This window comes from Paenibacillus sp. FSL K6-1122, assembly GCF_037977015.1.
GTDB lineage: Bacteria > Bacillota > Bacilli > Paenibacillales > Paenibacillaceae > Paenibacillus > Paenibacillus amylolyticus.
Map to the genome: position 1 here is coordinate 5,239,464 of NZ_CP150272.1, position 115,343 is coordinate 5,354,806.

Consider the following 115,343-nt stretch of genomic DNA (forward strand, 5'->3'; position numbering starts at 1 on the left):
TCTGTAAAAGACGAAAAAAACCGATTTTCTTTCATCATGGTTCACTATTTTAAAATAGATCCTTTTTTCTTTTATTTTGACCTTATTTGATCTTCTGACTTTGTCTGACTATAACGAATGAATGGGGTCCGTTACAGTATTGGATTCATTCTTCCGCATTCCCATCATCATGATTGCCAGCAAGACAACCAGAACAGCTACGAACATAAATGGAACATGTTTGTCCACCTGATAAAGTGTCGTTGTAAGTAAAGGCGTAATGACGGCGGATATCCCCTGAATCGCTGCTACCAATCCCGCTGCACCTCCCTGCTGTTCTTTGCTAACTGCCAGCGAAGCACCTGCCATGAACCCCGGCATCATCAGACCCGAACCCATGCCAAACAGGAAAAACGAGAAATAATACATGGATAACACATTAAAGACCAAAAACAGGATCATACTTGCGATCAGGAAAAGGGACCCGAACAAAATCATTGGGCGTGGCTTCCATTTCAACCATTTCATCTGAATGACCTGCATGATCAACATCGCTGCTCCAGAGAACATGAGTCCAAACGAAACCATTCGGGCCGTCCCCGCTGAGGATAGAGCCAGTTGATCCTGAAAATAAAATCCCCCGACAACCTGTAGTGTCATGATACCCATCATCGTGACTAAGCCGGCAGCAAGGTACATTCGTAAACCACGTTGGAACGGGTTGACTTTAGGCGGTTTTGCCTGAATGACCGGTTTGGCTGACGGGATTAACAACAAGGCAATGATAAACGCAGCTATCGCTATAAAAATGCCAAAATAAAGCGGCCAGAGCAGACCGATAAGGGTAAAAGCTCCTGCAATCGCAGGTCCAAATACAAGGCCCAGTCCATTCGCAGCACTGATAATCGCCATCCCACTTCCCCGATCTTCACCTTCTGTCACATCACCCATATAGGCTTGGGCAGAAGACAGCACCGCCGGAATGAACATGCCGATCAGACTGCGCGTCACAATCAGAAGGGTTAACAGGAGCCCCCCTCCGATCCATGCATTTAATCCCCCGTACAATGCCAGTGCAAATAATGCACAGCTCACGGACATACCTATGAATCCAATCAATATAATTGGTTTTCTTCCTCTTATATCACTCCATCTGCCCCATACCGGAGCCATGACAGCCATCATAATGGACCCAAGCGAGATAATAAGACCGGAATGGCTTTCTTTCATGCCCAACTCGCGAATAAGTGGTGGCATAATGGGTGCAATCAGCATCAGACCCAACATGGCTGCAAATACGCTAAAAAAAATACTTCCTCTGATTCTATTCATGTTTGTACACTCCTCTATATTTCAGTACAGTACCCACTGTACCTGGAGTATACAAGGCTGAGAGAATTCTTACTGCCTCTATACGGAACAATTCACGGCAAGACGGATTTATTAATCTTATTTTTTAAATAAGATCAACCCTTAAAACTTTACACCAGACCACTACGATTACAGTACCATCTTCCGATCGCTGTTATCACCGGATTTCCGTGATTCCCTTCTATTAAAGGGAGAAATCCGTTGATAAAGGCGAACGCTCCGCTTCTCCAGACTGGTTCTGCACTCTTCGTTCTCGTGTAAAGTTTCTGTTCATCTTATTTAATAAATCTTTTTCATCTCTGAGGGCTTCACGCCGAATTTGCGATAAAATTGCTGCGAAAAGGCACTGACATTGCTGTAACCGACCGCAATCGCGGCCTCGGTGACGTTGTTATTCTGATTGCGCAACAACTTCATGGCGTTGTCGAGACGAACCTGACGCAAATATTCGAACACCGTGCTTCCGAAAAGTGCCTTGAATCCTTTTTTTAATTTAAAATCGTTAAGACCCACCTGTCTGGACAATGCTAGCAAAGATGGAGGATCTACCATACAAGCCTCCATAATCTCCCGTGCCGTATGTAACTTCCGGATGTCCTCTCTGGAGAATCCCGCGGGAATTGGCGCCAGATCAAACAATTGGATCATAAATCGATTCAAGATCTCCAACGCTGTCGCTTCCATCATTAAGGATGATCGATAACTGTTGTTTAATTCTACAATCAGACTGTCAATCATCGTTCGTATCCGGTTATCCAATTGAAATACAATCGGCTTGAACACTTTTCGTCCCAACACCTGATTAAACGCAATCGACTTGAAACCGCCCAGTTGTGCCGCAGCATAATTGAACAGAGAAACCGGAATCCCCAGCGAAAAGGACGTATACAGCTCCCTTGCCGGAGGATGGAACCACGCTTCGAAATCATGCATAAAAATAAGGGCCCCTTGCCCTATCGATAATGAATAATCCTGACCGGATATATCCACATTTCGCTCTCCTGACAAGGCAAATTGCAATTCCACAATGGGCGTTTCGGACGCAAAATACGTAGGATAAGGCTGATGATATTCAACCTGGGAATATAAAATCTCAATGCCACTGTATGTCGTTACTCTTTTAATATTACCACTGCCCGCCTTGGGAGAGAGCAGATACGTGTGTTCATCTTGCTGACTGTAAGGTTCCTGGGTCAGGTAATGCTGATATACTACGCCTAATGCATCATGCGTGCGCATGGGTATTCACCTCACCTATATCTTGATCAGACTTGTCAGTAAAGAAAGCCTGAATTAATTGATAATGATTCTCAATTATAATTTTAGCGTATTTTCTCCCGTTCGACCAGTCCTATATATATGAAGGTTCACGTCTGCTTTTTTCTTCATGTGGCAACATCATTTTATACGCTAACTTACATATCCAATTTGGAAAAATATCTCTTATCTAACCTTTTACACAAATCGCAGACTTCTCTTACCTCTCCTTAACATAAGCTCCCTATACTAAAACAATTGTACAACTCATTACACACGAAACGATAAAGGGGATCTGGAACATTGAAAAAGAGAAATCAATGGCTCGCCGTTCTGTCGATGACTGCCATTCTTACCGCAGGAGCAACCAGCTACACATCAATGATTCATGCCGCTGACGCAACTAAAACCACCAATGATCATGTCGTACTGCGCACAGCCATCCAAAATATGCAGGGTACGGTCACATGGAACGGAAGCAGTCGCAGTGTTGATATCCAGATCGCAGATACTAAAGTACAACTTCCTATAGGAACGTCATCAGTCACCATCAACGGTGTGAAAACTCCTCTGGACAGTAAAAGCTACATCACCAAAGGTACAACGTATGTATCTTCCCAAACGCTAAAATTAATTACGGATCAACTGATCCTGAAACAAAATAAAACCGGTTTTGAACAGACCGCAACGTTTCAGATGCCTGGTGGAAAAGCAGAAATATCAGCCTCTACGCCAGATGGACAACGCCTGCTCGTAACCGAAGCAGACAATGGCAGCATTTCCGTACTGGACATTGCTGACTTGAAAAACATCAACCTATTAAAGACAGTCAGCTTCCAGGACCTCTCCGCCAAAGCTGAAGTCACAAGCGTAACCGTGTCCAAAGATGGCAAATACGGTCTTGCTGTTATTCGTACAGGGGATACAGACAGTGAAGCAAACGAAGGGTTGCTTGCCATTGTGGATCTGACAACCTACAAAACCGTCAAAACGTATGAACTGGGCATTGGTCCTGACTCGATTGCACTGTCACCTGACGGTCTGCATGCGGTGATCGCCATAGAGGATGAAGAGCTGAATAAAGCTGCCGATGAAATTGACTATGCCAACACCAAACGTCCGGGTAGCATTATGGTTGTATCTTTTGCTGGCGGGAACGTATTGGAGGGTGAGATCACCAACTTGCCGGTATCTCTGGACAATGTAGAAGGCGCCATCTATCCGCATGATCCACAACCAGAGTATGTTGCTATTAGTCCAGATAGTAAAACAGCAGCCATCACGCTACAGGAAAACAATGTCGTTGCCATCGTAGATCTGGAGACAAAAAAAATCAGCTCAATCTTCGCTCTGGGTACCACTTCACATCAAGCAGATCTGAAAGATGATGGTATCGTTCAGTTTAAAGAGACGTTGACCGCTCGTTATGAACCGGATGGAATTGCTTTCTCGGCAGATGGCAAATACCTGCTGACAGCTAACGAAGGGGATTTGGGCAAGAATGAATTTGAGGATGGTGTAAAAGCAGGCGGACGTAATATTGCTGTCTGGAATTTGCAAGGCCAGCGGATGTACGATAGTCAGAATCTCATTGACGAGGCAACCGCTATGGTCGGCTTGTATCCGGATGATCGCAGTCCCAACAAGGGAAGTGAAGTGGAGAACCTGACCGTTGCTACTGTAGACGGCACTACGTATGCAGCCGTAGCTTCCGAAAGGGCAGATGCCATTTTGTTCTTTGATCTTGCTGATCCGGTCAATCCGGACTACCTGGGTCTGATTCCTACAGCCGGAGAATCACCAGAGGGAATTCATCGTGTTAACGGACGTAGCCTGTTTGTGAGTGCAGATGAAAGCACCGGAACGCTTAGTTTTTTTGCCAAGAAATAGTTCGAGCACCCTTGGTATGTAAAGTCTGAAATGAGCGGTGTCACGTTGTATTGAGTAGGTGGGGGCGTAGAGCCCCTGTCCTCTCATACTATTGTACGCGCTATTCCACGTATCCACATATAATGCTGCAAAGGTTATCGACGCTTCATATTTTCCAATTCCCGCCTGTTCCGCTCGACTTCCTCTTGCAACACTCGTACTTCCATCCTTAATGCGGATACTTCCTCTTTGACGCCAGACCTCTTCATTACAAGATAGAAAACCAGATATAATACAAGACCAATCATAATAAAGAAAATTAATAGCGTTATAATACCTGCAATACCTATAGAGCTAATCATAACTTTACGTTTCCCCTTTCCGACATTCTATTAATTTTATTTACAACAATACCATAATTAAGCATAACGAACAGTATAAAAAGCCAAGACAGCATGCTCCCTTGGCTTCAATTTATCTATATATACCTTCCTATCCGGTGATCCTTATTCCCAGAAGAAACGCCCTGCGAACACTTTTTCCGTCAACAGTTTATACGTTTCTTCAGGCAATTCTTTTTTCATCTTTGCCATAACGGCGTCTTTGCCTTGATTATATTGTGTGGACATGCCAATCTCTGCCGTTGTATTGCTAGCATCCAGACGCATGATTGGGGCTTGAGCATCTTTCGTCCAAGGTGTCCATGCCGCTAGATCAGGTGATCCACCCGTGCCTGGATTGCCTGTGTACAGGAACTGCTTCAGATATGCTGCCATCGCGGCGGACAACTGATCACGTCCTGGTTTGTTTGTATCGCTAAAGTACCCATCAGGGAAATAGGCAGCAATTCCGTCTGCGTGTCCTGTATAGAAGTCCATATCGGCACCATGTGGTGCGCCCAGTAACGTGAGCAAACGCTCAGAGATGACCCCAGGTTGTGTGCCCCATGCAAAACGATACGCATATACCGGTGGCTGACCTGCTTCACTGGTCAATTGCTCCGCTACACGCTCTGCATTAAAGCCTGCATAAGCTTCGCTACCGTATTTCAACGCAGCAGCATATTGCTCCGCCTTGGTTTTATCGGTAAACAGAGTCTCATCCGTGATGGATGGAGAGAAGTTTGGATCACCGAAGGCAAATCCGGAGAACTCTGTTTCCAGGCTGCCGAGCAATACAGGAACTTTCTTATAATTTCCATTATTGATGGCGTCAAATCCTTCTTTTGGAATCACTGTGCCATCCCGGAACAGATGCGGGAATGGGTCCATACGGATTGCCGTTGCGCCAAACGCAGTGACCAACTTGTCCGCAGGCAGTGCACGCAGATAGCTCTCCAGCTGTGCCTGAGATTGCTTGCCAATCCATGCTTTTGCTTCTTCTGCATTAGCCGCTTTCCCCTCTTGCACGAGTAGCTTCACAAGCACATCCTCGGATTTTTGCTCGCCTTCTTCCGGTGATGCTGTCGTCAATCCTCCGCTGAAAGCAACTGCTTTTTGATACAATCCTTTGCTAAGTGGAGAGATCAGAGTTGCCAGCACATCACGTGCACCAGCAGATTGTCCGGCTAATGTAACATTGCCTGTATCTCCGCCAAAGCCTTCGATATTATCCTGCACCCACTCCAATGCACGGAATGCGTCAAGCAGACCATAGTTACCTGAGTCATCCAGGGCATTGCCTGTTTTCAGTGCTGCATTCTCGAAGAATCCAAGGGCTCCCAAACGGTAATTCACTGAGATGATGATGCTGTTGGTGCTCCGTGCAAGCTGTTCACCCTGAAAATCTTTGCCTGATCCGGTCATATTCCCGCCGCCGTGCAGGAACACCATAACCGGAAGTTTCGAACTGGTTGTGTCGGGACGCCAGATATTGAGATACAGCGAATCCTCGCTTCCTGCTGTAGTCTTGCCGGAGATCTGCAAGCTGTTCGCTGCAAATTCCTTAGCCGATCTGGTTCCTGTCCATGCTTCTGGTTCTTGCGGGGCTTTCCAGCGCAGTTCCCCTACCGGAGGTGCCGCGTAAGGAACACCGAGCCAGCCGAGTGTGCCATATTGCTCATAGGTTTTGCCATCAATCGCGCCATACTTGGTCTGTTGCACCGTTTGAGGTTTGAACGCCCCAGCTTCTTTATGTTTCAACCAACTCTGCTCCAAGGTTCCACTGCCATTCTTGAGCTGTATCTGCAAAGCCTGTGCGGTTGCCTCTGCCATCAGGCGGTTGGTAAGTTGACTCGCTCCCTTCCCTTGAAGCGCCATGATTCCTTTCCCAGCCGCATAGGTGGAAGCCGCTCCCTGCTCATAATCCGTACCTGCTTCATATCCAAGCACCTTCAGAAGCATTTCGGCATACCCTTCCGCTGTAAGTGGTGCATTAGGTTCAAACTTATCTGTTCCTGTTACGATCTCAGACACATACGGATGCTGCTTCAAGTAACCAACGACCGGTTGCAATACTTTGCCTGCCTGAGCCGCATCGTCGTACGTTTCCGATCCCTGATAAGCGAGTGCTTCTTTCTCCAATCCGGACAAACGCAAGTAAAGTACTGCGGCCTGAATGCGTGTTGCCTTTTTGTTCAGATAAGCTGCATTAACACCTTGACCGCTGCCGCGAATAAGCTCGGATTGGATCAGCTTGTCCATCGCTGCAGAAGAAGAAGGTCCTTTATTGCCTGCTGCATAAGCTGGTAGAGCGGATACACATAACCCCAGAATGGTTGCTACGGCAATCGAACGTTTAATGGTTTTCATGTCATAAATCTCCTCGCTGTCGAATAGTGTGTGATGGGATAAGTTCATTGGAAATGTTCAGTTGAAATGCGTATCTAAGAATCAGTATTCCAATGTCTGGATGAGTCTATATCTATTTTTATGAAAAATTAAATCTGCTGCGCTCCTTTCTGCTTGAAATATCTGCTACGGCGCTTACGGTCATGCCATCAGGCATTTTTTTATATAAAAAAACCTGAACCGAAGGCAAACAGACATCGCTTTAGCGTGGTCTACTGCCCTCAATTCAGGTTTTGCCTGCAATCAGTAACAACCCTGAGGAATGAGGTTCATTCCATATGAAAATGTAAACGCAATCAATCGTTTGATGAACAAACAACCAACGAATGAACTGACACAGGTATTGCCCTGAACACGGTTACAATCCTGTTGTTATGGTGATGTTAGCACATAATGTAAGCGTTCGCAATATCTTTTTTTAATCGTCACTATATGATCTTTGAACTGTCTCTTAATTCGTCGACTCCTCACTTTGTCCAGTTCACCGGAATTCCAGCATCCTTCACTAATCGTAAATTTTACATATAGTTAACCCATTTCATACGTTAGTTTAGCAATTGTTGTATACACTTGGTTTGGGATACCAATATACATATATTCTAGGAGGATGCATTCATGTTAAACCGGTTTAATGTCCGTGCAGCCAAAATGATGCTCGCGGTGACAACAATTGTTACGGCTACACTCGGAGGAAGCAGTGCAGCGTGGGCTGTGGAAGATACCACCTCAACGACATCTGCATCACCGATTAAAAATGTGATTATTCTGATTCCTGACGGTATGGCTAACGATGCTACCGCTCTGGCTCGTTGGTATAAGGGCTCGTCCCTGACGCTGGACTCCATGGCAAGTGGCATGGTTCGGACACACTCCGCCGATGCGCCGATTGCGGACTCGGCCCCTGCCGGAACTGCTTTTGCTACAGGTTATAAATCTCATACCGGATTTGTTGGTGTACTGCCGGACAAGGCTACCATGCCTGGGCAAAAGGCTATTGCGCCTGGAGACGAAAGAAAACCGATCGCTTCTGTACTGGAAGCTTCCAAACTGGCGGGTAAAGCAACCGGCATTATCGCTACATCCGAGATTATGCACGCCACACCAGCGGACTTCTCCTCTCACTATCCGGACCGTAAAAACTACGATGCACTCAGCAAACAACAAGTCTACAATGGTATGGACGTTGTGTTGGGTGGAGGCAGCAAATACCTTGAGCCAGCCGGACGTAAAGACGGCGAGAATCTGGTTTCGTCTATCAAGGCACTGGGTTACGATTACGTCACTACACCAGCTGCAATGAAAGCATCCGATTCGAACAAGCTATGGGGTATGTTCGCGCCAGCGGGCATGGCTTATAATATGGACCGTGATCCTGCAAAACAGCCAAGCCTTGCCGAGATGACATCCAAAGCCATTGAAGTTCTGTCCAAAGATAAAGATGGCTTTTTCCTGATGGTCGAAGGCAGTAAAGTCGACTGGGCAGCTCATGCCAATGATCCGATTGGTATTATCAGTGACGTGCTGGCTTTTGATGATGCCGTAAAGGTAGCCATGGATTTTGCCAAAGCGGATGGAGAGACTGCCGTTGTGGCTGTTACGGACCACGGTAATGGTGGACTCACCATTGGTAACAACGCAACTAGCGGCACATACGATAAAGAGCCGTTGTCCACATTTATCGGACCTTTGAAAAAGGCCAAACTGACAGGCGAGGGCGTTGAAGCGAAGCTGAATGCCAAGCGTACAAACATCAAAGCAGTGATGAAACAATACTATGGCATTACCGACCTGACTTCCGAAGAGATTGCCACCATTAAAGCGGCCGAGCCAGGCAGTCTTAACTATGCAATCGGTCCAATGATCAGCAAACGTGCAGGGATTGGCTGGACAACCGGTGGTCATACAGGTGGAGATGTTGTGCTGTACACGTATGCTCCGAACAATGACCGTCCATTCGGTGTGATTGATAACACGGATGTCGCCAAATATATGGCACGAGTACTGGATCTGGATCTTGACAGCGTGAGCAAACAATTGTTTGTACCTGCCAAACAGGCATTTACAGCCAAAGGCGCGACATACAAACTGGACCTGACGGACGCCAAAAATCCGAAGATCCTCGTTTCAAAAGGTAACACCAAACTGGAACTGCAAATCTACAAAAATATTGCACTGGTGAACGGCAAAAAGACAACTTTGGAGGGTGTCATTGTTTATAACGGTGTAGAGGCATTTGTACCACAAACGGCCGTTGATCTGATTCAATAATTCGTTAGAAATACTAGGACTACAGGAGATTACACCATTTGGCTGCCGAATATTTCGGCAGCTATTTTACTGTTTATTATTAAGGAGTAGGTTCCTGCTAGCGCCTATCGTATAATGAACGTAACAAAAATACATATCATGCAAGAAAAAGGAGAGATTCACCCATGTTGATCAAATTAAACTGGATCACGCTGAGGGTCAGTAATTTGGAAGCTTCGCTCGGGTTCTACCACAACATGCTCGGACTTCCCATTCAGCGCAGATTCGAAAGCCGTGGACGACAGATTGCCATGCTGGGCATGGAAAATGAAGCCAAGCTGGAACTGATTGAGGGCAGTGAATCCATTCTTAAACCAGAGGCCGGCGTGTCGATCGGCTATGAGGTGAACTCGCTGGATGAAGCCATGGAACGACTGGCAGAACTGAATATTCCGATTGTGCGTGGCCCCATCCAGCCCAATCCGCATCTGCGGTTTATTTACATTACAGATCCAGATGGCTTCGAGGTGCAACTCTCAGAGCATGTCTAATTAGGCAACTGCGCACAAATGTGCTTATCACGATGACCAGTTGTGTGTGCATGTGTGAAGCTAAAACTGCATACATGCACACAATACCCCAAAATGGTGTGGTATCGGTAAGCTTTATGTCTGTCTACAGCTTCATGCGGCGCATCAGCGGCACACCTACGCGATTCAACAACCGATCAAGCAGCAGCCAGCACCAGCGTCTGCCCCACGAAAGGTGGCGCTCATACACAGCGGAATATTCAAAATCCGCCACAGCACCGCGATTGCGTTTGAACTGCGCAGCCCCGGCGCTCTCATGTAACAGATGCCCGTTTTCGCGAGCCTGTCCGATCAGACAAGCTGATAACATGCGGTATAGTCCGACGGATTGGGGCACCGCTGTGTCGTAACCAAACAGCGGCGTTGTCATGATTCCATTTCGGCAGAAATAACCCATCACCGCGTCCAGGCACCCTTCCTTCCGCAGTCCATAGAGTCTGAGTGTTCCTGATACCATCGCAGCAGCAATGAACCGCTCAGTGAATTGCGGATTGTGATAGGAGTACTTTTCAAGGTATAACAGCTTGTACAATTCCACAATTCGCGGAATATCTGCATCCGTCATATCTAATTCGGAAACGAATTCGTATCCATGCTTGCCCAATAATTCGTAATCCCGCTTCAACAGCCAACGTGACTTCGAGTTGCCAAAATTCGGATCATGCGCATGGTACAGGTAGATTTGTCGGCTCGGAATTAGTCGACACCCCACTTCCGTTAGCCTCACCGTCAGATCGGGATGAAGTCCAGGGCATAAAGAGCGAAACACAATGACATGTTCAGGGTATCGCTCTTGTACCGCTGTAAGCAAACATTCTGCTTGTTCACCGGACATGGCTGGATACAGATTGGTGGACAACAACCAGTTGTTCACATGCACAACTTTGTTGATTTGCGATTGCTTCATTCCCCAACCTATTAGACTGAGCAGCACAGAAAGACCTTTTTCCAACACAGGCTTCTGCAACATGGTCAATTCTTGCTTGGCGTAACTCACATAATGCGTATATGGCGAACAAACGTAAGCATTATCATACTCTGTATCATTCACCGTCAGCGGAATAACGAGATCATCAATTCGGGCGAGCAACAATGTCGTTTCCACGTTGGACATAAAGCTTTGGGTCCCGTCTAGCATCATAGGTTCCAGATAGACTCTGGCATATCTGCCATCCTCCGTATCGGGCCAGTCCATGTCATTGAACGATTGCTGATCATAAAAACGTACGCGTGCAGCCCTATTATCATTCCTAACCTCATATGTACTGTCATCACAGTCCAATCTATCTTTCATTCCTTTATCCTTCAACCTTCTACTCCCCCATGAGGTTACATCTTCTTTTAACTACCATTTACAGTTTCAGTTCTACGCTCTTCATACTCTACACATCACTGTATAGGAAAAAAATGTCGGCATCAAGCTGTATTCCAGATGAAAAAAGCCCGTATAGTACGCTAAATACGTACCGACAGGCCCTCAACTATTAATATTAAAGTTTATTCTCAACGGAAGAAGCCTGATGATCCGAGACTAACTCATTCAGGTCTACAATCAGTTGCTCCAATTCTCCAAAGCTCTCTACCATCTTCTGTGTCAGGTTACGTTGTTCTTCCATGCTCGCCAGAATCTCTTCTGTCGCTGCACTGGATTGCTCCGTTACACTCGAAATTTCGGAAACTTCATTCACAACTCTGGTGGAAGATTCCTTCATTGTAGCCGAACTAGTCTCGATATCTGTCGCTTGATTCAACACATGCTGAGAGTTGCTGTTGATCGTACGGAATACTTCCTCTGCTGTATGGACGCTATCTCTTCCTTGTTGTAAAGATAGACGAATACGTTCGAATCGATCTGTCAGTGCCTGCGTCTGTCCTTTTAATCGAGACAGGATGGTTCCGATATCACTTGCGGACTGACCTGAGTTCTCTGCCAACTTGCGAACTTCCTCTGATACAACAGCAAACCCACGTCCATGCTCACCCGCACGAGCGGCTTCAATGGCTGCATTAAGCGCGAGCAGGTTGGTCTGACTCGCAATATCCGCTATGCTGTTCAGCATAAGCGTCATGGATTCACTTTCCTCGTTGAACTTTCGCATGTCATTTGCAGTTGTATTGATCGTTTCATATAGATCTTGCATCTGGATGTTTAGCTGGTCCATCTGTGTGCTTCCAGTTTGCGTGCTCGTTGCCATACTTGCGGACAACTCTTTCATCTGCTGCGAATACGAAGCAACGTCCTTGATATGCTGATCCGATACAGATAAGGATTCCGAGATCTCGGCCACACTGGTCGCCTGGAACTCAACACCTTTTGCAACCTCACTGAACCCAAGCGTCACCTCATTGGTGATAGAACCAGTCGCATTTACTTTTTGCTTCAATTGATCTGTATAACGTGATAGACCTTCGACCGATTCCTTCACACGCTCCAGCATGGTTTCCACTCTTTGCTTAGAATGCTCCACCTCATTCTGGCGTACTTCACTTTCATGGAAGAGCCTTTGATTCAGCTGGGAGACCAGCATCAGAATGGCCCCCGTGAGAGCGAATAGTCCCACATTTACGATATTACCTATTAGCTCAACAGAGTCAACGGTATTCATAACAAATAATTGAAGAACACTGTTGACTAGTAATACCGAAAATCCAACCACAAAAAATTTCTTGTTAGGAAATAACAGTAGAACTGCGGTTATGACCAAACTTAACGCAAAATTGACCGTTCCCCAACCGACATAGACTCCACATATTGTAAGTAATACAGTAATCAGCCATGGAATGAGATGAATATGTTTCTTTTTCGCATTAGCGTATGTAATCCAAACTACAAAGATCAGAGCTACTCCATTGGACACAAGTAACTTCGGCATCGTAAAGGCCAGCCCCATACCAATGGCAATAATAATCCACAAAATGATACCGATTAATTTGTTCCTTTTCCAAATAATTTCGTCCATACGATCCATGCATACCCCGTCCTTTTATGTAGGTTAAATGTAAGTTGTAGGGCCTTTCTGTACTACATCTAGTAGTCTTTGGTCCTGCTTATGTGCAAATCGCAAATACGCAGCGCCTTAGCATAGTACATATTAACTTCATAAGTATGAAACCAGCGCTACTTTATGTATATCGGTATTCAACATTTAAAATGAATATGAAATGTAAAATGATATGTAAGCATATCATTTTACAAACAAAAAAAGGTCTGTCTCATGCGTTATGGCGCACAAGACAGGCCTTTTGGGTCGTGAAAGGATGTGCAACAGCTCTTACTTTCCAAATACAAGTGTTGTATTGGAGGAGCCTGCATACTTGGTGACGAACTCACGCGCGTAGCTGGCACTTTCTACCTGATAACTGTAATTGGAGCTTGGTCTCCAGTTCGTTTTAGGAGAAGTCGGACTATTAAGCGCTGGTGTACTGCCCGTATCCGTAAACTCACCTTTTCCTTTGTCATCCAGGATGCCTCCCTTTTCAGCGCCGGCACCAAAGTAGTTGTTTTCGGAATAAATTCGTGCTTTTTCACCAATTGTGATGGCCTGATTAAAGTTGTTTGCATAGTTGTTTTTGAGATGGAAGTAACCATATCTTAAAAGTCCAGGACCACGTACATATAAATTTTCAAAATAATTGTTGGACATCGTCACATGAGGTACTCCATTGTAACTGCTGTTACCATCATTCGGATGACCGAGGATGACGCCATACTTATGGTTCGCAAATTTGGAATTGCTAATCGTAATATAGTCGGCGCGATCGCCAATATACAGAAGTTTGTCCAGATCATTACCGCCAGAGCTGTAGCTGTGACCAGCAAACGTCACATGATCAATCCAGTAATTGGAGCCTGAAGTGATATACATCTGGATATCATCATTGGCATTAATATTGGAAGCGTGTTCAAAAGTCAGATTCTGAAAAATCACATTGCTTGAACTGCTTGTGGATCTGAAATGAATATTCGTTAATGTATGTTTGCCAAAGGAACCTACAAGTGTCTTGTTCGCTCCAAATTCAACCTTTTGCAGCGTAGAGGAAGAAATATTCTGTTCAACAACGACAATCTTGGCTGTAGAGCCCGCCATATGTGTTCTCAAGTCATTGAGATTACTAACATAAACCACCTGACCGTTCTTGCCACCTGTCGTAGCTGACTTGGATACACCATTTTCATTCTTGGCACTGCCTGCAAAACCAGTCAACCCGTTCGTACCTGTGTTCGGATAACTGGCCGCACCATATGTAGACGGGGCTGTGGAGACAGTTAACAACAATAGAGTTACAGCGAGTAAAAGCATCGAAAATTTCTTCAAAATTTCACCATCCTTTATAATATTATCCTCAAAGACAACTCGATTATATCGTGTAACTTTGGCTGTGACAATACAAAAATTGCAAAAAGACAACAATTATCATTTTTATGCAACAGCAGATCAGATATAGTGAAAAAACATAAAACCAGGCCATTCGTTCACACAAAATAGAGCCGCTAATTAGCGGCTCTATTAACGAGTACTATGTGATCCAACTTGGAACTGATCCACCCTTGGATCAGTTCCTAAAGCCTCTGACGAAAAACCATTTGCTTGCGGATAATAATATGTCACGACTTCTGATAGCTGCGGCGGAAGGCGCCAGGTGTGATTCGTTCCAGCTTCTTGAAGATGGCTCCATAATAGCTGGTCGATTCGAAACCGACTTGACGAGCGATATCCTCCATCCCGCGTTGCACATTATCGAGCAGCAGTTCCTTGCTCTTGTTGACTCTTACCTGATTAACATAGCTGATGGGACGAATACCTGTCGTTTTCTTAAACAAATGACAGAAATATTCTGGTGTGACACAGATCAATCCGGCAAGCGTTGGCAAAGTAATCTCTTCAGCATAATGTTGTTCAATATAGTCCAGAACCGGCTTTATTCGCTCATACTGCTGTCCGACGGTATCGCTGCCCTCAACAGATACGCGTTGAATAATCTCTGTCAATAAGGTATAGAGGACAGCGGAGCAGGCGTAATTGCTTAATGTCTGCTCTTGTGGTGTTAAGGCAGCTTGTAGCAGCTCCCGCATTCGGGATAGAAGGTATTCAGGCTGTGCAAGCGTGTATACGCATGTGTGGACAATGCCAACGGTTTCAAACAAGCTTGCTGTCCCGTTGCCATCGAAAATGATCCAGTCGACTTCCCAACTGCCGGATAGCGCATAGTATTCGTGCTTCTGTCCAGGGAATAACAGCATGCCCATACCTGGCTTGACAATATGTTCCGTTTCACTGAGCTTGAACTTACCCACACCGCTGCGGCATTGTATCCACTGATAATCCTCAATGCCTTGGTCTCGGCGGATATGCTCCTGTTCATGATGCAGGCCGATGCCAAGTAAATAAAAAGGGAGCAACTTGTCTCGGGCAGATAACACCGGAAAATTACGATTGGGATGAGGCATACGACTAACTCTCCTGATCTTAATATTGTTATATCATATTAATTATTTAAGATATTCACTCGAATTAATATAACATATAATCGCAATATATTGATAAATAAAGGAGATCACAGGATGACAATTAAGATCGGAATTGATTATTATCCAGAGCAATGGACCCCGGAGTTATGGGAGAAAGATGCCATACTTATGCAACAGACAGGGGTTGCAGTTGTGCGAATGGCGGAGTTCGCCTGGAGCCGAATGGAACCGACTGAGGGTAATTATCAGTTTGAATGGCTGGATGCGGCCATAGAAGTATTCGCTTCACGTGGTATGGAAATTGTGTTATGCACCCCCACCAATACCCCGCCAAACTGGATGACAACCCGTTATCCGGATGTGCTGCCCATGGATGAACAACGCCACATCATTCGGCCAGGTGTGCGTGGACATCGTTGCAACAACAGCCCTTCCTTGAGAATGCTGGGCTCCAAATTTGTGGAAGCGATATCACAGCGCTACGGTAAGCATCCCGCCGTTATTGGCTGGCAAATCGATAACGAGATGCACTACCAGGAATGCCATTGTGATACATGTAATCGTTCGTTTGTCGCTTGGCTGCAAAAGCGTTATTCCAATCTGGAGGAGTTGAACCGGGAGTGGGGTACGGTCGTCTGGAGTGGTGAGTACAGCAGCTGGGCTGAGGTAACAACGCCACTCGGTGCCAGCAAACCGATGAATCCTTCCTATCTTCTGGAGTACAAGCGATTTTGTTCTGACAGCGTAGGCTATCTGCTGGGATGGCAGCTTGAGATTTTACGCCGTAACTGTCCAGGCCAATTTGCGACGCATAACATGTGGCAATATCCGAATAGCTTGGACTATTATGATATGCACAACGAATTGGACTTCGTCTCTGTTGATTATTATCCGAATGAGCTGTATCGCGATTATGGCGATCGGTTTCCGAGGAACGGAGCGCTTACGCTGGACTTGGTTCGCGGCATCAAACGCCGGAATTTCTGGGTAATGGAACAACTCAGCGGGGCACAGGGCGCCTGGATGCCGATTCAGCGCACGCCCTATCCTGGACTGATCCGAGCTCGCTCCTGGCAGACAATCGCTCGCGGTGCGGATATGGTTGTCCATTTCCGCTGGCGGAGTGCTACCGTCGGAGCGGAACAGTTCTGGCATGGGCTGATCGACCACAGCAATGTTCCTGGACGCAGGTTCAGGGAGTTCGCGGAGCTTACTCGCGAGGTGAACCAGTTAGGAGAACTCTTGGCCGACTCAACCATTGTTACCCAGGTTGCGATTCTGCATTCGCATGATCAGCACACAGCGCTTTCCCTTCAGCCGCAGGCGGAAGGGGGAATGCACTACTTAGACAACTTGTCCTCTATGCATAATGCATTTCTGAAAATGGGCGTCGGTACAGACGTTATCAACTGGACTGAGGAGCTCGATGGGTACAAGCTGGTCATTGTCCCTTCCCTCTTCCTGTTAAGTGAAGAAGTAGCACAGCGGCTGGAGCGATTCGCAGCCAAGGGTGGTACGGTTGTCCTTACCAATCGGACTGGCGTGAAGAACATGAGGAATGTATGTGAGATGCTGCCTCTGCCGGGGCTACTGGGTGAAGCGGCGGGTGTTGTCGTAAGTGAATATGATGCCATCGGCAACAGTGAGCATCGGATACGGAACGCGGAAGGCAAGACATTTGCTACGAAGCAATGGTGTGATCTACTGGAACTGCGAGGTGCAGAGCCGATCGCTTGGTATGACAACGACTTTTACGAGGGTGTACCGGCGATTACTGTCAATAAGCTTGGTGAAGGTGAAGTGTATTATGTCGGCACTTGGCCGGAGCCATCGTATTTCTATCAGTTGTTTGAAGACATATTGAAGGAAAAAGGGTTGACGCCCGAGATCCAGCTTCCGGAAGGTGTCGAGCTTTCGATTCGAACGAAGGGGGAGCAGAACTTCCTGTTCCTGATCAATTTGACGAATGAGCAACGAGAGATTACGTTGGACGTTCCTTATCATAGCTTGTTGACTAGCGAGAGATTGAATCAGAAGTTGACCCTTCCAGCTCTGGGAGTAGATATTCTAACTGTATAAGATCAGCAGCTTGTCATATTTAAGAAGGGATGTCTCACAAGGCTTACGACCTTGCGGGACATCCCTTCACTTACTTCACTAACGTCTACCAATTCGAATAAGAGTTATTCCAGTTAGTTCATCTTATTTGATTTTGATTTTCAGTTCATCCTTCTTGGCTTCTTGTAAATCATCGTAGACCTTATCTGGTTTGCCACGAAGTATTAATATCATTGACTCCGGATTGTCCAGCAGATTGCTGCTGAAAGAATACATCATTCCGTCTTCCGTTCCGCTCCCGCCTACCATGGATAACTTGGTCTGCTTCCCATTCCTGGAGATCGAAATGATTTCGATAGGCCAAACGATCTCGTTGAGCGACAACTTCGTTTTGTAGTCCATCTCTTGATCAGGTGCATGGACAAATTTGACCCGCGTTACTAGCGGAGACATCTCCACCTCCGACAATAAGACCTCATAGCCTCCAACGGTAAAGGTCCGATTAACGTTGATGATTTCCGTTTTGGGGATAGAGAATTTGGGATCCAGTGCAAAAGAAAGATTCATTTTTTTGGAATATTTATATTTCCGTTCCTTTTCCCCTTTTTCTGAATTTCCCACCACATCTGGAACAACGGAAGAAAGCTGGAACTGAAGATTCACTTGCTCAGGGAGCGGTTTATTTCGATTACGCTCAATTGTATTCCGGCCATAAATGGTATGCTTATCCTTCGAAAAATGCATACCTCCTATATTTCCGTTATCAAGGACATAACCTGTTCTTGCATCCGTCATCTTGGTATTGACTATCGAATAAATCTCTTGCGAAGCATCCGTTCTGGCGGTATACAATACCGTTATCCTGTTCTCATCTGCCAGAACCGCATTCACGGTAAACTGATATATGCCCGATGTAACCGTCCGATCCACGAGTTGCACATAATCATGATTTAGCGTTGAAGTAATCGTGGCACTATCCATATCCGAAGTTAGCAGGCCACGAAAGGGCTCTAGTACACCCCAATGGGTGACAGGCTCAGTATATGTTGCCGGTTGTTGCCCATAGTTTCCAAGCGGGCCCGTAAGAAACCAACCTGCAGCAAGGACCGTGACCAGCACTGCCGTAATCCATTTGACACGAACGATCCTACCTGATCGTCTTGTTCTGCCCTTTGCGAGACCACGTTGAATTGCAGCAGTCGTGTCCGCCGGATTCCATTGCTGTTTCTCTCTTTTCACCTGATATGCATCTGCAAGAATTGCTTTTTCCTCCGGGTTAGTGGTCATGCCAATCCCTCCTGTTCTTCATCAACTTGCGCAACTGCTGGAGTCCCTTGTGCTGCCAGGTCTTGATCGTCCCTTCTGGTTTGCCGAGGATCGAGGCAATATCCGTCAGTGTCATGTCGTTATAATATTTCAGCAATAATACATGGCGATATTTCGGTTTCACCTTTTGCAAAAGAGATTCCATAGCGATTCGATTATCGTCAACGCTAATCATCCATGATGCCGGAATACTGTCCTCCATATCCTCCTTCGCCAGAGGTGTTGCCCGCTTGCGGCGCCTCTGTTCATCGATGCAGACATAGATCAGAATCCGAATGATCCAAGACTTGAACGCCTTCTCATTGTTCAGCGTACGACGTTTGATCCAAGCTCGGCACGTCATCTCCTGTACCGCTTCCAGCGCATCTTGCTGGTTACGCAGATAACTGTAGGCAATGGAAATGAGCGTATCTTGATGTTCCATAATAGATTGCACAAATGCCGTCTCGTCTTCGGTCTGTACATAGATCCTCTGGTTCATCTCTGCTTTTGTTTCCACCCCGCATCCCTCCTTCTCTCTCTTTCTGTGGTATAAGACGGGTGAGTGAAGCAAACGGTTTTTATTCATCAAAAAAAGCTCCGCCATCATCATGAGGGAGCTTGATTACATAGCACTTCGTCTGCCGATATACTGAATTACGTACACGCATGAACAATCCAAGATCAACTAACTTACAAATTGCCGGTGACTTCGATCCCGTCGGCCAATTGCAGATGATTTCTCACCCAAGCTGTGAACTGATTCAAAAAATTCCGTAATTCTGGCTCTGCAACCACCTGTTGATCCAGCTCTGATAAAATCCCCACCCACACTTCCTTCGTAATCGGATTCTCCCAGCAGGGATCAAGTACCTTCATCTCTTCTCCAGTTCGCGTCAATTAAGGGAAATGCGCGATCCAATGCAGGACGAATATAGTCAAAGTCTTCATTATATATGAACAGCATGTCTTCCATCTCTACTTCAACCGATTCTTCTATGTATAAAGGGGATAAAACAAAACCCACATTCCGCTGTGGACCTTGATACTGATATATGAGCGCAGGAATTGTTCTCTTTGATTTTTTAGCCATATGCTCCTCCTGTTTCAGGCAATCTCTTACCAATCAGAGTTCAAACCAGATTAAACCACCATCAACCTGCCTGGTTTCTCGCTCCATCTGATGCATCCAACTCCGCGCCTCTTCACCCCAGATATGAAACAAACAGTAGATATACGAATCCCCATCCACAATCTCTTCTAACCCGGAAGCTTTTTCTATCCACACTTCAAGGGCTCTAGGCCAGGAAGGATCTTCACGTTTCAATACAAAGCCGTTGGCTTGGTGTTCCAAACTATACACTTCGGTAAATTTTAATGAACTTGCCAAACGCTTCACAACTTCAGGTAAAATCGCAGGCTCCGTTGTTCTAATCCCATATTCCCAGCCCATATGTACAACCTCCTTCAGACTTCGTTCGCTCCAGATTGTTGCTTTTGTTCATGCATTTGATGGATTGAACGATCCAACCACAACTCATACCAGTCCAGAAAATGTAATCGATTCGTATTGCCCCAATACTGGTCAGGATAGATTCCATTGCGGTTAGCCCGGTCATCAACCCAGATCTCTCCGTAGGAGGCCCCCTTAACAACCAGATTCATGGAGATGCCACAACCAAAATCACTGATGCGCAGCATGCCTGCCGACCATTTTGGATCAAAATATTCATGTTCCAGCACTTCCCATTCCTCTTCTTCCTTGCTATCATCGAACCAGTCATAGTTCCAGTTCCATGCTTCCGTGAATTGGAAAGGGTCCGAGATCGCATTCAGCTCATCATCATAACCAAGCACAGCGTATACGCCATCATTCGGGTTTTCCAGACCATAATAAGGTCCTGCACCACCCGTTCCCATATGAAGAAGCCATACCTTATACTCCTCCGGTAACTCAATTCGCCATTTCTGTTCAAATTGCGTAATATCCTCCTGCGTCCACACAGGTGCCATTTCATATTCATGGTTTTCTACGCCAAACAGCTCCAGATCCGGGTCCAGACTTCGGAGAGTGATCAACTTTTCACGCATACGTTCCAGTTGTACATTGTACATGGCCTACTTCCCTCCTTTGCTACTCCATTACGTTTGTTCCACGGCGTACCCGCGTTGCTGCAACTCACCCAGTGTGGCTGCCACATCTCGCTCAGGACACAACTGCTTAATCAGTCTGGCGGTCACCGGTTTTCCTTCATATACTTCAGCTACGGCTTCCAACGGCAGATTCTGCAGGTCGTAGTACCCTTTTGCCCAATCAACGTAATCTTCCGAGTTTTTTTCCAAATATCCCAGCAAAAATTCTGCGCCACCTCTGGCGTCCACTTTGTCTTCCTCGGCCATCGCCAGCTGAATCCAGTTACCAACCTTCCATGGCAAGTCGTTCCCTTCCTGCCATAGGCAAAAGGTCACATCCTCCAGATCCAATGTTTCCTCCTGATCTCGCAGTACAGCCATCAAGGCCTCTGGTACTTCATCGTACATGCCCGGATAGATTTCTCCGTCCTCACGAGCATGTGGGCTCAAGGGTGACTCATGATCGAATCCCTTGATCAACGTGCCTGAGTTCGTAAACAAGACATGCAGATGATCACCTGCGCCGTTATTGATGTTTCCCCATGCCAGACCTGGCTGAAGTTTATCTTCATAATGATGAACGCGTAGCCATTCTTCCTCCGAAAAAATGATATCCAAAGCAGCGAGTATTCTCATTCGTTTACGCAGGGCATCTGCATTCATCATCGTTGTCTCGTTCCAATCCTGCATATCAATCCCTCCTGTTCGTATATGTACACTATATCCGGATTAATTCATCCAGCGTGTTATTTCCCTGAATACTTGGTGTCATGACAATGGTGATCCGACTGGCTTCTCTGGAGACGATACACGCATAATTTCCGGGTTTTAACTGAAACAGAACCCCTTCACACGCCTCATCCGGCTCCAATTCACCGCCAGTGACATCATCCGCCGCTCCCAGATAGACGTGCCCAGACGGAACTTGCAGATGATACACCTTTTCCCGTTCCGCTGCGTGATCTGGATCTGAATCCTCCTCCACATCCTCCAGGCTCCATTCCACCTCATACACTCCATCCGCACCCAGATTCAAGAACAGACAATGACCTGCATTCACCTCAGCCAGCTCATCCACTGGAATGGACCACCAGTCCGAAGTATCCTCAAGCCGATGTTTTAACGCTGCCAGATCATACAGGCACAATGTTGCCGTATCTGTAACCATTTGAAATGTTCCTCTCATATTCACCCGTCCCTTCTGTCTGATCCAAGTCTGACCTCAGAAATATATTCCATCATTATATCAAGCCTGATACACGTGTAAAAGGAACCCACGGACCATCTCTGCTTGCGCAACTCTTCATTTCTCGCTCCAAATGGTCGATATAAGCATAACTGACTTTTTTTGAACCTGATGGAGGAAGCCAAGCCATGTCAATTAACAATAGAAAAGAACCCTTTCGATACACATTGAAGGAACCGATCCACTTTGAGATCTATATTCTCAGCATCAACGGGGTTAACGCACCAGCCAAGCCCATTCAGGCTGAACTCTGTGACATCAGTCGATCCGGCTGTCAGCTGTCATTTCCGCTATCCCTTCCTGTAGAGAATAACGATATTCGGATTGGAATGAATATGCTGCTTTTTGAAGACCCTCTATATATGGAAGGCACTCTCCGCTGGGGTCAAGAAAAAAATACCTCATGGCACTATGGGGTTCAACTCGAAATGCAGGATGGGAACCAGGACCGTCTCTCTAGAGAGATGCGAATGCTTGCAGGACAAGGCAAAATCATTGTGAAATAGTTAAATAGCCTTAAAACCTGTAACAAAAACAAAAAAACAGCCCAATCAAATTGGACTGTCGCAAGATGAAACTCTTTATGCCGCTTTACTAACTGTCGCTGGTTGTTCCATTTTGGACCAGTTCACGGTTTTTTCAAGAACCAGTGAGACCAATACCCCTATGACGAGACCATTACTTATGATCGGAATGAGGTACATGGGCAAAGTTTGAAAGGCCTCCGCAGGAATATTCATGACCGCAACTCCCGTGAGGACCGGCAGCGCTACACGATAGATCGTTTTAGAATTAAACGTCGTACCTTCAAGCGTTCTAAGTGCCGTGCCGAACATCTGAAGATAAGCCACGAACAAAACCGCACTGCCGACGCTTGGTGGTATTTGTGCAAAAAATGCTGTCACTGAAGGTGTAAGACCGATCACACATAACATCCCCGCTCCAATAATCAAGGCAGCACGACGCAGAATGCGAGTACTCTCCAGGAATCCGATCGATGATGCAAATAAACCAAAGGGCAGCACACCTACACAGGCTGACAACATCGTGAACAGACCCGTTAGCGCATAGGAATGCCTATACTGACGGCTTGTTGTTTCTGTCCGGTATAGTTTCTCAACTGTGCTTAATGTGGTGATCGAATTCGTCATGTTCACCAGTCCCACGAAAAATGCAGTAATGACAATACCCGGTTCCCATCTGGGTGCTCCCCACGGAAACAGTTCGAGACCTGCCGGGGCCTGATTCGGCTGTCCGCTATGTTGTCCAGGAAACAATAGACTATAAGCGATCCAGCCTGCCACAATCCCAATCAGGATCGCGTAGTTCCCCAGCTTCCCCCTGCCCTTTAATTGAATCCATGCCACCAAAAATGCAATGACAACGGACAATGCGGCAACAGGCAGATCGAATCGACCAAACTCCGTATATCCAATCATACCTTTGAAAAAATTCATGGTTAATTGAATCGTCATTAAGAACAACATGGCACTCTTCACCATAGGTGTGAACAGCTTTTGCAGTACTTGCGCTGCTCCCAGCCAACCCAGAATCACCATCGTTAATCCCGCTAACAGAAAACCTGCAGCCAGCCCACCGCCAATACGCTCCAGACTCATACCGGCCGATGAAGCAGATACCGTCAAACTTAGCGTCAATCCCCACCATAATCCTGACGGACCATCCATAATCGCATATCGATGACCAAATACGGCTTGAAGAATACACACTGCTCCGGTAAGGATAAATGCGTGCTGCATGGAGGCAGCGATGGCATCCGGAGACAGATGAAAATTATGTCCAATGGATAGCGGAACAACAACGGTATTGGTAAACAGGAAGAAAAACCACTGTATACCTGCCAAAATCAGTGAAGATACGTCCTTCATATTCTTTTGTGTAAAATGCTCTTGATGTCTGTTCATTCGTTCGGAATATCCTTTCACTGTTCTGTATCATAAATGTATAAGTCTCTTCAGACTTGGGTTAATAGTCGTTCCATCTCGGCATACCGATGACGGCTCGCATGTGCAAGCGGTGTAATCCCGTCCCGATCCGCGATCTTTGGATCTGCACCATATTGCAAAAGCAAGGCAACAATCTGCTGGTGACGCGGCCCACCATCTCCCAAAATGACCGCTTCCAGCAAGGCTGTCCACCCCAGGTTGTTGATATGGTTCACATCCACATCACTGCGTGTCAGCAGAAGCTCCACAATGTCCACATGGCCCCGATCCGCTGCTGGGATAAGAGCTGTGCCGCCAAAACGATTCGTTAACCTCGTATCTGCACCTGCTGTAATCGCCAATTCGACCATGTCATACATACCCTCAGCACTCGCGTATAACAGCAGGTTGTCCAATCGTGCATCCCGAAGATTAATGTCCGCTCCGGCGTCCACTAACATCCTTGCCGTGTCTATCTTGTTACCGTGCACCGCAGCCATCAGAGGTGTCCGCCCCAATATATCCCGTTCGTTCAACCGGTTACCCTGTTGTGTGATAAATCGAATGACCTCATCGGTATGGCCCGCTTGAGCAGCATCATGTATTGTTCTAACCACGTTGTTTTATCCTCCAATTCAAGGTCTTTCTCATGCAGTAATATTCATATAGAAACCAAACCCTGTTAGTCAGGTATGCAAATCTAATGTATGGTAACATAAGATCGTAGTATATTAAAAATACATGTTTTGTTGCCTTTCCATACGAATTACATATACATTGCAGGCGAAGGAGAACAACCACTTGGATATCAAACAATGTCGCTATTTCATTGCCATTGCTGAGGAGAAACAGATTACAGCCGCAGCTCGAAGACTTCACATGGCTCAGCCACCCTTAAGCCAGCAGCTTAAGTTAATGGAAGAAGAGCTTGGTGTGATTCTATTTGAACGCAAAGGGCGTATGATGGAACTAACGCAGGCGGGGCGCAGCTTCTATGATTATGCGGTTACCTTGACCAAATATATGGAGGAAGCTGTAATGGAGATGCAAAGTTTCCGTCACGGCATACGGGGCAAACTCGCCATCGGCATCAATACCATATCGGATCGCCTGATCCCGCAAGCACTGCAACAGTTTCGCACCACCCACCCACAGGTTACCTATAAAATTCAACAAAATGAATCTGCGCAATTATGCCGATTGCTGGAAGATGGCAAAGTTGAACTTGCCTGTGTACGCATGCCTGTCCAGACTGAACGTTATGAGGTGCTGCATCTGCCACAGGAGCCCCTTTTCTATATTTCTTCAACACCGCTTGATAGCCCAACGGAGATGGGACCAGGAGCGGAGATGGAGACTTATTTTAAGCAGCTTACAGGAATCCCTCTACTGCTTCCAAGTACAGAAGGACTCGGCATGTTCGAGCTAATTTTGGACAAGTTTCGGGAGCATCAGCTTACCCCCTCCATCATGGGTGAGTGCTCAGACATTAATATGTTACTCGAGCTGGTCCGACTCGGCTTCGCCAGTTCCATCGTGCCTCACACGGTACTACAGCTATATCACGAGCACCCATTCCACGTATATCGCATCCAGGATCAGCATTCCACGGTCGGTTCGGCGCTGGTCTGGCTGCAGAACCGTTATCTGTCCAAGCCTGCACAACACTTTGTGCAACTGGTGCAGGGTATGCTTCCCGTGTAAAAGGCTATAAGCAAAAAAAACAGCAGCTTTACCGGATTACATTCCAGTGAAGCTGCTGTTTCATTTTTATGGTTAAGCTTTAGCTGTGAACAACAAGTCTTTTTCTTTGATCGTAGTGCGACCAGCAGACTCAATCGACTCATACTGATGCATATTTGTAATAATGACTGGTGTAATCGTTGTGTAACCGGCTTTTTCGATCTGTTCCCGGTCAAACTCCATCAGTACATCACCTACAGCAACCTTCGCACCTGCTTGAACTTTAGGAGAGAAGAATTGACCTTTCAGCTTCACGGTATCAATCCCGATATGAATCAACATCTCTGCGCCTGTATCACTTACCAGACCAATGGCATGTCCACTCTTCGATAACGAGAACACGGTTCCGTTGATCGGAGATACGACGCGACCTTCAGATGGTTGAATCGCGAATCCTTTACCCATAATCTCTTCAGAGAACGCAGGGTCTGGCACTTCGCTCAGTGGTTTAACTTCACCTGTGATCGGGCTGAATACTTGCTCATCTTGTGCTTTTGCTTCTTCAGTTACAGCAGCAGAAGTTGTTGCTGCTGCTGGTGTTGCCGGCTCAGCTGCTGGTGCAGCTACTGGCTCCGATGCATTTTCTTCTTGGAAGCCCAAGATATACGTAATGATTGCTGCCGCTACGATGGCAATCAAACCACCAACCAAAGCATAAATCAATGTGCTAATTGCTGGACTGACAAATGCCGCAATACTCGGCAGACCTGCAAGTCCTGTAATAACATACGATTTAACATTGAAGATTCCCATGAATGCACCAGCAATAGCACCCCCGCTGAGAGCTGCGATAAATGGTTTTTTGAACTTCATGTTGATACCATACATCGCTGGTTCCGTGATCCCCATAATAGCCGTAAGACCTGTGGAATAGGCCAGGGATTTGGTTTTGCTATTTCTCGATCTGAGACCTACACCAAATGCTGCACCACCTTGTGCCAAGTTAGCTGCAAACATCAGTGGAATAATAAAGTCGTAACCCAGTGTTGTCATTGAACCAACAACGATTGGCAGCAAAGCATAGTGCATACCTGTAATGATCAGCAGTGACATCGTACCACCAATCAGGATACTTGCGAAGATGGACATGTTATCGAACAACCATGAAATACCACCGGACAAACCATTACCAAGAACGGTACCCAATGGACCTACTGTCATCAACGTCAGTGGAACCATAATTAACAAGGTAACTGTTGGAACAATGAGTAACTTAAGTGAAGCATGTATAACACGATCAACGGCTTTCTCTACATATGAAGCAATCCAAACGGCCAGAACAATCGGAATAACTGTAGAAGAATACGTTGCCGCTATGACTGTAATCCCCATAAAGGATGAATTGTGACCATCGGCCAGCAATGCTGTAATGGTCGGGTGCATAATGCCCGCAGCAAGCGCCGCGGCAATATACATATTACTACCCAGCTTACGTGCAGCACTGATCGCCAGAATGATTGGCAGGAAGTAGAAGGCACCGTCACCAATTGCCGACAAAATGATATAGGTTGAACTAGTATCGGACAACCATCCAAGTGCGACAAGGATAGCCACGATCCCTTTGATCATACCTGCACCCGTAATTGCAGGCAGTATTGGTGTAAACATACCTGAGATGAAGTCGAACAGCGCACTTATTGGATTTCTCTTTTTCTTCTCCCCAGTTGAAGCGCTTGAGGTTGCATTATCTGCGTTTGGTGATTTGGACATGTTGCCAACGAGTGCGTTATACACGATAGGCACATCGTTACCGATGATAACCTGGAACTGTCCACCGTTCTCCATCACGCCCATAACGCCTGGTGTATTTTTCAGCGTCGCTTTGTCCGCTTTTTGGTTGTCATTCAGGTTAAATCTGAGTCTTGTCATACAGTGTGTGACTTGATCGATATTCTCTTCCCCACCAACAAGCTTCAAAATGTCCTTGGACAATTGTTGTTTATCCATTGTGTTTTGCTCCTTTTATGTGTAATGAAGGTTAAAAAAAAACCTAAACACTGAATAATGACAAAGCAGAAAAGCTTATCATTATTCAACGTTTAGGTTTTGCCTTTTTAGCAGTAACAATCCCAACTTTATTCAATTGTTTGTTCATTTCTGACAATCCGTTCAATATGAATGGTCAGATACAGTATTTCTTCCTTGGACAATACCCGATTATAGATCTTACGCGTATAGTCACTGATCCTTACTGCACATGCATGTGCTTCCGGATACTGCTTGCTCACCAAGTCATGAAGCGGATTATCTACTTCTTTATCTTCAATCGCCGTTCCTTGCAACACACGTTGGGCAAAGAACCTCAGATGAGTTAAAAATCGATAATAACTCAATGAATCTTCATCAAGTTCAATCACAAAGCTACGTCTTACGATGTTAAGTATGTCCTTAACGATGTTCGTAATACTGATTGTTTCCCTCATCTCACCGTTCATCTGGGCATTAACCAGATGCATTGCAATGAATGCGCATTCGTCTTCGGGTAGCAGGACACCTAATGTTTCCTCAATAATCTGTAGCGCCTTGAGTCCAATGGCATATTCCTTCCGGTACATGCGCTTGATCTCCCAGAACAATGCGTTACGGATCTGCAATCCTTGACGATGTCGATCAATGGCAAAATGAATATGATCCGTCAGTGAAATGTAGATGCTTTCATGCAGCTTCTCACCTAACACCGTCTCGGCATAACGGATAATCTCATCCGAGCACTCGACATATTCAACCGGGATATCAGACAGAAGCGTTTTGAGTTTCTGTGATACTTCCTTACTTTCAAGCGAGAATATTTTTTCGACGAGACTCTCGTCAATCGATTCACCAGTATGCTTTTTGAAGGCAATTCCACGTCCCATAACAACCAGTTCGTTTCCTCCCGGATCAATTACGGTAACTACGTTGTTGTTCAGCACCTTCTCAATTTTCATTTCTCCACATCACCTTGCACCGTCAAAGTAGTAAAAGGCAAAACCAAAGCAGGTCACGAAATATGCCCCGCCTCTGGTTTTGCCTGATTGAACAGTAACAATCCAGTATTCATTAGCCTTAGGCCCATCTTACCATATAATTATCCATATGACAATGTTTTTGTGAAAGCGGTTAATGTGCGTTAATGTGACATCAGAAGGTGCTTGCACAACTATGCTTATAGAACTAGTATTTACTCGTTGTTGTTCTTAAGACTTGTGCCATTTGTACTAATAACTTCCTTGTACCAATGGAATGATTTTTTCTTGTAACGATCCAATGTTCCTGAACCGTCATTGTTGCGGTCTACATAGATGAAACCATATCGTTTCTTCATCTCTGCTGTTGAAGCACTTACCAGGTCAATACAGCCCCATGACGTATAACCCATCACTTCTACGCCATCCTCAAGAGCTTCGCCAACCTGTACCAGATGGTCATTCAAGTATTGAATACGGTAATCATCGTTCACCGTTTTATTGCCATTTTCGTCCGTAATCAGCTCATCGACTGCGCCCAGACCATTTTCGACAATAAACAATGGTTTTTGATAACGGTCCCAGTATTTGTTCAAGGTTACGCGCAGTCCTTGCGGATCGATCTGCCAGCCCCACTCACTCGCTTTCAGATAAGGGTTTTGCACACCTGCGAACAGGTTTCCTTTGCCTTCGATACGTTTCTCGGGATCACCAGTCTCACAGATACTTACATAATAACTGAACGAGATAAAGTCTACGGTATGCTTCAGAATTTCAGCATCGCCATCTTCAAACTTAATATTGATATTATTCGCTTTGAAATAACGATTAATGTATTTCGGATAATAACCACGTGCATGGATATCAGCAAAGATATCATTGCGCTGTTCAGCATGCATCGCTGCAACCACATCATCCGGGTTCGGAGTCAACGGATACGTAGGCATGCTCAGTACCATACAGCCGATTTTGGCTTCAGGCATAATTTCATGACCCAGTTTTACAGCTAACGCACTGGCTACCAATTCATGATGAATTGCTTGGTACAGATCCTGTTTGGACAGTTCTGCTTTTGGCGTATAGATCCCGCCGCTCATGAATGGCTCCTCCAGAATGGAATTAATCTCATTGAATGTCAGCCAATATTTAACTTTGCCTTTGAAACGGTTGAAAAGAACTGTTACATAACGCTCGTAGAAATCGATCATTTTACGGTTAACCCAGCCATCATACGTTTTGGACAAATGCAGCGGTGTCTCATAGTGAGAGATCGTTACGAGTGGTTCAATCCCGTATTTGTGACACTCATCGAACAGGTCATCGTAGAATTGCAGACCTTTTTCATTTGGCTCCAATTCATCACCTTTAGGGAAGATACGGGACCAAGCGATTGATGTACGGAACACTTTGAAGCCCATTTCAGCAAACAGTTTAACATCCTCTTTGTAGCGGTTGTAGAAATCGATACCGATCAGTTTCAGGTTATCTTCTGTAGGTGCTTCCGTTCTAGGCGTTGTAATCCCATGTGGCATTACATCTTGAACAGACAGACCTTTGCCATCTGTATTATAAGCTCCTTCAAGTTGGTTGGCTGCTACAGCGCCGCCCCATAGGAAGTCTTTCGGAAATGGTGTAGTCATATCAATCATTCCTCTCATTATTTATCATTATAAAGTTGGTTATTGAACTTAGTTTGTTGACAATTGTTCCAATCGTTGCAGAATCAGCTCCAGCTGAGCACCTGTAACCGACTTCGATGACTCAAATTGATCTTTGGACATACCGGACATAATACCGGCTTTGGCACTATTTTGAACGGCTTCATAAGCCCAATGCTTATCATTCAAATCCTTGAACAATACTACAATTGACTCGTCTGCAGCATTCCAGCCGCGACTCATCAAAATATGGTCTACGATCACTGCCATCTGTGCACGTGTTACTTCCTCTCCCGAGGCAAATATCTGATTGCTGACACCTTTCATCAACCCTGCCTTGGTCACTGTTGCAATGGCCTGACGAGCCCATTCAGGGGCAGAATCTGTGTACGGGTAAGCAGATTCGGATACTTTAGGAAGATTTAACTTGTCGGCAAGCACGAGGGCGATCTGCGCTCTTGTCACAGGCTCAGTTGGTTTTGTTCCATGCTCTATGTTACCTCCATCCTGTTCCCCTGAAGTTCCTTTGCTTAGTTGGAACAGGTCGGCAAGTACTTCTTTGTTGTCAAAAGCCGGTACCCATGACCAATGCTTCATGCCACCGTACAGTCTTTGGCTATCCATGTATGCATCGTCATACAGCGTCATATTGACATGCTTGGCTCCAAGCTCAGTCAAAGCCTGATAAGCCAAAGAGCTTGTCCGGCTGTCAGTGGTTGGATCATTTTTGGCATGCATAATCCATACTGGGACATCCACAATATCTTTCAGTTCTTTTTTGAATGCTTCTACAGATCCGGTATAATCCGCTACCGTATCCTTGGCCGCTACAATAATCGCTCCAGCAAACAGATCGGGATATTGTGTCAAGAAACGGAAGGCACCACCACCGCCACTGGAAACACCAGACAGATAGATCCGATTCGGATCAACTTCACCTTCAGCAACCAGCTTCTGGATTAACTCATATTGTGCAACAAAATATGCTTGCATTTTAGCCAGTTGTTCAGGGTTATCGTAAATTTTGAAACTGTAATTCTCGGGATACTGTACAGCAAGCACGGAAGTATCATACCCCGATTCTGTCCAGACTACTGCTCCACGATTAGCCGTAAGATGACTTCTACCATCCGTACCTACTTCTCCCCCGCCATGAAGCCATACCATGAGCGGCTTCGGTTCTTCGGACGTGCTTCGTTTCAGTTGATAGGACAAGTTCGCACCGTTACTGCCTGTAAATTGTCCTTTTTCAAACTCATCGACCGTACGCGTTTTGACTACATTTACATTTTTATCGTCAAAAGAAAGTTCAGGATACGCCTTGCTTTTGACTGCAAATGCTGACTTAAATCCACCTGGATATTTAAAAGGCTTTACCGCCATATGGATGGTATGATCCGTAATTGTCAATTTTATTCCGTCATCTTCATACTCATTTTGTATGATCTCTTCCGCTTCATTTAAAGGATAGCCATCATAATTGCCAGTAATTTCGAAGTCTGAAGCTTTCAGATTCTGATATTTCTCCGGATTCGCTACAGTAATGTCAAAGGACTCTACCATCTCTCCAGGATCACCAACATAGGTATTGGCCTGGATTTGAGTAACCTGGGTGCTTTCCGCACCAACGGTTGCTGGCCAGATCACACTCAGACTTAGTGTCAGGGCAAGCATCCATCCCATACTTTTTGTGTTCATACTCCATCTTTTCAAAAGATATCCCTCCATATGTAATGTTTGCAGCACATAAAAAAGCGGACAAACGCTAATCAGCAGGCCCTCAGGAACATTAAATTCCATTAAACACTAACTGTTATATCAGGTTTGCCCGCTCAGAAAACGTGAGAACTACAGTTGCTCACCATTACTGGAGATTACGTTTTTGTACCAGTCGAATGAATCCTTTTTGGAACGTTTGAGTGTTCCGTTACCTTCGTCATCCAGATCCACGTAGATGAAACCATAACGTTTGGACATTTCGGAAGTGGACATGCTCACAAGGTCAATCGGGCCCCATGCTGTAAATCCAATCAGATCGACGCCATCTTTGATGGCTTCTTTCATTTGTTCGATGTGTTTTTTCAGGTAATCCACACGATAGGAGTCATGGATCGAACCGTCTTCTTCAACACGGTCATATGCACCCAGACCATTTTCTACGATGAACAATGGTTTCTGGTAACGATCCCAGAAGTTGTTCAAGGTTACGCGCAGACCGATCGGATCGATCTCCCAGCCCCAGTCGGATGCTTCCAGATAAGGGTTTTTCACGCCGCCAGTCAGGTTACCCGATGTTTCTTCCTTGTCTGCAGATGCAGATTTGGTTACGGACATGTAGTAGCTGAAGGAGATGAAATCAACGGTATTGTTCAGCAAGATCTCGTCATCGCCTGCTTCTTTTTGGATCACGATGTCGTTTTCTTCAAAATAACGAGCCATGTAGTTCGGGTATTTACCACGAGCATGCATGTCCGTGAAGAAGAGGTTAATCTGATTCTCGTGTTGAGCCAGACGAACATCTACCGGATTACATGTTGCTGCATAAGTTTCCATACGAGCAAGCATACAACCCACTTGGGAACCAGGCATAATCTCGTGAGCAAGCTTCGTTACCAATGCACTTGCTACAAATTGGTGATGCAGCGCTTGATAAGTGGTTTGCAGTTTGTTGTCCACTTTATCGATCAGAATGCCGCCGCCAGTGTATGGGCTGAACAGCATTACGTTAATTTCATTAAACGTCAGCCAGTATTTCACTTTATTTTTATAACGGTTGAACACCGTTTCTGCATACCGAACATAGTGCTGGATTACTTCACGGCCAGCCCAGCCGTTATATTTTTGCGTCAAGCCAAGCGGTGTCTCATAGTGAGACAATGTAACGAGCGGCTCGATGCCATATTTCAACAATTCGTCAAATACTTCATCATAGAATTTCAAGCCTGCTTCATTCGGCTCTTGATCATAACCGTTCGGGAAAATACGTGCCCAGTGAATGGACAAACGGAATACTTTGAAGCCCATTTCAGCGAACAATGCAATATCTTCTCTAAAGTGATGGTAGAAATCGATACCAAAACGTTTCGGGAAACGTTCTTCAAATTTGCCGGAGAGGATCTCTTCGATTCGGGAAGAGGAAATTTCCATAGCATGTCCGCCTGTACGCTTCTCTTTGGGAACATGAGCGATCATGTCCGCTGTGGAGAGCCCTTTGCCGTCCTTATCGAATGCACCCTCCAATTGATTGGCAGCTGTAGCGCCGCCCCATAGGAAGTTTTCGGGGAATCCTTTTTTTGCCGTGGTCATGAACAACAACCTCTTTTCGAAATTTATTTTGGTTTTTCCAGGTAAAAAATGGTGTGATTTAGAGCAGAAAACAAGAAAAACCTAAACTCAAGGTAAAATAGCACCAAAAAAAGGAGCTTTCATTTCACCATCAGTTTAGGTTTTGCCTGTCTTCACAGTTACAATCCATCAAAAGATGTTATTGCATATTCTGTTGTGTTTGCTCTTGTAATGTAAGCGTAACATATCTATTTTGCAAAATCAACTTCACTGGTTCATATGATCGCTCGCACACTCTCACCATGGAAAAAATTAACGTGGCATACGCATAATGGCTGCCCTTAATGCCTGCGCTCCTTCCTCCGTTTCCAGGTAAGCGGCGGGACTTTGGTCCCCTAAAGCCGGGATATCTTTCGCCATCCATTCAAAAGCATACTCCCCCATTTCACACAAAAGCACCCGACTTATATCCGCCGGAATCCCTTGTAATTGCGCACGTTCTACCCACGTGGGGTCCATCTTTTGTCCAAGTTCTTCAAACCCTTCGGAAAATGAGTCCCAGCTTGCCTGATTAAACTCCTTTAAATAGATACCTTTCATACTCATGTAATTTCACTCCCTGGATTGCAATTAATAACACCGAAGTCCTATCTGACACAATTCATCCTTAAGCCGCTTGAAACCACTGCTGTAACAGGTAGACTTAATTTTAAATGTTTTTCGGGGGAAAGAACAGTCAAGGAGGATTCAATAATGACTCAGGAAGAAAACACATCCGGTTGGGATGCGATTGATCAATCCATGCGTGAATTGTATGGGGCACAAGAGCCAAAACACTACGGTACTGCCCTTCCGTATATTCTTGGAGGTCCCGATCCACTCGATGGCATTAGCGTTTATGCTGTCGATTACCCTATGCCTCACTGGCATTTTGTTACCTACGGTTTCTCTGAATTGTATGAAAAAGAGATGCAGGATGCATCCAAGAGCGGGTATGGATTTGAGCTCACCTTTCGTCTTACACGCAGTGAAGCAGAGACTGATCCGCCAGCCTGGGTGATGAATTTGCTACAGAATGTAGGACGGTACGTGTTCAACAGCGGAAATATCTTTCAGCCAGGAGATTACATGGACGCCAGTGGCCCCATCTGTCTGGAATCCGATACTTTGCTGACTGCTCTCTCGTTTATTGAAGATCCGGACCTACCCGCGATCTCTACGCCTAATGGTTCAGTGCAATTTATTCAGATGGTTGGCATTACAGGTCGGGAACTGGAAATGATTCAAAGTTGGAATGCTCGTGGCTTCCTGTCTGCCTCCTCCATGTTCATGCCCAAATATGTGACGGATCTGATGAGAAATTCGTACGCAGATATTCCTTCGGTTATACAAGCGGTTGAGGATGGAATGGAACAGGACGGGTCCAGCACAGCATTTTTATTCATACAACAACTGGCTTGGGAATCTCCTCGCAAAAAATTGCTGCAAAAATCGGTTCCGGCCAAACTCCAGCTTGGAGCCAAACAAGCCGTACTAGTTGGCACCATCCTTCGTAGCCGAATTTCGAAAGGTGCCTCTCTATCCTTGATCGGACCGGATACTAATATTCTGTTCGAAGCAGGAGAACATCCAGCTGTATTGGAATCGGACAGACAAGTTACCCTGACGGTGAACAAACAAATTGTTGATAAGCTGGCAGAGAACCTTCGCCCGTTTGAAGGAACATTCGAGATAACTTCATTGGATCATATTCTCGTTCAGATTGTTAGAACAGAAATCAAGGACCAAGAAGGACACGTCATTCAAACGATTGGATGAGAACTGTGCAGCAAGGAGGAAACAACATGCCTGCCATTACATTTGCCTCACGACACGAAGAGTCTCCGACTTGCTCGCATGCAGCAGGAACGGCTCCGTTCGACTATTTACCAAAACCCAGTCTGGACAGGCTTCGTAAAATCAATCATTTCCTGATTCATGCATTCCAGAACAGTATCTCGGTTATCCAAGAGAATTTAACGGGCACTTATCTGTTTCTACTCACAGATAGCAACGGTGTGCTCCTCTCGATGAATTACAGTTCAGATCTTAAAGCTGTAGTAGAAGATTCTCCCATTCGTCCGGGCATGTTCTTCACTGCACAGAGCTGTGGAGTTAACGCCATATCTGTAACGATGGACAGCAACGAGCCTGTAGTGCTGCTGCCCGAGCAGCATGAAAGTCCTTATTTTCAAAGCTGGCATTGTTACGCCGCACCTCTGTTCATGGGATCGCAACATGTAGGTTATCTGGATGTGTCCACCATTAATGCAAATATGCAAGGTGAACTGATCGCCATTGCCAAGCTAATTCCAGCGTACATGCAGAACTGTTATCAGAGTCAACAGACTGCTGAAGTGTGCGACAAACCGGCGGTGGAGTTCACCGAGCGTCAGTTAACCATTCTGGAGATGATAGCCGGAGGCCTCACGGTAAAAGCCATTGCTTTGAAATTAAAGATCAAGGAATGCACCGTGAATCATCACAAAAAAGTGATTTTTAACAAATTAGGTGTGCAATCCAGCACAGAAGCTGTTTCAATTGCCAGCCGAATGTCTTATGTATAGAAGACCCCTATAGATTCCTATAGGTAGTATATGAGAACGTTTGTGCTACAATTTAGGAAGCAGGCAACATGTAGAGAGAGAAACACACACACACATTTCAGGAGGGTAATATGACAATTCCAAAAAAAGCTTCTTTATTCGCCATGCTCATTATGATTATGCTGGTTGCAGCCGCTTGCGGTGACAAAGCAGATAACACAGCCGCAACAGAAGAGCCTACCCCGACAGAAACAACGACAGGTACTGATTCTGATACAGCCAATACAGAAGAAACAGAGAACACAGAACCAGCAAGCGAAGAGTCCAAGGAAACTGATAATTCACAAGACGTTGAGCTGGGGACTACGGAAAAAGGTTCTTACACCAATGACTATTTTGGCGTATCTCTGAAATTTCCGGAAGCTTGGGAGTTCCAGGATGCTGCAGGCATGAATGAGCTGACAAGTGCTTCATCCGAAGCGATTGCTGGTGATGATGAAACAAAGAAAAAACAAATTGAACTGTCTCAGACCAAAACATTGAATCTGCTTATGGCTTCAAAGTATCCATTAGATGCAGGCCAAGTTGGTCCTTCCGCAATTGCGGTTGCTGAGAAAGTAAGCTTGTTGCAAGGCATTCGTACAGGTAAAGACTACCTGGAAGCAACCAAAAAATTCATGGTGGATAGCCAGTTCCCTTACGATTATAAGGAAATGACAACGGAAACCATCGGTGGTAAAGAGATGGATCTGATGCAAATCACGATGGATCCAGGTGACGGTTCAACCGTTACTCAAGATTACTATAGTACAATTATTGAAGGATATGCTTTCAACTTCATATTCACTTACGTGGATGATAAGACCAAAGCCGAGATTGATACCATCAAGAAATCGGTTCAATTCAAATAATCGCTTTTGATTACTGCCATTATACGAAGAACATATAACTCAACCCCGATAACGATCTGTGGAGATCATCGTCGGGGTTCTTTTGTCGTTGAAACAGACTATATATTGCACTATCTAACTAGATATGGCTACCCAGTGCCCTTCCGTGACTTCTACCCACTTGGAATGTTCCAGATTATAACGGTCCTCTACTTCAACATTTTCTCTAGTTGTTTCTTTGACAACATGTCTCTTTTTCTTCGCTTCTACCGCCGGATCAGGCACGGGAATAGCAGATAGCAAAGCCTTGGTGTAGGCATGTTGCGGGTTGGAATAAAGTTCTTCACTCTCCGCCAGCTCTACAATTTTCCCGTTATACATCACCGCCACTCGATCACTGATATGTTTAACCATGGACAAGTCATGCGCGATGAAGAGATACGTCAATCCGAGTCGCTGCTGCAACTCTTCAAGCAATTGTACGATCTGAGCCTGTATCGACACATCCAGTGCAGACAATGGCTCATCACATACGATGAATTCAGGTTCCACAGCCAGAGCTCGTGCAATACCGATCCGCTGTCTCTGCCCACCCGAGAATTCATGTGGATAACGCTGCGCATGGGTGGGATCAAGACCCACCATCTCCAGCAATTCCTCCACACGCTTTTCCCGCTGAGCGGCAGTGCCTGCAAGTTGATGAATATCAAGCGCTTCTCCAATGATATCCATAATCCTCATTTTGGGATTCAGAGATGCATAGGGGTCTTGGAAGATGATTTGCATATGTCTACGCATCGTTTTCATCTCCGAAGCCGACAAACGATTGAGCGGGACTCCTTTAAACAGTACATCTCCACCTGTTGGCTCATGCAATCGCAGAATCGCACGGCCCGTGGTTGATTTTCCGCTACCGGATTCCCCTACAACGCCAAGCGTCTCTCCTTGACGAATATGAAAACTGATATCATTAACAGCCTTTAAGGTGTTACCTTTGCCCAGATTAAAATGTTGTCTGAGTGATTTCACCTCAAGCAACGGTTGATCGTCTTCCAGATCTCTCGGGACCAACGATACCGGTTTGGGCTTTTTCTTCTGATCCAGACGTGGTAATGCATTCAGAAGTCTGATCGTATACGGGTGTTTGGGATTAGCAAAAATCTCTGTTGTTGTCCCGGTTTCCACAATCTGTCCTTCTTTCATAACAACAACCCGATCACACATGCCTGCTACTACGCCCAAATCATGCGTGATCAGGATAATCGATGTGCCTAGTTGGTCCTGCATATCTTTCATCAAATTAAGAATTTGTGCCTGAATCGTAACGTCAAGTGCGGTTGTCGGCTCATCGGCAATGAGCAATTCAGGACGACAAGCAAGTGCAATACCGATCATGACCCGCTGACGCATGCCTCCGGAGAATTCGTGTGGATATTGGTTGTAGCGTATTTCACTACGAGTTATCCCCACCCGCTCCATCATGGCAATTGCCTGTTTCTTGGCTTCCCTTTTGGACACCTTCTGATGTTTGATCAGACTTTCAGAGATCTGTTTACCCACTTTAATAGTCGGATTAAGAGAACTCATCGGGTCCTGAAAGATCATGCCAATATCACGCCCACGGATGCTCTCCATCTCTTTCTGCGTTTTATTCGCCAGATCGACCCCTTTGAACAGAATCTCTCCATTTTTCATCTGTGAAGGCGGCGATGCAAGCAGCCTCATAATGGAACGTGCGGTTACACTCTTGCCACTACCCGATTCGCCTACAATGCCTAGTGTCTCTCCTTTGCGCACTTCAAAACTTACCTCTCGTACTGCATGAAACTCACTCTCTCCAGAATGAAAAGAGACCGATAGATCATTAACTTTCAATAAAGGTTCCATATCATCACCAGCTCTCATCCGTATTTCACATTCACTTATCTCATATGTATACCATTTAATTCCTTGACAATTGTTTAGACCCTAAATAATATATACTATATCAATCGGAATAATGCAATTTAAACCTGAATGAAAGGAGGCACGCTTGGTTTGAATCTTGCAGAAAGCAGCAGACTCTCGCGGTTGGTGCACAATTTAAGTTTTATTTATGGCAAAATGCTGCTTCATCCTTCCTACCGATATGTTCTGTTCATTCTTGGATTACCGATCAATCTGGTCGTGTTTCTAATATGGCGTTCGAATCGAAAAAATGACGGCTGGGTAGCCGCCAGGCAGACGGCTGAGCAAGAACTGCTCGCTTCTTCCTATCGGAACAAGATGAAGTTGGAAGTCGAAGAACAGCTACGACGCAAACATCGTTTTTTCCAGCAGCAGGTCAGTGAGGAAGAATTCAGACGTCAGACCGAGGAATGGTTGGAAGAAACGGTTCAGAAAGAGTTGAAGGAGCGGACTTCTCGCATACTTCAGGAACAGGGAAGTCAACGTCTTACGATGGCCGATACATTCCACACCCTTATCGACAAACCGTGGTTTTTCGCGATATCCATTATTCCTGGCTGTCTGATGTATGGCATCCTCTTTTTGTATGGAAATCCTTATCTAAAGTACATATTTGAAAGAATACTGATGACGGTATTTGTCATTCTGGGCGTAGCCACACTCGTATTTACGATTTTGTATATGTCTCCGTTCAACCCGGCAGCTAACATTCTCGGAGAGACAGCAACGCAGGAACAGATTGCAGCATTCAATCAGGTGTATGGCTTGGATCAGCCTTATCTTACACAGCTCTGGAACAATATTAAGGGAGTTGCTCTCTTCGATCTTGGCAAGTCTTTTGCAGGAAATGAAGACGTAACAGCAACGATTGCAAGGAAGTTTCCAATTACATTGACGCTGGCGGTTATCTCCCTGCTGCTAGCACTCGTCATCGCATTGCCCATCGGTATCATCTCAGCGATTAAGCCTAATTCATGGTTCGATTATACGTTTATGTTCATCGCTCTGATTGGATTATCGATCCCGAATTTCTGGCAAGGACTTATTTTCATTCTGAACTTTTCGATCAAATTACAGTGGCTTCCCGCCACCTTCAACCCGCAGAACTGGCTGTCGATCATTATGCCAACCATTGTGCTGGGCACAGGACTTACGGCTGCGGTGGCACGGATGACCCGGTCTTCTACACTGGAAGTCATTCATGAGGATTATGTGATGACCGCCCGCGCCAAGGGGTTAAGCGAACGTCAGGTCATGCTGAAACACGCTGTACGTAATGCATTGATTCCAATCGTAACTGTGGTTGGACTTCAATTCGGAGCCATGCTTGGCGGGGCAGCAGTGACGGAGAAAGTGTTTAATATCAGCGGTCTCGGCAGCTATATTGTGGATAAACAATTCATCCCCGATATTCCGAGTATCATGGGCGGAGTAATCTACACAGCAATTACGATCTCCATTATCAATGTAGCGGTTGATCTGCTGTACGCTTTTATTGATCCAAGAGTGCGCTCCAAGATGAAACAATATTAAAGTGTGTGTTGAACTACCTCTTAAAGCAGGTGTATTATGACAAACTCGTCCTTAACACAAGAAATGCGTTTCCGGCTTAAGTCTTCTCGAGAATACAGTCAGGCAAGCTTCGCCTGGATCACGTCCCTTCTCTTGACTGCCTTGTTGCTGTTCAACAGTTATGACTGGAGCGGGCAGACGTTCAAACCATTTCTGCTAACGATACTTGGGATCTATGTATTCTTCACACTGGTCCAAAGTGTCATCACCCTTCGGATTCGAAAAGACTTGATCCGTACAGGTACGATCTCTACTTTGACCCGCAGGTTAGCCTGGGTTCAGCTACTTGCCATCATTTCTGGCAACATATTTATCGTAACGGCAGCCTTTCATCTGATTCGAAAAGCCAGGAATGTGGAGTACACCTTTGCGGTATATATGCTGTTAACCCAGCTGTTCGTCATCGGTGTATCTGCGTTAAATGTTTTCAAACCCTATGTGGCTGACAACTTTCTGCCAGCTATGGCGGTGCTCATATTTATTCTGGTCATCGACCTGGTCGTACTGATTATCGTATCCCGATATAACGCGACCTCTATCCTCCCTCGCTGGATGATCGGTGTCAGTGTAGTACTGATTCTGACCTCAATCACAGGTAATGTATTTGCCCTATTGCTCGGCATTTCCATTATTGGGCGCATTCGCAGACAGGGGAAACAAAAATCAAACTTCTGGAATGATCTGTGGGAGCGACTTGCTCCGAATATGACTGCCATGTCCGGTTTGTTTTTTATCATTTTTCTGTTCTCGATATCGATTTGCAGCTTCTTTACTTTTGATTACAGCATGGCTGTGGAAAACAACTACTCCGCTCTGCTTCAACCCCCTTCCCTTGCGTATCCCTTGGGAACGGACGACTTCGGACGATGTTTATTTTCCCGGATTGTATTTGGTGCCCGGATCTCCTTAATCGTAGGTTGCATGTCGACCATCATTCCTGTGTTGATCGGTGGAGTCCTCGGAGCATTCTCCGGTTTCTACGGAAGGCATACGGATAACATCATCATGCGGCTGCTGGATATTCTCTATGCGATTCCGGGAATTCTGCTCGCCATTGCCATTATTGCGGCGTTTGGAGCCAATACGGTCAATCTTATTCTGGCGCTGAGTCTGGGTTCGATCCCAACTTACGCCCGTACCATGAGAGCCAGTGTGCTCTATGTATCTACTTTTGAATTTGTGGAAGCTGCACGTGCACTGGGGTACAACAATCGTACGATTATTTTCAAACACATTATTCCCAACTCCCTTGCGCCCATGATTATCAAGTCCACACTCACGATTGGTGGAGCGGTTATCGCTACCAGCAGTTTGAGTTATCTGGGACTCGGCGTGGAGCCGCATATTCCGGAATGGGGTAACATTCTGAAGCTCGGCAGTACATACCTGGAGACCCACTCTTATCTGGCGATTTATCCAGGCTTGGCTATTATTCTGCTGGTTCTTTCGTTTAACTTTCTCGGTGACGGTCTGCGTGATGCGCTTGATCCCAAGCTGGAAAAGGCATAACTGATTCGTCATTGAAATGAATGATATAGAAAAAAAATTCACACATCACACATTCAAGATATGGAGGGTAATCCCATGAAAAAACGTACACTGATCTCATTACTATTAATTCTCGTCATTGTGATTTCCGGCTGCAGCGTAAAAACGAAAACTGAATCCCAGGCGGAGACCGCACCAGCGGACGCAACAGAAACTGCACAAAAACCGGCAGACATTGAACTGCTCGCCATGAGTTCTTCCGAAAATGATGTAAACATTGTCCGCGACCAACTGACTAAAAACGGCTTCAATGTGAAGCTGAACCTGCAGCCGGATTACGGTAGTTTCAAATCCCAGCAGGATGCAGGGAATTATGACATTGCCTTGTCCAGCTGGACAACGGTAACGGGAAATCCCGATTATGCGGTGCGTTCCCTTTTCAAAACAGGTGGAGATTACAGTATCCTTGCGGATGGGGAACTTGATAAACTCATCGATCAGGCAGCTACTCAAACTCCGGATGAGTACAAAGACACGTACAAACAATTGGAAGATCGCTTGGTAACGGATCAGGCGTATATCGCTCCTTTGTACATTTCCCTGAAAAGTCAGGCTGTGAACCAAGACATTCTGAATGTCGACACCGTTCGTCTCTCCAAATCCCGCGCCATGGCTTGGGAACCGATTGAGTTCAAGGACAGCTCCAAAAATGCCAAAGATCCGTTGATTCTGACGCAAAGTGCATCCGTACTGACTTCCCTTGATCCAATCAAAGGAAACGACGGCTCCATCAACCAGTTGAACACCAATATGTATGTACGTCTCGTTAACTTGACGGATGACGATCAGCTGACAGCAGATGGATCACTGTCCCATAACTTTAGTATTGCTGAAGGTAATTCGGACTACTACTTCATTCTCAGAGACGATATCAACTTTGCGAAGATTGATAACAAAAAAGCTGTAGATACAGGAGAACGTGTCGGTGCAGATGATGTGATCTTCTCCCTGGATCGTGCTAAAAATAAAGATTCCGTTCCGGATCACCGGACGTACAGTCTGCATGAACACATCAAAGAAGCTGAAGTTGTAACGGATCTGAGTGCATTGCAATCCATCAAACAATCCAGCGGTAACGGCACAATCCTCGAAGCATTGGAACAAGGATTGGGCAGCAAAATTACAGAACTCGTGACGGACAAAACCAAAGCAGATAATAGCGCAGGTAAATATCAGGTCGTTAAACTGACCACAACTGAACCTTTCCCGCAAGTTCTGAACTACCTAGCTCACCAATCTGCGGGTATCGTGTCCAAAAAACAGGTGGAGAGCATCAACACATATGATGTAGCTTCCTTTGACGTCAACAAAGATATTCCTTACGGTGATCAGAACACCGTGACTGAAGGCGCAGCATACAATAACACCCTTTATACTAGCGGACCTTATATTTTGTCTTATAAAAATGACTATGAAGGTGTATTCTTAAAAAATCCGGCTTACCGTAAAGGCACGGAAGATGAGCCAAAAATTGCTCAGGTTAACGTCCGATTCATCGCGGATGCAGACAGCGCCCTCTCTGCTCTTCGCAGCAGTGAAATTCACTTATACTACGGTGTACCTGAAACCAAGTATGACATCATCGAAAATGACAGCAAACTGAAACTGCAAAGTCTGCCAAGTAACGCTGTCTCCTATCTGTTGTTCAACACGGCCAATCGTGAAGTTGCCAAGAGCAGTGACCTGAGAAAAGCCGTGCTGTACTCCATTAATCAGGATGAGATTTTGAGTTTCTACAAGAACAACAAACTCAAAGCATACTCTACAGTAAGCCCGCTCGTTCAGACCGGGAATGAATTGAAAGCTGATCCTGCAAAAGTAAAAGAATTCTTGAGTAACTACAACGCCTCCAAGTAAACGCATAACAAAAAAAAGGTTGTCACCAGGATCATCTATTTGATCCTGATGGCAGCCTTTTTTTATTCTTCCAGCACACGGCAATCTGCCAGAACATCGGGGTAGTTTCGCATGCTGTCCGCATCAGTAATTTTACGAATAACTTTGCACGGTACGCCTGCTGCAAAAGAATGCGGTGGAATATCACGAGTCACCACACTACCTGCTCCGATCACACAGCCGTCTCCAATCGTTACGCCTCCGCACACTGTGACGTTTGCCGAGATCCATACATCGTTACCAATCGTGACCGGTTTGGCATAACATAGCGACTTCACATCACCGTTCTGGTCCACCATCTGTCTCCGCTCGCTGGCAATCATGGGATGAATGGGGGTAACAATCGTAACGTTGGGTCCAAAACTGGTATAGTCCCCGATCGTCACTTGCGCGTCATCTTGTATCGTCAGATTGTAATTACCGAAGAAATGCTCGCCTATCCGGGTATGCACACCATAATGAAAAAAGATGGGACCTTGCATGAATCCACCTTCACCGAACTGCCCCAGTAACTGTTGTAATATCTGATTCCTTTCCTCAGTCTGTTCTTCAAAGGTCTGACTGTAACGCTGACTGAGATTATGGGCCCGCCTTTTGATGATCTTTAATTCGGGATCACTTGGACTGAACAACACGCCTTTCATGATTCTCTCTTCTTCACGCATCATGAATCCTCCTCTACAAGGGTTAGCTTATAAAATAAAAGCCACAGATATGGCCTGTGGGTTATAAGGCTTCTGATAGAATGCCTGACTTCAACGCCTGAAGCACCATTCCTCGTAACCCAGCATCAAAATCATGTTGGAACGAGTCCTGATGTACAATCTCGGGCAACGACGGCATGGGGTGATCCTTCCCGTACTGTTTCCACGCCATATCCAGCTCTTCTCTCTCCACCCGTTCCTGATAAATGACAATCTGGTGCGGGGCAACGACGGCATTAATCGTTTGCAAGATATGACATACCTGCACTACAAAATCATCTTTGCTCATGTCACGTTTCCAATCAGGTGAATAAGGAAGATACTTGATCTCACCAAACATCCCGTTTTTCCCACGGATCATCTGTCCATTCAACATCATGCCCATACCCGGCGGGTATCGGTTCGGAAAATAAATTCCCGCTACACTCCGTTCCTTCATATCCGCATGCTGTGTACAGTATCCGCTAATCGCTGCATTAACATCATTCTCCACGAGAACGTTCAGTTGGAACTCGCTCTCGATCTCCCGTATCAGATGTGAATGGATAAGCTCTTCATGACTGCTCACCGTGATGTCCCCATCCACGGCTTGCCCCGGAATACCGATGCCGATCATATCAATGGAGGGATATTCCTTAATGAAACGCGCGATAAGTTGCAGCATATGCTGTTTATCAAAAGCAGGCAAGATGCGCTCTTCCTTCAACACAACCTTATTCTCCAGATTCATGACCGTCGCCGAAATCAACTCCTGGCCTTTCATCTCTTTGATGTAAAGAACCAAAGCAAGCTTGAAGTTATAATTATATCGATATGCCTGAGCAGGACGACCGCCGTTAGAGGGAACCACTTTATCCTGGAACAACTCTCCGCCATCACATAATTCCTGAATCAGCGCATTAATGGTAACAACACTAAGATTGGTTAATAAAGCTAATTGCGGTTTGGTCGCCGTCTCAATCTGCTGCATGACTTCACGCACATTATTCAAATTGATGTATTTCATCATTGTAGCGTTGGCTTTTTTCATAACCCTCTCGTTTCTACTCTGGTTCAATTGAGCCAAAGCAATGGTATGGATGTCATTCACACCATATCATAACATAATGCCTTACTCGAACACATGAGTTCCATCGTGCTGGAAAAGGATCGAAATCGGCCGAACTACTTTGTTCACTCAAACAAATCATCCATCGATTTCACAGGCTTCACTTCAATCGGTTGCTTTGACAAGACCATACTTGCATAGGTACCTGCCCATATTATAACTGCCATAATAACGTAGACCATCCATACTTACCTCCCTGTTTCATGCGGATTATGATTTTGCGATACTTACCACATGTGACTATTCCTCTAGTTAATAAACAAACTTTATAAAGTATATTACGTAAGTATGCGAGGATAATAGTTCTTTGTCAATATGATTTAGATTTATCCGAGCCCTTTTCAGTCCAAGGAACATGTGGACAACAAGACTACAACAACGCGTATTATCTCGATGCCCATAAAAAATAACTGCCGAAAGAATCATTCAACGATTCTTTCGGCAGCCGTTTGTTCAATATACAAGCAGTTTATTTTGAATATATTCGTTGTACCCCGGGCAATAAGGTCACAACTTGAATACCCACTCCCCATGCAAAATAGACCAAGTGAATGATAGAAACATCCTGAATCCAGTACACCTGCACCATAATCCAGATGATGAGAGCAAACCCCGTATACAACGAAAAAGTCCAAGCCCAATAGCGGTCAGGATAGAGATTCAGTCTCTCACCCAGCCCCCAATGAACGTAGCGGATGAGCGAAATAGCAATCATTGTAGGCATCACGCCAAGAACCAGCAATAGGATGATCCCCGGGAACAAAAAACTGGCAAGAGGATTATGCTCAAACCCTCTAGTACCATTCTCACACATGCCGCGTATTGTTCCTGTGCTTCTTTTCACTATATAGATCTCGAAAATCATTCGTAATGGAAAAACTTGATAAAAGAACGTACGTTCGGTATAATGGGATTATCCTGAATAAGCGAGAGGCAGATATGGACGACAAATTTATTAAGGAATTACGCGAGATTAGTCGGGATGACAGACGAAGATCGGAATTTATGATTCAAGGTTTGAAGGAAACACTGCAAGAACGCAAAGAAGAAGGCATACTCAAGCGCTGGATACGGCGTAAGAAAACAGAGAAAAAAATCTCTCAAAGATTTAATCAAGATCCTCACTCGGATCAAAAGTAACAACATAAAAAGGAGGCGGAATACGCCTCCCTTGCTATTTACATATTTGAATCATTTAGACTTTGTTAGTTGTGACTTAACCCATAAGTTTGCCAAAATACAATTTTTTGTTTCCAATAGGTCAAATCCTAGCTGGACTTGGTTCCTGATAAGCTTACTTACCTGTTACCAGTTAGCTAAATGAAAAAAGAGCAGCCTGCCAACCTGCAGTCTGCCCCGTGCTTTATGAACTAACGTTTCCCGTTAGCTTATAAGTAAGGGTCTCTATAGCTCTTTTACCATCTTCACAACTTCAATTTCATAATTTAAATGCTTATAGAAATTTACGGCACGAAGGTTATTGTTAAAGACATTCAGTATAAGCTGTCGATAGCCTTTTTGCCTTGACCACTCTTCTGCTTTGGTCATGAGTCCCTTGCCGACCCCTTTTCCTTCTCCTTGTGGAGAAACCGCAATCGCCACAATATAGCCTTGTTCTATATCGTTCAATTTATCTTTATGCGGCTGTACTTCAAGGAAACCCAGTAGCTCTCCTGTTTCATCTTCCGCCACAAAAATCTCCGTACCAGGAGAAAGATTGTCTACTGATTCTTGGGCTAGGCTGAGCTGTGATTCTTCCATTTTGTCTGGATCACGCCAGCTCATCAGCTCAAAGTCCATAAATCGTAAAGCCAGACTTACAATGAAATCTTTATCGGACTCTTGAAAAGCTCTAATCTGCATACACTTACCCCTTATATATAATATAAATTATGGAATACCTGTTCTAATCTTAAAATTAATGCCGTTATTTCTCCCAAAGCTCGACCAGTCGACCTTCAGGAACTTCATTCAAAATAAACTTTCCAAATTCACTAATCTCTTTTTTCTTTGCAAGAAGTACACTAATCTGTTCAAGATGCTTCATAGTCTCGTTTAGATTATGTACTTGGAAATTTAACATCACTTTTTGTTCTGTTGGAAAATAACTGTCATTCTCGATAAAGACTGTACCTTTTTTATAACTTCAAGATTCTTAGTTCTCCAAAATACTCCTCCGAAACCTTATATCATCGTATCTAACTCCTGTCTATCATCAAATTTTTAGCTATCCGATTACATTAAATATTCGAGGTTTAAATTAAAATACCTTTTTCAACTATTCTGCCCCTTAGCTGAAAAACAGCCGACTATTTAGCCGGCTGTCTGCTTGAGTATCATTCTGAGTTCTGTGCCTGATTTAACTATTTCAGCTTTTGATCTACCCCGTATTACGGCAGAATGGCAAAGGATCGAACTGGAAAACCAGAAGCTTTCTCCGCTTTGGGTACAATATTGAAAATAACAGCGCCCTTGGCCGGCACCTGATCCAGGTTTGTTAACAGCTCGACCTGATATGTATCCTGGGCAAGTACATAATATTCTGCCAGAAGTGCTCCATTCTTCTGATAATCCACCGCTGAATCCGTGTCAAAGGTTTCATGCCCAATGGCTTGTACCTTTCTTTCCTCAAATAAAAACATGAGCGCACTAACCGACCATCCGGGTGCATGACTGTTGCCCTTATCATCCTTGTTATCAAATGTTTCATGGTTAGGCCAGCGTTTGCTCCAATCGGTACGTAAGGCTACAAAGCTTCCAGCTTCAATCACGCCATGCTCTCTTTCAAATTCAAGAATATGCTCCACATTCAGTGTGAAATCCGGATTGTTCTCTACTTCGGCAGACTGGTCAATGACCACAAGCGGGAGCACAAGCTCCTTCAAACCTAGTTCATCCAGATACCGGGTATCCCGAACGAAGTGGATCGGCGCATCAAGATGTGTCCCGTATTGACCTGGGAACTTGAAGCTCTGGGCAAAGAAACCTTGATCGTGATCAAACAGTGTATCGAATTGTGCTGCCTCAAAAGCTGAAAAATGTGGAGAGCCTGGACCAAACGTATGGGTCAGATCCACCCATTTCTTTTCTTTTAACAATTGAATGGCTTGAATGAGTTCGTTGGACATCCTAATCACCTCATGCACAAAATGGAATAAATTTCTCCTATTATATCTTATTCCACTACAATTGGGGAGCAGTCCCTATATTGGTTCTTAGGGCTGTTAATTTTCAAATTAAAAACTTCACTGACCGTAGATGTCAGTGAAGTTAATTTATAATACAAGAGTAATCCATTCAATCATGAAAACAAAAGGAGCATGTATGATGCAAACGAAGAACGTATATCTATATGTATTTGATACGATGGCAGATTGGGAGGTAGGCTATCTAACTGCTGAATTGAACTCGGGAAGGTATTTCAGGAAAGAGATTAAGCCTTTACAGGTCGTAACCGTAGGCGTGGATAAACATCCCGTAACTACCATGGGAGGATTGAACATCCTTCCTCATATTTCTATTGATGAATGTACATTGAAAGGTGACGACCTCATCATTCTTCCAGGAGGAAACACCTGGATGGACACCATCCATGATCCCCTATTGAAAAAAGTTGCTGCCTCTATAGAAGAGGGGACAGTTATTGCGGCGATTTGCGGTGCGACAGTTGCACTTGCAAAAATAGGAATACTGGATTCCAGACAGCATACAAGCAATGATTTAGAATACCTGAAGATGATATGCCCAGATTATACTGGAGAAACCTATTATGTAACGGAGCCTGCAGTAACCGCTGAAAATCTAGTTACTGCATCTGGAATAGCTCCGTTAGAATTTACGATGCATGTGTTGAAGCTGTTGAATGTCTATACACCAGAAACCTTACAGGCCTGGTACAATCTATATCAGACTCATGAGTCCAAATACTTCTACGAGTTAATGAATTCTATTGCACCTGAATAACCAGTTTCCCGCGGGTATGATGGGTTTCACTCTTCTCATGTGCTTCCCTTACTCCCTGTTGAGTTAGCGGGTACGTTCCATCAATAATCGATTTGAGCTTGCCTTCCGCAGCCAGTTCAGCCAGCTGATCCAGTTGATCCCCTTTGGGCTCCATCATGAAGACGTTGGCCGTTACTCCGGCTTCCTTGGCAAGCTTCTCATCCGGTTGTTCCACCAAGGATACCAGATGCCCGCCAGACTTTAACACCTTGAAGCTATCGCGCTGAATATCACCGCCCATGGTGTCCAGCACAACATCATAACCGGAGAGAATCTCCGAGAAATCTTCTTTTTTATAATTGATAAAATGATCCACACCCAACGAACGAAGCAACGCTTCGTTTGATTCACTTGCCGTGGAAGCCACTTCAGCGCCGAGGGACTTGGCGATCTGAATGGCATACGTTCCCACACCACCTGCACCAGCATGAATGAGTACCTTCTGCCCTTTGCCTAAACGTCCGTGATCCACAAGTGCCTGCCATGCCGTCATCGCCGCCAGCGGGATCGCTGCCGCTTCCTCAAAGCTCAAGTTCTCCGGTATACGGGCAATAATATCCGCATCAACAGCAACATATTCTGCATAGGTTCCGAATTGACGCGGACGCGCAAATACCCGATCACCTTCTCTGAACCTCGTGACATTTGAGCCTGCTTCAGACACAATACCGGCAACATCGCCGCCCAGAATCAACGGAAAATTCTCCGCTACTTCTTTCATATAACCTTGTCTGATTTTGAAGTCTACCGGATTCACCGACGTGGCATGTGTTCGAATTAATACCTGATTCACTCCACATGTTGGCTTGGCTACTTCTTGTTCCTTCAATTGTTCCGCTCCACCAAATTCCTCAATCACAATTGCTTTCATTAGAGATCCCAGCCTTTCCATTGATTATCGTTATACTCTCTCTCCCTTCATTACCCTTTCCCAGCGATCACTTGACCTAATCATTAAAAATTCACAGCAATCTGGGATTCACAAGCCCGTTCAACAATCGTGATATAATGTCGATTATCGATTACGTTAAATCTTAACCCAATAACTGAACAAGCGAGGTAACACGATGGAAGTAGAAGTAAATACATTACATGCATTTTCGGACAAGGCTCAAGGCGGAAACCCCGCAGGTGTTGTTTTACAAGCAGCGCATTTGTCTGAAACCCAGATGCAGGAGATTGCCAGACAAGTCGGTTTTTCAGAGACTGATGTTATGCCATCGGATCAGGCTGATTTCAAAGTGCGTTATTTCACCCCAAGTGATGAAGTCGATCTATGTGGACATGCCACAATTGCTTTATTTTATCTAATGAAGACACAGCAGCTCGTTAATGTTGGTACATATACACTGGAGACACTGGCCGGAATTCTTAAAGTCGATATCGAAGTCAATGGAGAAGTCTATCTGTCTCAGACGTTGCCGGAGTTTGGGGAGATCGTGGATCGACAGCAGATTGCCGATTCGTTACGTATTTCTATGGAGGATTTGCATTCCGAGCTACCTGTACAGATCGTATCTACCGGGCTACCCGATATCCTGATAGCTGTTAGAGATGTTCATGTTCTGACCAAAATCGACCCTGACTTCCAGCGTATCACTGAAATATGCAAGGCTCATCATGCCGTAGGTTATCATGTGTTTACACTCGAATCAGATGTTGAGGACGTTCTGGCAGAATGCCGTAATTTTGCACCGCTTTATGATATACCGGAAGAGAGCGCGACAGGCACATCCAATGGTGCCATGCTCTGTTATTTATCCCAATACAACCAGCTTACAGATCCTCATCTTCACACGTACACGATTAGACAAGGGTATACCATGAACCGCCCCTCCGAGATCCGAGCCAGATTAACGCTGGGCAGCTCTAATGAAATCACACAGATTCAGGTTGGCGGTAATGCAATTCATATCAAAAACATTCAAATACACCTCCCTTAGTGGGAGGTGTTTTACGTACTTAGGATATGTAAACTATCTTATGCGGAGCAGTGTAGTAGCCTGTGATCATCATTGAATTTGTTGTAAAAATCGTAGTACCGCTACCTCCAACTGGTTCAGCCCTGGCTGCTCTATAGGAAAATGGCCTGCCCCTTCCAAGATCACACATTCCTTCTCCACCACCAGACGATCAAAAAAAGATTGGCTGAACCTGATCGGTGTCATGGGGTCCAGTTCAGGGTGAACCAACAGGACCGGACACTGGCTGAACTGTTCCGGGCTTACCTCCGGTTTTTTATTAAGGAATGTTCTTAATAATTCCAACGGAATACGTGTAGCTGCCGCTTGTGGATCATTCATAATAAGCCCGGTTAAGTCCTGGTTATTAGTAATCAGTTGCATTCGGGATACCTGTTTGACCGAAATACGTACATGATCCAGCAGACTAGGGAACAGATCCATCATCCGTTTGCCCGCCCGGCTTACCAGACGATTCGGTGCAAGCTGATCTCGCATTTCCTGATTACTCGTGTCTACAAATGTAGTTGCGATCAAACCCTTAACACGCTTGCTGCGTGCACTGGTGTGATAGGCAAGCATACCTCCGATGCTACTTCCCAATACAACGATTGGCTTGCCATCATTCTTGTATTCCCGTTCGATGAGTGACACAAGCAACTCTATCCATAGTTCGTAGTTAATACGTGTACCAGACATTGCGTAACTTAAACCATATGGCGGAAGATCTGGCGATACCACCTCGTATCCATGTCGCTGCAACATGCGGGCATACGGAGCGAGCAACCTGCCATTGCCTCCCGCACCATGAATGAACAGAATTTTGATTGAAGACTCCGGCGCAGGTAAACGATCGATATGCAGATGAACCCCATTTGACTCCCACCATTCTTCCTCAGGAGCTGTATGCTCCCCTAACCTCACTTCTTCCGGGAAAAAGCCCTGATACTGTTTCCAATAGGGATGTGTTGTCTGATATGAAGGCAAACTTTTTTTCATACGTTACATTCTCCTCTTTTTGTATACAAAAAAAAGCCGTACAGTGTACGACTTTTCGTTAAGAATACGTCTATGACCATACTTCTTTTTATAACAACTCCGTATATCTGTCAATCGGGAAACTGTACATTGCCCGGTACGATATAGGCACCACCTGACCCATCATTAGGCAGAGCCGGGATCGTGTCATTTAATACCTGACCGCGAATATCGGTAATACGAACGTTTAATTTTTCTTTGCCCAGTCCAGTTCCGAGGAAATGATTATAGTCTTGCTTTTCAAGATTGAGCCACGTGCCATCCTTCTGTTTCACTTCGAACTTCAGCACCGGATATTTGTGATTACGAACCTGAATGGCTGCCCACCACTGACTGCTGCCTTCCTTGATCCGATAGGAGACGTTGCCTTGAATTGGAGCTTTGACCACTTTCCAGCTGATATCGATTTTGCCTGCCTTTGGGTCACCGATCAGGTTAAAAGCATTCGGTGAGAGATCCAGCGCTCCGCTGGCACCCTCTGGATAGAGGTCTGTTACATAGACTGTTGTTTTGCCTTTAGGACCCTGCACCTCGAGATAGGCTCCCGCTAAAGCGGCTTTGACACCGTTATAATTAAGTTGGAACGGATTAAGTGCAGTAATCTTCATGTCCGCCGGGATGGGATCAAGCAACACTGCACCTCCCGAGTAACCTGAGCCTGTATACGTCGCGTAACCCTGATATGTATCATTCCATGCAGCAGATGCAGGTACAGCAAATAATACGAGACTGAGCAACAACCCTGTACCAGCCCATTTTAACCGTTGAAATCTACTTTTCTTGTTCATAAGCTATTCCTCCTCGTCATTCTAACTTCTGTTACATTGAAACATAAGTTGAACTAAAGAATATTTACACTTGCCACTCCGATGACAGAATAACCTTCCGATCACTGTTATCCCCAGATTTTTTGATTCAATTTTACAAAGGTGAAAATCTGTTGATAAAGGCGAACGCTCCGCTTCTTCAGGTTTCTTCTGTCCTCTACGTTCTCGTGTAAATGATCCATTCAACTGCTAGATTTGAATATAACATTATTTTACATAATAACTTCTTATTTTCAATCCCTCTCAACTAAATCACATCTTTAGTCCTGCCCGTGGACTTAAACATTCACGACCACGCACAAGATATGGATACATACCATAATTTGGTGGAATGAGCATAATTACAAGCCGACATTAGGACGATTCCCAATAATAAAAAAACGCCACACCCCGGAGTAATTTCGCTCTCCAAATGGTGTGGCGCCTATTAAACACTACGGTCAGAATACCCGGTCTGTCCAAGGACAGCCAGCGTTTGACTCAACCCGTTTCCCTTCGTTTCATCCGCTTCCTTAGCCGCGCATACGATGCGTAAATCCGCGGAGATTCTTTGGTCAGGATAGGCCCCAGCACAGCCAGAATTAACACATACAACACGGCAAACGATTGGATGGATGCCATCAGCCCTCCGGCCTTGCCGATGTTCGCCATGATAATGGAGAATTCGCCCCGCGAGACCAGGGTAAAGCCCACATTCAATGAGGCCTTAGGGCTCATTCCAGCCAGTCTGCCAGCGATCATACCTGCACCATAGTTACTGGCAATCGTCAGAATAACGGCAATAATCGTCATCCCAACAGCTCCGCCAAGTGAAGCCGGCTCGATGGTCAGGCCAAAACTGAAGAAGAAAATTGCACCAAAAAAATCTTTGAAAGGCATGATCTGATGTTCAATCCGACTCACATGTCTTGATTCGCCCAAGACAAGCCCCATCATCAACGCTCCAATAGCTTCCGCTACGTGCAGCGTCTCCGAGAAACCTGCTACCAGGAAGAGCAGTGTCATGACGGTAAGCAGAAACAACTCTGATGACTTGATATTCAGTGCCTTATCAATATATTTGATGCTTTTCCTGCCAATAATCAGGAACAGCACAATAAACAGCAGGGCAGACAGCGATACTAACAGAACACTTAAGAATGAAGTTGCCCCGCTGAGCACAAGCCCGGTCAGGATAGAGATATGAATCGCGATGAACAAGTCATCGAACATGATCATGCCCATAATAATCTCTGTTTCAGGGTTTGCCGTGCGTTTCAGATCAACGAGCACTTTAGCTACAATGGCTGTAGAAGAGCTGGTCATGATCCCGCAGACAACAAGTGTCTCCTGAAGGGGCAGATCCATGAACCACCCCAACAGCAATCCAGAGACAAAATTCAGGCCCACATAGAACATGCCCCCGGTCAGAATGGCTTTGCCAGACTTTAATAACCGGGAGACCGAGAACTCCAAACCCAGATAAAATAGCAGAAACAAAATGCCAAGCCTGCCCATAAATTCAATAAAGGTCGAACTTTCGATAAAACGTAAATCCACTATGCCAATTTGTGGTGCATGTGGTCCAACAGCCATACCAATCAGGATATAGAAAGGAATGACCGAAAATCGTAATCGTGAAGATATCAGCCCAGTAAGTGTAATCAGCGCAACGGCAATTCCCACTTCGAATATGAGCATATCCATAGGCTAAGTCCGTCCATCAGTTAACAATTGTTTGAGATGTTTGATCTGATTCCGTTCACCGGCAACTACAATTGTAGCTCCAGCGGTAAAAGCATAATCCGGGCCTGGATTAAAATGCTTCTCCTTATCCTTGGTCACAACAGCGAGAATTACGGCGCCCGTGGCCTGACGGATATCCAGTTCACCAATCGTCATGCCTACGCTTGCGGCGTGAGGCTCAATCCGTAGCCATTCGATTAACAGCCCTTCAAGCATCACTTCACGCTCATCCTGAAACTTCGGTTTATAGGTCATACCACCAACAATAGCGGCTACCGCCCGGGCTTCATCATCGTCCAGGGTGACAAGAGATACCATATCACCCACCTCTTCAGGTGTATCTCCTGACTCCATATGGAACAGGTCACGTCGCTCGTCGTTATGAATCACTATGACCAAATGCTCACCACTACGGGTATGCAGCCAGTATTTACGTCCAATCCCTGGTAAGTCCGTCTCTTTAAAGTGCATGATCTGCACCCCCTAGCGCCGGCTCGTTCAAGGTTTCGCTTTTCAGCTCGATCCCCGTAATGCGGATTCTCATGGAACCTGATGGTGTATGAACAGACTTAACTTCCCCTTTACTGCCAAGCAGTAATTGACTCCCTACTGGAGAGAGGAAGGAAATACGACCCTCATCAGGATTAGTATCCTCTGGCATGACAATCATGAAAGAATCTGACGTATGAAAATCGAGATATTCAAAATCAATATGACTGCCGATCAATACAGCTGAGTCCAGATCTTCATCAGGACCCAGGAGCAGTTTTTCCACATACTCTGTATATGCGGACAATTGTTTTTCCAATTGTATCCGCTCTGGATCACGCGCGTCGAAATAGGCGTCGAGAAATGTTCTTTTCTCTTCACCGAATGTAAATAGCTGGCTCACCAGCTTCTCTCTGCAATTATGACGGGAGGTCCTATGGTTCATAATAAATTTCACCCCCTATACAAGCCTTGTTCTCCATGTTGATTGGCATGTTTCTCTTCATCATCTTGTTTTCCTCCTTTATATTTTAAAAAGACCCCGGGATACGAGACCTTCTTACCATCTTACCAAAACTAATATTTTAATCCAGTATATTCGTCTAACTTGCTTTTTTATTATCATTTGTGGTCATATCTTCCATTTAATAACTTAATTCTTCACATCATATGGTAGATCCATAGAACATTTTAATTACTGCATAAAAAACATTTTATGAATTTTCATCTCGTATTTTTATTTGCTTTCCTGTATATTTAACTACAAACTTTTATTCAATTTATGCAAATAAGCCTCTACAGACTTTAACACAATAAAGGAGTGCATCGAAAAAGTGTCCACGATAACAAAAGAAACTACAGAGTCCGTTCAAGTTACTGCCGCAGAATATGTTCATTCCGTTTATGAGTCGGTTGTCGCCAGAAATCCGCACGAAGACGAGTTCCATCAGGCTGTCAAAGAAATTCTGGATTCCCTTATTCCTGTTATTGAAGCACACCCCAAGTATAAGAACCATAGTCTGTTGGAACAGCTTGTTGAACCCGAACGTGTAATCACATTCCGTGTCCCATGGGTAGATGATCAGGGCAAAGTTCAGGTTAACCGTGGATTCCGGGTGCAATTCAACAGTGCCATTGGCCCTTACAAAGGCGGACTTCGCTTCCATCCTTCTGTATACTCGGGCATCATCAAGTTCCTTGGCTTCGAACAGATCTTCAAAAATGCTTTGACCGGTCTGCCCATTGGCGGCGGTAAAGGTGGTTCTGACTTCGATCCCAAAGGAAAATCGGATCTGGAAGTCATGCGTTTCACGCAAAGCTTCATGACAGAGCTGTACAAATATATCGGTTCCGATACGGATGTACCGGCAGGTGACATTGGTGTAGGCGCACGGGAAATCGGTTACATGTTCGGCCAATACAAACGTATTCATGGCGGGCATGAGGCAGGCGTATTGACAGGAAAAGGTCTGCTGTACGGAGGAAGCTTGGCACGTAAGGAAGCGACTGGCTTCGGCTGTGTGTACTTCGTGAAGGAGATGTTGCAATCCAAGGGGCTCAGCTTCCAAGACAGCACAGTCGTTGTCTCTGGCTCTGGTAATGTGTCCATCTATGCCATTCAGAAGGCACAGGAGCTTGGAGCTACAGTCGTGGCGTGTAGTGACTCAGGTGGCTACATACACGATCCACAAGGAATCAACCTGGATACTGTGAAACGTCTGAAAGAGGTTGATCGTCTTCGCATCAGCGAATACATCAAAGAACACCCGCATGCTACATATACCGAAGGCTGTGAAGGCATCTGGTCTATCCCTTGTGATATTGCTCTTCCATGTGCAACGCAAAATGAGATCGATGAAGAAGCTGCGGCCCTTCTAATCAAAGGTGGCGTGAAGGCCATTGGCGAAGGGGCGAATATGCCTTCCACCCTGGCTGCCATTGACGTCTTCCACGGTGCAGGCGTGCTGTTCGGTCCAGCCAAAGCGGCTAATGCCGGAGGTGTAGCCGTGTCTGCTCTTGAAATGTCACAGAACAGCATGCGGTTGTCCTGGTCATTTGAAGAAGTAGACGCCAAGCTGCATGACATCATGAAGAACATCTACACCAGCTGTGTAGAAGCTGCTGAAGAGTATGGCTGTGAAGGCAACCTCGTAGCCGGAGCGAATATCGCCGGTTTCCTCAAGGTAGCGGATTCCATGATTGCTCAAGGTGTAGTTTAATTTAAATACGTGATTCTCCACGATCAAAGGGCGTTCCCATCCATTTGGGTAACTGCCCTTTTTTCCTTGTCTTCAATTGCTCTAATCGCAATGCAATGGTAAAGTGGTACTGACGTAATTCCATCTATTTGTACTATTATAAGGAAGTGTTTACATTGTCTAACCAACCATTTGCCAGCACTGCGAGTCCTCATCTTAGCGCAGACTGTGAGCAATGTTTTGGCCTGTGCTGTGTTGCCTTGCCCTATGGCAAGTCAGCTGACTTTGCTTTTGATAAAGCCAGCGGCACACCCTGTCCCAATCTGCGCACGGACAATCGCTGCGGTATCCATACCCAGCTTCGGCAGAAAGGGTTCAAAGGTTGCACGGTATACGACTGTTTCGGAGCTGGACAGAAGCTGTCCCAAGTGACCTACGCGGGCAAAGATTGGCGTGATCATCCAGAGTCTGCAAACGAGATGTTCGATTGTCTGCCTGCCTTGCGACAACTTCACGAGTTGCTCAGTTATATGAAGGAAATGATGATGAGACCGGAGACGTCATCCCTTCACTCGGCATTTGGTGAGTTATATGAGGAGGTTGAGCGCTTGAGCAATCTGGAGCCTGCGGCACTCCTCCGTCTGGACATCGCCAATTATCGGTCCAGTGTGAATCAACTCTTGGTCCAGGCAAGTGAGATGGTACGCGCGAATGTGCCACCCACCGCTCAAGGACAAGGACAGTCGAAGAAGAGTAAAAAACGTACCGGAAGTGACTTTTTTGGTGCCAATTTAAAAGGGGCTGACCTGCGGGGTGCAAGCTTCCGAGGGGCTTTAATGATCGCAGCCGATCTCCGATATGCAGATACACGAAATGCGGATTGGATTGGCGCGGACTTGCGGGATACGGATCTGGGCGATGCAGACCTGAGAGGTGGCATCTTCCTGACGCAATCCCAGATTAATGCAGCCAAAGGTAATGTGAATACCAAGTTGCCGGATCATCTTAACATTCCCTCACACTGGGTGTAGGGTGCCAATTCCACAAGAGCACGGGCAGAGATACAAGCAGGATAGTACCTGGCAATTCATATGAATGTATGAATCGTATACAGCAACAGCAAAAAAACAGCTCGTCCTATACATCCAAGGACGAGCTGTTTCTATAAAATCACTGGAACGAATCAGAATTATAACAAGTCGCGGCGAAGATCTTCAGCCGATTTTGGAGACAAGTGACCGAGCGGAATATCAAATACCGTTTTCGCTCCCTTGTGTCCTTCCACGCTCAAGCGTTGTGCGGCTCTTGCATACGCTACAAGTACGCTTGCTGTAAATTCAGGATTGCTGTCGAGTTTCAGACCAAATTCAATAATTTGCTTTTGACCAGCACCTGTAACCCCACTGCGAATTACAAATCCACCATGCGGCATACCTTCATGCTCGGATTTCAATTCTTCTTCGCTAATGAACGTTACAGTTGTATCGTAATCTGCAAAGTAGTTAGGCATCGACACAATCGTCTCACGGATCTCATCCTGATTAGCACCATCTTCTGCTACCACATAACATTGACGCAGATGTTTCTCACGTGTAGACAGCTCTGGTGTCTCCCCTGCACGAATGCGGTTGATCACCTCTTCAACAGGTACAGTATACTGTACACCCGCCTTAACGCCTGGAACACGACGAATAGCATCCGAGTGGCCTTGGCTCACACCTTTGCCCCAGAACGTGTACTCTTTTCCTTCTGGCAGGATAGACTGCGCAAGCAGACGGTTCATGGAGAACAAGCCTGGGTCCCAACCTGTGGAAATGACACTTACGTGACCGCCTTGCTCTGCCGCAGCATTAACTTCCTTGTAGAATTCAGGAATCTTCGCATGTGTATCGAAGCTATCTACCGTATTGAACAACTTGGCGATGGCTGGTGTCTGCTCTGGAAGGTCGGTTGCAGAACCACCACAGAGGATCATAACATCAACCTTGCCTATGTATTGCTCCGCTGCAGAGATATGCTCAAAACGTACTTCTGTGCTTTCAGCGACCATCTGCTCCGGATTACGACGTGTAAACACAGCAATCAGTTCCAGATCCTCGTTCTGGGAAATGGCTTTCTCTACACCTTTACCCAAGTTACCGTAACCAACAATACCCACTCTAATCATGTTCAATCCTCTCCTGTCTTCTTCTATAGTTGTCTATTACTCTGTTTATAATGATATAACATATCATGTAACCTGTCAGGTTTCCAGTTCGAAATAAAAATACCTTGCAGCGGTGCAACAATAATGCGGCTCCGTATGCAAGGTATTATGGCGTTCATTCGTTATTTCAGGAAGAAAAAAAGCAGGAAAGAAAAGTAGCCCTTATCTTCTGCTTATGATTCTGTCCAGGTCAACGTCAGTTCAATGACGCCTTCCTGTCCCGCCAATGTTCCTCCAATCAAGGACCAGACATCCTGCGTTTCCGGATCGGTTCCCTGAATGATAATATTTTTGTCATCGATCGTCTGACCTGCATCGGTCAACTTTTTGGCGTTGAAGTAATCTTTATACAGCTGGGATACGGTTTTCATATCTTGTTCAGTGGAGAAAATCACCATGGCCGATTGCTTGCCTTCATTTTCACCAGAATTGGCTAAACGAATCGTAGCATCTTCCGGCAACGGGAAATCACTTGGCAAGTTCTCCGGCAACTCATTGGTTCCAGCAGTTGCTTCCTCACCACGATCTGAATCCGAGTCGGTTGGTGCAGTCGTACCCTCCGTTTCGGTCACTGCGCTTGTTGTTGCTTCGCTTGCACCTTCATTAGTCGCTTGTTCACCAGTTCCAGAGGAAACTTCAGTGTCCACCTTCTCCGTATCACTCGGTTCGTCTGCCGCGCTGCTGCAAGCACTCAAGGCCACCATCATCGCCAGTGCCGCACAGGCCAATACATATTTCCTTCTCTTCACCATCTGTTACCACTCCTTCTTCTTAGTCTCATGTGCTAATCACGTTCAAACGGCTGGTTCACAGGCACCGCATGAACGTTATTCTTAACCCATATCACAGATACAGATAATACACTTAGAGACAATAGACAACTGACTACAAGAATGGACAGGAAGCGGGTGATTACTTTAAACTTTTTCATCCATCCCTCCTCCTCCTGTTCATCATGTATTTGTGGAATCATGTTACTCATAGGTCACTAGACGGTGTCACTAATTTCATGATCTCGGCGGCGACAATATCCGGTTGACTGTTATGGATACTGTGTGTCGCTTGTGGAACCGTCAGCTGTGTTCCGTGTCTTGACCATGAAGCAAAATTCGCTTGGTCGGCCTGCCAAGCATGACTGTCCTCATCCGACTCCTCCGAACCGGCTGTGAGGATCGTCAGGGGGAAGCCAAACTTCGTTTTGTTCTCAAGCACACACGCTGCATTTGTTCTGGAATTCCGAACCTCTTCCATGACATTGTCATTGTACGCATGTCTCAGCGTGGATATCGTAACGGCTTTTTTCATCGGTTCCGTTACCAGATTTGGGTCAATGACCAGAGATGCCATCATACGATCCGATTGCAGCAATGTTCGTGCGATGCCTGTTTTCACCAGAAAACGGGACCCATCCATCATCCATTCCGGTGTATTCAAGTCTGTACGACTGTAATACTCCGGGCTTCCGCCATCGATCACGACCATGCCAGCCACCTCATCAGGATACCTTTGCGCAAACCGCAGTGTCTCCAGCGCACCCAGGGAGTGACCGACCATGATGTAAGGTGGACGTTGACCGGATGTTCGCAGCAATTGGTGGATCTCTTCCGAGATGGTATCAACATCACGAGGGTCATCCGTATAGTCGCTGTATCCATACCCGAACCGATCATATACCGCAATTTTCACCTGTGATTTCAACTTGTCATATAGCGGACTGAAATCCACATACGGATTGGGTGTACCCCAGCCTGAGGCAAACACCACGGTTACCTCTCCTTTGCCGGCGGTGTAGAGGTGCATGTTGCGACCACTCACTTCATAATACTTGCCTGGCGGGGGATAGGACTTCATATCCTGCGTGGATTGATACGCTTCATACGCTGTACCTGCCAGCAGCAAAAGTCCTGTGGCAAGCATGATGCCTCCCAGCACTTTTAACCCTCTCCGTAACCCCTTCTTCATCTTCTCTACCCCTTACCCCAAAGGTTCATCTATATATGTATGCTTCAATCGTACCCAAGAAATAGCGGGATTGAAACAATCCCGAGTCCAGTTCTTTCCCCAACCAAAGTCCAGTGTCCCTCCCCTACCTGTGACGCAAAAAAAACTGCAAATCTCCCATTCAGGAAACTTGCAGTTGATCTATACTTGTATTCTAAAACTCTTACCTCAATCTATCTCACGATGATCCTTACCTATAGTTGCAAAGTAAGACCCACCGGGCAATGATCACTGCCCATCACGTGGCAGTCGATATGCGCATCTGCCACCTTAGGTGCCAATTGATTGGATACGAGAAAATAATCAATGCGCCAGCCCACGTTCCGTTCTCTAACCTTCGGCATATAAGACCACCAGCTGTATACATCCGTACGATCCGGATACAGATGGCGGAAGCTGTCCACATACCCGGAAGCAAGCAAATCGGTCATCTTGCCGCGCTCTTCAAGGGTAAATCCGGAATTGCCCAGATTGGGCTTCGGATTCTTCAGGTCAATCTCCTGATGAGCCACATTCAGGTCACCACAGACGATAACCGGCTTAGTCTGCTCCAGTTGCAGAATATAAGCTCGGAATCGGTCTTCCCATTCCAGACGGTAAGGCAGCCGGGTCAGATCCCGCTTCGCGTTAGGGGTATAGACGTTCACCAGATAAAACTCATCATACTCCAGTGTAATCATCCGTCCTTCCGGCTCACTGTCCTCCTCCATCCCGTAACGAACGGATAAAGGTTTGATTCGGCTAAATACAGCCGTACCGGAATAACCTTTTTTGATCGCATAATTCCAATATTGATAAACATCTTCCCCCAGGTCCATCTCAATCTGTCCGGCTTGTAATTTGGTCTCCTGAAGGCAGAAAATGTCCGCCTGACTCTCCTGATAATAATCCATGAATCCTTTGGTCACACATGCCCTTAAGCCATTCACATTCCAGGACACCAGCTTCATATCCTCATCTCCTCACATCTCTCCAATATAGCACGGGCTCATTCAGAGGGACAAGCCTTACGGCTCTGGAATGAGATGGAGTCATTGGAATCCTTATGGGGCTAGCTTGCCTATATTTCGCTTCGTAACTTAGAGAACACCGCAAGGTCAATATATCTGCCTTTCTCAAACTCATGCTGCCGCAGTACACCTTCCTGTTGAAAACCAAGCTTGTGTAACAGGCGAATTGACGCCTCGTTCTCCGGTTCAACCTTTGCTTCAATCTTGTTGAGCTGCATGCTTGTGAATCCAAAATGTAACACAGCACGGGCCACTTCAGTCATCACACCGCTGCCCCAGAAAGAGGAACGCAAGTCGTATCCGATCTCTGCACGGTTATGTACATCTTCATAGTTCAGGAACCCACAGGTTCCGATCACTTTACGAGTTTCACGGTCTTCAATCATCCAGCGTAAACCCGTGTGTTCCTTGAAAATCTTCGTATACCAGTTCATCTCACCCTGTGCATCCTCCACGGATTCAAAGGGAGTGAATGGCATATATTGCACCACAGCTTCATCCGAATATAACTCCACCAGATCATGGCTGTCTCCAGCCTCTGCCGACCGGAGGATGAATCGTTCTGTCTGAATTAATGGAAATAGATCAAACCTAAATTGCTCACTCATGCGAGGTCTCCTTTGCAACATTCATTGTAGAAGTCCATTTTACTACACTTGCCTTCATCAAGCTTTTACTATTAATATGTTCTATTAAGGCATTACTGTAGAAAAGGATACATAGGAGAGGACGTGCTATCATTACACAATCATATGACGTTATTATCGTTGGAGCCGGCTCCATGGGCATGAGTGCAGGATATTATCTATCGCGCAGTGGATGCAAAACTTTATTAATTGATGCCTTTGATCCTCCGCATACGGAAGGAAGTCATCACGGAGATAGCAGACTGATGCGCCATGTGTACAGTGGTGGGCCTGACTATATTGCCATGGCATTACTTGCACAGAAGTTATGGCACGAGCTGGAGGAAACGACCGGAGACCAACTGTTTGTTCCTTCCGGTGTAATAAATGTGGTTGATCCGGAGATTCATTCCTTCCACAACCGATTGAGCCATGCAGATGATGCAGGTATTCGGTATGAAACGCTGCACGCAGCCGAGGTGATGAAACGCTGGCCAGGTATTACAGTACCTGAACATTACGAGGGCATGTATGAGCCTGATGCGGGTTATCTGTATAGCGAACCTTGTATTCGTGCCTTCCGCAAGGCAGCCGAAACTCACGGTGCCACCTTGTTAACGCACACGCTTGTGGAGCATATCGAATACGGACCACATTCCGTCGCAGTTCAGACTTCAGGTGGTGAGACATACCATGCAAATCAAATCATCCTGAGCGCTGGCGCTTGGTTTCAGACATTAAAACCTTTCGTGGATCTCCCCATTCAGGCAGTGCGTAAAACGGTTGGATGGTTTGATGCACCAGAAGCTTTGTACGGCGAGGAACACTTCCCCGGTTTTACACTGGCAGGAAAAGAAGGTACATATTATGGATTTCCAAGCATTGGCGGATCAGGTCTGAAGATGGGTCGTCATGATACGGGTCAGGTGTGGACACCAGGAAGTACAATGGCTCCATTTGGTACGGAAGAAACGGACGAGGGGGATCTGCGCAAGCTGCTCGAACTTCATATGCCTCAGGCAGCTGGAGCATTGAAACGTGGTAGTGTATGCAAGTATGAATTTACTTCGGATGAAGATTTTATTATCGACCGACACCCTGCCCATGAACGTGTGTGGCTCGCAGGCGGTTTCTCCGGTCATGGCTTCAAGTTTGCAAGTGCCATTGGGCAGATTCTATCCGAATTGGTGCAAACGGGGCACACGGATCAGGATATTAGCAGGTTCACCCTATCCCGTTTTCGTTAAGTACCAGCTGGGTGTATAAATATATGTATGTCTAAAATAGCTACTTTCCTTGAGGGTGCAGTGTTGCTTAGAGCACTGCACCTCCAAGAAAAAAGGACACGTAATAACGTTTAATTCATGTGTACTCACACTAATTAACTTTGACTAAGCTCCATTGCTGATTGGCCCCGCCATTGTCGGCCCACTGAATCGTGGAGGCACCTGCGGTCAGAGAACCTTGATTGATGTCAACCGTCAGGCCACTGTTTCGATTCGCAAGTACCACATATCCTCCCACATCAATTGGCAGCCATTGCTGATTGTTGCCCCCGTTATCCTGCCACTGAATCAGAGCGGCTCCGCCTTGTGTAGAACCAGAATTCACATCCAGCAAAAGCCCACTGCCCACATTGCGGATGTTGTAATATCCGTTACCTGCGGACTCTAGCTTCCACTGCTGGTTGGCTGCTCCATTATCATTCCACTGAATGATTGTTGCCCCACCCGTAGAAGAAGCACCGTTAACATCGAGTGCAAATCCACTGTTGCGGTTGATTAATTTGTAGATGGCCCCGGCTTCATATCCTGTACCGCCATTGTAAGTTGCACCGGAAATGACGTAGGTTGTGACCGAATTGGCCTTGGCCGTAGCCGTAAAGGTTTTGTTTTGCACCGAAATATTGGTCAGTTGCTGCAACTTCTCCGTTGAAGAGGTCCGATATACTTGAGCAGCCGTGCCTGTGTTAGTAAAACGACTGAGATCATAGGTTACCGTTGTATCCGTCGACTCCGAATTGGTTGTAACCAACACAACTTTGCCGGAAGCTGCATCATAGGCTGCAAGGGTATTGGCATCACTCATGCCGATAATCTTGTATCCAGGACGAATAAATTTGCTGTAGTTGCCCATGACATAATATTTTTGGTTCACGGTGTAACTGGTCGTTTGCGTATTGTTCAACACGTTTTTGAAAAATCCCCATCCTTCTGCACTATCGACGGCTTGCCAATACACCCATCCACTTGCGCCCATATTGCGAATATCCTTGAGGATGGTACGTGACATGGTAAGTCCGCTTGCGTCTCCGTCTCCATATTCCGAGGTCCACAGATGTTTGCCCGCAGACGTCGCTGTGTTACGCAAAGCAGTACGATTGCTTCCGCCATACGTATGGGTGTTGATCTGAGTGATCGCTGATTTAACCGCATTGCTGTAGCTGTTGAACGACACATCGGTATCATCGATACTGTATTCTTCCGGTGCGCTCAGCTTTGTGGACAGGCCCTTTGCATTCAACGAAGCTTGTACCTGACTCAGAATTGTGTTCTGATCCGCCCGGTCAAAATGCATGCCCTCCTGGTCATTGCCCTGCTTCCACCACGTCGAGATCGGTTCATTCAGCGGAGTTACGCTATCAAATGTGATCCCCCAGTTATCCCGAAAATGCTTCACAACCTCAGTTAAGTAATCGGCAAAATCATCGTAGTAATCAGGCTTGAGGTTGTTACCACCATTGGCCGAACCGGACACATTACCACTGATGGTCATCCAGTAAGGTGCGGAATTCGCAAAAGCTTCGATGACATTCACGCCTTGAGCTTTGGCAGCTTGCAGCATATATCGTTGGTTTGCATCTGCATTCCAGTCATACACGCCGGGAGAAGGCTGGTAACCAGGAACGGCTTTGCGATATTCTAGGATATTGGACGATGGATTATCCCCGCCTCCAATGTTGTACCGCAGGATATTCAGCCCCAGTCCGGTATTTGCGTTGAACATTTTCTCCACATACTCATCCCGATTGGAATATTCTCCAACCACTTTGCCCCACCATGCGAGGGATGTCCCCCATCCTTCCATCGTCTGATATTGCTTCGATGGATCGGCAACAGCCGTGTAGGCTCCCGCAGCAGATACCTCTGTTCCCAGACCCAAACTGCCTGTTAGCAGACTTCCTGCCAGCAGCAGCGAGCTCATTCGTTTTAACCACTTCATACGCTTCACTCCTTATGAATTTACACTTGCACTCCGATGTCAGAACAACTTTCCGATCGCTGTTATCCCCAGATTTTTAATTATTCTTAAAAAGGGGAAAATCCGGGGATAAACGCGCACGCTTCGCTTCTTCAAGTTATTTCTGACCTCTCCGTTATCGTGTAAATGTATAGTTTAACTTAGAAAATAAACACCTATTATTGTGCAACCTCTCTGAAGGTCGCGTCTGACTTATCGAGTGCAGTAACGACAGCTTCCAGTTTCAGCATGTTATTATAATGTCTCAGGTACAGGTTCGGGTTACTAAACGAGGTATACGATGTCCAACTGGCGTTAGCAAGTCCATTTACACGTTTGAACGTGGCGTCATTTCGGAACGTAGTGCTGCCGTCATTTTTCACGAGTGTGATGCTGCCATTATTATTGCGCAGGAAATAACCCGGATAATTCATGGACTCGAATGAAATGCCTGTTGCATTCGACAGCCCGGGAACGATACGGAATTGTGCATCTTCCGCCGGACTGACACTCCCATCAATCCGTGCTTGATAGTTGTAGTGACGAATGAAGCTGCCAGGCACATTGAATGACTCCAGCTTGCGGATATCCCCCGGTTGTCCGGACTCTTTCAATACGGTCATATGCCGGACGAGTCCGGTAAGACCTGCAATCTCTTGTTTGGCACCCCAAGTCTGGAAGTTGTCAGCAGAGTCGCTGTAATAATATTTTTGTGTTGCATAGCCGTCAAAGTAGATTCGCCATGAACCATTATCCAGCTGAACAAGCGCCGGACCTTCCACCCAAGAACCCCAACCTGCCCAATCCCCTGTACCTTTAAAGGTATAAGGACCCGTTAGCGAGGTTGCTGTCGCATATTCAATGTATTTGGTGGTCTCGTTCTTGGTAAAAGCATGATAGGTTGAGCCTGTCTTCACGATAAAAGTGTCGATATAATTGGGAGCAATGCCTGCCAGTTCAGTAGGTGCAGACCATGAGGTAGATGTTAGATTGCTGCCTGAAGCTGTGAGTACATAAGGTTTGAAATTCTGATAGTTGCCTGGTGAGAGGGACACGATAATGTTCAGACTGCCGTTGCTGTCTTTGAACCATTCTGGTGCCCAGGTGTGTGCAATTGTGGTAGGTGTGGATAATGTAATGTTACGGACAAATGTCCAGTTTACCTTATCCGGGCTGGAGGCGATGCCAATGGTGTTACCTGACCAGTTCGTGGTGTAAACAACGTAATATAGACCATCTGTGTGCTTCATGATGCTGGGATCACGGATCAGATTGGCCGGAGGTGTATAGGCTGGCCCTTTTAGCAAACCATAGTGGGTTGCATTATACGATTCATAGATGTACATATTGGACTCACTTGTGTTCGTAAAAGCGGATATCGTATATACACTTGTCGCTGCTCTGGCTGTATTGGGGAATAACATCGTTAATAGAAGTAATGTTCCGAGCAGCAGAATCATTCCGGCCTTGAAACCTTTGGACTTTCCTACTCCTACTCCTATTCCTATTCCCTCTTCCTTCTTCGTCAACATTGGGTCATCTCCTTATCCATGAGTGATGAACAGAGGAATACCTTACTGTATTACCAATGACAAAGCGTACCTGGGACTGCCACTGATGAGCAACACCTCACGACTACCTGTTCAAATTCCAATTACATGAAGCATCACTCCCTTCAAAGATCATGGATGAACACTCTTTATATATGTAAACGGTTACAATTAATTAAACTACAAGTGTTACCTTAGTTCGTTGTACCAACCTGATCACCACAGTTCCCCCATTCCCTTAGCTAATTCACTCCGCAAGACTGAATCCAAAGATTCACAAGCTCGAGTTATTTGACTAAGAAAATGAGGTAGTGTGACTGTGGTAAAAGGTGAAATGTTGCGTGCGACTCGAACTATCTCGATCCAGTTATTGTTCCCAACCATAGTTGGATCGGTAAGACAGCTAACGATCCATACATGAACTATTCCACCGCAACCCACGGATAACGGGATAATTCGTCCAACAGGAATCGTACACGTTCTGGTGTTCTGCCTTCTTCATCGAACAAAAGTAATTCATTCTCTTCCTGTAGCCATGCTACAGGAATTTTGTAATCCTCTTGCGGACCAATCTGCCAGTAACGGCCCAGATGATGTCCGTTTAGGTGAATGGTTCCTTTGCTCATTCCGGTCAGGCGAAACATCAGGTTCACCTTATGGTGCTCGGAAATAGAAGGTTTCGCGAAACGCCAGCGGTACCAGACCGGCTGACCATACGATCCTCGGACTGGAGTATGATTGGATACAGGGTGAGACTTCTCACTCAATGTAGCACGATTAACCGATTCATTCGTGGTGTGGGGCACCAGATTGGCAGTACAATTGCCACATGCGGCGATACCAGGCTGTCCTACACGCTGGATTGACCCCTGTGCTCCAGGATGGATCGATTCCTGTCCTACCTCGTAGCTCTCCCATTGTTGCGGAAGCAATGCATCCGTCCCCGCCATACGCCAATCCTTCAGTTCTCCCTGACTCGGATATGTGATCAGTTCCAGTCGATTCAGCGAAGAGCGGCTATACGGCATTTCCAGTGTATTCGTCTCTCCGGGCTTGATATACAAGGAGATGTCTAACGTCTGGAAGGCAAACCAATCCTGATATCCTTCCATCGGAACTTCGATACCATTGATACGAAGACCTTTACTCAAAGCACCCACAAGAATCGCCCGATCCATGCCATCCAGCGTAAAACTTCTGCTCAGAAGTGGCGCCCCATGTATAGAGTTCACCTCATCGAGATGCACAAGTCCACGCTCCATACGCCAATCCCGACGAATATCCTGAACCTTGCCATCCAGATACACAGCACCAGCCAGACCTTTGCTCTCACCCAAATACGGGGAGAAGTTCAATCTGCCCATATGCTGTACCAGAATCTGAAGTGTATTCTTCCCTTTGGCCACCTGCAACTGCACACCTGCTGCCCCTACCTGACGAACCAGTGCCTGCTGAACACCATTAACGATGATTCTGGCAGTATCCTGGATATCCGGCAAAATGAGGTTAGTGACCCCTTCGGTTGGACTCTCGAAATCACATTCGTACAATAGATAACCAAAATCTTGTCCATACCGGGAAAAGTCTTCCGGTTGTCCACTCGCCGAGCGTTGCTTCGCAGTTAACGTAACACGTGACAGCTCAGGAGAATCAGACAACGTCGGCGCACTCGGTGATGTCCATGGAAGCTGCTGCTGTATACCTGCAATAGACTCCTCGCTGGCATAGAATTCCCGACCTGTTAACGTTTGTTCTCCATCGGTCCAGTCACCAAGCAGCGTAATTGTGCGATCCGGATCAGTGATCATACCCTTGACCTGACCAGATGGTAACACGTCCACGTCATCAAACCCGATCACATAACGTAGTCCCTTCTGATCTGTTGCTTCCAATCGCCATGTTCGATTCATCGATTCTTGATCCAGAATGACGAAACGGATCGGTGTGCCGTTTGCTTCCAATTGGATCATTCCCGGCTCTTGGAAATGGAACAGATCTAGACGGTGTACGTTCCTGGCTGGATCATGTTCGACCAGCACTTGCACTGTACTGCCCGTGACGTTTAATACCTCGGCTTCCAGTTCAACAACAGAACGCTGCCCGGCAGCCGCCACGATGAACAGAGTCAATTCTCCATTTATCATTTCATTGCCCGTAATCATCGTACCCGCAGTCAGGTATACGTGTTCAGCAATCTGTACTCGATCCAGCAAAGGAACAATCTGTCCTGGATTCAGCGATACGGGAAGAGTACGGCCTTCCTCCAAAGTAATGTGCATCGTCTCGCGTTCATCCTTGTGACTCTCAAGGAACCAAATCTTCTGGTTGTCAGCCTGTCTGCCTCGTACAGATATGCCTTCAGGATGACGTACAACGATCTGTTCTTCTGGAATTTCCTCTGTTTCCATCAGAAGGGCCCCGAAAGCATGGACGAAATAGGACAAATTCTTGGTTACTGCATATTTCGGTGTCACCCGTCCATATTCGTTCAGCGGTGCATCATAGTCATAGGACGTAATCATGAAGATGTCACTGCTACCCATCGTTCTGCCGCCATATCCACCAAAGTTCGTGCCACCATAGAACATATAATGACTGATTCCGGTATACCCGGCACGCAAAATCTCCATGATACGTCTCTCCAGCAAAGGCGCCGTCTTCTGAATGGCTGAAGGCCCTCCCCAATTCTCGAACCATCCGGTCCAGAATTCCGTGACCATCTTCGGGGTGTCCGGCTGTTTGACTCGAAGTTTCTCATAATGCCCGTCAGCACCTGACCAGAAATTAGCCCCTTCAATCGTGCCTTCCGCCCCGCCAACGCAAGTGATCAGCGTAGCGTCAATGCCACGTTGCAACAATCCATCCCTCAGTGTATTCATATGGTCACTTGCAGCAGCGTCATCCATCAAATACCCGTACTCATTCTCCACCTGTACGAGAATAACCGTACCCCCGGCCGATAACTGGCGTTCCCGAATGATCGGCACAATCCGGTCAAAATACAAATTCACATAGTTCAGATACGTCTCATTATTTTCCCGGAATTTTACGCCGTCCTTCGTACCAAGCCAGTATGGAAAACCGCCAAAATCCCATTCTGCACAGATAAACGGACCCGGACGCGCGATGACCCACATGCCCAGTTCTGCGCACAAATCCAGAAATGCTCCGCAATCGTTGTCCCCTTCAAAGGACCACTGACCTTCTTCCGGTTCATGCACATTCCACGCAAAGTAGGTGTCGATGCAATTCATGCCTGCCAGCTTCGCCTTCAACAGAATCTCACGCCATTCCTCCCTTGGCATACGGAAATAATGGATCGTGGCACTGTTCAGAAATACACGCTCTCCGTTTAGGAAAAAGCTGCGTGCATCGTATGTTAATTCAGATAGAACACCATTCTCAGCCCTGGCGATGTTCTTCTTCTGTTCCTGCAGCAAAAGGGATGCTTTCTCTGTCAAAGTTATCCCCTCCTTCTCTTTATTGATATAAATTGAACTAAAATTATTTACACTGCACACTTCGATGACAGAACAACCTTCCGATCGCTGTTATCCCCAGATTTTTTGATTCCCTTTTCTCAAAGGGAAAATCCGGGGATAGCGTATGCTTCCGATGTAGCTTTCTTGTAGAAAGCTTGTAGGCGAACGCTTCGCTTCTTCAGGTTTTTTCTGTCCTCTCCGTTTCTGTGTAAATGTTTAGTTCAATTTATATAGGTTCATATGTCCTGTAATCTTTTAAAAATATGAGTTCAACTAATGAATATTTACACTGGCACTCCGATGACAGAATAACCTTCCAATCGCTGTTATCCCCAGATTTTTTTGATTCCCTTTTCTCAAAGGGAAAATCCGGGGATAAAGGCGACCGCTCCGCTTCTTCAGGTCCTTTCTGTCCTCTCCGTTTTCTGTGTAAATCTGTAGTTGAACTTATATTCCTTAATCATCAGTTCCCCTGTAACGTCACGCCTTCCAGTACAACCGTTGTGATGGAATTGTCCGCCGTAGGTACTTCCACTCCGTTGGCGTACACCGGGATGTCTTCAAGCTGTTCCATGTTCCGATCCGGTGAAGTTTGATACACCTGAGCGGTGGATGATTTTCCATACGTATACCCTGCCAGTTCAAACGCCGTTGTTCCCGCTGACAATTCATTACGAATCACCAGCACCAGTCTCTGATGTTCCGCGTCATAGGCAGCCAGCGTGCGTCCACCATCCGTTGGAATAATTGTCGCGCCGGGACGAATAAACTTCGTGAACTGAGCCATGCCGTAATACTGTTTGGTCATCTCGTACTGCTCTTCCCCGTTGAAATTGGCATGAATGAATCCCCAATTATTATTGGCACCTTCATCTTCAACGGCCTGCCAGTATACCCAGGCGGATGGCTGCATGATTTTCAGATCAAACATGATCCGCTCCGCCAATTCTTGCACCGAGGTCATATCCTCATGACTGTGCGGCTCGCTGCCGCCGGTTCCGTACTCCGACATCCACAGCTTTTTGCCATGGCGTTCTGCCAGCGTGCGCAGCTCTTCCATTTTGCTACCATTATAGGAGTGGGTATTGATCTGCTGGATTACGTCCAGCGTGTCCTGATCATAGAGGTTGAAATTAAACACCGTCTCATCAATGCTGTTATCGTCCGCGGCACTAATGACGGTTCCATCCAGTCCTTTGCTCTTCAACGATGCAGCAACTTTCTTGATAATCTCGGCCTGTTTCTCATTGGTAAAATGACTGCCTTCCTGCATATTGCCCTTCTTCCACCAGTCGGAGGAAGGTTCATTGAGTGGATTCAGTGTGCGGAAGGTGATCCCCCACTCGTCCCGATAATGCTTCACAACTTCGGTCAGATAATCGGCAAACGCATCAAACTGGTCGTCACGCAGATTATTGCTGCCATCCACGGCTCCGGTAACGGATCCACTGATCGTCATCCAGTAAGGTGGTGAATTGGAGAATGCTTCGGCAATGTTCACACCGCGCTCCATCGAACCCTGTAATACAGCACGCTGACCTGCATCAGCATCCCAGTCCCACTCTCCAGGTTCAGGCTGGAAACCAGGTACATCCCCGCCGGGACGAAGAGCTTTCATCTCCGGATTTTCCTCACCGCCAATATTGTAACGAACGATGTTCAGACCTAATCCTTTCTCCGGATCAAAGACCAGATCCATCACTTCACTAACCTTCGCCTGATCCTTCCATCCGCCAAGATCGTTGGCCCACCAGGCAAGTGACGTACCCCAACCTTCAAAATGATCATAGGACTGATCCAGCTTCAGACGTACCGGTTCCCCTTGAAATACAAGTGTTTTGGATGATTCATTGGCAAAATGATTGATAACAATTCCTCCTCCTGCCAGCAGGGCAATCAGAGCGACACCCATGAGGATATAACTCCGTTTGCCTCTGCTGCGTTGTTCTTTATGCGCCATGGGCTATACAATCCTTTCTCCATGTACGTTGATTACTCCGTTGACCTTGAACATCAAGTTCAGTACATACAATCACTACAGACACTTCGGTTACTTGATTCCGCTACTTCCGCCGCTAATGTTCGCTTCATAGACATAACGTTGTCCGAACAGATATACCAGCACCATCGGAATGGTGAGAAACAGGGAAGCAATCATCACGAGGTTCCATGGCGGCATCTGCCCGCCACCTACCGTAGTCAACAGCTGCACTCCAAGTGCCAGCGGCATTTTTTCCGGATCATTGATATAGATGAGCGGTCCCATGAAGTTGCCCCAGTTATAGGAAAATGAGAAGATCGCAATGGCCGCAAGTATCGGATACGTCAGTGGCATGATGATCTTCCAGTAGATTCCCGGGTGTCCCATACCATCGATCATGGCGGCTTCATCCAGTGATTTTGGAATACTCATGACAAACTGCCGAATCAGGAATACGTTGAACGCTCCGGCAAAGAAACTCGGCACGATCAGCGGGTAAAATGTATTAATCCAGTCCAGATGACGGAAGATGATGAACTGCGGTACCATCGTCACCTCACCCGGAATCATCATCGTACTGAGCAACACAATAAACAGGAAACGGCTTCCTTTTGCTTTGATTCGGGCAAAGCCGTAGGATACGATCGAAGCTGATAATACCGATCCGACAATCGTAAAGACGGTAATGATGACCGAGTTTTTGAGATACGTGCCAAGATTGTTATTCGTGAAGATGGTATAAAAGTTCGACCATTGGAACTCCATTGGAACAAAGGTAAAGGCTGATTTGACGGTTGTTGCGTCACTTGCCAGTGCAATGGAGATCATGTACAGGAAAGGCGAAGCAAGCAGCACCCCGACCAGAATCAGAAAAATATAGGATATCGTCTTCTCCACAGTCGATGGATTACTCATTGGCTTTTCCCTCCTCGTAGTGCACCCATAGCGCCGATGAACGGAATACAACGAGTGTCAACGCCATGATGATGATGAATAGTACCCAGGCAATCGCCGATGCATATCCCATTTTGTAGAATTGGAACGCATTCTGGAATAGGTAGGGAACAACCATCTGACTTGAATTGTCAGGTCCCCCGGCAGTAACGATGAATACCTGCGCGAAGGTCTGGAGCGCTCCAATCATGCCAGTCACGAGATTGAAGAAAATGACGGGAGTTAGCATTGGGAATGTAATATGGAAGAACGATTGTGTACTCTTCGCTCCATCGATGGCAGCGGCCTCGTACAGCTCCTGTGGAATGCCTTTCATCCCTGCAAGCAGCAATACCACGCCACCACCCACACCCCATAAGGACATAAGAATCAATGCAGGCTTAACCCAGTTGGGATCAAGAAGCCAGGCAGGACCCTGAATACCGAAGATCGCAAGTGCCTGGTTGATCAATCCTTCCGTCGGCGCAAGCAAGTGGATGAAGAGCAATGAACTCGCAACCACCGGAACAACGGAAGGCAGATAGAACAGAATACGGAAGAAGGTGATACCTTTGATTTTCTTGTTGAGGTAATATGCAATCCAGAGCGAGATCGACATGCCCAGCGGAATGGATATCAGCGCATAGAAGAATGTATTACCGACGGATTTCCAGAAGATCGGATCATCGGTCAGTAGCGTTTTGTAATTGTCGATACCGATGAATTCAGGGGACTGGAACAGATCCCAATTCGTGAAGCTCATATAGATGGAAAACAGGATTGGACCCAGGGTCAGCCCCAGAAACCCGATCAGCCAAGGCGAGATGAAGATGTAGAACCATTTCCCGTCCTTTTTTCTCACGTTAAGCCCTCCCATGACGCAGAGAGCAGATGGAACCCGCATTCACGCCGATTCCACCTGTCCTGCTGTCGCTGCTATTTGTGCATGTTCAGAAAAAACCTCTATTTGTAGAGTCTTTCCAGTCCACTCTGAATTTCGGTTACGGTATCATCAAGCGAGGCTTTGTTGTTGAAGTACACACCCAGCTTATCGTTAATGAGCTTCATCATTTCGTTCCATTGCGGGTTGAACGGTTCTGCATAGATCGTCGATTCACTGAACGCAGCCATGTTGATTTTTTTGCCGCCGTATTCAGCATTCAGGAATTCATCACTGGACAGACCTGCTTTGGTTGCAGGAGCATCCTGACCGGCTTTGACCATTGGCATCTGTGCTTCCGGTGTGGTCAGTGCTTCGATGACTTTGAAAGCTTCTTCCTTGTGTTTGGAAGCGTTGGTAATCGTTAACCCGTTAAAGAATGCGTTTGTTTCGCCCCATACCGGAGAGATATCCCAATTAATGCCTTCCACCTTGGCAAGTGAACCGATGTTCCAGAACCCTGTCGTTTCCATGGCGATCTTGCCTTGAGCGAACAGCGGATCAGCTCCGATATTCCCCATGTCGGCAATCTCGGTTGGCGTTGGTCCCGCACCGTGTGTGAAGGTCAGATCATTCATGAATTGTAATGCTTTCCGCACAGGCTCTGTATTGAAGGTTGGTTTACCGCTCTCATCGAACAATGAGCCACCGTTCTGGTAGATCAGCTGCATCCATTGCGGCCACCAGCTGCCAGGGTAGTAACCCCATTGAGTCGTCTTGCCGTTCTCCTTCACCGTCAGCTTCTGAGCTGCCGCCATCAGATCGTCCTGCGTCCAATCTTTGGTTGGATATTCCACCCCAGCCTTGTCGAACAGATCTTTGTTATAAAAGAGGACCATCGCGCCTGCCCGATCCGGCAAACCAAATTGTTTGCCATCATACTTCATCAGGTTTGCGATATCATCGGAATAACGCTCGGACATGTTCACATTGTTCGCCTGAATCATGTCATCCAGCGGTATAATCTGATTCTTGGAGGCGTAAGCCTGATAGTTCTCGGCAATCATCATGATGTCCGGTGCCGTTCCTCCGGCGATCATGGTCTGTACCTTCTGGTCATAATCCCCTGCAACCACGTTCAGCTTCACGTTAATATCGGGATACGTCTGTTTCACAATGTCGAGTCGTTCCTGATAAATCTTCTTCTCATCCTCCGAGCCCCAGATTGTCATGCTCAAATCAACCTTGCCACCGGACTCGCCGGAAGAACCGTTTTTACTCCCGCTGCTACAGGCTGTCAGACCCATTACCATGACCAGCATCAATAACGAAATGACCTTTAGACTTCTTCTCATACGTTACGCCCCCTTGATATAATGAATGGATGACTATAATGAAACCCGTTTCATGAAATGGGTTTCATTAAGCTGAAACATAAAACCCGTTCCACTTTATGAAAGGGGTTTCATTCACGCACTCATTATATTTCACCCTTCAAGGAAATGTCAACGCTTTCTTTTCCAATTACAGGCCCCTTTATCTTGCAGCAGGTCCTGTACTTTGACGCACAATTAGCTCCGGTTGCAGAACGATCTGCTTCTTCGGTTTGCCTTGGTTAATCAACTCATGCAGCACATCTACAGCCTGTTTTCCAAGCTGATACGTGTTCTGGGATACGGTTGTCAGTTCTGGTATAACGGCACTGGCGAGCGGTGTATCATCAAAACCTACAATGGATATATCTTTCGGAATCGAGAGCCCATGCTCAATCGTCGACTTGATCGCACCAATCGCTGTGTTGTCATTGACGCAGATGACTGCGGTGGGTGGATTGTCACGATCCAGCAGTTTGGACATCTCCCGTTTGCCGTCGTCGATGGAGAAGCTACCGAGCAGTTGCCGTTCTTTTGGTATTTCGAGCCCATGTTCCCGAAGTTTCTTCTGCACAGCTCTGACCTTGACCATGGTGGTGGACAACTCTTTCAGACCGCCAACAAAGGCGATATCGCGATGCCCCAGTTCAAGCAAATGCTCAGCTGCAAGGGCTGCCCCTGCACCTTCATCCGTGTACACCCGGTGGAACCCGCCTTTGGCAATATTGCCATTGACCAGCACGATTGGCATACGTTTGCCCATATCAATCAATTCCTGAGCCATGTCATCTGGACAGACCTGCATGTTGATTCGCCCGCCGAGAAAAATAATCCCGTCTACCCGCTTCTCTCGCAGGATGGACAAATATTCAGATTCCCTGTTGTAGTCGCCTGCGGTATTACACAGAAAGAAGGTATACCCCAATCCGCGAGCCTCATTCTCCGCACCCCAGAACACTTCCGGGAAAAACGGGTTTGTAATGTCCGGCAGGATGATGGCAATGGTGCCCGTCTCTTTCTTGATCAGACTGCGCGCCTGCGCGTTTGGCTGAAACTGGTGTTTTTCAATGATGGACATAATCTTCTCTCGGGTGCTTGCACGCACAGGTGCCGTATCATTCAGTACTCGGGAGACCGTCGCTACAGATACATTTGCTTCTTTGGCGATGTCGTATATGGTGATCGGTGTCATAGCGGAACCTTCCTTTTTCTCTAATTTTCCCTATTTTCCCTGCTTATCATACCAGATAAGGAATGGCGATGAAATGGGTTTCATTGACGGGCGAATGATTTCACACTGAACCCATAGAAATTCCGGGTATAACATTCATACGTAAATTGTTCGTTGCATTACGCATTAGCGTCAATATATACAGGACATGTTTGCTTTTCTTTATTTCACCTTCTAATCTGCGTTTATGGTCCATATATTAAATTGTAAGCGAATTCATTGGAGATTAGAGGAGTGTGAACAACGTCATGATCATTCAAGTCAGTCCGCTGGCAGAAGCAAGACTTACTGAAAAGCTGGGAGATCGACCAGGCTATTTCAAATTGTTTTATGATACCGATGGATGCGGTTGTGACGGAATTGCGGTACTTCTGATCTTGAACGAACCGGATAGCGATGATGTTACCGTAGAAGCGGGGTCGCTTCCCTTTGTAATCAACAAACAGCAGCAGATTTACTTTGAACCCTCTCTGCGTCTGCAATCCGAGCACAGTTTCCCTTCATTCCGACTGAGTAGCGATTCCATGATCTATGGCAGTAATGTCAAAGTCCATGATTTACGAGATACCGCAGACGTAGCCCCTCAGCCCACTGGATGGTTTGTACGATAAACGTTGAATTTGTACTATAATCAAAACCTCCCAAGCCCAGATGTCATGCGGGACGGGAGGTTTTTTATCAATTTTATTGAGTTTATTAGGCATTATTTTCGTAAACATTTCATGTGAACTAACGTTTGCTGTCAGTTCAATGTAACTAAAATTACTTCACAACAATTTCAATTGGGTTCATGGTCATAGAGATATCCGCGGTCATATCCACAAAGAGATTTTGTTTCCCTTTTTTGGTTACTATAAACTCATCTTTAACCTCAACCAATTGACCTGATTTAAACTCAGTTACATATCCCACATCCGCATAATTACGCTCCTCGTTACTACCGGAGAAGAAAAAACGAATGATTGGTTCTCCATGAGATACTTCAACTGGTTTAATACCTGTATATTTTAAAGTTCCTTTTACTTTCAGTGCCTCACCCGTACTTATAACAGTTGGTGTGGTTACTTCAAGAACGAAATCAGATGCTACTACACGTTCAGTAATTGTATCTTCATTTTTTTCTTTTGGTGAACATCCCGCAAATATCATGGATACCACTAATACCAACATTAAGATGCTATTACTCATTTTATTAATTTCATATCACCTCTTTCATACTCTAACGAATGATGTATAGAAAGGGTTGCTCAATTTGTTCCTTGATTCTCCTGAACTATCGTTTACTGTTAGTTCAATCATATATCACACGAATTCAATTAACTTCCTATCTATTTCTGCGATATCACCAATTTCTGATGTACCATCCCAAAGGATAATTGAAGAAGCTTCATCGTTTTCAACAAAATCATCAAGTTGGCACAATTCACCCATGAACAGAGCTCCATACTCTGTCCGTTCAGGTCCATGATAACTTGGCTGGAGTCTAAACTTCATTAGCCCTTTGAATTCAGCCGAATTAATATTTTGATTGGTTTCCTCAAACAATTCTCTAATTACACATTGCTTCGCATTCTCTCCAGCTTCAATAATACCACCTGGAAGTTCCCAGTTGTTTCTCCACTTATTATGCATGAATAGATACTTCCCTTCGCACTTCACCACAATTAGAGCATGTGTTAGTGGAGCATCCAGTGTGCTTGTAATGACCTTATCGTACTCGATACGAATAAATTCCAAAAAAATGTTACCTCTTGAATCTGTCATGATTTCCATTTTTACGCCTACATTTCTTTTGTAAAAAAAACGCACTAGACCTAAGTCCTGCGCGTTTTACCAACTTCCGTCTAATAAAGTATTCACCTTTGATTCATGGTCTCTCTGTGCGCCGTTTTGAAATTTGATGTGAGAGAAGAAGGGAATAAGTAGAATAATATTGAACAACTACATAATCATTAAAATAATCGATGAACATATAAATGAGGTTGGCAAAATGAATAATGATAGAAACTGGACAGTTTTATTTATTGGTGGAGCATCAGGAATAGGTAAATCAAGTATTGCTTATGAGATTGCTCGATATTATGGTGTGAATGTCTTGGAAGTAGATGATGTTCACCTATCCGTAAAAACAGTTACAACAAAGGAGCATTTTCCTGTAATTCATTATTGGGATTCTGATATAGATGGGAAATACTTTGGAGTTGACGGCACGGTAAACTGGCTGATTGATGTCAGCAAAGAAATGGTTCCAGTATTAAAAGAGCTTGCAAACCGGCATATTGAAGATAAGTTACCTATCATTATTGAAGGCGATTTTATCTATCCCGAATTAACATTATCTTTCGATAACCCACAGGTGAAATCAATATTTGTACATGAATCAGATAAAAATCAAATAGTGCAGAATTATCTAGCAAGAGAAGGTGGCGAATTACAACATGATAGAGCTGAAGTAAGTATTTCGTATGGAGAATGGATAGCAGATACCTGTAAGAGAAATGGAATTGAATTCATTGAATCAAGACCTTGGAATACTGCTTTAAACAGAGTAATAAAGTGCTTAGTGTAATACGGACATTAGGATAAATTGCTTCTTGTAGCTCTATGGGGAATTAACGGCACTTATTGAACTAAACTGTCCATTAGTTGAATAAAAGCAGCCAATCAAAAATGATCGGCTGCTTTCTTTGTTTTATTGAGCTAACGTTTTCAGCTAGCTTAAGAGTAATTCACTTTTTTAATTGAGTCATCTTTTTCAGGAGTACCGCAGTGCAAACAGATATAACACTGGCTAAGTATAGAAGAGCATATGCTATGGCAGCATAATATGTAAGTTCAGCTTCAATATCGGAGCTTGTAAGAAGCAGAATAATGGAAAAGCCAACAACAAAAACCACAGTACCTAACAGCACATTTTTAATTCCTTCTTTCACATACTCACCTCCCAGGGATTTTTGACAGTTCCCGACCTGCTATTTTAGCATTTATAATTTTTCCTCCCTTAGGCTATTCTCGATTGTGATCTAGCCCTTTCCCAAAACAAGTTTTTTGGTTGTATGATTCGAAAAATTCGGAATGAATATCCAGTGTTTTAATAGTGAGTAGATATCCATTTATCGTTTTAGTAATCATTTCAATTTCAGATACATTGTATGAAGTTATATCCATTTTCGAAATGATCACTTGCTTACTAAGCACTTTTGATAAAGAAGAGGTAATTTGTTTCTTTACATCGTCATTTAAACTTTCAAACTGGAGTACAAGGTTTTCAAGGTCATCCTTGCTATCTTTCATAAAACTGTGGGATTGGATAGCACTATGCTTTGGAGATGAAGACTTGATAGCATAAATCTCAATGATGTCATCCATATTAAATTTAAAGTTTATACCTTCTTCTGTTTCAACAATTAGGTAGCCTTCCTTTAATCCTTTAGCAACACCACGGAAAAATTCATCTCGATTATTAACTTTGAATACTACAGAATGTTGTTCTTTAACTGTCATCTCAATAAATTGTCTCTTATTCATCATATTATGCAATGTGCTCCCCTCCCTTTTAAAGATAAAGTATTCTATATGAGATAGTACATTATTCCATTGTCCTTACACTAACCTGTCCGTTAGTTCAATAAGTTAGATGAACAGTATCGTCCGGGTCTGAACCAGCTGATCCCCATACTTCCCCTTCAACGCGATAACCGCCACCACTCCATTGAAGCAAGTAACCTCCAGTATTCATACCTTGGGTGAAACCTTCTTTAATATTTATCCAATCAAAAGATTCCCCGGCAGCAATCGTTCTAGCGAAATACACTTTACTAGTATCTAAGTGCGTTAAACTAACATTGACTTCATGGCTACTATTGTTCTTCATAAGCAGTTTTATGTGTACAAATTCCGGATTTACAGAAAAGGGTTGCTGTACCGTTGCGCCTCCAGAAGCAATATAGTGGGAGGGTTTGCTCTCTTGTTCGCTTAAAGAATTAGAAAGGGTTGTACTTTCGGACTCGCTTGATAATACACCAGATTTTGGAGTAGACATATTCTCTTGAGTTGGACTTGTTGAATCACAGGCAGTTACGGTCGCTGTTGTTAACGCTAATGCTACAATAGTAAAAAATAGTCTCTTTTTCTTCATTACTTCATTCCTCGTATTCTTTTATTAGTTATTCTAAAAACCTATAAGAAGCTCCTCGTTGTTAACAACGCTATCAATCAATAAAAGTTACACCTGTAATTCACAAGATGGCATTGAGTTACCTTCCCGTTGCTGAACAAAAGCAGCCGATCAGGTTGATCGACTGCTGTCTGAAATTTATTGAGTTACCGTATACTTTTAGTGTAACAAATGACGACTGATAGCATTTGACACTTCAGTCATCGAAAACCGAAATGCTTTTCAACTTCCAATAACATCTGATCTTTATTGGACTGAGATGTTCTCATAAACCATTTTAATTGGTACTGCTCTGCTTGTTGCAGGTAATGATTCGATGCTCGAACCACCGTGTTTAATGTTTCGTCCCGTGCACGTTGTGGATCTGATAAATTAGGGAACACATCCTCCATGCCTCTCAGATGATCTCGATCCAGATACTCCGCTCGAATTAGGCCATCTTCTGCAAACATATAAACAACGCGATTGGGGTTAACAATCTCCCTTAGATAAGCAGGTTCCATAAAAGTATCTACTACGATTGGCTTCTCTTTCCCCATCTGTAACAAATCCAAAATAATAAACTCAACGCTTTCATCAAACACTGAATTTAACCAGTGACTTCTATCGTTCCCACGCCCTAAAAAGAACCATTCCCAATCAATGAAGTGTCGTAAAATTGCTGGATGATCCTGCGGATTAGCCTTTTTTTGATAATCGAAAGTGTGGTCATCGGAGGAATAATAATTCATATCCCATTTTGAAGAAAGTAACTTTGTCATCGTGCTTTTGCCGCCACAAGGGCCTCCACATATCCAATAAACGTGATCTAAATATTGTCTTAATAGTCGGTCTGAAATTTTCATTATACAAATATCCCCCTTGTCTAAGATTATTTCTCAAAAGGGAGCACGTCTATTCTTGTTTGCACTAAATGTCCAGGTCGCTGGCATTGCCACACCGCCTTTCCGATCTTAATTTCTGATAAATTTATTCCTCGGAATCGCTTTTTACAAAGTAATTACCGTGAGAAAAAATCTGTTTGGTATCAGCAGTTAAATGATCTAAGTTATCCACCGTTTCCTTCTCGGAAATGAAGGCATCTTTCTCGGTTACCCTATTAAATGTTCCAAAAGATGTCGTTATACTACTGACATTTTCTAGAGCTCTATTAATTTCCTCTTCTAATAATTTTACTGCAGGACCAAAATCCGGATAGTTTGGATTATCCGCTTTAGCATCATCATAATAATTACTCGCATAAATACTCAAAGCAGTCACTGCCGAAACAGTCATTATAAATGCCGTACTGATAAAGAATTTTTTCATTGGAGATCACCCCTCAATCGTTTCTATAATGTGTGTGCATTCATAAATTCTTTGCCTTCAAGTTCAACTGGGCCTTTGTTTTAGTAGATACCAGATACAACAACTAATGATCTGTATACTGCAAAGCGTGAATCGGTGTACCTTTAGTGACTTCACCTGTCAATGTATTTATTTCTAGTGGCTCTACTAAAACCTTCCAGCCATTTTCGCTTTCGAAAATTTTATACGGGAGTGGTGGTGACTGTTCGTAGTCTTGTCCTGCATACTTTTGAACTACATAAAATTGAACTTCATCCGTGTTGATTTGTTTGCTTTCCACAATTTCATATCCTGTAGTTGGATTGGTTTTAAAATCCTTCACATATCCTTCTTCACGACTTTTCTCATCCAAATAATTGGTATCTTTAGAATAGAACATCATTCCTTCAACATCCCTAGCAATGTAAGCCTGAAAGTACTCCGTTGCCGCTTCCATCGGAGTTTGGGCTACGACTCTTTCCGCAGTAGTAGTCGATGCTACTAAAATAGAACCAGCAACAACACTGGCAAGTAAAAGCAATACTAATCCTTTTCGTTTCATGGATTGAGAACTCCTTTTTAGTGATAGAGTTGATAGAGTTGGTAATAGCGATCAAATTTTCTTTGAGATCTATTTAGTATAACGCATCGAATTATTGGAAAGTTTTTATATTTATGAGAAATATGTTTACATCTATCTTTTAGCCTCTTTATCCAAACACTTCTTTACGCCCACCTAACTTAATGTTAGATTTTATAACATATTATTATGAAAGCGAGTGGGTTGAAGATGGATCTGCAACAGTTATTGAATATCCCCATTCTCTCCAAAGCAAAGGTTATTGCAGGACATCGCGGACTAGATCGCTTGGTGCAATCAATTAATATTATGGATGCGCCAGATATTGTCCAATTCCTGAAGGCGGGAGATATGCTGCTGACCAACGGTTATATCTTGAAAGAGCGTCCTGATGCTCATCTTGCATTCATTACAGACATGCATACTATTGGCTGTGCGGCGCTTGCTGTCAAGACTCAGCGTTTCTCTCTTGAATTATCTCCGCAACTGCTTGAGACAGCCGACAGGCTAGGCTTCCCAATCATCGAACTGTCTGAGATTGACAATACACTCGGTGAGATATTTCAACATTCGATTAGTGCCATCCTTCAGAATAAAACCCATGAGCTACATTATGCCTTGTCTATTCACAAGCAATTTTCCACGATGGTCATGCAGGGAAAAGGCATACCATCCATCGTAGATACGTTGTCTCAACTGCTATCCTCACCTGTACTACTGCTTGGTTCGAAGAAGCAGATTACGGCAAGCTCCCATTATGCACAACAGATGGATGACCTGTCTCTTGCCGCGCCCATACTGACATTTATAGATGAGCACCCTTCCTTCCACACCGCAATCTCGATCTGCCTGCTTACTGCTGATAAATATCGACACGCCGAGCTTCATCCCATCTTCACGGATCGGCACGAGGGTTATTTGATCGCACTATACGACAGTTCCGCAACCTCTAAACTCTCCACTCTGGCACTGGAGCAAGCCGTCAATGTGATCGGTCTCGAGTTAACCAAGAAGCAAGCCGTCAAGGAGCGCTCCCGCCGTTACAAAAATGAATATTTCTCCGATCTCATTCAGGGTTTCATTCGTTCGGAACAAGAAGCGCTGCATCGCGGCAAGAAATATGGGCTGCAAGCCAAAGGAAGTTCCGTTCTGATCATTGCCAAAAAGGATGAATCCTTAGCGGGCATACCTAAACAGAACTCTACTTCCTCCGGGGAAGAGCGATTAATCTCGGAACGAGACGCTAATTATGAGCTGATTAAACAGGAATTCGCCAGATTGGATCTCTCCTTTGTCATGTTTACTAAGAACGACCAGTTCGGCATACTCGTCTTTTTGGCTGAAACGTCTTGGGACGAACACACCGTTGTTCAGCAGCTTGAGCGGATGGCGATCAATCTGTATACAGAGTCGCAGCTCAGCCTATCCTTCGGCATAGGTAATTCCTACACGAATGTATTGGATATTGGACTCTCCTACAAAGAAGCAGTCAAGGCGCTCCAGTCCGGCTATCAGATGCGAAAGACCCGCTTCGCTCATTCCTATCAAACCATGGATATAAGCCGTCTGCTGCGCATGATTCCCCACGATGAGATGCTGCAGTTCCATCATGAAACCTTTAAGCCCTTCAACGACCGAGATCCAAACGAGCGCAACGAACTGATGAAAACCTTGTCCTCCTTCTATGAGAATCATTGCCAGATCGTCGATACAGCCAAAGAGCTCTTTGTACATCGCAATACAGTGATCTATAGGTTGGAGAAATGCGAGAAACTAACCGGCAGGAACATTAAGGACCCAATGGAGAGCCTTCGCTTCCGACTTGCCTTCGCACTTGAGTCCCTTTTGAATGTTAATCCAGCCCCTAGTGAAGCTAATCATACGTCTTAAATCGAGAACGTGTCATGTATAATGACACGTTCTTTTGTTTTCTTTTCATATTCAATTCACGTTCAATCTTCATTTGTGCATTTTAACTGATTTAATTCTATTTTTATGTTCAGAGTAACTAATGACAATGATGCAAACAGTCTATATGATTAGGAATATATCCATTAATGTCATGTTAATTAACATCAATAACATCAAGAAACGAAAAAACATCAGGCTGTAGGAAAGGGGCTACCTATCATGGCTATACAAATACAAGGCGTATCCAAATCATTTGTCAGTGCAACCGGAGAAGATATTCAGGTCCTGGCTGAGGTTTCGATGCAAATCAAGAAACAGGAGTTCTTCAGTATCGTGGGACCGAGCGGTTGCGGCAAAAGTACGATTTTCAATATTATCGCAGGTCTGCTTAAGCCGACAAATGGGAAGGTTATCGTCTGTGGCGAAGAGATCGATCAGACCACCGGACATGTCGGTTATATGATGCAGAAGGACCTGTTACTTCCTTGGAGAAGCATCCTGGACAATGTCACGCTAGGCTTGGAAGTGAAGGGCATGTCCAAAAAGGATCGCGGCGATATTGCCATGGATTATCTGGATCGCTATGGCCTGGCCTCATTCGCAGAAGCCTATCCCTCCACACTATCAGGCGGTATGCGCCAACGTGTAGCCCTCATTCGTACCCTCGTTACCCAGCCCGATATTATATTACTGGATGAACCCTTCTCCGCACTTGATTATCAGACCAGACTCATTCTGGAGGATGAGATCTTGTCTATCCTGAAATCCGAGGGCAAGACAGGCGTCCTGATCACGCATGACATCGAGGAAGCGATTGCCATCTCCGACCGTATTGCCGTTATGAGTAAACGACCAACAACCGTGAAGCAGGTGTATGACATTGGTCTCGCCTCGCAATATGGCTCAGCACTGAAAGCCCGCTCCGACCAGAAGTTCAAACAGTATTTTGAATCGATCTGGTCAGAGCTTGATATCCAAATGGGGAGGATCAGCTAATGAAGAGCACATCACCTGAAGTTACCCTTGCCGGAAAGCCTGCTGGAGTTGCGAAAAGCAAACGCAGACAGCCCACCTTCTCCAAAGAATGGCTGATGACGATGCTGTGGCGGTTCATTATTGTAGCGGTCATCCTGGTGATCTGGGAATCCGCCGTTCGTCTGAAACTTGTTAACGGATTCCTCATGGGATCACCAAGCGCCATTCTTGATGCCGCCATCACCATGGCTAGCTCAGGACAACTGCTTACAGACGCGTTTGCAACGGTGAATGCCACCGTTATCGGCTTTGTAGCCGGAAGCTTAATCGGATCATTGGCAGGACTGCTCATGTGGTATTCCAAGTCCGTTGCCCGTGTGCTCGATCCATTCATTGTAGCGATGAACGGTATTCCGAAGATCGCACTTGCTCCCATGATTATCATCTGGTTTGGCTCAGGCATCTTCTCCAAAATTGCTCTGGCCTCCGTGGCGACATTTATCGTCGCGCTATTATCCGCCTACCAAGCGACGCATCAAATCGACGAATCCCAGATTAATCTGATGAAATCCTTCGGTGCAAAGAAATCACAAATTTTCCGCAAAATTATCGTTCCTTCCTCTCTGCCATGGATCATCTCGGCCTTCCGGATCAATATCGGTTTGGCACTGGTGTCTGTTGTAGGTGGAGAATTCATCTCTTCAGATAAAGGACTTGGACACATGGTATTCGTCGAAGGTAACCTGTTCAACCTTCCGGCCGTATGGGTCGGCGTGTTCATGCTTATGCTGGTCGCCATGCTCCTCTACACCTGTGTCGGTTATATCGAATCCCGTCTCCTTCCATGGAATGACAACAAGACCAGCAGCAAATCCACATCTGTATAGCTGACCTACAACGATTAAAGGGGACTGATGACTAATGCGTACATTCAAAAAGATAGCTTTTCTAACAGCGATGACGGTTATTTTGACTACACTGCTCAGTGCATGCGGAAGCAATGCCACAACACCCGCGAGTGGTGCAGGTGCATCTGATAGCGGGGGGCAAGCAAATACGCAGGTGGACAAAATTATGGTCTCCGAGGTGTATCACAACCTGCTCTACCTTCCCTTGTATGTAGCGAACAACCAAGGTTTTCTAGAGGAGAATCGCATTGAGCTATCTTCCATCCGTGCTGCCGGAAGCGGTCCAACAGCATTGTCTTCGGTGATCTCAGGCGAGTCGGCGTTCTCCTTCCATGGTCCTGAGCATGTCGCATTTGCTAATGCAAAGGGCGGAGATGCTCGCTCACTGGTCCTTCTATCCGGCAGTGCTCCAGTATGGGCAGTTGCGCGAGAAGGAGTAACCGTGAACTCGACAGCGGATTTCAAAGGTAAAACCATCGTTGTGGGCTTGGCACCTACAAGTTCGAACAGCTTACTGCAGAAACTATTCGCTGACAATAACATCGATATCGACAAGGATGTGACGATCACTGAGGTTCAGAATGGCTCCGAGCTTGGTGCTGTATTAGCCGGCAAAGCCGACATTGCCATCGTTTACGAGCCGCAGCTGGATCAAGGCATTGCTGAGGGACTGCATATTGTCCATGATTTTACGAAGGATTATCCTGACTTTGCCTTTGCAACCATGAATACAACTGCAAGCTTCATTGAAAAGAATCCTGATCTCACCCAGCGCTTTGTCACCTCTATTGAGCAAGCTCTGGACTACATTCAATCGAATCCTGAAGGCGCAAAAGCAGTTGCCGTGAAGGAATTTCCGAATCTGGACAAAAACGTCGTGGAGCAAGCGGTACAACGCATGATCGACAGCAAGGTATATCCTGCGGAGGGGCTCATCAATGAATCAGCCTTCGAGACCGCAATCGACATGCAACGCTTCATCGGCAATCTGAAGGAAGACCTCGCTTACGAGGAGATTATCGATTCAAGCTTCACCACCAAATAGAGAGAGAAAGGGTGATTACTCTGAACCAGGACGACTATCTCACACACCGCCGTACAGAAAGCGCCAAATATGCGGACGGAGTTATTACAAGCGAGGAGCTTGCCCTATTTACAGCAGACTTGGAGCTGATTCGAAACTTCAAGTTGCCAGAAGAAGTAGGGCCCAATCCCCCGCATAGGAGCGTGCCTCTGCGATGATTACGAAACCACTTAACGAGCTGACGATTGCTGAAGCCGCAACACTGATTAAAAATAAGTTGATATCTCCTGTTGAGCTTACAAAATCCTATTTGAATCGCATTGAGAAAGTAGAGCCTTCTGTGCAAGCCTTTGTTACGGTCACCGCCGAACAGGCTTTGCAGGCCGCGAGAGAGTCTGAACAAAAACTGATGAATGGCGAATATCTCGGTCCTCTGCATGGTATTCCCTATGGAGCCAAAGACATTATCCATACCGCTGGCATACGCACCTCCGCTGGATCAAGTACCTTTCCAGACTTCGTACCCGGAACGAATGCAACAGTGATTGATAAGTTGCAAGCTGCAGGAGCTATCCTGCTCGGCAAGACAACAACGACGGAATACGCCTTTCAGGGAGGAGAACCACCAACCCGCAACCCATGGAATTTAGAACATACCCCGGGCGGTTCCAGCTCCGGCTCTGCCGCTGCAGTAGCGGCTGGCATGGCTTCCTTCACACTCGGGACACAGACCTTTGGATCTCTGCTTAGACCCGCAGCTTACAACGGATTAACCTGTATGAAACCCACTTACGGCAGAGTTAGCCGTAATGGTGTCATCACAGCCAGTTGGAGCCTGGATCATATTGGCGCATTCACTCGGTCCGCACAAGATAACGCAATCGTTCTGGAAGCAATGGCCGGGCAAGATGAGCTGGACTCCTTCACGCTTCCTTATGGCAAGCCAGACTTAAAAAATGTTCTTGAGCATCCTATTTCAGAAATGGTGATCGGTCTCCCGAGCAACTTCTTCCAAACCGATGAACCAGCGATCTTGTTAGCGGTAGAGTCGGCAATCGCTGTGCTTGAGAAGCTGGGCATGCAATGGAAGAAAGTTGACCTGCCCTCTTATATGGAAGAGACCATTGCTGCTCATCGTACGGTTATGCGGGCAGAAGCTGCCGCCTTCCATCAGGAACGCTTCGCGGAAGCCTCTGATCGTTACGGCCACACGATGCGGGAGCAGCTTGAACTCGGTTACCAGACGAGTGCCGTTGATTATTTGCAGGCACAACGCATCCGAACGATATTCCGGAGCGAGATGATGATGCTTTTCGATGAAGTGGATGTGTTATTGACTCCATCAACACCCTATGTGGCCCCATACGGCTACAAGACGGGGAGCCCGATTTTTAACGGACCGTTCACCAATACGGGTCTACCGTCCATCACCGTACCCATCGGGTTTGATACCACCTCAGGGAAGCAATTACCTATCGGCATGCAGCTTGCTGGTCCACTCATGCGAGAAGACCGCCTGTTGTCCATCGCTCATCATTATCAGCAGGCTACGAACTGGCATCAGTTAACACCAATCATACACATTCATTAGGAAAGGAATGACCGCTACGATGTCTACCATCATACATGCAAGTGCAGCACCCAAGTTCCCGCTTCCTTTCTCCCATGCTGTCCGCGCAGGAGATTTCCTCTACGTCGCAGGTCAGGTAGGTGTCGATCCACAGACGCTTGAGCCCATTGGCGGCATTAAGGAGCAGACGGAGCAGTGCATTCGTAATATTGAGGTGATCCTGCAAGAAGCCGGACTTACACTCGATCATATTGTGAAGGTAACCACTCATCTGGCCCGAGTCGAGGATCAACCCGAATACAACGAAGTGTATGCGCGAATGATTAAACAACCCTATCCCGCCCGTATTACCGTATTCAGCGGTTTAGGCCCTTATTTAATTGAAATGGAAGTGCTGGCGTATGCGCCTTCCATTCGAGGAGAGTAACACACACCAAAGAGCACCTGTAGCCATAGATGGGTACAGGTGCTCTTTTTGTTCTAGAAACCCGGTTCTCTTTTGAGAAAAGGGTTTCTTTTCGTATTCCTATTTTGTTTTGAAGCGAGATGCTTCTTCGGCCAGTTGTTTGGTCAGTCCATCAATTCTCTGCACCATATCTGTCAAATGTTCCGTCATGCCGGACTGTTCCTGCATTGTTGCTGTGACTTCCTCAACAGAAGCCGACACCTCTTCACCGGAAGCAGACAAGTTCTGTGCCGCCCCAATGACATCATCCTTATCACGTTCAATGGATTCGATCTCTGTGGCAATAGCTTGAACCTGGCTCATCATCTCATTCATATTCTCGGTGACAAAATTGAATGTCTCCTTGGTCTGGCTAACGCTGCTCTTATGCTGTTCCGCAATCGCTTCAATAGCCTGAACACTTCGGTTATTCTGCTCCACGTGATCAATGGTCTGCATTACAATTCGGTTGATATCCTCCGATTGAGCTGTCGTCTGCTCTGCCAGCTTGCGGATCTCAGAAGCAACGACTGCGAAGCCACGTCCCTGATCACCAGCTCTCGCCGCCTCGATCGAAGCATTCAACGCAAGTAATTTCGTCTGATTTGCGATTTCGGCAATCGTACCTGTAATCTGGTGAATGCCCGAGGAGCTTTCGGCGAGTTGCACTGTAATTTTGGAGATGTTGCCAACTTCAATCTCGTTCTGCCCGTTCACCGCAATGAGTGCATCAATAACTTCATGATTATTTTTGAATGCATCCGTAATTTCATCTGCCTTGAACTTCACTGCCTGTGACATTCCATTCACGTTGGCAATCTTGTTACCAACATTCATGAATTTGTCCACAATGGCTTCCGTATCGTTCGCCTGGGACTCCATCGCTCGTGAGATCTCAAATGCTGTTGTCGTTGTTTCGGCAATCGTGGTCGAAGTTTGCTGAGTGGACTGTTCCAGCTCGGATGTACTTGTTTTCAGGATGCCGATGGAATGGTTCATGCTGGAGATCAGCTGTTTATTGCCTGCTGCCATGGTATTGAAGCTGTCCACCAATTGTTTGAATTCTCCGCTATATTTACCTTGAGCCTGCACCGTCAGATCGCCGCCTGCAAGCTGTCTGAACAACACAGTTAGTCTTGTAATTGGTCTGGTTACCAGCAAAGAGATCAGAATACCCGCTACGACGGAAATCGCAATAGCACTAAACAGAACAATATACATCTGTTTTGCCATCGCACGCAAAGGTTTCTGCACATCACTCAGTTTATCTTCAACAACGACGGTCCAGTCCGATCTTGGAATTTTGGAGTAATATGCCACTTTCTCATCTGTGCTAATATCCCCTTGCTGTAGTTCAGCGCCAGGAGCAAGATCTACCAATGATTGGTATTCGCCGGACTCCATCTTCTGGCCTGCCAACTTCTCATCCGCTGAATCGTAGATGACCGTACCTACACGGTCCAGAATGATCACTTTTCCCTCATCATTAATATTGATATTTTGTAGCTGATTAACGAAGAACGAGGTGGATGCTGCAGATACGAGCACTCCCTGTACTTCTTGATTCTCATTGTAGATTGGCATGGCAAAAGCCGTACCTAGTTGTCCTGAGGACTTGGCTACAATCCCTTCACTAATCACGTTTTTACCCTGAATTGCTTCTTGAAAATATGCCCGATCTCCGCGTTCTGCCTTGATAACTGCCGGATCATTCGCTGCAATAATAATGCCATTCCGATCCAACAAAATCAGACTGTTGTTACCTTCCATACCTGCCAGACTGTCTGCGAGAATACCACTTGCCTTATCCAGCAGTTCATTGTTTTCCGAGAAAAAATTCTCCCCTTCCTGTCCATCCGTATTCCGAATCTCCAGCAGATCCTGGAAGGTCCGATGTGTTGTGATCAAAAAGGTGGATTGTTCTTCCAAACTTAGTGAAGCATACAAACCTGCCCCCACCCGGTCCGAGGTTGCTTTAATCTCATCTTTGCTTTTGTCGAGTGTGATTACAGCCGCTACAGTGTAGGATACTACTGCAGTTACCGCCAGTACGATACACACCAGCAGACTGATCATAAGTGGCAGTTTGACTCTGAACGACATGTTGCGCATGCGTTCTCTTGCCTTGCTAAATACCATGATTACATTCACCATCCATTTTCATTTTCATCATTATGAAGTCCAAATTCTATGTATCTACTTTATATCGGTCGATATCAAATAATCTGTAAGCTGTTTCGCCAGTTATACTAGGTCAAAGGCCACTGCAAACGATTGGAAAATGAAGACTTTGGGTTAATACAAAATATGACATCAACATCGTATAATATATGAAATACATATCGTGCAGGAAGAGGGACAACGCATTGAATCCGAAAATGCCTACTTTATTAAATGTCGAATAGGAGAAGTGATATGGCAAAAACAGCATTACCTACGCTATTAAATGTCGTGCGTATTTTATTGAGTGTGAAACTGATCTACGTGATTGTGTCCTTTATCGTGTTCCTCATTGACTTCAACCAGAACATGGAGGCCTATCTGGGTTTCTTACGTAAAGGAGATGATCTGGCTTACGCCTCTGGCGTAATCTTAGCCAGAATGTTGTTTATCATCGGTCCCAGCCTGCTCGCTGTTATATTCATCACCAAAAGAAAGTTCAAGCTCACCGTGACGTTTCTGAGTCTGGCGCTATTCGTTTCCATTCCAAATGAGAGTAACCTGTTCACCCTGATTCATCTCTTTGCCCTGCTTATCGTGCTCTTGCATCGTCCAAGCAAGTTGTATCTGAAACGAAAGGATACCCCCGTCAATGAAGCCGTAGTTGAACCGAAGAATTAATTCGAAAAGGGGATCACATGATATTGAAGTCCAGATAAACGGTGGAGCGCATAAGATATGATGTCATAATAAAAAAACAAGGACGTTCCTTAGTATTAAAGGAAGGTCCTTGTTTAATGTGACTCATTATACAAAGTGATTGTGAGATTTACAATTACAGTGCAGCTTGATAAATTTGTACTACATCTTCACGCTGCAAATTTTTGAAGAATCCGAACGGACCAAATCGCATAGCTTTATCAGCCATTACATCAATCTGACTGTCGTCGATGTCATAGTCCGCCAGACGGCTAGGGGCACCAATCGAAGTCCAGAATGTACGCAGCGCTTCAATGCCTTCTTCAGCAACTTGTTTGTCCGACTTTCCAGTAGGATTAATATCAAATACATTAATGGCCATACGTTTGAATCGATCTACATCCACATCCAGATTATGCTTCATCCAGTGTGGGAAGAGGATTGCAAGGCCACCCCCATGCGGAATGTCGTACACAGCCGAAACGGCATGTTCTATATTGTGAGAAGCCCAATCTCCGGCAAGACCCATATTCAGGACATCGTTAAGCGCCATTGTTCCGCAGTAGAGAATGGTTTCGCGCAGTTCATAGTTTTCTGGATCTTTAATCAGACGAGGGGCCGTATCAATGACGGTACGAAGAATCGTCTCACAGAATCCAAGCTGAACTGGTGTATTCGTATCCAGATGGAAATAATGTTCAAACACATGAGACATCATGTCCACCATGCCGTATACAGTCTGATCCAGTGGTACGGTGTATGTGTACTCCGGATCAAGAATGGAGAACGCCGGGAAAGAATACTCGCTGAACCATGCCCATTTTTCCTGCGTGTCCTGATTGGTTATTACTGAACCGTTGTTCATCTCGGAGCCTGTCGCTGCCATCGTTAGAATTGTACCCAGTGGAAGGCCGCCTTCTGGGGTTGCTTCGCGCACAACAACATCCCACATGTCTCCATCGTATTTGGCTCCTACTGCGATGGCTTTCCCGCAGTCAAGTACACTGCCGCCGCCAACCGCAAGAACCAGATCAATGTTATGTGTTCTGCATAGTTCTACACCCTTATGAACCGTAGACAGACGCGGGTTCGGTTCTACACCAGCCAGTTCCGTAACCTCTGCTCCGATCTCATTCAACTGGCTGATTACCTGATCGTACAGCCCGCTACGTTTGATGCTTCCACCACCATATACAAGCAAAATACGCTTTCCGTATTTTGGAACTTCGGTTTGTAGTGCTTGAAGTTGCCCTTTGCCAAAAATCAGCCGGGTCGGATTATAAAACTGAAAAGATCTCATAACGTATGTTCCTCCAAAGAAATCTGAAATTTTGTGCATCCACCATTATAGTTCTCTTTATTCGTAAAAACAAATACAGGCAAGAAGGAGATAATAGATGAGTATGGAGTCTGTCATGGCTAAACACTGTTTTCCTGAACAAAAAAAGCTCCTGCCAGCAAAGTGGCAGGAGCTTACATCACAGGGATTCAATATAACCATCGCATGCTTCCATAACATGCATGGTCTACATCCCCTCAGATATTAATAATTCGGTACTTAGGTTCTACCCCAGATCGGCAATCCGCTGTCCAATACGCGGAAACAGCCCGAAGGCATTCTCATAGAAGACTTTATCATGATGCTGTTCCGGTACAAGTCGACGGACAAATTCGGCATACAGATCGATGGGCGCAAGCGGCCAGTCGGTGCCAAACAGCATTTTCTCGTAATGATCCGAATAGACCAAGGCCCGGCGGAAATGATCCATGAACAAAGGCTCGTTCATGAACCGTTCAAAATGGGGCCGATCCCCCACCACAAGACCAGACAAATCCGCATACACATTAGGATTCTTCGCCACCACTTCAGCTGCATCCATCACCCAAGGATCACCCAGATGACAGATCATGAAGTTCACACCGCGCTGTTGCAAGGCTAATTCATCCACCGTCAACGGATGCGAATATTTGAGCAACCCATTCATGGAGTACGTGTCACCCGTATGAATCACCACAGGCAAGTTATACTTGGCTGCGAGTTCATAGACCGGGGTATAGATTTTGTCGTACACATAGTGATGATAGTATCCAGCATAGAGTTTGATTCCGGCTACCTCAGGGGATTGCAGTCTCGCTTCAATCCGGTCCAGTTCGTCCTGAGCGTTTTTACCGTCTAGCGCATTGGGATTGATCCCCACGCATTCCATTAGGAATGAGGGAACCTTCTCTTCCAGATCAAGTCCCATCGGGTTAGGGGAACTGGAATCCGGGAACGCTCCCTTCGTCTGCTCCGTAACCCCCATTCCGATACCCATAATGACGTCGTTTTTATCAAACTCCGCTTTAAGACCAGCGGCAGAGTAATCCACTTTAGACAGATCAATCGCTGTTCGGTGAAAGCTGTCGATGTCCGACAGGTGAATATGAATATCAATGATCGGCATGTGAAGCCTCCTTTTCATCGGTAGAAGTTGCAAAATTAAGTTTGAGAAGGTCCTGCACATCCGGTGAACTTAGCGGGATTGGTCCCAGAACCAGATACGTCGGCTCCGTCCAGACCGTCTCCCCCTGCTGGAGTGTCAGATGATGATGAACATTCAGACCCGTCACCTGATTATTGGCAAACCCCCATGCACTCTGATTCGGGTAACGATGTACCGCATGCAGCATGTTTTCACGCGAAACCGATCCTACTCGCAAAAGGTCTTCAAGTGGAAGGCCCAAATCCACCTTGCCTAGCGGGAATCGATCTTTACCCGATTGTTCTATCCAACCTTCCGCAAAGACAGATGAAGGCCGGAGGAAACGTTCCTCCGCAAGCGAGTAATCCGTCAGCGTCAGGCCGCTTTCGTTTGTCACGGCAAGTAGCGTGCAGAGTACAGGGACACCCGGCAGCATCAGATAATGCTGGTGGATCGTGATCCCACGATTCGCTTCATGCTTCTCAATCCGGGTAGTCAGCTTTATACCCTTCCAGACGTTGCCGTATTGATCCTTCTGCTCTGTCCAGGAAGCGGCTCTTTGTTCCAACTGGCGGCTGAAACCATTCATGCCTGGAACCCCGACACCCAGCCCGCCATACCACGGATTCCACCACGAGCGTGGAGCCGGTTCAGGGTACGAGCTATCCAGCCATTCTTCTCCTGCATATTGCAGGGAATGTACTACACTCCCGAATACAGGAGCAACAGCGATCGACAACACTCCATTGTCTACAGTGTACAAAGGTCCAGCAGAACCTTCTTCAATCTTCTGCTTCACCTCTGTTCCGCTCTGCGGGAACCAAAGGGCAGTTCGCTCCTGAATCCGATCTTCGCCCCGGTATAGCCCACGAACTTTCCAACCACTCACGTGCTGGTCTCGGTCCGCTTCGTCTGGTGAAAATGTCAGCTTGGCGGAGTTTAGGTTCTGCTCCGGATTGAATTCCTTAGCATTGGCCATAACCTCCGGTTTGCCACCCTCCTGCACATACAGCTCCAGCTTGCCCGCAAGCGGAACCAGTTTGTGTTCAGTCAACGTTGCTTGCAGCACGTCCGGGGCAAATGGATTCCCCTCACTCAGTGTCAGATCCAGATGGCTGTCCAGCAACGGAATGACAGGGTTACGCTGCTTCCGTGCAAACGCACGGAAATCCGACCATTTGGCAAACGTGTTCAGGGCATATACAGTTGCCTTGGTCCGCACAACGGCTCCTGCGGGAATACGGCCAAGGTCATGCTGAAACCCCAGCGTGTATTCCGGGCGAAGCAGCTTCAGAGAAGGGTCCCAATAGATACCGCTGGCACCATACTCTTCTTTGCAGAACAGCCAGTTCTCCGTAATCTGTGAGCTATTCCAATGGCTCGGATCGCCAGCGTAAGAATCCCCCATATCCACAAAACGACCTTGGTAAGGAAGGATTAACCTGCTACCATAGAACCCAAAGTTATTCATTAGATACAGGTCCTCTTCCCAGGCAGTATCTCTTGTATTTTCGACTTCGTGGTGAAATTCGGCAACTCCATTCGCAGACAGCTTGACCACAGACTTGATCTGCAAGCCAGGGAAATCCTCCGAGTCATACAGTGCTTCAAGAACCTGACGTTCCCCTTCGGGATAAATATTCACTTCTTTTGCTTGTTTCTTGGATAACTCTTCGGCAAACGGCTTACCCAGCTTCGGATAAGTCCACCAGAACGAATGACGGGAGCCCGGGTATTCAATCCACATGTTATTATCTTGCTTGTTCATATGGAGCGAGAATGCGCCGTTAACAGCCACCCATTGATCCTCAATCTGCCCGCCATATTTCCCTTCGATTCCCTTCATCAGTACAGAAAGTTTGCTTGTAAAAGAGATCGCATGGTTCCCCACTGGGACAGCCGTCACTTCTACTTCTTGGGAATAGAGACCATATGAACGCAAGGTGAAAGGCACTGGCACAGACATCTTACCTTTGGCAGGCACCGTAAAGCGCACCGAACGCTCCGCCCATTCCAGGAATTCATCCTCTGGCAGGTCCAAGCTGAACTCCGTTTCGGCATCCACATTATTTTCCACGTTCAGAACCAACTCCGCCGGGATGCCTGGATAGAGTTCCTTCACAGGCAAGATGGTCTTGATCTTGGCCGGGAATTTCGGGGCAATACCTAACCTGAACTCCGCTTTCTTACCGCCAATCAACCATGTGCTGACAACCACGGGATGAGTCTTATTGTTATTCTGTTCCTCTGTAATTGGATCAAGGTGAAACTGACCTTCCACGATGATGGTTTCTCCCGGAGCGACTGCTTGTGCAATGTCCAGCGCAAATCGAATGTTTTTGTTATCCTCACCCTTGATCTCAACCGCCAGTTCGGACGCAGAATTGTTCTTAATGCGATAGCGAACCTTATAGCTGGAACCGAATACCAGATCATGATCATCGACTTCTGTTGAGATTTCGTAATCTGGTGTTTCGAGGGCAGTCAGCCCGCGACCCGACTTTTCAAATTCAGCCCGCAGGGAGACATCTCCCTTTTTCCACGTGTAGTCAAAGAAATCAAAACCACGTTCCCGTCGGCCATCTGGCTCGGTGACAAGTTCACGGGTGCTGTCTGCATACCAATCCAACTCCTCGAAATAAGGAGCAAGTGCTTCGGTCTGCAAAATGGTAGGGATGAAATTCATCAGATGCACATTATCGTCTTTTTTCTCCCAGAAGAATCCACATTTTTTGTACATCGGTACAGCCTTTGTATTTCCTGCCCATGTGAACAGATCCAGGCGGGGCCATCCAGCCTCCACGGTCTTGCGCACAGCATTCAGGATCAGGTTGCGTCCAACCTTATAACCGTGATAGTCGGGGCGCACGTTAAGCAGCGGTACATATAGCGCTCTCTCGTCATAGCGGTAATGAGCAAAACTACAGAAGCCAACAACCTCTTTCTCATGAACAGCTAGAAATGCATAAAGATTGGACGAACTCTCCATCTCCCGGCGAACTGTTTCCTCTGTTCTAAGGTTGGTGCCGCCACCCCAGCTTTCATTACTACGGTTCCACATATCCGCGAGTGCGGCAGCGTAAGAGGGATCGTATTCAATAATATGGATTTGATCAATAATCGAAGTTATAGTCATGTTCTGATCTCCTTATCTTTATCTATAGGATGGTCTTTGTGAACTTTCGATATGGCCTTTGCCCGATAGCCGCAGAGATAATACAGGCCATGTTTGAAGAAGCTAGCGATAGTCTTATCATACTATAAATGGAAGCATTTTCAGAGAATTAAAAATCTTTCTTTCCAACTTATATGTGCCTTTCGGAAGCTCTTGTTAGAAGCGTCAAGGATGGACGAATCTATTTAGGCATGAAAGAAAAAATCCACGTCTTTTAGTTAGACGTGGATTTAGGAATATGATCAGCTACTAATTTTCAATTATGCCAATATAGAACGGACATTGCGTAGAACTGATTTCATAAATTCAGAGGTTGGTTCGGCATGCCCCGCAATTTGGATACGTCGTTGCCGCACATCAAGACTCTTCAACTGATCCGTCAAAACAACACCTGAAAATGGCAGCTCTTCTGGTAGTGTAACTTCAAAAGGATAATCCTTGGCTTGGCTCGTTATGGGACATACAACGGCAAAACCCGTTATTTCATTGAATTCAAGTTCCGATAGAACAATAGCCGGTCGTCTCCCGGTTTGCTCGTGACCCTCTTGAGGATCAAAGTCAAGCCATATCAGATCGCCTCGTTTGGGAATAATCAAAGTAACTCGTTCCCTTCAGTACCAAAGTCTATTTCTTCATGTCTTGTATCCTGTTTCACTTTAGAGAGCAAAGTCTTTAGATGGCTACGTAGTTCCTCATTGGACTCTACAGGCTTGGTTTTTGGACGCAACAACAATTCATTATCTTCTGTCACCAAAATCTCGATTTCCGAGCCTTCTTCCAGATTAAGACGCTTAAGCAATTGGTTAGGAATGCGAATTGCACTGCTATTTCCCCATTTGCTAAGTGTGGCTGTAGTCATGGCAATCCCACGCCTTTCGTTTGATTGATGCTCCAATTATACCTCACCTCCTTACAGTTGTATATCTATATGATATACATGAAACAATAAAAGGATACATTGTATACAACCATAAAATAATGATTGTACAGCCTATGATTATGAATAGATATACCATTGGTATAAAGCAAAATAAGCATATAAAAAAACCTCATTTGGTCGAAACGAGGTTTCACAGTCAGATCATCCCCAACAATGAAAAACAGCTGTAAGCCTTAGACGAAAAAATGAAGTCCAGACTGCCCCTGTTTTATGGAGCTATAGTCCCTCGGTAGCTTACCCTTGTATAATGTGCCTTGATCTCGACTGCCAGTTCGGACGCAGAAGTGTTCTTAATGCGATAGCGAACCTTATAGCTGGAACCGAAAACCAGATCTTGATCATCGACCTCTGTAGAGATTTCGTAATCCGGTGTTTCGAGGGCAGTCAGCCCGCGACCCGACTTTTCAAATTCAGCCCGCAGGGAGACATCTCCCTTTTTCCACGTATAGTCAAAGAAATCAAAACCACAACTCCCGTCGGCCATCCGGCCTCCACGGTCTTGCGCACAGCAGCGTAAGAGGGGGCGTATTCAATAATATGGATCTGGTCGATAATCGAAGTTTCGGTCATGTTCTGATCTCCTTCTCTTTATGTACAGGATGGTGAAGAAGCTAGTGATAGTCTTATCATACTATAATTGGAAGCATTTTCAGATGATTATATCATTGCCTGGTATCCACTTCTGTATGAAGTGTCAATGAATCCATGCCTTATGTACGGGTAAACATATTGCCGCAGTGTGTCCTGAAATGGACTTTCATGTGAACTTTGACAAGCTCTATTCGCTATTGTTACTCTTTGTATAGGAGTGTTTCTTTTATATATAAAAAAGATAGATTCATGGAGGGAAAGCATGACAGAATGGATCACGCAATTTATACTCTTTTTTAAAGATTTGTCATACTCAGGTCTGGTCATTGCCTTATCGTTTGAATTCGTACCCGCTGAACTTGTACTGCCCATGGCGGGATATTGGGTGTATCTTGGGGATATGAAGCTGTGGCTGGCTATTCTGGCTGGTACCGTAGGTGGTACGTTTGGACCTCTGACGTTATATGCCCTGGGACGATACGGTGGCAGACCGATGGTCGAAAAATTCGGCAAGTATTTCTTGATTCGCCCCCACCATCTGGACGCTTCCGATAAGTTCTTCGAGAAATATGGCAGCGGGGTAGCTTTCTATGGACGTTTTGTACCCGGCATTCGGACCGTGATCTCCATCCCTTGTGGTATGGCGAAGATGAATGTGTTTAAATTCAGTATCTTTACATTCTTGGCCATGCTTCCGATCACATCATTGTACATTTACTTAGGCTTCAAATTAGGCTCTCAATGGGAGCATGTGGATGAAATTGTTAAGCCTTATATCGTTCCGGCAGCGTTGGTTTTCTTAGGCGCCTTTGGATTGTACGTGCTTTTGAAACGTTGGAAAAGAAGAACGGCTTTGAACAAGTCATAGGTTTGTTAAGTAAGGAAAAGAGATGCGCAGATTGATGTTTTTTTTGAAATAAGTCGTATGCTAAAATTCATCTGATTATATGTAAGACCCCACTCGATCCTAAGGATCAGTGGGGTTTTATCGGTTTAATGACTATCTAACTAATAAGATACTGATAGAAAAATTAATTTCTATTTTAAGTCCCTTTTAGAATTGTTTTTAAGTCTTTTATAGACTGACTTGATAGCTCATAAGCATAATTACTGTCAGATTCCATTACGACCATACCGACACTCTTATCAAAATCGATGTATAGATCAAAAATTTTGATATCATTGCTACTGTAATTAACAACTATTTTTTCGTCTGTTTTCCCTACATCAATAACCTTCTTGTTCTTTTGAGCAGATTCTAAAATATTTAGAATTTGATTAACAGTGTCTCTTTGAGTGATTTTGATTACATTTCCTTCCTTATGATATTCTATCTCTGCCACAACATCGTCATTGTTTTTTTGATTACAAGCTACAATGATAAGGGGACATAAACAAATTAAAAACAATAATACTATCCTTTTCATTTTGCATTTCCTTCCTTGTTCATAAAAAAACTCTTTTCCCACTCTAATGTTTAAGTGAGAAAAGAGCCATTAAAAATTATTTATTGCTTTGGTTTATAAGTATTTAAATCAGTTCCTGTCGTCTTTTCAAATACACATACAACACTACGCCAGATGCCGCACAGATCACCGCACATAAACCGATGAATCCATATCCCGCTTGAAGTCCGCGCAGCAGTCCCAACTGAGTCGTTGAACCGTACAGATTCTTCACACCCTCAATCACCCAGCCAATCACATAGTTACCGATAACACTACCAACCCCCATCAAGGTAACCGTGAATGTAATCGCGGTGTCACTGCCATTCGGATATCTGCGTGCGATAAACGCCATAACTGTTGGATAGATCATCGCTATTCCCGCGCCAGATATCGCAAAGAAAATCGCAAGTCGCTCTCCCCCTGCAAGCGCCACGAACGTACATACTCCCGAGAAAGCTGAGAACATAATCAGTGACAATACAAATCCGATCCGGTCCGTCAATGGTCCAAGCAGCAGTCGTCCCAGCGAGAACGTGAGGAAGAACGCAGATAATAACCCGGAAGCTTTGACCGTGTCCCACGTGTAGGCTTTTTCCAGGAAATTAACCAGCCAACCTCCAACCGCCAGCTCCGATACCACGCCAAAAGAAAGAATGAGCACCATCAGCCAAAGGGCAGGATCACGTGTTAACGTCCTCAGTGAAGTCCGATCTTCATGAGGAAGATCATCCCCCGGAAATTTGCTGCGCAGCGCCGCAATGATCGGCAGCAGACAGAGTGATAACATCACCAGATACATGCCGCGCCAGTCCAGTTCGTGACCAAACACTTTCAAGGACATGACACCCGTCGCCAGTAAAGGCGCCACCGTTGAACTCAGCCCATAGAAGAAATGGGACAAGTTCATCATCGTACCTGTGTTTTTCACAAAAATCCGTGCACCCAGAATCGCCAAAGCAATCTCCAGCATGCCGTTACCGATGTACATGAAGAAGTACGATGAAGCAAAGAGTGGATAGGTATGAGACACATAAATGAACACACCCGAGAGGATCATCGATGCAAACGATATGATGCTAACCGCCTTGATGCCCCATTTGCGAACCAGAATAGCCGTGAAAGAGCACGCGATCAGGTACCCCAATGCATTCAGGGACAATAACGTCCCGAGCTGTTTCTCATCCAGATTGAAGTCGAATTGAATGCGCGGAATGGCCGGCCCCTTAATATTTTCCGATATCCCGAATACGATAAATCCCAGAAAGATCGTTGCCAGTTGCATAGCGTAGAGCTTGTTGAACTTTCGTTTGTTCCCTTGTGTACCAGCTTGCTGATTCAAAATAAGTTCCTCCAGTGTGTTCAGGAAAATGATTGCACGTTATAACTACGATTGCAGTACCATCTTCCGACCGCTGTTATCCCTGTATTTTTTTGATTTGTTCCTAAAGGTGAAAATACAGTGATAAAGGCGTTCTTCAGATTGGTTCTGCCCTCTACGTTATCGTGTCAATGATTTGTACATTTGAAATAGGAAACATGGTTAAGCTTTATTCCTAAAAATAGAATACTCGTAAAAGCTCCTTTTTCCTTTACCATTGCTTCTCAATTACCTGAATACGGTAGGTCAGGCTCTCCAGGGTCACCGCGACCAGCCCCGTGACATATTCGCGACGAGTGTCTCTTTGGATGATCAACTCCGGCATATGCTCCAGTGGAATCATTCGATCCAGACAACCTTGCATCAGGTCATCCCTCATAGCAGGGTCCGTCGTATCCCCAGTGACTACAATCGTAGCGGGGTTAATGATCGCGATGATGGATACAAGCGTCTGTACGATGAGCTCCTGCAAACCCTCTGTCGTTTTCAACATGCGCAGTTGCTCTTCTCGTGACACGCCAAAAGGTAAAAAGGACACCTCGCCCCCAAATTGCGTATTCCCTGTCAGCGGACGACCATCAATGATAAAACCTGCACCCGGAAAATGGTTCTCCGGAAAAGTCACCACCGCAAAGTTCTTCTCTTCCTCAAATTGCTGCTGGTTGTACAGACCGTAAACGGTCAGGTTCATGTCGTTGCCAATGACCACTTCCACGTCTTCATATTGCTCCTTGAGCCTTGGCCCGAGTGGCTGATACATCAGCTCCGGTACATCGCAAATGCCAATAACGCCGTTGAGCGCCACCCCAGGTATGCCGATACCAATCGCCTGCACATTGTGGTGTTGTTCGATCAGGTTTGCAATTAGATCCTCTACCACCGGGACATTAATCTCATCCAAAAAGAGTGTCTGTTCGTCCGCCATCTCTCCGTTCAGATTGGCATATGTATGTGTAATCGAGTGAATGCCACCCTCCGTTCGAATAATCAGACAGAGCACACTCGCGTAGTCAGCATTAAACTGGTACCGACTCGCTGGTCTTCCCCCGCTCGATTCGTCTGGACCCAGATCGATAATCTCACCCGTCTGAAGCAACTCATTCAGGATCGTGCCGCATGTCGCCACGCTGAGTTTGGTCAGGTTCGCAATCGAAGCCTTCGTGCCTACTCCCATGGATCGGAGCGTGTTCTTCACCAGTTCGACATTAATGCGCTTCACCTGTTGGGTGTTGTGTGATGTAGGTAACATGGTTAGTTATATGCCTCCTTTCGTTCATTTCGAACCATTCAATGAAAGTTTTTAAAAGTATTTTAATAATTGAAGTTTAGGGGGATTTGTGGGGAAAGTCAATGCTTAATTGGGAGCAAAAATCGTTTTGACGGGAAGGTAAAAAGAAAGTGCAAGATCATCTTGTATGATCCTGCGCTGTCCTTTTGTTAAGGTGATTTTATGTAGACTGGCTCATTTGATTTGCCAAGATGCTCTTCTCCAGTCGAACTTCAAATAACTTTCGGTTCAGATCCTGTTCCATGGCATGAAGGTGATACGCTGCTTGTTTCACGGTATCCATCTCTAGCACACCTGCCTGCTTTGCGATGATGTCCATGGCGTCTAATATGAGTTTGTTACATGTGACCAGTTGGTTAACGTAGTCGTCTTCCTGTTCAATGTGTTGTGCGTACTGTGAACTCAGGTCTTCGCTGTTGGTACTTGTCATGTCACCACTCCTTTGTTAAGGAGAGGGTAACATCTCACTAGAAAAGATGTGGTACGTGAGAACGTACCATTGTATTCCTACTCACATCATTGTTTATTAAAAGTAATCATCTATTTGACTGAATTTATAGTAATTTTTAAGCTTTGCATGTGTAGCAGGTAGCATCAAGATTTTTGTGTAAATGAAAACTTTGACGTTGCCAGAAGCAAATGCGGCTTTATAAAGTATTATTATTTTAGATTTCCAACATAAAACAATCATTAATTCAATTTTTTATATACATATTTGAAACATTTCAATAAATTCCACTGTCTAATTATTGAAAAGAACATAAATTTTGATTGGAGGTTAGCTTTATGAATAAAAAATTAGTTTTTTCAACAGTCATACTCTCTTTAATGACAGGTGGAATGATTTACTCAGGTACACTTGATCAAAGGAATTCAGGGACAGTCGTTAATGGGGATGCTCAGACTTCAGGACCTATTAATATTCAAGAAACGAATGAAAAGAAAACCTTCAGAGGTCAACTAGAGGTATTTCCCTTCGAGGATGGGGTTAAACAAGCCGATTTAATTGTCAAAGTAGTATTACGTGAAAACCTTGGTGAACTTACCGAACCTGTCCCTAAAAGTATATTTAATGCTCAAATTCTAAGTACTCAAAAAAGTGACCCTACACTAGTATCAGAAACTATTAGTATCATGCAACAAGGTAATAATGAAGTCTTGTTTAATGATAATCCGTTATTCCAAGAAAATGAAGAATATATTCTATTCTTGAAAAAAGCTGTTGGTTCTGTGGCAAAAGAATATCCAAACCTTTATTGGATACTGGGTGAAGAGACTAATATGTATAAAAATATTAGAAATAACAATGTTGAAAAATTAGGTTATATTGACAAAGAACTTTATGATATTGAGAATAACCATACTTTAAATCTCAATGAAACGACTAACACCCAAGTGCTCAACGAAGAAGAATTCATTAAGAAAATAGAATCAGTAACTAAGTAGTTATTAACAATGAGAAAGAAATGGGGTATAGATTATGAGAAAATTCCTAGTAAAATTGTCAGTATCATCTCTTCTTTTATCAACTCTTGTTCCTATAAATGCATATGCACATAAGTCTCCTAATACTTGTCACCAGAATGGAGAATCTTCTGGATACTCTGTTGATTGTAACAATCATCAAGGTTCTTCAAATTTCACTTATAATCTCCAAAATGTTGACTCAACATACGCTGGATATGTCAGTAACGGAGCCTCAAGGTGGGATACTACTGGTGTAGTTAATATTACAAAAACTAATACTGAGTCTACTAACGGAAGAGTTATTAAATACGCTGATCCGAACACGAGTACCATTGCTTACTTTGGTAATTATTATTCTGACGTTAACGGAAATTTATATGCTTGGACTCTAGGAATGAACACATCAATTATGTCTTCTAGGACAGTTGCCAAAAATCCCTAAGCAGCCTTGGTTCAATATTCGACTGAACTATGGATGCTTAATTTTTCTTGTATTCGAGTCCGACAAAATAAATAATATCCACTTGGCTACAACTTAGATAGCATATTTGTTACATTATTATTGGCATTCCCTCCCCCATTTGACACCCACCCTCAAAAAGGTCTATCCTAATAACGAACCAACCATTCACTATTAAGGAGTCGTTCCCGATGGTGCAAGCCAAGAAAGACGAAGTCAGGAAAGAGATTGAATACGCAGCGCTCAAGGTCTTTTTTGAAAAAGGCTATGTGGATGCCAAGATGAGCGATATCGCGGATGAGATCAATATTTCCGTGGGCAATATCTATACTTATTTTAAGAATAAGAAAGAATTATTCTACGCCGTTGTGCCGCCGGATCTCGTGGATTATCTAAAAAATGTGCTGGTGGAGACGATCCACTTTGATAATCAGACCTTGTTCGAGGAAACGGATAGCGAGCGAAAGTCGGCACTGTTGCAGGAACAGGTGGATGTATTACGAAAATACCGGAATCAGATTGTCATTATCTTTGAAAAGAATAAAGGCACCATCTACACCAACGCCAAGAATGAGCTTGTTGAGCTGATGATCGAAACCAAGAAGGCCTATCTGAAGAATCAATATAAACGATATGAGATCGGCACCGAGGAGAACCTGATCTTGCTGAACATTCTCGCGCACAACGTGATTGATATGAACCTGGATCTATTGAAGCGAGAGATGAGTGAGGACAGCCGGAAGCAAATCTTTGAGGCGTTGTATGTATACAGACTGTACGGTATGAAGAGTCTCAACGAATAACGCTTCATCTCATCACTTATGCCAGGTAGACAAAGCGTGCAGATCAGATCAACTTCACTTGGTTTGCACGCAAAAAAACACTAATATTAAGTCACTCTATTTTTTTGACCCAAAAATGAATTTATAATTCATTTTTAAGTTGGATATTTACCATTTACCAAACTATTTAAGTTGAACCTACATTTACACGATAACGGAGAGGACAGAAACAACCAGAGGAAACGAAGCGTTCGCCTGAAAGCTTTCTGAAAGAAAGCTACATCGGAAGCATAAGCTATCACCGGATTTTCCCTATTAAGAGGGAATCAAAAAAATCTGGGGATAACAGCGATCCGAAGGTTGTTCTGTCATCGGAGTGGCAAGTGTACATACCCTCTTTCAACTTATATAATCCCATCCACATTCTAAGGAGGAACACAACATGAACACCGCTTACGCATTGAAAAACGTCAATCTGATCCACGGCGACTCAAGCCGCAATTTGCAAGAAAATATGACCATTCTCGTCAATGAACAAGGACTTATTCAGGATATCGGCCGAGATAACGATTTGCATATCCCAAGTCACTACACAACCATCGACCTCTCAGGAAAATACATAATGCCAGGACTGATCAATGCACACGTACACCTCTTTGCAGATGGAAAACCGTTCAGTCTCTCGGTCAGTGAAGGCTTGTTGCAGTTTGGCTATGATCGAATATTGAACACGAAGTTTGGCAGAAACGTTTTGAAAAAACGAATGAAACGCAATGCACTGACCGCACTCCATGCGGGTGTAACAACGATGCGCAGTGTGGGGGAATTCTTTTACACGGATGTCCAGCTGCGGGATGAGATTAACAACGGTGACTTTGTCGGCCCCAATCTGCTCGTCTCCGGGTTTTTCCTAAGTGTCACGGGTGGGCACGGTGCTCCATTTCTGGCTCTGGTTGGTGACTCTCCGTGGGAAGCACGAAAAAATGTACGCATTAATGTGAAACACGGCGTGGATCTGATCAAAATCTGTGTGACGGGTGGTGTGACGGATGCGAAAATAGTCGGCGAGGCTGGCCGTTTACAGATGACGGTGGACGAAGTTGCGGCGATCTGCGATGAAGCGCATAAGATTGGTTTGCGGGTGGTAGCGCATAAGATTGGTTTGCGGGTGGTAGCGCATGTGGAGAGCACGGAAGGCGTACGGGTTGCGTTACAAGGTGGCGTCGATACCATTGAGCACGGTTCGGAGATGGATGACGAAATCATTCGTTTGTACAAAAATAATCCCAATGCCTTGAATGGCTACACCGCACTCATCCCCACCCTGCAAGCCGCTTATCCCTCCGCTTCATTGGATACCAACGTAACGAAGGTAAGTGCAACAGTAAAAGAGAACTCCAGACTCGTCTACGATTCCATGCTCAAAGGCGTAAAACAAGCGATCGAAAACGACATCACCATTGGGATCGGTACCGATGCCTCCATGCCTTACGTGACTCACTATGATATGTGGAGAGAGATGGACCACTACATGAGGCAGGCCAACCTGAACAACAAACAGGTCATCGACATGGTGACTCGAACCAATGCGAAAATCCTCGGTGTTGAGGATGTTACAGGGACGGTGGATATCGGAAAAAATGCCGATCTGATTATCATGGAGCAAAATCCACTGGAACATATCGAGGCCTTGTCAGACATCTCTATGGTCATGGTCAAAGGAAATCTAATTCAAACACCATCTGTCACAAGAATCACAGAAGTCGACGATGTTCTAAACTCAGTTTGGTAAATTCAGGGGTGAAATCATGCTTGGTATATTGTTATCCTCTATGATTATTGGGTCAACGGTATTTTTACAACCTTTTGAAAAACACCCTACAAGATGGACTTTTTCAAAAAGTGTCTATCTTGTAGGGTACAATTTAGTTTTTAAAAGATGATCTGTATCTCAACTTATTAGATCATCATCAAATCAGTATTCGGTAAAGTTGTCTCATAATAGTAGTCCAATGATCTGGCAGAGCTATATTATGACTATTCCGAGTTTCCAGACCACTTCTGAACTTTCACTCGTCTTACAAATACACCTAGAACAAGTCCGGCAAGGGCTACAAACATCGTGAAGAATAATGCGTTCTGCATACCAGCGGTTAACGCCAGTGTTGCATTTCCCAGCTCCGTAGGATCAGCCACACTCTTAATAAATTCTGCGGTTCCGGTTGTCATGATACTTACTGCCATTGCAATACCGATAGCGCCTGCGATTTGTTGAAGTGTGTTCAATATAGCCGCACCATCGGGGTACATATCAGAAGGTAGCTGATTCAGACCATTTGTCTGAGCAGGCATCCATACCATCAGAATTCCGACAATTAGACAGGTATGCATGACCATAATCAAAGCAATGGACGAAGCAACCGTAATATTAGAACAGAACCATAGAGTGACTGCAACTATGATAAGACCAGGGACTACCAAAAACTTAGGTCCGAATTTGTCAAATAGTGCCCCTACGACAGGAGAAAGTACAGCTGAAATTACACTGCCTGGTAGAAGAATAAGTCCAGTCGTCAGTGCGCTTAATTCAAGAACTCGAATCATAAACATGGGAAGAATGAACATGGACGATAGAAAAACCATCATACATATGAATACCAGCAAAGTACCTATAGCAAACATAGGGTTCTGTAGAGTTCTTAAGTTCATTAGAGGTTTTTTCATGTTCAGTTGACGAATGACAAATAGGATTAATGCGATAACCCCGGCAATCAGGGGTACAATAACAACAGGGTTACTCCAACCATGATCTCCCTCTCCTGCACTACTAATACCATAAACAAGTCCACCAAAACCAATTGTCGACAAGACTAGAGAGTATATATCAATACGTGGTTTGGTTATAGGTGCTACATTTTTCATAAACGCTACGCCTGCCAACAAAGCAAGCACCAGAGCCATCAACGATACCCAGAATATCCAATTCCAGCTTAGATAATCAATTAAAAGACCTGAGATGGCTGGGCCTAAAGCAGGTCCCGCTGTGAACACAAGACTGACTAGTCCCATCGCTTTTCCGCGTTTCTCGGCTGGGAATATAATAAGAGCCGTATTAAGCATCAATGGGAATAATAGCCCTGCTCCAGCTGCTTGAAGTATCCTCCCTAATAGCAAGATATCAAAACTTCCCGCCATAGCACCAATTGCAGATCCTACGATAGACATACTGACTGATGTCAGGAAAAGTTGACGTGTTGAAAACCATTGTATCAATAGTCCAGAAAGAGGAACTAAAATTCCCAGTGTAAGTAAGTAACCACTTGTTAACCATTGAACTTTAGCTTCCGTAATCGCGAACTGATTAATAATATCACTTATAGCAATATTAATTGCCGTTTCATTAAAAGTACCTATGATACCAGCAAGCATCAATGCAAACATAATAGGGAAAACCTTAACATTTGGAACTTTTTGATTTTCAGAAATAGTACCTGATTGCAAAACCTTCACTCCTCAGTGTCTTTCAAATTTTTGATTCATGTTAGAAATTAAGTAGAACTAAATACCTCTGTCTGCATATGTTAACCAGAACTGCAATAGCAGGAAAGGCATTGTGTTTTGCTCATATATAAACCTCCTTTTGGAAAGTTATCTGATTCTCGTTCAAAATCTGCAGGAGAACTTTCAACTTTTTGATCATAACATACGCCTGTCAAGGCCCCCCCCTGAACCAAAGAGAAAGTCAACCCCCTTTTTTTTTGATTCACAAAAAAACCGCAACGATGTGCTACTTTCTTACGATATTTATTTTTTTACAATTACCTATGTTCCCAGAGATTCAGCGATGTTTAAACTTAGTCTGTCGCGTCTGACCTGAAACCAAAAAGGTGTATTCAGATAATATGAGCAAGTTGCGAAGTCAGTTATTTTGGTTTGAAGTTTCTTCAAAAAAAATTGGCGACCTCTCCCCGATTGAATTCTAGGGAAAAAGTCGCCGCTTAGTGAAAATCTTTTTAATTGTCTCTACGTGATGGGGCTATGATCAGTGATGTACTTATTTATTAGCACTTTTACGATAATTTTGCTTCTCACTCATATTTGATTTTTTGGACCTTTCTTTCGAGACTCCTTAGCTAACTCATCTTGCAAATCAAAATCTATGCGATTAAAAGGATTTACTCTAAAAGGTTCCGCCTTATCTCCAAGATCTACATCAAAGTTCGATACTTCTCTTTCAGAGATGGATTCAGTAATACATTCGGTTTGAATCTTTTTACCTAATAACATTACCAAGTTGGCTATCCATCTCATTGGAAATTTGACCTAGCAATAACAACTCCAGCGAATTGTTGATCGAGATATCGATTCTTGTAGAAATGATGCTTTAATTCAGTCCATTCCCGTTACTAGTCATTATTCTCAAAGTTTTCCCATCTATTATGAAAATATTTTCACTAATTGTAACAACTCACAGTTATTTATTCCGATCTTTCTGCTGAAGCTTCAGATATTTGCTTCAATTAAATATGCTTTATCTTTAGGATTCAATAATTCAGGCATTATGCTTTGAGAAGGCGGAATATCTTCAACAGGTTCTCCATCCAAAAATAATTCAAGTGCTTCTTTCGCCATCAATAATGCTTCATCAATTGATTCGCCACAGGTGATACATCCGGGCAGATCAGGAAATGTAACATTAATTCCATCCTCAGCAAAATTAAAAATTGCGTAGTATTGATAAGTTCGAATCATATGGGACACTCTCCTGTTATCTATACTTTTAGCAAAAACAGCAAAAAGCCTTTCGGATTATATCTGAAAGGCTTTCAACTCGTTTTAAATCTTAATTTCCCTCAAATATATTGTTATAAGATTAATCATTCAATCCTTTGCCCTCCAGGATCGGCTGCATGTACTTCTCGATTCGTGACACTTTTGTTTTGGATTGCTTCGGTTGTGAGAAATAATAGAGATATGCCCGCTGCCGTCCGGGTGTCAGTGCTTCAAATGCATCTCGGAAAGCAGGATTCTCATCGAACTGCTGCTGAAGTTCCTCAGGAACGCTATATTCGGTAGTCTTTTTCATTTCCACCTGCAATCCTGCCTGTTCCACTTCAATCGCTTGCTGGATATAGGCTCTGATCATAGCCTCCTGCTCCACAATCTGCTCCAGACTGGTGAAGCGAAGCTGGCGCTCTGCCTGTACATTCTCCGTTTGCTGGACCAAAATGCCGTGTGTATCCTTCAGCAGAGCACCTTTGAAGAACAGAATGGCCCCGTATTCTTTGAATCCATGGATTAAAACGATGTTTTTTCCATCCAGCATGTAACAAGGGTGCATCCATTTCATATCCTCTGTCAGTTCAAAATCCCGAATAATCTCTCTCAGCTTTGTGGACTCTTCCTTCCACGTTTTGAGTTTCTTTAGATAGCCGTCAACTTTGCGATTCCCACTTGTATCCGTCATGGAGAAATACCTCTCTTTATCTCATGGTTTTATAGGTTCAATTGTACTGGTTTTCAGTAGATTGTACAGCGTTGCTTACAGAGCTTTTATTGACTTTTCCACTTGAATTTAAACCTTAATAGCAACAAGGACCATCCTGTTAGATGGCCTATAATTAAAGAAAGTGATTTAAGAAGACGTATTAATTGGTTTGAATTATTTGGGATTACTTATTTATGGAGAGCAACGGACCTGATTCTAAAACCCTTTTCCCCAACTAAACAACTATTCTTTTCAATGTTTATAAAGACTCAGCAAAAAGGAACTATGTGCAAACTAACTGATGATCAACTTCAATTCTTTAAAAAGACGGACCCACAACTGTTTGATAAACTCGTAGAACAATCTGAACTCCCATCAAGTTAATTCCGGCTACGGATAAGAAATAAGACAGCCAGCTCCCAAGTACGGGGGCTGGCTGTCTTATTTAATTCTACTTGTTGATGGAACAGAAAGTCTTAAGAACCTCCAAGCACCTTATCTTCAATTACAGGCGCCGGTATTTCTTTAATCTCTACGGATTCTTCCGGAGCAAAACTCTGGATCTTCATCGGCATGGAATCCAGGTACTTGTACTCTTCGGTCTTGGTAGAGCTAGTTACAATTTCACCGTTTTTGTCTTTCTGATAAATCACACGTTTTGTCGGTAAACCCGTATTTACATCAATGGTTACAACTTCCTTGTGGAGGTTATCCTCCGAAACAGCTTTTTGCTCGTTACTCTGTGTAGCAGAACGGGATTGTGTGCCCGCTGCTTCCAGTACTGTCCAATCCTGACTCCGTAATTCTTCTTTTGCATTCTCCAAGAGCGAGATCTGTAGCAACTTCTCATTTTCAGCAGCTATGTTGTCCGGCATGGTCCAGGTATTCCCCACCAATTTCCCTGTCTCGAAATCTCGACCATACGAAGTGATTTTCTTACCACCATCTTCAACAATCAATTTATTATGAAGCTGGTTATCACGGTATTCCTCAGTGATTTCTGTCAAATTCACACGGTCCCGGTAGCGAACGATGTATGACCCGTCTTCAAACGATTCTTTAATGTAATCGACCTTACCCTGAGTCGCCTTCAGTGCTGCGCTTTCAACATCGCTTTGAGCACTAACTACAGATGGTTCATTCAAGTACATGTAGCCACTCACAGATGCAGCTACCAGTGGTATGGTGAGGATTG

The 115,343-nt window shown here is 45.2% G+C and carries 105 protein-coding genes and 1 pseudogene (1 of these 106 only partly in view); 32 read left to right on the top strand and 74 right to left on the bottom strand.

Going from position 1 to position 115,343, the window contains the following annotated elements; genetic code table 11:
• Positions 1–108: 108 nt before the first annotated feature.
• Both NSQ20_RS23470 and NSQ20_RS23475 read right to left on the bottom strand, forming a co-directional pair.
• The gene (locus NSQ20_RS23470) at positions 109–1,311 is read right to left on the bottom strand and encodes an MFS transporter (RefSeq protein ID WP_036668651.1); all 1,203 of its coding nucleotides are present in this window, start codon (positions 1,309–1,311) and stop codon (positions 109–111) included.
• Positions 1,312–1,629: 318 nt separating this feature from the next.
• Positions 1,630–2,589 (bottom strand): AraC family transcriptional regulator, encoded by a 960-nt coding sequence (locus tag NSQ20_RS23475; RefSeq protein ID WP_036668652.1) that lies wholly within the window; start codon positions 2,587–2,589, stop codon positions 1,630–1,632.
• A gap of 321 nt (positions 2,590–2,910) precedes the next feature.
• On the opposite strand from NSQ20_RS23475, the gene NSQ20_RS23480 reads away from it, so the two are divergent.
• Positions 2,911–4,497, top strand: coding sequence for a stalk domain-containing protein (locus NSQ20_RS23480; RefSeq protein ID WP_036668653.1), 1,587 nt, complete (start codon positions 2,911–2,913; stop codon positions 4,495–4,497).
• 485 nt (positions 4,498–4,982) lie between these two features.
• Here the strand turns inward: NSQ20_RS23480 and NSQ20_RS23485 are convergent, their stop codons facing one another.
• Positions 4,983–7,226, bottom strand: a complete 2,244-nt coding sequence (locus NSQ20_RS23485; RefSeq protein WP_036668657.1) for a carboxylesterase family protein — start codon at positions 7,224–7,226, stop codon at positions 4,983–4,985.
• 654 nt (positions 7,227–7,880) lie between these two features.
• Between NSQ20_RS23485 and NSQ20_RS23490 the strand changes: the two genes are divergently transcribed.
• Together NSQ20_RS23490 and NSQ20_RS23495 are read left to right on the top strand one after the other, a co-directional pair.
• Complete coding sequence (locus NSQ20_RS23490; protein WP_036668659.1) at positions 7,881–9,533, top strand: alkaline phosphatase; 1,653 nt, start codon at positions 7,881–7,883, stop codon at positions 9,531–9,533.
• A gap of 164 nt (positions 9,534–9,697) precedes the next feature.
• On the top strand, positions 9,698–10,063 hold the full coding sequence (locus NSQ20_RS23495; protein ID WP_036668661.1) for a VOC family protein: 366 nt from the start codon (positions 9,698–9,700) through the stop codon (positions 10,061–10,063).
• A 124-nt stretch (positions 10,064–10,187) separates the two neighbouring features.
• On the opposite strand, the gene NSQ20_RS23500 is transcribed toward NSQ20_RS23495, so the two are convergent.
• The 4 genes from NSQ20_RS23500 to NSQ20_RS23515 form a co-directional block, all read right to left on the bottom strand.
• A complete protein-coding gene (locus tag NSQ20_RS23500) occupies positions 10,188–11,396 on the bottom strand; it encodes a GNAT family N-acetyltransferase (protein WP_235193740.1) in 1,209 nt (402 codons plus the stop codon).
• Between the two features lie 196 nt (positions 11,397–11,592).
• A complete protein-coding gene (locus NSQ20_RS23505; protein WP_076328198.1) occupies positions 11,593–13,071 on the bottom strand; it encodes a methyl-accepting chemotaxis protein in 1,479 nt (492 codons plus the stop codon).
• A 303-nt stretch (positions 13,072–13,374) separates the two neighbouring features.
• Entirely contained in the window at positions 13,375–14,403 is a 1,029-nt protein-coding gene (locus NSQ20_RS23510; protein ID WP_245838180.1) for a pectate lyase, read from the bottom strand.
• Positions 14,404–14,708: 305 nt separating this feature from the next.
• Positions 14,709–15,551, bottom strand: a complete 843-nt coding sequence (locus NSQ20_RS23515; protein ID WP_340030987.1) for an AraC family transcriptional regulator — start codon at positions 15,549–15,551, stop codon at positions 14,709–14,711.
• Between the two features lie 114 nt (positions 15,552–15,665).
• Between NSQ20_RS23515 and NSQ20_RS23520 the strand changes: the two genes are divergently transcribed.
• On the top strand, positions 15,666–17,651 hold the full coding sequence (locus NSQ20_RS23520) for a beta-galactosidase (RefSeq protein WP_340030988.1): 1,986 nt from the start codon (positions 15,666–15,668) through the stop codon (positions 17,649–17,651).
• A 123-nt stretch (positions 17,652–17,774) separates the two neighbouring features.
• Here the strand turns inward: NSQ20_RS23520 and NSQ20_RS23525 are convergent, their stop codons facing one another.
• From NSQ20_RS23525 to NSQ20_RS23560, 8 genes are all read right to left on the bottom strand, one after another.
• Entirely contained in the window at positions 17,775–18,917 is a 1,143-nt protein-coding gene (locus NSQ20_RS23525) for a DUF4179 domain-containing protein (protein WP_339186267.1), read from the bottom strand.
• Positions 18,907–19,455 carry a sigma-70 family RNA polymerase sigma factor gene (locus NSQ20_RS23530; protein ID WP_340030989.1) on the bottom strand — a complete coding sequence of 183 codons (549 nt, stop codon included), beginning with the start codon at positions 19,453–19,455 and terminating at the stop codon, positions 18,907–18,909. Before NSQ20_RS23530 ends, NSQ20_RS23525 begins: the two co-directional genes overlap by 11 nt.
• A 173-nt stretch (positions 19,456–19,628) precedes the next feature.
• Complete coding sequence (locus tag NSQ20_RS23535; RefSeq protein WP_340030991.1) at positions 19,629–19,814, bottom strand: hypothetical protein; 186 nt, start codon at positions 19,812–19,814, stop codon at positions 19,629–19,631.
• On the bottom strand, positions 19,801–20,028 hold the full coding sequence (locus NSQ20_RS23540; RefSeq protein ID WP_340030992.1) for a hypothetical protein: 228 nt from the start codon (positions 20,026–20,028) through the stop codon (positions 19,801–19,803). Before NSQ20_RS23540 ends, NSQ20_RS23535 begins: the two co-directional genes overlap by 14 nt.
• 33 nt (positions 20,029–20,061) lie before the next feature.
• On the bottom strand, positions 20,062–20,388 hold the full coding sequence (locus NSQ20_RS23545; protein WP_340030993.1) for a hypothetical protein: 327 nt from the start codon (positions 20,386–20,388) through the stop codon (positions 20,062–20,064).
• 14 nt (positions 20,389–20,402) lie between these two features.
• On the bottom strand, positions 20,403–21,050 hold the full coding sequence (locus NSQ20_RS23550; protein WP_076252796.1) for an SMI1/KNR4 family protein: 648 nt from the start codon (positions 21,048–21,050) through the stop codon (positions 20,403–20,405).
• A gap of 27 nt (positions 21,051–21,077) precedes the next feature.
• On the bottom strand, positions 21,078–21,758 hold the full coding sequence (locus NSQ20_RS23555; RefSeq protein WP_340030994.1) for a hypothetical protein: 681 nt from the start codon (positions 21,756–21,758) through the stop codon (positions 21,078–21,080).
• A 28-nt stretch (positions 21,759–21,786) separates the two neighbouring features.
• Complete coding sequence (locus NSQ20_RS23560; RefSeq protein ID WP_340030995.1) at positions 21,787–22,254, bottom strand: DUF6386 family protein; 468 nt, start codon at positions 22,252–22,254, stop codon at positions 21,787–21,789.
• Positions 22,255–22,442: 188 nt separating this feature from the next.
• Between NSQ20_RS23560 and NSQ20_RS23565 the strand changes: the two genes are divergently transcribed.
• On the top strand, positions 22,443–22,820 hold the full coding sequence (locus NSQ20_RS23565) for a PilZ domain-containing protein (protein ID WP_036617371.1): 378 nt from the start codon (positions 22,443–22,445) through the stop codon (positions 22,818–22,820).
• Between the two features lie 75 nt (positions 22,821–22,895).
• On the opposite strand, the gene NSQ20_RS23570 is transcribed toward NSQ20_RS23565, so the two are convergent.
• On the bottom strand, positions 22,896–24,239 hold the full coding sequence (locus tag NSQ20_RS23570) for a uracil/xanthine transporter (RefSeq protein ID WP_340030996.1): 1,344 nt from the start codon (positions 24,237–24,239) through the stop codon (positions 22,896–22,898).
• Positions 24,240–24,289: 50 nt separating this feature from the next.
• On the bottom strand, positions 24,290–24,877 hold the full coding sequence (locus NSQ20_RS23575; protein ID WP_340030997.1) for an ankyrin repeat domain-containing protein: 588 nt from the start codon (positions 24,875–24,877) through the stop codon (positions 24,290–24,292).
• 184 nt (positions 24,878–25,061) lie between these two features.
• Between NSQ20_RS23575 and NSQ20_RS23580 the strand changes: the two genes are divergently transcribed.
• Positions 25,062–25,964, top strand: a complete 903-nt coding sequence (locus tag NSQ20_RS23580; protein ID WP_340030998.1) for a LysR family transcriptional regulator — start codon at positions 25,062–25,064, stop codon at positions 25,962–25,964.
• A 72-nt stretch (positions 25,965–26,036) separates the two neighbouring features.
• Here NSQ20_RS23580 and NSQ20_RS23585 read toward each other — a convergent pair whose 3' ends face one another.
• The 6 genes from NSQ20_RS23585 to NSQ20_RS23610 form a co-directional block, all read right to left on the bottom strand.
• The gene (locus tag NSQ20_RS23585; RefSeq protein WP_340030999.1) at positions 26,037–27,950 is read right to left on the bottom strand and encodes a beta-glucoside-specific PTS transporter subunit IIABC; all 1,914 of its coding nucleotides are present in this window, start codon (positions 27,948–27,950) and stop codon (positions 26,037–26,039) included.
• A gap of 128 nt (positions 27,951–28,078) precedes the next feature.
• Positions 28,079–28,930, bottom strand: a complete 852-nt coding sequence (locus NSQ20_RS23590; RefSeq protein WP_340031000.1) for a PRD domain-containing protein — start codon at positions 28,928–28,930, stop codon at positions 28,079–28,081.
• 233 nt (positions 28,931–29,163) lie between these two features.
• Entirely contained in the window at positions 29,164–30,594 is a 1,431-nt protein-coding gene (locus NSQ20_RS23595; protein WP_218640799.1) for a glycoside hydrolase family 1 protein, read from the bottom strand.
• 42 nt (positions 30,595–30,636) lie between these two features.
• On the bottom strand, positions 30,637–32,319 hold the full coding sequence (locus NSQ20_RS23600) for an S-layer homology domain-containing protein (protein ID WP_340031001.1): 1,683 nt from the start codon (positions 32,317–32,319) through the stop codon (positions 30,637–30,639).
• Between the two features lie 135 nt (positions 32,320–32,454).
• The gene (locus tag NSQ20_RS23605; RefSeq protein WP_036668687.1) at positions 32,455–33,912 is read right to left on the bottom strand and encodes a glycoside hydrolase family 1 protein; all 1,458 of its coding nucleotides are present in this window, start codon (positions 33,910–33,912) and stop codon (positions 32,455–32,457) included.
• A gap of 291 nt (positions 33,913–34,203) precedes the next feature.
• Positions 34,204–34,497 carry an MbcA/ParS/Xre antitoxin family protein gene (locus NSQ20_RS23610; RefSeq protein WP_338706760.1) on the bottom strand — a complete coding sequence of 98 codons (294 nt, stop codon included), beginning with the start codon at positions 34,495–34,497 and terminating at the stop codon, positions 34,204–34,206.
• Positions 34,498–34,644: 147 nt separating this feature from the next.
• On the opposite strand from NSQ20_RS23610, the gene NSQ20_RS23615 reads away from it, so the two are divergent.
• The 3 genes from NSQ20_RS23615 (at position 34,645) to NSQ20_RS23625 (ending at position 37,387) form a co-directional block, all read left to right on the top strand.
• Entirely contained in the window at positions 34,645–35,709 is a 1,065-nt protein-coding gene (locus NSQ20_RS23615; RefSeq protein ID WP_338706762.1) for a suppressor of fused domain protein, read from the top strand.
• A gap of 26 nt (positions 35,710–35,735) precedes the next feature.
• Entirely contained in the window at positions 35,736–36,497 is a 762-nt protein-coding gene (locus NSQ20_RS23620) for a LuxR C-terminal-related transcriptional regulator (RefSeq protein ID WP_338706764.1), read from the top strand.
• 110 nt (positions 36,498–36,607) lie between these two features.
• Positions 36,608–37,387: a hypothetical protein gene (locus tag NSQ20_RS23625; protein WP_340031002.1), complete on the top strand. Its 780-nt coding sequence runs from the start codon at positions 36,608–36,610 to the stop codon at positions 37,385–37,387.
• A 114-nt stretch (positions 37,388–37,501) separates the two neighbouring features.
• On the opposite strand, the gene NSQ20_RS23630 is transcribed toward NSQ20_RS23625, so the two are convergent.
• A complete protein-coding gene (locus NSQ20_RS23630) occupies positions 37,502–39,253 on the bottom strand; it encodes an ABC transporter ATP-binding protein (protein ID WP_340018102.1) in 1,752 nt (583 codons plus the stop codon).
• Between the two features lie 150 nt (positions 39,254–39,403).
• Here NSQ20_RS23630 and NSQ20_RS23635 point away from each other — a divergent pair, with 150 nt between their 5' ends.
• From NSQ20_RS23635 to NSQ20_RS23645, 3 genes are all read left to right on the top strand, one after another.
• On the top strand, positions 39,404–40,846 hold the full coding sequence (locus tag NSQ20_RS23635) for an ABC transporter permease subunit (protein ID WP_338706768.1): 1,443 nt from the start codon (positions 39,404–39,406) through the stop codon (positions 40,844–40,846).
• 36 nt (positions 40,847–40,882) lie between these two features.
• Positions 40,883–42,394 (top strand): ABC transporter permease, encoded by a 1,512-nt coding sequence (locus NSQ20_RS23640; RefSeq protein ID WP_076328215.1) that lies wholly within the window; start codon positions 40,883–40,885, stop codon positions 42,392–42,394.
• 75 nt (positions 42,395–42,469) lie between these two features.
• Positions 42,470–44,290 carry an ABC transporter substrate-binding protein gene (locus tag NSQ20_RS23645; protein WP_036617345.1) on the top strand — a complete coding sequence of 607 codons (1,821 nt, stop codon included), beginning with the start codon at positions 42,470–42,472 and terminating at the stop codon, positions 44,288–44,290.
• A gap of 62 nt (positions 44,291–44,352) precedes the next feature.
• Here the strand turns inward: NSQ20_RS23645 and NSQ20_RS23650 are convergent, their stop codons facing one another.
• The 3 genes from NSQ20_RS23650 to NSQ20_RS23660 all read right to left on the bottom strand — a co-directional run bounded on the left by NSQ20_RS23650 (position 44,353) and on the right by NSQ20_RS23660 (position 46,985).
• On the bottom strand, positions 44,353–44,997 hold the full coding sequence (locus tag NSQ20_RS23650; protein ID WP_235200858.1) for a sugar O-acetyltransferase: 645 nt from the start codon (positions 44,995–44,997) through the stop codon (positions 44,353–44,355).
• 58 nt (positions 44,998–45,055) lie between these two features.
• Positions 45,056–46,063 (bottom strand): ROK family protein, encoded by a 1,008-nt coding sequence (locus NSQ20_RS23655; protein ID WP_036617340.1) that lies wholly within the window; start codon positions 46,061–46,063, stop codon positions 45,056–45,058.
• A 547-nt stretch (positions 46,064–46,610) separates the two neighbouring features.
• A complete protein-coding gene (locus tag NSQ20_RS23660) occupies positions 46,611–46,985 on the bottom strand; it encodes a hypothetical protein (protein WP_340031004.1) in 375 nt (124 codons plus the stop codon).
• Between the two features lie 95 nt (positions 46,986–47,080).
• On the opposite strand from NSQ20_RS23660, the gene NSQ20_RS23665 reads away from it, so the two are divergent.
• Entirely contained in the window at positions 47,081–47,281 is a 201-nt protein-coding gene (locus NSQ20_RS23665; RefSeq protein ID WP_026080945.1) for a hypothetical protein, read from the top strand.
• 264 nt (positions 47,282–47,545) lie between these two features.
• Here NSQ20_RS23665 and NSQ20_RS23670 read toward each other — a convergent pair whose 3' ends face one another.
• From NSQ20_RS23670 to NSQ20_RS23680, 3 genes and pseudogenes are all read right to left on the bottom strand, one after another.
• Positions 47,546–48,004, bottom strand: a complete 459-nt coding sequence (locus NSQ20_RS23670; RefSeq protein ID WP_047843914.1) for a GNAT family N-acetyltransferase — start codon at positions 48,002–48,004, stop codon at positions 47,546–47,548.
• 64 nt (positions 48,005–48,068) lie between these two features.
• Positions 48,069–48,283, bottom strand: a pseudogene (locus NSQ20_RS23675) (hypothetical protein).
• A gap of 248 nt (positions 48,284–48,531) precedes the next feature.
• Complete coding sequence (locus NSQ20_RS23680; RefSeq protein WP_340031005.1) at positions 48,532–49,269, bottom strand: cyclase family protein; 738 nt, start codon at positions 49,267–49,269, stop codon at positions 48,532–48,534.
• A 199-nt stretch (positions 49,270–49,468) separates the two neighbouring features.
• Between NSQ20_RS23680 and NSQ20_RS23685 the strand changes: the two genes are divergently transcribed.
• Complete coding sequence (locus tag NSQ20_RS23685) at positions 49,469–50,104, top strand: type 1 glutamine amidotransferase family protein (RefSeq protein ID WP_340033053.1); 636 nt, start codon at positions 49,469–49,471, stop codon at positions 50,102–50,104.
• On the opposite strand, the gene NSQ20_RS23690 is transcribed toward NSQ20_RS23685, so the two are convergent.
• Positions 50,088–51,014 carry an NADP-dependent oxidoreductase gene (locus NSQ20_RS23690; protein ID WP_340031006.1) on the bottom strand — a complete coding sequence of 309 codons (927 nt, stop codon included), beginning with the start codon at positions 51,012–51,014 and terminating at the stop codon, positions 50,088–50,090. The two genes, NSQ20_RS23685 and NSQ20_RS23690, sit on opposite strands and share 17 nt — an antisense overlap.
• 196 nt (positions 51,015–51,210) lie before the next feature.
• Between NSQ20_RS23690 and NSQ20_RS23695 the strand changes: the two genes are divergently transcribed.
• Positions 51,211–52,086, top strand: a complete 876-nt coding sequence (locus NSQ20_RS23695; protein WP_340031007.1) for a PhzF family phenazine biosynthesis protein — start codon at positions 51,211–51,213, stop codon at positions 52,084–52,086.
• Between the two features lie 69 nt (positions 52,087–52,155).
• On the opposite strand, the gene NSQ20_RS23700 is transcribed toward NSQ20_RS23695, so the two are convergent.
• From NSQ20_RS23700 to NSQ20_RS23720, 5 genes are all read right to left on the bottom strand, one after another.
• Positions 52,156–53,103, bottom strand: coding sequence for an alpha/beta hydrolase (locus NSQ20_RS23700; protein WP_051447474.1), 948 nt, complete (start codon positions 53,101–53,103; stop codon positions 52,156–52,158).
• 110 nt (positions 53,104–53,213) lie between these two features.
• Positions 53,214–53,930 carry an expansin EXLX1 family cellulose-binding protein gene (locus NSQ20_RS23705; protein ID WP_339186233.1) on the bottom strand — a complete coding sequence of 239 codons (717 nt, stop codon included), beginning with the start codon at positions 53,928–53,930 and terminating at the stop codon, positions 53,214–53,216.
• A gap of 519 nt (positions 53,931–54,449) precedes the next feature.
• The gene (locus tag NSQ20_RS23710; RefSeq protein ID WP_047843919.1) at positions 54,450–55,655 is read right to left on the bottom strand and encodes a cation:proton antiporter; all 1,206 of its coding nucleotides are present in this window, start codon (positions 55,653–55,655) and stop codon (positions 54,450–54,452) included.
• Positions 55,656–55,658: 3 nt separating this feature from the next.
• Entirely contained in the window at positions 55,659–56,165 is a 507-nt protein-coding gene (locus NSQ20_RS23715; protein WP_036617317.1) for a cation:proton antiporter regulatory subunit, read from the bottom strand.
• A complete protein-coding gene (locus NSQ20_RS23720) occupies positions 56,155–56,628 on the bottom strand; it encodes a GreA/GreB family elongation factor (RefSeq protein ID WP_051447473.1) in 474 nt (157 codons plus the stop codon). Before NSQ20_RS23720 ends, NSQ20_RS23715 begins: the two co-directional genes overlap by 11 nt.
• 388 nt (positions 56,629–57,016) lie before the next feature.
• Here NSQ20_RS23720 and gdhA point away from each other — a divergent pair, with 388 nt between their 5' ends.
• Together gdhA and NSQ20_RS23730 are read left to right on the top strand one after the other, a co-directional pair.
• A complete protein-coding gene (gene gdhA / locus NSQ20_RS23725) occupies positions 57,017–58,402 on the top strand; it encodes an NADP-specific glutamate dehydrogenase (protein WP_174806476.1) in 1,386 nt (461 codons plus the stop codon).
• Between the two features lie 155 nt (positions 58,403–58,557).
• A complete protein-coding gene (locus NSQ20_RS23730) occupies positions 58,558–59,412 on the top strand; it encodes a pentapeptide repeat-containing protein (protein ID WP_340031008.1) in 855 nt (284 codons plus the stop codon).
• A gap of 158 nt (positions 59,413–59,570) precedes the next feature.
• Here the strand turns inward: NSQ20_RS23730 and NSQ20_RS23735 are convergent, their stop codons facing one another.
• The 6 genes from NSQ20_RS23735 to NSQ20_RS23760 form a co-directional block, all read right to left on the bottom strand.
• Positions 59,571–60,554 carry a diaminopimelate dehydrogenase gene (locus tag NSQ20_RS23735; RefSeq protein ID WP_076318750.1) on the bottom strand — a complete coding sequence of 328 codons (984 nt, stop codon included), beginning with the start codon at positions 60,552–60,554 and terminating at the stop codon, positions 59,571–59,573.
• Between the two features lie 206 nt (positions 60,555–60,760).
• Positions 60,761–61,339, bottom strand: coding sequence for a hypothetical protein (locus NSQ20_RS23740; RefSeq protein ID WP_282320552.1), 579 nt, complete (start codon positions 61,337–61,339; stop codon positions 60,761–60,763).
• A gap of 32 nt (positions 61,340–61,371) precedes the next feature.
• The gene (locus tag NSQ20_RS23745; protein WP_282320550.1) at positions 61,372–61,518 is read right to left on the bottom strand and encodes a hypothetical protein; all 147 of its coding nucleotides are present in this window, start codon (positions 61,516–61,518) and stop codon (positions 61,372–61,374) included.
• A 47-nt stretch (positions 61,519–61,565) separates the two neighbouring features.
• Positions 61,566–62,549 (bottom strand): alpha/beta hydrolase, encoded by a 984-nt coding sequence (locus NSQ20_RS23750; RefSeq protein ID WP_340031010.1) that lies wholly within the window; start codon positions 62,547–62,549, stop codon positions 61,566–61,568.
• Between the two features lie 233 nt (positions 62,550–62,782).
• Positions 62,783–63,538, bottom strand: a complete 756-nt coding sequence (locus tag NSQ20_RS23755) for an exodeoxyribonuclease III (protein WP_340031011.1) — start codon at positions 63,536–63,538, stop codon at positions 62,783–62,785.
• Positions 63,539–63,648: 110 nt separating this feature from the next.
• Positions 63,649–64,206: a GNAT family protein gene (locus NSQ20_RS23760; protein WP_340031012.1), complete on the bottom strand. Its 558-nt coding sequence runs from the start codon at positions 64,204–64,206 to the stop codon at positions 63,649–63,651.
• Positions 64,207–64,337: 131 nt separating this feature from the next.
• Between NSQ20_RS23760 and solA the strand changes: the two genes are divergently transcribed.
• On the top strand, positions 64,338–65,471 hold the full coding sequence (gene solA, locus NSQ20_RS23765) for an N-methyl-L-tryptophan oxidase (protein WP_340033054.1): 1,134 nt from the start codon (positions 64,338–64,340) through the stop codon (positions 65,469–65,471).
• 130 nt (positions 65,472–65,601) lie between these two features.
• Here solA and NSQ20_RS23770 read toward each other — a convergent pair whose 3' ends face one another.
• From NSQ20_RS23770 to NSQ20_RS23805, 8 genes are all read right to left on the bottom strand, one after another.
• Positions 65,602–67,446: an RICIN domain-containing protein gene (locus NSQ20_RS23770; RefSeq protein ID WP_340031013.1), complete on the bottom strand. Its 1,845-nt coding sequence runs from the start codon at positions 67,444–67,446 to the stop codon at positions 65,602–65,604.
• Between the two features lie 197 nt (positions 67,447–67,643).
• Positions 67,644–68,996 (bottom strand): glycoside hydrolase family 43 protein, encoded by a 1,353-nt coding sequence (locus NSQ20_RS23775; RefSeq protein WP_340031014.1) that lies wholly within the window; start codon positions 68,994–68,996, stop codon positions 67,644–67,646.
• A 440-nt stretch (positions 68,997–69,436) separates the two neighbouring features.
• Positions 69,437–72,475 carry a beta-galactosidase gene (locus NSQ20_RS23780; protein WP_340031015.1) on the bottom strand — a complete coding sequence of 1,013 codons (3,039 nt, stop codon included), beginning with the start codon at positions 72,473–72,475 and terminating at the stop codon, positions 69,437–69,439.
• Positions 72,476–72,959: 484 nt separating this feature from the next.
• Positions 72,960–74,456: a glycoside hydrolase gene (locus tag NSQ20_RS23785; RefSeq protein ID WP_340031016.1), complete on the bottom strand. Its 1,497-nt coding sequence runs from the start codon at positions 74,454–74,456 to the stop codon at positions 72,960–72,962.
• A gap of 90 nt (positions 74,457–74,546) precedes the next feature.
• Positions 74,547–75,392: a carbohydrate ABC transporter permease gene (locus NSQ20_RS23790; RefSeq protein ID WP_017687022.1), complete on the bottom strand. Its 846-nt coding sequence runs from the start codon at positions 75,390–75,392 to the stop codon at positions 74,547–74,549.
• Positions 75,385–76,272, bottom strand: a complete 888-nt coding sequence (locus NSQ20_RS23795; RefSeq protein ID WP_036668619.1) for a sugar ABC transporter permease — start codon at positions 76,270–76,272, stop codon at positions 75,385–75,387. Before NSQ20_RS23795 ends, NSQ20_RS23790 begins: the two co-directional genes overlap by 8 nt.
• A gap of 101 nt (positions 76,273–76,373) precedes the next feature.
• Entirely contained in the window at positions 76,374–77,645 is a 1,272-nt protein-coding gene (locus NSQ20_RS23800; protein ID WP_076252824.1) for a sugar ABC transporter substrate-binding protein, read from the bottom strand.
• A 181-nt stretch (positions 77,646–77,826) separates the two neighbouring features.
• Positions 77,827–78,855, bottom strand: a complete 1,029-nt coding sequence (locus tag NSQ20_RS23805) for a LacI family DNA-binding transcriptional regulator (RefSeq protein WP_340031017.1) — start codon at positions 78,853–78,855, stop codon at positions 77,827–77,829.
• Between the two features lie 275 nt (positions 78,856–79,130).
• Between NSQ20_RS23805 and NSQ20_RS23810 the strand changes: the two genes are divergently transcribed.
• Entirely contained in the window at positions 79,131–79,505 is a 375-nt protein-coding gene (locus NSQ20_RS23810; protein WP_237177085.1) for an iron-sulfur cluster biosynthesis family protein, read from the top strand.
• A gap of 151 nt (positions 79,506–79,656) precedes the next feature.
• Here the strand turns inward: NSQ20_RS23810 and NSQ20_RS23815 are convergent, their stop codons facing one another.
• Together NSQ20_RS23815 and NSQ20_RS23820 are read right to left on the bottom strand one after the other, a co-directional pair.
• Positions 79,657–80,064 (bottom strand): hypothetical protein, encoded by a 408-nt coding sequence (locus tag NSQ20_RS23815; RefSeq protein WP_340031018.1) that lies wholly within the window; start codon positions 80,062–80,064, stop codon positions 79,657–79,659.
• Between the two features lie 132 nt (positions 80,065–80,196).
• Positions 80,197–80,631, bottom strand: coding sequence for an NUDIX domain-containing protein (locus NSQ20_RS23820; protein ID WP_340018134.1), 435 nt, complete (start codon positions 80,629–80,631; stop codon positions 80,197–80,199).
• Positions 80,632–80,884: 253 nt separating this feature from the next.
• On the opposite strand from NSQ20_RS23820, the gene NSQ20_RS23825 reads away from it, so the two are divergent.
• Positions 80,885–81,463, top strand: a complete 579-nt coding sequence (locus NSQ20_RS23825) for a hypothetical protein (protein WP_076252828.1) — start codon at positions 80,885–80,887, stop codon at positions 81,461–81,463.
• 160 nt (positions 81,464–81,623) lie between these two features.
• On the opposite strand, the gene NSQ20_RS23830 is transcribed toward NSQ20_RS23825, so the two are convergent.
• The 6 genes from NSQ20_RS23830 to NSQ20_RS23855 all read right to left on the bottom strand — a co-directional run bounded on the left by NSQ20_RS23830 (position 81,624) and on the right by NSQ20_RS23855 (position 84,959).
• Positions 81,624–81,827: a hypothetical protein gene (locus NSQ20_RS23830; protein ID WP_047843932.1), complete on the bottom strand. Its 204-nt coding sequence runs from the start codon at positions 81,825–81,827 to the stop codon at positions 81,624–81,626.
• Positions 81,828–81,900: 73 nt separating this feature from the next.
• Entirely contained in the window at positions 81,901–82,434 is a 534-nt protein-coding gene (locus NSQ20_RS23835; protein ID WP_076252829.1) for a hypothetical protein, read from the bottom strand.
• An 85-nt stretch (positions 82,435–82,519) separates the two neighbouring features.
• On the bottom strand, positions 82,520–83,032 hold the full coding sequence (locus NSQ20_RS23840; RefSeq protein WP_076252830.1) for a hypothetical protein: 513 nt from the start codon (positions 83,030–83,032) through the stop codon (positions 82,520–82,522).
• A gap of 239 nt (positions 83,033–83,271) precedes the next feature.
• The gene (locus tag NSQ20_RS23845) at positions 83,272–83,916 is read right to left on the bottom strand and encodes a hypothetical protein (protein ID WP_076252831.1); all 645 of its coding nucleotides are present in this window, start codon (positions 83,914–83,916) and stop codon (positions 83,272–83,274) included.
• 124 nt (positions 83,917–84,040) lie between these two features.
• Entirely contained in the window at positions 84,041–84,379 is a 339-nt protein-coding gene (locus tag NSQ20_RS23850) for a hypothetical protein (protein WP_340031019.1), read from the bottom strand.
• Between the two features lie 103 nt (positions 84,380–84,482).
• Positions 84,483–84,959, bottom strand: a complete 477-nt coding sequence (locus tag NSQ20_RS23855) for a hypothetical protein (RefSeq protein ID WP_340018139.1) — start codon at positions 84,957–84,959, stop codon at positions 84,483–84,485.
• Positions 84,960–85,187: 228 nt separating this feature from the next.
• On the opposite strand from NSQ20_RS23855, the gene NSQ20_RS23860 reads away from it, so the two are divergent.
• From NSQ20_RS23860 to NSQ20_RS23885, 6 genes are all read left to right on the top strand, one after another.
• A complete protein-coding gene (locus tag NSQ20_RS23860) occupies positions 85,188–86,867 on the top strand; it encodes a PucR family transcriptional regulator (RefSeq protein WP_076252833.1) in 1,680 nt (559 codons plus the stop codon).
• Positions 86,868–87,107: 240 nt separating this feature from the next.
• Positions 87,108–87,884: an ABC transporter ATP-binding protein gene (locus tag NSQ20_RS23865; protein WP_036617567.1), complete on the top strand. Its 777-nt coding sequence runs from the start codon at positions 87,108–87,110 to the stop codon at positions 87,882–87,884.
• The gene (locus NSQ20_RS23870; protein WP_076252834.1) at positions 87,884–88,750 is read left to right on the top strand and encodes an ABC transporter permease; all 867 of its coding nucleotides are present in this window, start codon (positions 87,884–87,886) and stop codon (positions 88,748–88,750) included. The genes NSQ20_RS23865 and NSQ20_RS23870 overlap by 1 nt, the downstream gene beginning before the upstream one ends.
• 34 nt (positions 88,751–88,784) lie before the next feature.
• The gene (locus tag NSQ20_RS23875; protein ID WP_076252835.1) at positions 88,785–89,816 is read left to right on the top strand and encodes an ABC transporter substrate-binding protein; all 1,032 of its coding nucleotides are present in this window, start codon (positions 88,785–88,787) and stop codon (positions 89,814–89,816) included.
• Positions 89,817–90,009: 193 nt separating this feature from the next.
• Entirely contained in the window at positions 90,010–91,386 is a 1,377-nt protein-coding gene (locus NSQ20_RS23880) for an amidase (RefSeq protein ID WP_076252836.1), read from the top strand.
• 19 nt (positions 91,387–91,405) lie between these two features.
• Complete coding sequence (locus tag NSQ20_RS23885) at positions 91,406–91,792, top strand: Rid family hydrolase (RefSeq protein WP_047843941.1); 387 nt, start codon at positions 91,406–91,408, stop codon at positions 91,790–91,792.
• Between the two features lie 99 nt (positions 91,793–91,891).
• Here the strand turns inward: NSQ20_RS23885 and NSQ20_RS23890 are convergent, their stop codons facing one another.
• Entirely contained in the window at positions 91,892–93,949 is a 2,058-nt protein-coding gene (locus NSQ20_RS23890) for a methyl-accepting chemotaxis protein (protein ID WP_340031020.1), read from the bottom strand.
• Positions 93,950–94,225: 276 nt separating this feature from the next.
• Here NSQ20_RS23890 and NSQ20_RS23895 point away from each other — a divergent pair, with 276 nt between their 5' ends.
• The gene (locus NSQ20_RS23895; protein WP_036674350.1) at positions 94,226–94,651 is read left to right on the top strand and encodes a hypothetical protein; all 426 of its coding nucleotides are present in this window, start codon (positions 94,226–94,228) and stop codon (positions 94,649–94,651) included.
• 154 nt (positions 94,652–94,805) lie between these two features.
• Here the strand turns inward: NSQ20_RS23895 and NSQ20_RS23900 are convergent, their stop codons facing one another.
• The 6 genes from NSQ20_RS23900 to NSQ20_RS23925 all read right to left on the bottom strand — a co-directional run bounded on the left by NSQ20_RS23900 (position 94,806) and on the right by NSQ20_RS23925 (position 101,730).
• Complete coding sequence (locus NSQ20_RS23900; RefSeq protein WP_036674351.1) at positions 94,806–95,969, bottom strand: iron-containing alcohol dehydrogenase; 1,164 nt, start codon at positions 95,967–95,969, stop codon at positions 94,806–94,808.
• Between the two features lie 265 nt (positions 95,970–96,234).
• Positions 96,235–97,113, bottom strand: a complete 879-nt coding sequence (locus NSQ20_RS23905) for a TatD family hydrolase (RefSeq protein ID WP_076319943.1) — start codon at positions 97,111–97,113, stop codon at positions 96,235–96,237.
• Positions 97,100–100,267, bottom strand: coding sequence for a GNAT family N-acetyltransferase (locus NSQ20_RS23910; protein ID WP_340031021.1), 3,168 nt, complete (start codon positions 100,265–100,267; stop codon positions 97,100–97,102). Before NSQ20_RS23910 ends, NSQ20_RS23905 begins: the two co-directional genes overlap by 14 nt.
• 299 nt (positions 100,268–100,566) lie before the next feature.
• Positions 100,567–100,902: a type II toxin-antitoxin system PemK/MazF family toxin gene (locus tag NSQ20_RS23915; RefSeq protein ID WP_076329088.1), complete on the bottom strand. Its 336-nt coding sequence runs from the start codon at positions 100,900–100,902 to the stop codon at positions 100,567–100,569.
• A complete protein-coding gene (locus tag NSQ20_RS23920) occupies positions 100,899–101,201 on the bottom strand; it encodes an AbrB/MazE/SpoVT family DNA-binding domain-containing protein (protein ID WP_083677501.1) in 303 nt (100 codons plus the stop codon). Before NSQ20_RS23920 ends, NSQ20_RS23915 begins: the two co-directional genes overlap by 4 nt.
• A gap of 253 nt (positions 101,202–101,454) precedes the next feature.
• The gene (locus NSQ20_RS23925) at positions 101,455–101,730 is read right to left on the bottom strand and encodes a hypothetical protein (protein WP_076329089.1); all 276 of its coding nucleotides are present in this window, start codon (positions 101,728–101,730) and stop codon (positions 101,455–101,457) included.
• A 369-nt stretch (positions 101,731–102,099) separates the two neighbouring features.
• Here NSQ20_RS23925 and NSQ20_RS23930 point away from each other — a divergent pair, with 369 nt between their 5' ends.
• Positions 102,100–102,705, top strand: a complete 606-nt coding sequence (locus tag NSQ20_RS23930; protein ID WP_076329090.1) for a DedA family protein — start codon at positions 102,100–102,102, stop codon at positions 102,703–102,705.
• Positions 102,706–102,880: 175 nt separating this feature from the next.
• Here NSQ20_RS23930 and NSQ20_RS23935 read toward each other — a convergent pair whose 3' ends face one another.
• The 4 genes from NSQ20_RS23935 to NSQ20_RS23950 form a co-directional block, all read right to left on the bottom strand.
• On the bottom strand, positions 102,881–103,264 hold the full coding sequence (locus NSQ20_RS23935; protein ID WP_076252841.1) for a hypothetical protein: 384 nt from the start codon (positions 103,262–103,264) through the stop codon (positions 102,881–102,883).
• Between the two features lie 103 nt (positions 103,265–103,367).
• Complete coding sequence (locus tag NSQ20_RS23940) at positions 103,368–104,567, bottom strand: MFS transporter (protein ID WP_076252987.1); 1,200 nt, start codon at positions 104,565–104,567, stop codon at positions 103,368–103,370.
• Between the two features lie 307 nt (positions 104,568–104,874).
• The gene (locus NSQ20_RS23945) at positions 104,875–105,912 is read right to left on the bottom strand and encodes an ROK family protein (RefSeq protein ID WP_083677502.1); all 1,038 of its coding nucleotides are present in this window, start codon (positions 105,910–105,912) and stop codon (positions 104,875–104,877) included.
• Between the two features lie 199 nt (positions 105,913–106,111).
• Positions 106,112–106,381, bottom strand: coding sequence for a hypothetical protein (locus tag NSQ20_RS23950; protein ID WP_076252843.1), 270 nt, complete (start codon positions 106,379–106,381; stop codon positions 106,112–106,114).
• 356 nt (positions 106,382–106,737) lie between these two features.
• Here NSQ20_RS23950 and NSQ20_RS23955 point away from each other — a divergent pair, with 356 nt between their 5' ends.
• From NSQ20_RS23955 to NSQ20_RS23970, 4 genes are all read left to right on the top strand, one after another.
• Positions 106,738–107,397 carry a hypothetical protein gene (locus tag NSQ20_RS23955; RefSeq protein WP_076252844.1) on the top strand — a complete coding sequence of 220 codons (660 nt, stop codon included), beginning with the start codon at positions 106,738–106,740 and terminating at the stop codon, positions 107,395–107,397.
• 34 nt (positions 107,398–107,431) lie between these two features.
• On the top strand, positions 107,432–107,860 hold the full coding sequence (locus NSQ20_RS23960) for a hypothetical protein (RefSeq protein WP_143781275.1): 429 nt from the start codon (positions 107,432–107,434) through the stop codon (positions 107,858–107,860).
• A 209-nt stretch (positions 107,861–108,069) separates the two neighbouring features.
• Entirely contained in the window at positions 108,070–108,681 is a 612-nt protein-coding gene (locus NSQ20_RS23965) for a TetR/AcrR family transcriptional regulator (protein ID WP_076329091.1), read from the top strand.
• A 421-nt stretch (positions 108,682–109,102) separates the two neighbouring features.
• Complete coding sequence (locus NSQ20_RS23970) at positions 109,103–110,452, top strand: amidohydrolase family protein (protein ID WP_339195019.1); 1,350 nt, start codon at positions 109,103–109,105, stop codon at positions 110,450–110,452.
• A 245-nt stretch (positions 110,453–110,697) separates the two neighbouring features.
• Here NSQ20_RS23970 and NSQ20_RS23975 read toward each other — a convergent pair whose 3' ends face one another.
• From NSQ20_RS23975 to NSQ20_RS23995, 5 genes are all read right to left on the bottom strand, one after another.
• Entirely contained in the window at positions 110,698–112,101 is a 1,404-nt protein-coding gene (locus tag NSQ20_RS23975; RefSeq protein WP_339200045.1) for a DHA2 family efflux MFS transporter permease subunit, read from the bottom strand.
• Positions 112,102–112,752: 651 nt separating this feature from the next.
• Positions 112,753–112,953, bottom strand: a complete 201-nt coding sequence (locus NSQ20_RS23980) for a hypothetical protein (RefSeq protein WP_340031022.1) — start codon at positions 112,951–112,953, stop codon at positions 112,753–112,755.
• A gap of 210 nt (positions 112,954–113,163) precedes the next feature.
• Positions 113,164–113,412: a type II toxin-antitoxin system HicB family antitoxin gene (locus NSQ20_RS23985; protein ID WP_083677503.1), complete on the bottom strand. Its 249-nt coding sequence runs from the start codon at positions 113,410–113,412 to the stop codon at positions 113,164–113,166.
• Positions 113,413–113,533: 121 nt separating this feature from the next.
• Positions 113,534–114,127: a YdeI family protein gene (locus tag NSQ20_RS23990; protein ID WP_340031024.1), complete on the bottom strand. Its 594-nt coding sequence runs from the start codon at positions 114,125–114,127 to the stop codon at positions 113,534–113,536.
• A gap of 497 nt (positions 114,128–114,624) precedes the next feature.
• Positions 114,625–115,343 carry the 3' portion of a hypothetical protein gene (locus NSQ20_RS23995; protein ID WP_340031025.1) on the bottom strand. The gene runs 22 nt beyond the window's last position, so the window shows 719 of its 741 coding nt (coding positions 23–741); the start codon falls outside the window, past its right edge; its stop codon occupies positions 114,625–114,627.

What these genes read in the sequence shown, in the direction of transcription:
- NSQ20_RS23470 (WP_036668651.1), bottom strand. Translation starts at nt 1,311, where the DNA reads ATGAATAGAATCAGAGGAAGTATTTTTTTTAGCGTATTTGCAGCCATG.
- NSQ20_RS23475 (WP_036668652.1), bottom strand. Translation starts at nt 2,589, where the DNA reads ATGCGCACGCATGATGCATTAGGCGTAGTATATCAGCATTACCTGACC.
- NSQ20_RS23485 (WP_036668657.1), bottom strand. Translation starts at nt 7,226, where the DNA reads ATGAAAACCATTAAACGTTCGATTGCCGTAGCAACCATTCTGGGGTTA.
- NSQ20_RS23490 (WP_036668659.1), top strand. Translation starts at nt 7,881, where the DNA reads ATGTTAAACCGGTTTAATGTCCGTGCAGCCAAAATGATGCTCGCGGTG.
- NSQ20_RS23495 (WP_036668661.1), top strand. Translation starts at nt 9,698, where the DNA reads ATGTTGATCAAATTAAACTGGATCACGCTGAGGGTCAGTAATTTGGAA.
- NSQ20_RS23500 (WP_235193740.1), bottom strand. Translation starts at nt 11,396, where the DNA reads ATGAAAGATAGATTGGACTGTGATGACAGTACATATGAGGTTAGGAAT.
- NSQ20_RS23505 (WP_076328198.1), bottom strand. Translation starts at nt 13,071, where the DNA reads ATGGATCGTATGGACGAAATTATTTGGAAAAGGAACAAATTAATCGGT.
- NSQ20_RS23510 (WP_245838180.1), bottom strand. Translation starts at nt 14,403, where the DNA reads ATGCTTTTACTCGCTGTAACTCTATTGTTGTTAACTGTCTCCACAGCC.
- NSQ20_RS23515 (WP_340030987.1), bottom strand. Translation starts at nt 15,551, where the DNA reads ATGCCTCATCCCAATCGTAATTTTCCGGTGTTATCTGCCCGAGACAAG.
- NSQ20_RS23520 (WP_340030988.1), top strand. Translation starts at nt 15,666, where the DNA reads ATGACAATTAAGATCGGAATTGATTATTATCCAGAGCAATGGACCCCG.
- NSQ20_RS23525 (WP_339186267.1), bottom strand. Translation starts at nt 18,917, where the DNA reads ATGACCACTAACCCGGAGGAAAAAGCAATTCTTGCAGATGCATATCAG.
- NSQ20_RS23535 (WP_340030991.1), bottom strand. Translation starts at nt 19,814, where the DNA reads ATGAAGGTACTTGATCCCTGCTGGGAGAATCCGATTACGAAGGAAGTG.
- NSQ20_RS23540 (WP_340030992.1), bottom strand. Translation starts at nt 20,028, where the DNA reads ATGGCTAAAAAATCAAAGAGAACAATTCCTGCGCTCATATATCAGTAT.
- NSQ20_RS23545 (WP_340030993.1), bottom strand. Translation starts at nt 20,388, where the DNA reads ATGGGCTGGGAATATGGGATTAGAACAACGGAGCCTGCGATTTTACCT.
- NSQ20_RS23550 (WP_076252796.1), bottom strand. Translation starts at nt 21,050, where the DNA reads ATGTACAATGTACAACTGGAACGTATGCGTGAAAAGTTGATCACTCTC.
- NSQ20_RS23555 (WP_340030994.1), bottom strand. Translation starts at nt 21,758, where the DNA reads ATGCAGGATTGGAACGAGACAACGATGATGAATGCAGATGCCCTGCGT.
- NSQ20_RS23560 (WP_340030995.1), bottom strand. Translation starts at nt 22,254, where the DNA reads ATGAGAGGAACATTTCAAATGGTTACAGATACGGCAACATTGTGCCTG.
- NSQ20_RS23565 (WP_036617371.1), top strand. Translation starts at nt 22,443, where the DNA reads ATGTCAATTAACAATAGAAAAGAACCCTTTCGATACACATTGAAGGAA.
- NSQ20_RS23570 (WP_340030996.1), bottom strand. Translation starts at nt 24,239, where the DNA reads ATGAACAGACATCAAGAGCATTTTACACAAAAGAATATGAAGGACGTA.
- NSQ20_RS23585 (WP_340030999.1), bottom strand. Translation starts at nt 27,950, where the DNA reads ATGGATAAACAACAATTGTCCAAGGACATTTTGAAGCTTGTTGGTGGG.
- NSQ20_RS23590 (WP_340031000.1), bottom strand. Translation starts at nt 28,930, where the DNA reads ATGAAAATTGAGAAGGTGCTGAACAACAACGTAGTTACCGTAATTGAT.
- NSQ20_RS23605 (WP_036668687.1), bottom strand. Translation starts at nt 33,912, where the DNA reads ATGACCACGGCAAAAAAAGGATTCCCCGAAAACTTCCTATGGGGCGGC.
- NSQ20_RS23610 (WP_338706760.1), bottom strand. Translation starts at nt 34,497, where the DNA reads ATGAGTATGAAAGGTATCTATTTAAAGGAGTTTAATCAGGCAAGCTGG.
- NSQ20_RS23615 (WP_338706762.1), top strand. Translation starts at nt 34,645, where the DNA reads ATGACTCAGGAAGAAAACACATCCGGTTGGGATGCGATTGATCAATCC.
- NSQ20_RS23620 (WP_338706764.1), top strand. Translation starts at nt 35,736, where the DNA reads ATGCCTGCCATTACATTTGCCTCACGACACGAAGAGTCTCCGACTTGC.
- NSQ20_RS23625 (WP_340031002.1), top strand. Translation starts at nt 36,608, where the DNA reads ATGACAATTCCAAAAAAAGCTTCTTTATTCGCCATGCTCATTATGATT.
- NSQ20_RS23630 (WP_340018102.1), bottom strand. Translation starts at nt 39,253, where the DNA reads ATGGAACCTTTATTGAAAGTTAATGATCTATCGGTCTCTTTTCATTCT.
- NSQ20_RS23640 (WP_076328215.1), top strand. Translation starts at nt 40,883, where the DNA reads ATGACAAACTCGTCCTTAACACAAGAAATGCGTTTCCGGCTTAAGTCT.
- NSQ20_RS23645 (WP_036617345.1), top strand. Translation starts at nt 42,470, where the DNA reads ATGAAAAAACGTACACTGATCTCATTACTATTAATTCTCGTCATTGTG.
- NSQ20_RS23650 (WP_235200858.1), bottom strand. Translation starts at nt 44,997, where the DNA reads ATGATGCGTGAAGAAGAGAGAATCATGAAAGGCGTGTTGTTCAGTCCA.
- NSQ20_RS23655 (WP_036617340.1), bottom strand. Translation starts at nt 46,063, where the DNA reads ATGAAAAAAGCCAACGCTACAATGATGAAATACATCAATTTGAATAAT.
- NSQ20_RS23665 (WP_026080945.1), top strand. Translation starts at nt 47,081, where the DNA reads ATGGACGACAAATTTATTAAGGAATTACGCGAGATTAGTCGGGATGAC.
- NSQ20_RS23670 (WP_047843914.1), bottom strand. Translation starts at nt 48,004, where the DNA reads ATGCAGATTAGAGCTTTTCAAGAGTCCGATAAAGATTTCATTGTAAGT.
- NSQ20_RS23680 (WP_340031005.1), bottom strand. Translation starts at nt 49,269, where the DNA reads ATGTCCAACGAACTCATTCAAGCCATTCAATTGTTAAAAGAAAAGAAA.
- NSQ20_RS23685 (WP_340033053.1), top strand. Translation starts at nt 49,469, where the DNA reads ATGCAAACGAAGAACGTATATCTATATGTATTTGATACGATGGCAGAT.
- NSQ20_RS23690 (WP_340031006.1), bottom strand. Translation starts at nt 51,014, where the DNA reads ATGAAAGCAATTGTGATTGAGGAATTTGGTGGAGCGGAACAATTGAAG.
- NSQ20_RS23695 (WP_340031007.1), top strand. Translation starts at nt 51,211, where the DNA reads ATGGAAGTAGAAGTAAATACATTACATGCATTTTCGGACAAGGCTCAA.
- NSQ20_RS23700 (WP_051447474.1), bottom strand. Translation starts at nt 53,103, where the DNA reads ATGAAAAAAAGTTTGCCTTCATATCAGACAACACATCCCTATTGGAAA.
- NSQ20_RS23705 (WP_339186233.1), bottom strand. Translation starts at nt 53,930, where the DNA reads ATGAACAAGAAAAGTAGATTTCAACGGTTAAAATGGGCTGGTACAGGG.
- NSQ20_RS23710 (WP_047843919.1), bottom strand. Translation starts at nt 55,655, where the DNA reads ATGGATATGCTCATATTCGAAGTGGGAATTGCCGTTGCGCTGATTACA.
- NSQ20_RS23715 (WP_036617317.1), bottom strand. Translation starts at nt 56,165, where the DNA reads ATGCACTTTAAAGAGACGGACTTACCAGGGATTGGACGTAAATACTGG.
- NSQ20_RS23720 (WP_051447473.1), bottom strand. Translation starts at nt 56,628, where the DNA reads ATGAACCATAGGACCTCCCGTCATAATTGCAGAGAGAAGCTGGTGAGC.
- NSQ20_RS23740 (WP_282320552.1), bottom strand. Translation starts at nt 61,339, where the DNA reads ATGGTGAAGAGAAGGAAATATGTATTGGCCTGTGCGGCACTGGCGATG.
- NSQ20_RS23745 (WP_282320550.1), bottom strand. Translation starts at nt 61,518, where the DNA reads ATGAAAAAGTTTAAAGTAATCACCCGCTTCCTGTCCATTCTTGTAGTC.
- NSQ20_RS23750 (WP_340031010.1), bottom strand. Translation starts at nt 62,549, where the DNA reads ATGAAGAAGGGGTTACGGAGAGGGTTAAAAGTGCTGGGAGGCATCATG.
- NSQ20_RS23755 (WP_340031011.1), bottom strand. Translation starts at nt 63,538, where the DNA reads ATGAAGCTGGTGTCCTGGAATGTGAATGGCTTAAGGGCATGTGTGACC.
- NSQ20_RS23760 (WP_340031012.1), bottom strand. Translation starts at nt 64,206, where the DNA reads ATGAGTGAGCAATTTAGGTTTGATCTATTTCCATTAATTCAGACAGAA.
- NSQ20_RS23770 (WP_340031013.1), bottom strand. Translation starts at nt 67,446, where the DNA reads ATGAAGTGGTTAAAACGAATGAGCTCGCTGCTGCTGGCAGGAAGTCTG.
- NSQ20_RS23775 (WP_340031014.1), bottom strand. Translation starts at nt 68,996, where the DNA reads ATGTTGACGAAGAAGGAAGAGGGAATAGGAATAGGAGTAGGAGTAGGA.
- NSQ20_RS23785 (WP_340031016.1), bottom strand. Translation starts at nt 74,456, where the DNA reads ATGGCGCATAAAGAACAACGCAGCAGAGGCAAACGGAGTTATATCCTC.
- NSQ20_RS23790 (WP_017687022.1), bottom strand. Translation starts at nt 75,392, where the DNA reads ATGAGTAATCCATCGACTGTGGAGAAGACGATATCCTATATTTTTCTG.
- NSQ20_RS23800 (WP_076252824.1), bottom strand. Translation starts at nt 77,645, where the DNA reads ATGAGAAGAAGTCTAAAGGTCATTTCGTTATTGATGCTGGTCATGGTA.
- NSQ20_RS23805 (WP_340031017.1), bottom strand. Translation starts at nt 78,855, where the DNA reads ATGACACCGATCACCATATACGACATCGCCAAAGAAGCAAATGTATCT.
- NSQ20_RS23815 (WP_340031018.1), bottom strand. Translation starts at nt 80,064, where the DNA reads ATGTTGGTATTAGTGGTATCCATGATATTTGCGGGATGTTCACCAAAA.
- NSQ20_RS23825 (WP_076252828.1), top strand. Translation starts at nt 80,885, where the DNA reads ATGAATAATGATAGAAACTGGACAGTTTTATTTATTGGTGGAGCATCA.
- NSQ20_RS23840 (WP_076252830.1), bottom strand. Translation starts at nt 83,032, where the DNA reads ATGAAGAAAAAGAGACTATTTTTTACTATTGTAGCATTAGCGTTAACA.
- NSQ20_RS23845 (WP_076252831.1), bottom strand. Translation starts at nt 83,916, where the DNA reads ATGAAAATTTCAGACCGACTATTAAGACAATATTTAGATCACGTTTAT.
- NSQ20_RS23850 (WP_340031019.1), bottom strand. Translation starts at nt 84,379, where the DNA reads ATGAAAAAATTCTTTATCAGTACGGCATTTATAATGACTGTTTCGGCA.
- NSQ20_RS23855 (WP_340018139.1), bottom strand. Translation starts at nt 84,959, where the DNA reads ATGAAACGAAAAGGATTAGTATTGCTTTTACTTGCCAGTGTTGTTGCT.
- NSQ20_RS23860 (WP_076252833.1), top strand. Translation starts at nt 85,188, where the DNA reads ATGGATCTGCAACAGTTATTGAATATCCCCATTCTCTCCAAAGCAAAG.
- NSQ20_RS23865 (WP_036617567.1), top strand. Translation starts at nt 87,108, where the DNA reads ATGGCTATACAAATACAAGGCGTATCCAAATCATTTGTCAGTGCAACC.
- NSQ20_RS23870 (WP_076252834.1), top strand. Translation starts at nt 87,884, where the DNA reads ATGAAGAGCACATCACCTGAAGTTACCCTTGCCGGAAAGCCTGCTGGA.
- NSQ20_RS23875 (WP_076252835.1), top strand. Translation starts at nt 88,785, where the DNA reads ATGCGTACATTCAAAAAGATAGCTTTTCTAACAGCGATGACGGTTATT.
- NSQ20_RS23880 (WP_076252836.1), top strand. Translation starts at nt 90,010, where the DNA reads ATGATTACGAAACCACTTAACGAGCTGACGATTGCTGAAGCCGCAACA.
- NSQ20_RS23885 (WP_047843941.1), top strand. Translation starts at nt 91,406, where the DNA reads ATGTCTACCATCATACATGCAAGTGCAGCACCCAAGTTCCCGCTTCCT.
- NSQ20_RS23890 (WP_340031020.1), bottom strand. Translation starts at nt 93,949, where the DNA reads ATGGTATTTAGCAAGGCAAGAGAACGCATGCGCAACATGTCGTTCAGA.
- NSQ20_RS23895 (WP_036674350.1), top strand. Translation starts at nt 94,226, where the DNA reads ATGGCAAAAACAGCATTACCTACGCTATTAAATGTCGTGCGTATTTTA.
- NSQ20_RS23900 (WP_036674351.1), bottom strand. Translation starts at nt 95,969, where the DNA reads ATGAGATCTTTTCAGTTTTATAATCCGACCCGGCTGATTTTTGGCAAA.
- NSQ20_RS23905 (WP_076319943.1), bottom strand. Translation starts at nt 97,113, where the DNA reads ATGCCGATCATTGATATTCATATTCACCTGTCGGACATCGACAGCTTT.
- NSQ20_RS23910 (WP_340031021.1), bottom strand. Translation starts at nt 100,267, where the DNA reads ATGACTATAACTTCGATTATTGATCAAATCCATATTATTGAATACGAT.
- NSQ20_RS23925 (WP_076329089.1), bottom strand. Translation starts at nt 101,730, where the DNA reads ATGGCCGACGGGAGTTGTGGTTTTGATTTCTTTGACTATACGTGGAAA.
- NSQ20_RS23930 (WP_076329090.1), top strand. Translation starts at nt 102,100, where the DNA reads ATGACAGAATGGATCACGCAATTTATACTCTTTTTTAAAGATTTGTCA.
- NSQ20_RS23935 (WP_076252841.1), bottom strand. Translation starts at nt 103,264, where the DNA reads ATGAAAAGGATAGTATTATTGTTTTTAATTTGTTTATGTCCCCTTATC.
- NSQ20_RS23940 (WP_076252987.1), bottom strand. Translation starts at nt 104,567, where the DNA reads ATGCAACTGGCAACGATCTTTCTGGGATTTATCGTATTCGGGATATCG.
- NSQ20_RS23945 (WP_083677502.1), bottom strand. Translation starts at nt 105,912, where the DNA reads ATGTTACCTACATCACACAACACCCAACAGGTGAAGCGCATTAATGTC.
- NSQ20_RS23950 (WP_076252843.1), bottom strand. Translation starts at nt 106,381, where the DNA reads ATGACAAGTACCAACAGCGAAGACCTGAGTTCACAGTACGCACAACAC.
- NSQ20_RS23955 (WP_076252844.1), top strand. Translation starts at nt 106,738, where the DNA reads ATGAATAAAAAATTAGTTTTTTCAACAGTCATACTCTCTTTAATGACA.
- NSQ20_RS23960 (WP_143781275.1), top strand. Translation starts at nt 107,432, where the DNA reads ATGAGAAAATTCCTAGTAAAATTGTCAGTATCATCTCTTCTTTTATCA.
- NSQ20_RS23965 (WP_076329091.1), top strand. Translation starts at nt 108,070, where the DNA reads ATGGTGCAAGCCAAGAAAGACGAAGTCAGGAAAGAGATTGAATACGCA.
- NSQ20_RS23970 (WP_339195019.1), top strand. Translation starts at nt 109,103, where the DNA reads ATGAACACCGCTTACGCATTGAAAAACGTCAATCTGATCCACGGCGAC.
- NSQ20_RS23975 (WP_339200045.1), bottom strand. Translation starts at nt 112,101, where the DNA reads ATGTTTGCATTGATGCTTGCTGGTATCATAGGTACTTTTAATGAAACG.
- NSQ20_RS23985 (WP_083677503.1), bottom strand. Translation starts at nt 113,412, where the DNA reads ATGATTCGAACTTATCAATACTACGCAATTTTTAATTTTGCTGAGGAT.
- NSQ20_RS23990 (WP_340031024.1), bottom strand. Translation starts at nt 114,127, where the DNA reads ATGACGGATACAAGTGGGAATCGCAAAGTTGACGGCTATCTAAAGAAA.